The 91189-nt window shown below is 46.6% G+C and carries 84 protein-coding genes, 1 pseudogene and 1 riboswitch; of the genes and pseudogenes, 19 read left to right on the top strand and 66 right to left on the bottom strand.

Annotated features, from left to right (window positions below):
* Positions 1-153: 153 nt before the first annotated feature.
* The 14 genes from FGQ85_RS07095 to udp form a co-directional block, all read right to left on the bottom strand.
* Positions 154-627, bottom strand: a complete 474-nt coding sequence (locus FGQ85_RS07095) for a YbaK/EbsC family protein (RefSeq protein WP_087166864.1) — start codon at positions 625-627, stop codon at positions 154-156.
* A 194-nt stretch (positions 628-821) separates the two neighbouring features.
* Positions 822-1454 (bottom strand): YgjV family protein, encoded by a 633-nt coding sequence (locus FGQ85_RS07090; RefSeq protein WP_138373049.1) that lies wholly within the window; start codon positions 1452-1454, stop codon positions 822-824.
* Positions 1455-1468: 14 nt separating this feature from the next.
* Positions 1469-2140, bottom strand: a complete 672-nt coding sequence (gene deoC / locus FGQ85_RS07085; RefSeq protein ID WP_087166862.1) for a deoxyribose-phosphate aldolase — start codon at positions 2138-2140, stop codon at positions 1469-1471.
* 1 nt (position 2141) lies between these two features.
* Positions 2142-3107: an adenosine deaminase gene (gene add / locus FGQ85_RS07080; RefSeq protein ID WP_138373048.1), complete on the bottom strand. Its 966-nt coding sequence runs from the start codon at positions 3105-3107 to the stop codon at positions 2142-2144.
* A gap of 36 nt (positions 3108-3143) precedes the next feature.
* On the bottom strand, positions 3144-3956 hold the full coding sequence (locus FGQ85_RS07075) for a purine-nucleoside phosphorylase (RefSeq protein WP_118636713.1): 813 nt from the start codon (positions 3954-3956) through the stop codon (positions 3144-3146).
* Between the two features lie 16 nt (positions 3957-3972).
* Positions 3973-4704: a Crp/Fnr family transcriptional regulator gene (locus FGQ85_RS07070; RefSeq protein ID WP_138373047.1), complete on the bottom strand. Its 732-nt coding sequence runs from the start codon at positions 4702-4704 to the stop codon at positions 3973-3975.
* 55 nt (positions 4705-4759) lie between these two features.
* The gene (locus FGQ85_RS07065; protein ID WP_138373046.1) at positions 4760-6028 is read right to left on the bottom strand and encodes an amidohydrolase family protein; all 1269 of its coding nucleotides are present in this window, start codon (positions 6026-6028) and stop codon (positions 4760-4762) included.
* A gap of 32 nt (positions 6029-6060) precedes the next feature.
* Positions 6061-7002, bottom strand: coding sequence for an ABC transporter permease (locus tag FGQ85_RS07060; protein ID WP_138373045.1), 942 nt, complete (start codon positions 7000-7002; stop codon positions 6061-6063).
* A gap of 17 nt (positions 7003-7019) precedes the next feature.
* Positions 7020-8111 (bottom strand): ABC transporter permease, encoded by a 1092-nt coding sequence (locus FGQ85_RS07055; protein WP_138373044.1) that lies wholly within the window; start codon positions 8109-8111, stop codon positions 7020-7022.
* A 3-nt stretch (positions 8112-8114) separates the two neighbouring features.
* Positions 8115-9641: an ABC transporter ATP-binding protein gene (locus FGQ85_RS07050; protein ID WP_138373043.1), complete on the bottom strand. Its 1527-nt coding sequence runs from the start codon at positions 9639-9641 to the stop codon at positions 8115-8117.
* A gap of 25 nt (positions 9642-9666) precedes the next feature.
* On the bottom strand, positions 9667-10854 hold the full coding sequence (locus FGQ85_RS07045; protein WP_243128500.1) for a BMP family ABC transporter substrate-binding protein: 1188 nt from the start codon (positions 10852-10854) through the stop codon (positions 9667-9669).
* Between the two features lie 34 nt (positions 10855-10888).
* A complete protein-coding gene (locus tag FGQ85_RS07040; protein ID WP_138373042.1) occupies positions 10889-12079 on the bottom strand; it encodes a phosphopentomutase in 1191 nt (396 codons plus the stop codon).
* 7 nt (positions 12080-12086) lie between these two features.
* Positions 12087-12512 carry a cytidine deaminase gene (locus tag FGQ85_RS07035; RefSeq protein ID WP_138373041.1) on the bottom strand — a complete coding sequence of 142 codons (426 nt, stop codon included), beginning with the start codon at positions 12510-12512 and terminating at the stop codon, positions 12087-12089.
* Between the two features lie 14 nt (positions 12513-12526).
* On the bottom strand, positions 12527-13312 hold the full coding sequence (gene udp, locus FGQ85_RS07030; protein WP_138373053.1) for a uridine phosphorylase: 786 nt from the start codon (positions 13310-13312) through the stop codon (positions 12527-12529).
* A gap of 289 nt (positions 13313-13601) precedes the next feature.
* On the opposite strand from udp, the gene vanR reads away from it, so the two are divergent.
* The 3 genes from vanR to FGQ85_RS07015 all read left to right on the top strand — a co-directional run bounded on the left by vanR (position 13602) and on the right by FGQ85_RS07015 (position 16417).
* Positions 13602-14315, top strand: a complete 714-nt coding sequence (vanR, locus tag FGQ85_RS07025; protein ID WP_118636720.1) for a VanR-ABDEGLN family response regulator transcription factor — start codon at positions 13602-13604, stop codon at positions 14313-14315.
* The gene (locus tag FGQ85_RS19150) at positions 14308-15417 is read left to right on the top strand and encodes a HAMP domain-containing sensor histidine kinase (RefSeq protein ID WP_087166851.1); all 1110 of its coding nucleotides are present in this window, start codon (positions 14308-14310) and stop codon (positions 15415-15417) included. Before vanR ends, FGQ85_RS19150 begins: the two co-directional genes overlap by 8 nt.
* Positions 15418-15577: 160 nt before the next feature.
* On the top strand, positions 15578-16417 hold the full coding sequence (locus FGQ85_RS07015; protein WP_138373040.1) for a C39 family peptidase: 840 nt from the start codon (positions 15578-15580) through the stop codon (positions 16415-16417).
* Positions 16418-16518: 101 nt separating this feature from the next.
* Here FGQ85_RS07015 and FGQ85_RS07010 read toward each other — a convergent pair whose 3' ends face one another.
* The 15 genes from FGQ85_RS07010 to FGQ85_RS06940 all read right to left on the bottom strand — a co-directional run bounded on the left by FGQ85_RS07010 (position 16519) and on the right by FGQ85_RS06940 (position 30091).
* The gene (locus tag FGQ85_RS07010; protein WP_171027906.1) at positions 16519-17448 is read right to left on the bottom strand and encodes a carbohydrate kinase family protein; all 930 of its coding nucleotides are present in this window, start codon (positions 17446-17448) and stop codon (positions 16519-16521) included.
* Between the two features lie 55 nt (positions 17449-17503).
* On the bottom strand, positions 17504-17914 hold the full coding sequence (locus FGQ85_RS07005; RefSeq protein WP_138373038.1) for a HEPN domain-containing protein: 411 nt from the start codon (positions 17912-17914) through the stop codon (positions 17504-17506).
* On the bottom strand, positions 17907-18242 hold the full coding sequence (locus FGQ85_RS07000; RefSeq protein WP_138373037.1) for a nucleotidyltransferase domain-containing protein: 336 nt from the start codon (positions 18240-18242) through the stop codon (positions 17907-17909). The genes FGQ85_RS07005 and FGQ85_RS07000 overlap by 8 nt, the downstream gene beginning before the upstream one ends.
* A gap of 172 nt (positions 18243-18414) precedes the next feature.
* Positions 18415-18672: a sporulation transcriptional regulator SpoIIID gene (gene spoIIID / locus FGQ85_RS06995; RefSeq protein ID WP_087166847.1), complete on the bottom strand. Its 258-nt coding sequence runs from the start codon at positions 18670-18672 to the stop codon at positions 18415-18417.
* A gap of 160 nt (positions 18673-18832) precedes the next feature.
* Positions 18833-19849, bottom strand: coding sequence for a hypothetical protein (locus FGQ85_RS06990; RefSeq protein ID WP_138373036.1), 1017 nt, complete (start codon positions 19847-19849; stop codon positions 18833-18835).
* Between the two features lie 88 nt (positions 19850-19937).
* Positions 19938-20423, bottom strand: a complete 486-nt coding sequence (thpR, locus tag FGQ85_RS06985; protein ID WP_138373035.1) for an RNA 2',3'-cyclic phosphodiesterase — start codon at positions 20421-20423, stop codon at positions 19938-19940.
* A gap of 34 nt (positions 20424-20457) precedes the next feature.
* Complete coding sequence (locus FGQ85_RS06980) at positions 20458-20967, bottom strand: YkgJ family cysteine cluster protein (RefSeq protein ID WP_138373034.1); 510 nt, start codon at positions 20965-20967, stop codon at positions 20458-20460.
* A 24-nt stretch (positions 20968-20991) separates the two neighbouring features.
* Positions 20992-22173 carry a plasmid pRiA4b ORF-3 family protein gene (locus tag FGQ85_RS06975; protein WP_138373033.1) on the bottom strand — a complete coding sequence of 394 codons (1182 nt, stop codon included), beginning with the start codon at positions 22171-22173 and terminating at the stop codon, positions 20992-20994.
* A 649-nt stretch (positions 22174-22822) separates the two neighbouring features.
* The gene (locus FGQ85_RS18320; protein ID WP_171027905.1) at positions 22823-23698 is read right to left on the bottom strand and encodes a DUF6591 domain-containing protein; all 876 of its coding nucleotides are present in this window, start codon (positions 23696-23698) and stop codon (positions 22823-22825) included.
* A 180-nt stretch (positions 23699-23878) separates the two neighbouring features.
* Entirely contained in the window at positions 23879-24211 is a 333-nt protein-coding gene (locus tag FGQ85_RS06965) for a MerR family transcriptional regulator (protein WP_138373032.1), read from the bottom strand.
* 240 nt (positions 24212-24451) lie between these two features.
* Positions 24452-25330: a hypothetical protein gene (locus FGQ85_RS06960; protein WP_243128499.1), complete on the bottom strand. Its 879-nt coding sequence runs from the start codon at positions 25328-25330 to the stop codon at positions 24452-24454.
* A 114-nt stretch (positions 25331-25444) separates the two neighbouring features.
* Positions 25445-26158, bottom strand: coding sequence for a metallophosphoesterase (locus FGQ85_RS06955; protein WP_138373031.1), 714 nt, complete (start codon positions 26156-26158; stop codon positions 25445-25447).
* Between the two features lie 283 nt (positions 26159-26441).
* Complete coding sequence (locus FGQ85_RS06950; RefSeq protein WP_138373030.1) at positions 26442-28316, bottom strand: SEC-C metal-binding domain-containing protein; 1875 nt, start codon at positions 28314-28316, stop codon at positions 26442-26444.
* 9 nt (positions 28317-28325) lie between these two features.
* Positions 28326-29348, bottom strand: a complete 1023-nt coding sequence (locus FGQ85_RS06945; protein ID WP_138373029.1) for a hypothetical protein — start codon at positions 29346-29348, stop codon at positions 28326-28328.
* Positions 29349-29416: 68 nt separating this feature from the next.
* Positions 29417-30091 (bottom strand): metallophosphoesterase, encoded by a 675-nt coding sequence (locus FGQ85_RS06940; protein ID WP_138373028.1) that lies wholly within the window; start codon positions 30089-30091, stop codon positions 29417-29419.
* Positions 30092-30168: 77 nt separating this feature from the next.
* Here FGQ85_RS06940 and FGQ85_RS06935 point away from each other — a divergent pair, with 77 nt between their 5' ends.
* The 7 genes from FGQ85_RS06935 to FGQ85_RS06905 all read left to right on the top strand — a co-directional run bounded on the left by FGQ85_RS06935 (position 30169) and on the right by FGQ85_RS06905 (position 37439).
* On the top strand, positions 30169-30510 hold the full coding sequence (locus FGQ85_RS06935; RefSeq protein WP_138373027.1) for a hypothetical protein: 342 nt from the start codon (positions 30169-30171) through the stop codon (positions 30508-30510).
* Between the two features lie 101 nt (positions 30511-30611).
* Positions 30612-31436: a helix-turn-helix domain-containing protein gene (locus tag FGQ85_RS06930; protein WP_118636751.1), complete on the top strand. Its 825-nt coding sequence runs from the start codon at positions 30612-30614 to the stop codon at positions 31434-31436.
* A gap of 182 nt (positions 31437-31618) precedes the next feature.
* On the top strand, positions 31619-32008 hold the full coding sequence (locus tag FGQ85_RS06925; protein WP_087166832.1) for a YbaN family protein: 390 nt from the start codon (positions 31619-31621) through the stop codon (positions 32006-32008).
* On the top strand, positions 32005-32358 hold the full coding sequence (locus tag FGQ85_RS06920; protein ID WP_118636753.1) for a nitrous oxide-stimulated promoter family protein: 354 nt from the start codon (positions 32005-32007) through the stop codon (positions 32356-32358). The genes FGQ85_RS06925 and FGQ85_RS06920 overlap by 4 nt, the downstream gene beginning before the upstream one ends.
* Before the next feature lies 1 nt (position 32359).
* A complete protein-coding gene (locus FGQ85_RS06915) occupies positions 32360-34093 on the top strand; it encodes an ABC transporter ATP-binding protein/permease (protein ID WP_138373026.1) in 1734 nt (577 codons plus the stop codon).
* Positions 34090-35745 (top strand): ABC transporter ATP-binding protein, encoded by a 1656-nt coding sequence (locus FGQ85_RS06910; RefSeq protein WP_138373025.1) that lies wholly within the window; start codon positions 34090-34092, stop codon positions 35743-35745. The genes FGQ85_RS06915 and FGQ85_RS06910 overlap by 4 nt, the downstream gene beginning before the upstream one ends.
* A gap of 362 nt (positions 35746-36107) precedes the next feature.
* Positions 36108-37439 (top strand): hemolysin family protein, encoded by a 1332-nt coding sequence (locus FGQ85_RS06905; protein WP_138373024.1) that lies wholly within the window; start codon positions 36108-36110, stop codon positions 37437-37439.
* Between the two features lie 89 nt (positions 37440-37528).
* Here FGQ85_RS06905 and FGQ85_RS06900 read toward each other — a convergent pair whose 3' ends face one another.
* The 12 genes from FGQ85_RS06900 to pepT form a co-directional block, all read right to left on the bottom strand.
* Positions 37529-37951: a hypothetical protein gene (locus tag FGQ85_RS06900; RefSeq protein WP_118636757.1), complete on the bottom strand. Its 423-nt coding sequence runs from the start codon at positions 37949-37951 to the stop codon at positions 37529-37531.
* A gap of 14 nt (positions 37952-37965) precedes the next feature.
* Positions 37966-38559, bottom strand: a complete 594-nt coding sequence (locus tag FGQ85_RS06895) for a TetR-like C-terminal domain-containing protein (protein WP_087166827.1) — start codon at positions 38557-38559, stop codon at positions 37966-37968.
* Positions 38560-38634: 75 nt separating this feature from the next.
* Entirely contained in the window at positions 38635-39756 is a 1122-nt protein-coding gene (nspC, locus tag FGQ85_RS06890) for a carboxynorspermidine decarboxylase (protein WP_138373023.1), read from the bottom strand.
* Between the two features lie 9 nt (positions 39757-39765).
* Positions 39766-40968, bottom strand: coding sequence for a saccharopine dehydrogenase family protein (locus tag FGQ85_RS06885; protein WP_087166825.1), 1203 nt, complete (start codon positions 40966-40968; stop codon positions 39766-39768).
* A gap of 21 nt (positions 40969-40989) precedes the next feature.
* Positions 40990-41847 (bottom strand): agmatinase, encoded by an 858-nt coding sequence (gene speB / locus FGQ85_RS06880; protein WP_138373022.1) that lies wholly within the window; start codon positions 41845-41847, stop codon positions 40990-40992.
* Positions 41825-42688, bottom strand: a complete 864-nt coding sequence (gene speE / locus FGQ85_RS06875) for a polyamine aminopropyltransferase (RefSeq protein WP_087166935.1) — start codon at positions 42686-42688, stop codon at positions 41825-41827. The genes speB and speE overlap by 23 nt, the downstream gene beginning before the upstream one ends.
* A 3-nt stretch (positions 42689-42691) precedes the next feature.
* Positions 42692-44146: an aminotransferase class I/II-fold pyridoxal phosphate-dependent enzyme gene (locus FGQ85_RS06870; protein WP_087166823.1), complete on the bottom strand. Its 1455-nt coding sequence runs from the start codon at positions 44144-44146 to the stop codon at positions 42692-42694.
* Positions 44147-44589: 443 nt separating this feature from the next.
* Positions 44590-45012, bottom strand: coding sequence for a hemerythrin family protein (locus FGQ85_RS06865; RefSeq protein WP_087166822.1), 423 nt, complete (start codon positions 45010-45012; stop codon positions 44590-44592).
* A 20-nt stretch (positions 45013-45032) separates the two neighbouring features.
* Positions 45033-45488: a ribose 5-phosphate isomerase B gene (gene rpiB / locus FGQ85_RS06860; RefSeq protein ID WP_087252225.1), complete on the bottom strand. Its 456-nt coding sequence runs from the start codon at positions 45486-45488 to the stop codon at positions 45033-45035.
* 180 nt (positions 45489-45668) lie between these two features.
* The gene (gene pepV / locus FGQ85_RS06855; RefSeq protein WP_138373021.1) at positions 45669-47045 is read right to left on the bottom strand and encodes a dipeptidase PepV; all 1377 of its coding nucleotides are present in this window, start codon (positions 47043-47045) and stop codon (positions 45669-45671) included.
* Between the two features lie 57 nt (positions 47046-47102).
* Positions 47103-48608 (bottom strand): YfcC family protein, encoded by a 1506-nt coding sequence (locus tag FGQ85_RS06850; RefSeq protein WP_118636761.1) that lies wholly within the window; start codon positions 48606-48608, stop codon positions 47103-47105.
* Positions 48609-48621: 13 nt separating this feature from the next.
* Positions 48622-49842, bottom strand: a complete 1221-nt coding sequence (gene pepT / locus FGQ85_RS06845) for a peptidase T (RefSeq protein ID WP_138373020.1) — start codon at positions 49840-49842, stop codon at positions 48622-48624.
* A gap of 208 nt (positions 49843-50050) precedes the next feature.
* Here pepT and FGQ85_RS06840 point away from each other — a divergent pair, with 208 nt between their 5' ends.
* From FGQ85_RS06840 to FGQ85_RS06825, 4 genes are read left to right on the top strand one after another with little or no spacing between them, the layout of a single operon-like run.
* Positions 50051-50752, top strand: coding sequence for a helix-turn-helix transcriptional regulator (locus tag FGQ85_RS06840; protein ID WP_087166817.1), 702 nt, complete (start codon positions 50051-50053; stop codon positions 50750-50752).
* Between the two features lie 13 nt (positions 50753-50765).
* Positions 50766-51536: an HAD family hydrolase gene (locus tag FGQ85_RS06835; protein ID WP_138373019.1), complete on the top strand. Its 771-nt coding sequence runs from the start codon at positions 50766-50768 to the stop codon at positions 51534-51536.
* A gap of 48 nt (positions 51537-51584) precedes the next feature.
* Entirely contained in the window at positions 51585-52529 is a 945-nt protein-coding gene (locus FGQ85_RS06830) for a radical SAM protein (protein ID WP_243128498.1), read from the top strand.
* Positions 52530-53078 (top strand): DUF308 domain-containing protein, encoded by a 549-nt coding sequence (locus FGQ85_RS06825; protein WP_087166815.1) that lies wholly within the window; start codon positions 52530-52532, stop codon positions 53076-53078.
* A 167-nt stretch (positions 53079-53245) separates the two neighbouring features.
* Here the strand turns inward: FGQ85_RS06825 and FGQ85_RS06820 are convergent, their stop codons facing one another.
* The 9 genes from FGQ85_RS06820 to FGQ85_RS06780 all read right to left on the bottom strand — a co-directional run bounded on the left by FGQ85_RS06820 (position 53246) and on the right by FGQ85_RS06780 (position 63213).
* Positions 53246-54118, bottom strand: a complete 873-nt coding sequence (locus FGQ85_RS06820; protein ID WP_138373018.1) for an aldose 1-epimerase family protein — start codon at positions 54116-54118, stop codon at positions 53246-53248.
* Between the two features lie 15 nt (positions 54119-54133).
* Complete coding sequence (locus tag FGQ85_RS06815) at positions 54134-55336, bottom strand: class I SAM-dependent rRNA methyltransferase (RefSeq protein WP_138373017.1); 1203 nt, start codon at positions 55334-55336, stop codon at positions 54134-54136.
* Between the two features lie 234 nt (positions 55337-55570).
* Positions 55571-55933, bottom strand: coding sequence for a heavy-metal-associated domain-containing protein (locus FGQ85_RS06810; protein WP_087166805.1), 363 nt, complete (start codon positions 55931-55933; stop codon positions 55571-55573).
* Positions 55934-56193: 260 nt separating this feature from the next.
* Entirely contained in the window at positions 56194-56370 is a 177-nt protein-coding gene (locus tag FGQ85_RS06805) for a FeoB-associated Cys-rich membrane protein (protein WP_138373016.1), read from the bottom strand.
* Positions 56371-56497: 127 nt separating this feature from the next.
* Complete coding sequence (feoB, locus tag FGQ85_RS06800) at positions 56498-58684, bottom strand: ferrous iron transport protein B (protein ID WP_138373015.1); 2187 nt, start codon at positions 58682-58684, stop codon at positions 56498-56500.
* A gap of 59 nt (positions 58685-58743) precedes the next feature.
* Positions 58744-58962: a ferrous iron transport protein A gene (locus FGQ85_RS06795; protein WP_087252235.1), complete on the bottom strand. Its 219-nt coding sequence runs from the start codon at positions 58960-58962 to the stop codon at positions 58744-58746.
* 49 nt (positions 58963-59011) lie between these two features.
* A complete protein-coding gene (locus FGQ85_RS06790) occupies positions 59012-59224 on the bottom strand; it encodes a FeoA family protein (RefSeq protein WP_138373014.1) in 213 nt (70 codons plus the stop codon).
* A 277-nt stretch (positions 59225-59501) separates the two neighbouring features.
* Positions 59502-59915, bottom strand: coding sequence for an ureidoglycolate lyase (locus tag FGQ85_RS06785; protein ID WP_138373013.1), 414 nt, complete (start codon positions 59913-59915; stop codon positions 59502-59504).
* Positions 59916-59928: 13 nt separating this feature from the next.
* Positions 59929-63213 (bottom strand): DUF5107 domain-containing protein, encoded by a 3285-nt coding sequence (locus FGQ85_RS06780; protein WP_138373012.1) that lies wholly within the window; start codon positions 63211-63213, stop codon positions 59929-59931.
* Between the two features lie 163 nt (positions 63214-63376).
* Between FGQ85_RS06780 and FGQ85_RS06775 the strand changes: the two genes are divergently transcribed.
* Entirely contained in the window at positions 63377-64240 is an 864-nt protein-coding gene (locus FGQ85_RS06775; protein WP_138373011.1) for an AraC family transcriptional regulator, read from the top strand.
* A 59-nt stretch (positions 64241-64299) separates the two neighbouring features.
* On the opposite strand, the gene FGQ85_RS06770 is transcribed toward FGQ85_RS06775, so the two are convergent.
* The 8 genes from FGQ85_RS06770 to FGQ85_RS06735 all read right to left on the bottom strand — a co-directional run bounded on the left by FGQ85_RS06770 (position 64300) and on the right by FGQ85_RS06735 (position 74615).
* Positions 64300-65259: a DMT family transporter gene (locus FGQ85_RS06770; protein ID WP_138373010.1), complete on the bottom strand. Its 960-nt coding sequence runs from the start codon at positions 65257-65259 to the stop codon at positions 64300-64302.
* Positions 65260-65277: 18 nt separating this feature from the next.
* Positions 65278-66219, bottom strand: a complete 942-nt coding sequence (locus tag FGQ85_RS06765) for a putative ABC transporter permease (protein ID WP_243128497.1) — start codon at positions 66217-66219, stop codon at positions 65278-65280.
* 17 nt (positions 66220-66236) lie between these two features.
* The gene (gene nth, locus FGQ85_RS06760; RefSeq protein ID WP_087166795.1) at positions 66237-66878 is read right to left on the bottom strand and encodes an endonuclease III; all 642 of its coding nucleotides are present in this window, start codon (positions 66876-66878) and stop codon (positions 66237-66239) included.
* Positions 66879-66892: 14 nt separating this feature from the next.
* Complete coding sequence (locus FGQ85_RS06755; RefSeq protein ID WP_138373008.1) at positions 66893-68902, bottom strand: TIM-barrel domain-containing protein; 2010 nt, start codon at positions 68900-68902, stop codon at positions 66893-66895.
* 132 nt (positions 68903-69034) lie between these two features.
* Positions 69035-70120 carry a Xaa-Pro peptidase family protein gene (locus FGQ85_RS06750; protein ID WP_087166789.1) on the bottom strand — a complete coding sequence of 362 codons (1086 nt, stop codon included), beginning with the start codon at positions 70118-70120 and terminating at the stop codon, positions 69035-69037.
* A 114-nt stretch (positions 70121-70234) separates the two neighbouring features.
* Complete coding sequence (locus FGQ85_RS06745; protein ID WP_138373007.1) at positions 70235-71692, bottom strand: glycoside hydrolase family 1 protein; 1458 nt, start codon at positions 71690-71692, stop codon at positions 70235-70237.
* Positions 71693-71716: 24 nt separating this feature from the next.
* Entirely contained in the window at positions 71717-73630 is a 1914-nt protein-coding gene (locus FGQ85_RS06740) for a beta-glucoside-specific PTS transporter subunit IIABC (protein ID WP_138373006.1), read from the bottom strand.
* Between the two features lie 145 nt (positions 73631-73775).
* Entirely contained in the window at positions 73776-74615 is an 840-nt protein-coding gene (locus FGQ85_RS06735; protein WP_138373005.1) for a PRD domain-containing protein, read from the bottom strand.
* A gap of 316 nt (positions 74616-74931) precedes the next feature.
* Between FGQ85_RS06735 and FGQ85_RS06730 the strand changes: the two genes are divergently transcribed.
* A complete protein-coding gene (locus tag FGQ85_RS06730) occupies positions 74932-75738 on the top strand; it encodes an HAD hydrolase family protein (protein ID WP_207738703.1) in 807 nt (268 codons plus the stop codon).
* Here the strand turns inward: FGQ85_RS06730 and FGQ85_RS06725 are convergent.
* Both FGQ85_RS06725 and FGQ85_RS06720 read right to left on the bottom strand, forming a co-directional pair.
* The gene (locus FGQ85_RS06725; protein WP_138373003.1) at positions 75722-77608 is read right to left on the bottom strand and encodes a heavy metal translocating P-type ATPase; all 1887 of its coding nucleotides are present in this window, start codon (positions 77606-77608) and stop codon (positions 75722-75724) included. The genes FGQ85_RS06730 and FGQ85_RS06725 overlap by 17 nt on opposite strands.
* Positions 77609-77724: 116 nt before the next feature.
* Positions 77725-77943 carry a cation transporter gene (locus FGQ85_RS06720; RefSeq protein WP_087166782.1) on the bottom strand — a complete coding sequence of 73 codons (219 nt, stop codon included), beginning with the start codon at positions 77941-77943 and terminating at the stop codon, positions 77725-77727.
* Positions 77944-78173: 230 nt separating this feature from the next.
* On the opposite strand from FGQ85_RS06720, the gene FGQ85_RS06715 reads away from it, so the two are divergent.
* The 3 genes from FGQ85_RS06715 to FGQ85_RS06705 all read left to right on the top strand — a co-directional run bounded on the left by FGQ85_RS06715 (position 78174) and on the right by FGQ85_RS06705 (position 82454).
* On the top strand, positions 78174-78554 hold the full coding sequence (locus FGQ85_RS06715; protein WP_087166781.1) for a metalloregulator ArsR/SmtB family transcription factor: 381 nt from the start codon (positions 78174-78176) through the stop codon (positions 78552-78554).
* Between the two features lie 3 nt (positions 78555-78557).
* Positions 78558-79586, top strand: a complete 1029-nt coding sequence (locus FGQ85_RS06710; RefSeq protein WP_087166780.1) for an AraC family transcriptional regulator — start codon at positions 78558-78560, stop codon at positions 79584-79586.
* Between the two features lie 201 nt (positions 79587-79787).
* Complete coding sequence (locus FGQ85_RS06705; protein WP_138373002.1) at positions 79788-82454, top strand: heavy metal translocating P-type ATPase; 2667 nt, start codon at positions 79788-79790, stop codon at positions 82452-82454.
* A gap of 90 nt (positions 82455-82544) precedes the next feature.
* Here FGQ85_RS06705 and FGQ85_RS06700 read toward each other — a convergent pair whose 3' ends face one another.
* From FGQ85_RS06700 to FGQ85_RS06675, 6 genes and pseudogenes are all read right to left on the bottom strand, one after another.
* Positions 82545-82847, bottom strand: coding sequence for a DUF1905 domain-containing protein (locus FGQ85_RS06700; RefSeq protein WP_138373001.1), 303 nt, complete (start codon positions 82845-82847; stop codon positions 82545-82547).
* Between the two features lie 53 nt (positions 82848-82900).
* Entirely contained in the window at positions 82901-84001 is a 1101-nt protein-coding gene (gene rbr / locus FGQ85_RS19145; RefSeq protein ID WP_347563061.1) for a rubrerythrin, read from the bottom strand.
* A gap of 37 nt (positions 84002-84038) precedes the next feature.
* A pseudogene (locus tag FGQ85_RS19140) lies at positions 84039-84893 on the bottom strand ([Fe-Fe] hydrogenase large subunit C-terminal domain-containing protein); the annotation flags it as partial.
* 246 nt (positions 84894-85139) lie between these two features.
* Positions 85140-85229, bottom strand: a riboswitch (cyclic di-GMP riboswitch).
* A 53-nt stretch (positions 85230-85282) separates the two neighbouring features.
* Positions 85283-86164: a helix-turn-helix transcriptional regulator gene (locus FGQ85_RS06690; RefSeq protein WP_138373000.1), complete on the bottom strand. Its 882-nt coding sequence runs from the start codon at positions 86162-86164 to the stop codon at positions 85283-85285.
* Between the two features lie 107 nt (positions 86165-86271).
* Positions 86272-87249: an HD domain-containing protein gene (locus tag FGQ85_RS19135; protein WP_347563060.1), complete on the bottom strand. Its 978-nt coding sequence runs from the start codon at positions 87247-87249 to the stop codon at positions 86272-86274.
* A gap of 144 nt (positions 87250-87393) precedes the next feature.
* On the bottom strand, positions 87394-90942 hold the full coding sequence (locus FGQ85_RS06675) for a CAP domain-containing protein (protein ID WP_138372999.1): 3549 nt from the start codon (positions 90940-90942) through the stop codon (positions 87394-87396).
* Between the last annotated feature and the right edge of the window lie 247 nt (positions 90943-91189).

Raw genomic sequence — 91189 nt, 5'->3', positions numbered from 1 at the left:
AACGACAAAAATCGCTGTAGCCCAGTAAACACAAGGGATACAGCGATTTTTTCTTCCAATAACTGTCAAAGACAGGATTATAGAATAGCACCCTCTGATTTACAAGTGAATTTTCCGAAAATGGGCGAAATGGGAAGTTTACTCTATTTTCTCTCACTCCCCGCTCCTTTTCCCCACATCAATCCATTTTTCACACCCCGAATACTTTTCCAGTTCCTCCACCGTCAGATCCACGGCGCTATGTCCGCTTCCTGCCGCCGGATATACCCGCTCGAAGCGTTTCAGAGATTCGTCCAGATAAACCGGGATGCCTGGTTTGGTTACAAACGGGCAGACACCGCCCGGCTGATGGCCTACAGCCTCTTCCACCTGATCCCAGGGAATCATTTTGGCTTTCTGGTGGAACTGGGCTTTGTACTTCTTATTATCGATTTTTGTGTCGCCGGCCAGGACAATAAGAATCGGGGCATCGTCCACGAAAAAGGACATGGTCTTTGCGATCTGACATGGTTCACAGCCGATCGCCTGCGCCGCCTCTTCCACGGTAGCGCTGGACTGTGCAAGATCCATGACCCGTTCTCCCATTCCATCCTCTTCAAAATATTGCTTTACCAGTTCAAAAGACATTGGTACTCACCTACTTTTCCTTTTCTTTTCCTCTCTTCATTATAGCCAATCCTTGTCCGGAAGTAAATCCGCTTTCCCAGGAACCAAAACAGGCACGAAAAGTCCAGCTCCCTCGCCGCTCTTTCCGCACCTGTTCTTTTGCTTTCCTGCTAAATAAATTGTTTTATTCTAACTCCCTTTTCTATACTCTGCTTTTAATTCTCATTCTGATCCAGTTCCTTGACATATGTTCCGTCTTCTTTTACAAATCCCATCGTCTGCAAGTAGTATTCGTGAGGCCCCGGAGTTCCCGCAAAGCTCAGTTTCCGGATCCCCTGCTCCTTCAGGCGGGAATACAGATATTTCCCCACCGAGCAGTCCCGGTATGCCGGGGTGGAATAGTCCAGGATTACATCCAGCTCTCCGTCCGGCCTCCGGTTTCCGATCAGAATTCCTGCCGGAGCGTCGTCATGGCAAACGATGTAGGCGGCGTTGCAGCCTTCCATTGTCTTGGACGATGCGTTAAAATCCGGAAAGTATTTCTGAATGTCCGTCGCATATCGTTTCACAAAATAACGCAGCATGGATTCTTCCGGAGTCCCTTCGATCACATCGTAGGCTCTCTTCGTTTTCCGGATCCGCATCAGGTAGTAAAAATTGATCAAAACGAGACAGGTATTCATGATTGCCGTCGGGTATGCATGGATCACGAGAGAGTAGATCGTACAGATCACTCCGCCGGCCATGTTGATGATCCTAAGCTTGACCACCGAGGTCATTAGAAAGGACAGCAGTACAAGGGCGGAGCCGAAATACCCGATGAGCTCCACAATCATATGGGTATCCACGCGGTCTCCTCCTTCTAGTATCCGGCTCCTGCGTCCGGGCTGTTTTTCATGATTTTCACCAGTCTGCTTGTTCCAAGACGCTCCGCTCCGAGGCGGATAAATTCGTCCGCGTCATCGAAAGAGGAAATGCCTCCTGCCGCTTTGACTTTAACGTCTGCTCCAACATGCTTCCGCATCAGTTCCACATCCGCAAATGTTGCGCCTGCGGTGGAAAATCCGGTAGATGTCTTGATGTATTCTGCGCCTGCTTTTGTGACAATCTCGCACATCTTGATCTTTTCTTCTTCGGTCAGAAGACAGGTTTCGATGATTACCTTCAGAATACGTCCACCGCATGCCTCGTGGATCTGGCGGATCTCGTCTTCCAGCGCCTCGTATTTTTTGTCTTTTAGCCAGCCGATGTTGATGACCATGTCGATCTCGGAAGCTCCGTTTGCGATAGCATCTTTTGTTTCAAATACTTTGACTGCCGTTGTGCTGTACCCGTTCGGGAATCCGATCACGGTGCAGATCGGAAGTTTCCCTTCCACATAATCCGCTGCCTGTTTTACATAGGACGCCGGGATGCAGGCGGACGCCGTCTCATATTTCATGGCGTCATCCAGAATCTGGCGGATCTCCTCCCAGGTTGCTCCCTGAGTCAGCAGGGTATGGTCTACATATTTCAAAATTTCTTTCTTTTCCATCTTAAATCCCTTTCCATTTCGTTTCCAGTGTCTCTTTGATTTCCGGGTCAAATGCCGTCTCTGCGGCATTGCGAAGCAGAGTGAGAATCAGTTCGTCATCCTGTCCGTACTGCTCATAAACTCTTGTCAGCTCTTTTGTCATGGTTGTACCGCTGACTGTCCGGTTGTCTGTGTTGATGCTGACCTTGATTCCTGCATCTACAAACTGGCGAAGCGGATAGTCTTCCCATCCTGCTGCTGCCTTCGTCTGAAAGTTGCTGGTCGGACACATCTCCACACCGATACCGGCCTTTGCGTAGGCTTTCATCAGCTCCGGATCCTTGCGAAGCGCGATGCCATGTCCGATCCGTCTGGCCCCCAGTTCGTAGGCTTCCCGGACATTTTCCAGATTTCCGGTTTCCCCGGAATGGATGGTAAACGGCATGCCCAGACGTTCGGCTTCCACAAAGATGTCACGGAACTCCGCGGTCGGGAATGCGGATTCATCCCCTGCCAGATCCAGGGCACAGACACCGTGTCCCAGATATTCTCTTGCACATTTCAGCATGGACAGGTTCTGCTCCTGGCTGTGATTTCTCATAGCACAGACGATGATCCCGTACTGTACCTGAAAATCTGCCTTCGCCCGCTCCATTCCTTTCCGCACGGCCTCAATCACCTTCGCGCAGCTTAAGTTTTCGTGAACCGAAAGCATCGGAGCAAACCGGACTTCAATATATTCTACATGTTCCTTCGCAATCTCTTCTACAAAGGTATACGCACCGTCTTCCAGTCCTGCCTCGTCCTGCAGGCACTGTACCGGCAGATCAAATTTTTCCAGATATTCTGTCAGGCTCCGGCAGTCCTCCGACACCGTCAGGGCATCCTCCGGTATCGGTTTCCCCAGATGCCGCTCGATCATGGCTTTTGTCAGAGAGCCGTCCAGATGACAGTGCAGATCCAGTTTTGGAATTGTTTTGATATCCATATCGTTACACCTTTCTTCCGTTTCTCGAAATTCGTTTTATATCGTTTCGATAATCTTTGTTACCAGTCGTTTGAAGTCTTTGGAAACGCGGTCTGCAGTCTCCTGCACTTCTTTGTGATCCAGTTTTTCCTTACTGATACCGGCTGCCAGGTTGGTGATGCAGGAGATTCCTCCGATCTCCATGCCCATATGGCGTGCGGCCATTGCCTCGCAGGCCGTGCTCATGCCGACAGCGTCTCCGCCCCAGATTTTGCACATCCGTACTTCGGCCGGTGTCTCATAGTTTGGTCCGGTAAGCTGAACGTACACGCCTTCTTTTAAATCAATCTCGCACTCGGATGCGGCGTTTCGGATCACATCCTGGATTCTGTGGCTGTACACTTCGCTCATATCCGGGAACCGAGGTCCCAGGTCGTCCAGGTTCGGTCCGATCAACGGACTTGGCACGCCTGTGGCAATGTGGTCGGTCAGCATCATGAAATCGCCCGGGCGGAAGTTTTCGTTGATTCCGCCGGCCGCATTGGTAAGGAGCAGCTTTTTCGCCCCCAGAAGGCCCATCAGGCGGGTAGGAAGAACCACGTCGGACATCGGGTAACCTTCGTAATAGTGAACCCGGCCCTGCATGATGACAACCGGCACATCTCCTACATATCCAAAGACGAAGCGTCCTTTATGTCCTGTTACTGTGGATACCGGGAATCCCTCGATTTCGGTGTAATCCACGGTCGTTTCAATCTGAATTCCGTCTGCATAATCTCCCAGTCCGCTTCCGAGAATCAATGCCACTTCCGGTTTGAAATCTGTCTTTTCGCGAATACTTGCAAGACAGGTCTGTAATTTCTTTTCCATCTTTGATCCACTCCTTTTATAAGTCCTCCGCCAGAATTCCGGAGATCATCTCCTCCATCCTGAGGTATTGTTCATAGTTAATCATAATGTTGCTTCCCTGTGTCGTAATCATCCCGTTTTCCTTGAATTTTTTGATGGAACGGCTGATCGTCTTCACGCAGAGCCCCGTGAAATCCGACAGTTCCTGCCTGTCGCCCTTCATCCGCAGGACGCCGCCCTGGGCATATTTGCGGTACCGTTTCATCAGAAGGAAGGCTACCCGGTCCGCTCCCTGTAAAAACAGAAGCATCCGGCTGTCTCTGGCCTGTTCCAGAAGATATTCGCCCATCAGCCGGCTCTCCTGCTGCAGAGCGACTATATCCGAATCCAGCCATTTCTTGAACCCTTCTTTCGGTATTTTCAGTACGGTACACTCTGTCACCGTCTGGAGGGTTGTCTGGTACTTGTCCAGATTGATGATGACTTCCATTCCGCCGAATGCATAGACCTTGTCAAACATAGTAAAATCGTAGTTGATTCCGTAAATCCGATAATCAGTGGCTTTGATCAGACCTTTCCCGATAAAGAAAATCATGTCTGCAGGCTCTCCCTCCTGTACGAAAACCGTCCCTTTTTCCAGCTCTTCCACCACAAAGGTGTCCATCAGCCACATGGGCACTGTCCGGAAATACTCTTCAAACTGTTTTCTTCTGTCCTCTTCAATTTCATTTAAAAACGGCAGAATCTTTGCCAGATATTTGTTTTCCATTCCTTCCCACCTACCGTTCTCTTTTGGTACAGCGGCACACGAAAAGCCCGCTTTGTCAGATTACCTGTTTCCCTTTGATATATTTTGCTTCCACCCTGGCATCCCCGTCCAGATAGATCAGTCTCTCCAGCCTTTCCCGGACGGAAAGCGGACGGGCGTGCCGGATCTTGCGGTCGTCGATCACAACCGCGTCAAACTCGTACCCTTCTTCCAGGCTTCCAGCCTTTCCAAAGAAAGCACCGCCGCCTTTGGTCGCCAGGTAAAAGACTTCTTCCACAGTCAGATGCGCCAGACTTTGATCGATGAGTCTCCATCGAAGCTTCGAACACTGGATGGCCATGGCCATCGCCCGGAACAAAGAGATCGAGGAGCCGGCCGCCACATCGGTGCCAAGTCCCATCTGCATCCCCAGTTCCATGTATTTCCTCGCCGGTGCGATTCCGGAGGAGAGGTTTGCATTGGATTCCGGACAGTGGGCGATGAAGACGCCCTGCTCTTTCATCATCCGGATTTCCTCTTCCCCACTGTACACGCAGTGTGCCATGATGGTCGGGCAGTCTCCGCCAAACAGACCGTGGATCCGGTAGGCATCCCCGTAGCAGGACGCCTTTGGCTGCAGTTCTTTGACCCAGTCGATTTCGCTTAAATTTTCCGAGAGATGGGACTGCATCGGCAGATCGTATTGTTTCTGAAGCCCGGAGAGCAGTTCCATCAATTCATCGGAACAGGTTGGAATAAATCTTGGCGTCAGGATTGGTCTGACATTGGAAAGATTCTTTGCGGCCAGAATCCAGTTCTCGGTCGCTTCCGCAGATGCTTTGGCGCTTTCCTCACACAGACCTTCCGGGCTGTTCCGGTCCATATTGACCTTTCCTACATAGCCCGCAAGTCCTGCCTCTTCCATCTGTTCCATGAGCCAGAATGTAGCGTCCGGATGGCAGGTGCCAAAAACGCAGGCTCTCGTTGTCGCACTGTGAAGCAGATCATCCAGAAAGATGGTATACGCCTTTTTTGCGTATTCCAGATCCTGATACTTTTCCTCTTCCGGGAAGGTATGGGTATTCAGCCAGTCGATCAGTTCCTGGTCCATCCCCAGTCCCCGGAAAGGGTACTGGGGTGCATGGACATGCAGGTCAATCAGTCCCGGAATGATCAGCCGGTCGCCGTAATCCCGGCAGCAAATCCCGCTCCATTTTTCCGGAAGCGTTTCAAATACTCCGATGCTTTTTCCGTCTTCGCACACAACGTAACCATGCTCGATGGTGCGGATTGTCTTTTGATTTTCACTATAGCAGATCTGTCCTCTGATCGCAAATCGTTCCATGTTGTTCTCTCCTTGCTCTGAATTTCCGTCTATTATCGTTGTCCCTTATCGTAAGGGATACCTTCCGCTTTTGGTGCTTTCGAGTTCCTTGAGAACAGAGCCAGCACCACGAGGGAGATAATATATGGAAGCATGTTGTAAACGGCACTTGGGATATTGAGTGCTTCCAGAATGTCGAATCCGGAGTACACGTTGGACAGTGCACGGAACAGACCGAACAGAAGCGCTGCCAGTCCGATCAACTTCGGCTCCCACTGTCCGAAGATCATAACCGCAAGGGCAAGGAATCCGAATCCTGCCACACCGTTTTCAAATTTCCATTCGCTGACACCTGCTGTGATGTAGACGATTCCTCCCAGACCTCCGAAGAATCCGGAAATCAGGACGCCCGCATAACGCATTTTGTATACGTTGATTCCAACGGAATCCGCTGCCTGCGGATGCTCGCCGCACGCCCGCAGTCTCAGTCCAAACCGGGTTTTATAGAGAACCACGTGCGCAACGATCAGAAGGATGACAGCCAGGATCATAAACCAGCTTACTTCAAAGTTTCCGATTTTAAATGCCGAGAATGCTTTCCTCTGATCGATATACTGAATGGAAGAGGAAACATTGTTTACATTTTCTCCCATGTTGATTGCCTTCACAATGACAGTGGCCGCCGCTGTTCCAAGAAGGTTCATGGCTGTTCCGACCAGTGTCTGGTCCGCCTTAAAGTTGATGGCCGATACTGCAAGCAGAAGGGAGTAGATCATACCAAAGATCACACTTCCAAGGACAACCGTCAGAATCATCAGCGCTGCCGGAAGATCTCCCATGTACTTCATCACCAGGGCACCGCCAAGGGCACCGATGACCATGGTACCTTCCAGCCCCAGGTTGATCACACCGCTTCGTTCAGAAAAGCATCCGCCAAGGGCCACAAGCATCAGTACTGATGCATAGATCAATGTATATTGTAATAAGAGTGCCATATGTTCTTCCTCCTTCCCTATTTCTTTGCTTTTCTGTTCATGCAGTATTTAAAGAATAATACAAAACCGCAGAAGTAAATGATGATTGCCGAGATCAGATCGGAGATCTGTGCACAGTATACCATCTTGTCCACATAGGATCCGCCGCTTGTAATGTGCTGGATGAAAAATGCTGAGAAAATACTTCCGATCGGGTTCAGGCCTCCGAGGAAGGCTGCCGCGATTCCGTTGAATCCCATGGCCGGGACTGCCGTCTGTGCACAGGACCACTGCTCGATTCCGCTTAAGTAAAGGAATGCAGCTCCAAGACCTGCGAGGCATCCTGCGATCACCATGGTAAGGATCATGTTTCTCTTTTCTTTCATACCTGCATATTTTGCGGCATTTTTATTCAGTCCGGTTGCTTTTAATTCGTATCCAAGTTTTGTCTTGCTCATCACTACCCATACGAGAATGGCGATGATGACTGCAAGCGGAATGGCAATGGTCACATACCGGTTGTCCGAAAACAGATTGTCCAGGCCGAGGCTTGGGATCAGGGCGTCCGGGCTGTTTGTCTTGAGCGCCATCGTATAGGTTGTACTGGATTCTTTGACATTCGTCAGAAGCATGTTGACGCTGTAAAGACTGATCCAGTTGAGCATAATTCCCGCGATAACTTCGTTTACATTTAAGTATGCCTTTAAGATTCCGGCGATTCCTCCGAGAAGTCCTCCGCCGATCATGGCTGCGATCATGCAGACATACCAAGGCATCTGATACGCAAGCGCCAGGTACAGGGCAAGTCCTGCTCCTACCGCGTACTGTCCGGAAGCTCCGATGTTAAAGAGCCCTACCTTGTAGGCAAAAAGGATGGACAGGGTACACATCAGAAGCGGCGCCGTTTTGGCAAGGGTGCTTCCGAAATATTCCAGTGCAACTTCCGGTCTCGGGAAATACAAGAAGTTCTTTAAAATGGATGTCATCGCATCCCAGGCTCCGGCCGGATTGATGCACAGCAACACAATATAACCTACCAGAAGACCAAGGATAATACAGATCAGAGACGCTATGACCGTCTGTACGCCGCCGATCTCCAGGAACCGTTTCTTTTCATTTTTTGTATTCATATGCTACACCTCCTGTTTCTTGGCGCCGGTCATATAAAGACCAAGTTCTTCCACCGTCACTTCATCCGGTTTGAATTCCCCGACAAGTCTTCCTTCATACATGACGAGAATCCGGTCCGGCACATCCATGACTTCATCCAGTTCCAGGCTGACCAGAAGGACTGCCTTTCCGGCATCCCGCTGCTCGATCAGCTGCCTGTGAATCGATTCAATTGCTCCGATGTCGACTCCCCGTGTCGGCTGCACCGCAATCAAAAGATCCGGATTCTTGTCGATCTCTCTTGCAATGATCGCCTTCTGCTGATTTCCACCCGACATGGAACGTACGATAGTAGAGGATCCCTGTCCGGAACGGATATCGTACTCTTCGATCAGGCTGTCCGAATATTCCCGGATTTCTTTTCGCTTCATCAGTCCGGCCTTGCTTGTAAACTGCGGTTCAAAGTAGCGCTGCAGCACCAGATTGTCCTCCAGAGAATAATCCAGAACCAGTCCGTGCTTATGCCGGTCTTCCGGAATGTGACTCATTCCGGAAGTGGAGCGTTCCCTGACAGATACTTTTGTAATATCTTTTCCGTTCATATGGATGCTTCCGCTCTTTAACGGCTCCAGACCGGAAAGTCCGTAAACAAGTTCTGTCTGGCCGTTTCCGTCGATTCCGGTAATGCAGACGATCTCGCCTTTACGTACCTGGAAGCTGACGTCCTGTACCGCATCCTTTTTATTCTGTCCGGCAACGGTCATGTCCTTCACATCCAGCACCACGTCGCCAGGCTCGGCCGGTTTTTTCTCTACTTTAAAGGAGACATTTCTTCCTACCATCATGGCGGAAAGCTTCTCCGGCGTCGTGTCTTTTGTTTCGACAGTTCCGACGTATTTTCCTTTTCTTAAAACCGTACAGCGGTCAGAAACTTCCATGATCTCGTTGAGCTTGTGGGAAATGAAAAGGATACTCTTTCCTTCCTTTGCAAGTCCCTTCATGATCTGCATCAGTTCCTCGATCTCCTGCACGGTCAGCACTGCCGTCGGTTCATCAAAAATCAGAATTTCATTATCCCGGTACAGCATTTTTAAAATTTCCGTTCTCTGCTGCATTCCAACTGTGATATTCTCCACTTTGGCGTCCGGATCAATCTGCAAATGATACCGGTTTGACAGTTCCATTACCTTTTTCCTTGCGTCATCCTTTTTCAGAAATCCGCCCTGTACCGGCTCTGCGCCGAGAATGATATTATCAAGCACAGAAAAACATTCCACCAGTTTGAAGTGCTGGTGCACCATTCCGATTCCAAGTGCGTTGGCGTCGTTCGGATTTTTGATTTCTACTTTTTTCCCGTCTTTGCGGATTTCTCCTTCTTCCGCCTGATACAGTCCGAATAACACGCTCATCAACGTGGATTTTCCCGCTCCGTTTTCCCCGAGGAGCGCGTGGATCTCGCCTTTTTTCAACTGAAGCGTAATGTCATCGTTTGCCACAATCCCAGGAAATCTCTTGGTGATGTGAAGCATTTCCACTGCATATTCTCCCATTTTTGCTTCCTCCTTCCGGTATCTTTTACATGATCGATCCTTGTCTTTCGTTTACCTTGACAGATACTTCCGGCATCTTTTCGGTGGAATTATCAATAGTAATTTCCCCGTCATAGATTTTCCGTACCAGTTCATGGTAATCGTCCACGGTAAAGTTTTCGTTCCACTGTGTCGTATCTTCCGGAAGCCCTACGTAATTGACATCCATATCCGTTCCTGACACAAGTCCAAGATTTTCGATCTTTCCGACATGTTCTTCCCAGGTATTTGTCACAATGATGGAATCCAGCATCGCCTTTACGGTTGCTCCCAGCCCTTTCATTGCGGATGTTACCGTCATTCCTTCTCCGTACGCGTCAATAATCGGGGACTGGTCGCTGTCCACGCCGATCATCTTTCCGCCCACTTTTGAAGCAGCTTCTGCCGCAGAGGTAAAGATACCGCCGCCGCATGCAAAGACGATCTCCGTTCCCTGGCTGTACCAGGTATCCATCGCCGCCGTCACTTCTGTAGATCCGTAGAACTGTCCGCCATAGGCGTACTCGACTTCGATCTGGTCGGTAATTCCAAGCTCTTTAGCCGCATCATTGATTCCCTGCACATAGCCGAATCCATACCTCATAACTGCCGGTACCGCCTGACCACCCAGGAAACCAAGTTTCCGGTATCCAAGCTTCACAGCCGCATATCCCGCCATATACCCCGGAATCTCTTCCTGGTAAACTGCACAGTATGTGTTTTTCGTATTGTAATAGTCCGACGCCTCATATGCGTCCGGGTTATCGTAGTACTTGCTTCCTACTGCTGCCGCAATGATATCTCCTGCCGTCATATCCAGCGCAATAAATTTGACATCCGGATATTTGTATGTTACTTCCACCAAAGCCGGCGCAAAAATATATCCCGGCATAACGATGATATTGTATCCTTCTGCCACGGCCACATCGATCATGGCAATCCGGGCATAATCCGTATCCCCGTCCGGCTTTTTGTAGGTAAAATCGATATTATTTTCCGTACAGTACTCAAGACATGCTTCGTAAGTTGTCTGGTTAAAAGACTGGTCTGTAATGTCGCCGCTGTCCGTGATCATGGCCACACGATAATCTGAATTTCCGCTGCCCTGGCTGGACTTGGAAGGTCCGCATCCAATCGCGGAAACTGCCATGCAGATTACCAGAAACAACGCGGCAAGCTTTTTCATTCTTTTCATGTCTTCTGTTCCTCCTTTTTTTGTAGAATGGTGTTTATTTTAAACAGGAAAGCAGGGAAGTTCCGATTGTCTCCTCCGGCATGGACAGCCCGAAATTGTCCAGGATCGTCGCGCCGATCACCGCAAAGGTATCCTGTTCCGGCAGCATTCCGTTTCCTTCCATGGATCTGGAATACGCAAGGAACGGTACTTTCTCCCGAGTGTGGTCGGTTCCTGTGTAAGTCGGGTCATTTCCATGGTCCGCCGTGATGATTAAAAGATCGTCCTCTCTTAGCTTTTCCAGTAAAACCGCTAATTTTTCATCAAACATCTCCAGCTCTTTCGCATATCCTTCCGGATCTCTTCTGTGTCCCCATTTTGCGTCGAAATCTACCAGATTGACAAAGCAGAGTCCGTGGAAATCTTTGTCTGCAAGCTCGATGGTCTGCTCCATTCCGTGGACGGAGGATTTGGATTTGTATGCTTCCGTGATGCCTTCTCCGTCGAAAATGTCCTTGATCTTTCCAACGGAAATCACATCGAAACCATTGTCCTGAAGTACATTCAGCGCCGTCTTTACCGGAGGCTTCAGCGCATAGTCATGACGGTTGCTCGTCCGTTCAAACTCGCCCCGTTTCTTTCCGACATACGGTCTTGCAATGACTCTTCCGACTCTCCACTCTTCTTTCATCGTCAGTTCTCTTGCAATTTCGCAGCAGCGGTACAGTTCCTGTAAATCAAAGGTCTCTTCATTTCCACAGATCTGAAGCACCGAGTCCGCTGAAGTATACACAATCATATGTCCGGTTGCGATTTCTTCTTCTCCAAGTTCCTCTATAATCTCCGTTCCACTGGCACTCTTGTTTCCAATCACTTTATGTCCGGTCCGTTTTTCCAGTTCGTCGATCAGTTCCTTCGGAAATCCGTGTTCTGTAAATGTCTTGAACGGCTTTTTCGTCTCCACTCCCATGATCTCCCAGTGTCCGGTCATCGTATCCTTTCCGTTACTTCTTTCCCGGAGTGCTGCCTGGTATCCAAGTGGATTTTCTACTGCCGGCACCTGGCGAAGCTGTGTCAGATTTGCTATTCCAAGCTTTTGCAGCGCCGGAATCCGGAAGGTCTCCACTGATTCGGAAATGTGTCCGAGCGTGTTGACTCCTACATCTCCAAACTTTTCCCCGTCCGGCATGACGCCGATTCCCAGAGAATCGATCACAATTACAAATACCCGTTTTGCCTGTTTCATATTCCTCCTACCTTTCTTCCAGATTGCCCGGTCCAAATCCCTGAGGCATCAGATCTTTCAGTTTATAAATCCGATAATCATCTTTTCCCTTTGCCAGGATAATCTGAAATTCGTCCGGATGACAGAATTCCATCATGACCTGCCTGCACACTCCGCAAGGTGGTGTATAATCCAAAAGTTCTCCGTCCGGTCCGCCTACAATACAGATTGCTTCAAATTCCCGGATCCCTTCGCTGACTGCTTTGAAAACGGCTGTCCGCTCGGCACAGTTCGTCGGCGTGTACGCAGCATTCTCTATATTGCATCCTGTGTAGATCTGTCCGTTTTTTGCAAGCAGAGCCGCCCCGACTTTGAAATGGGAATACGGTGTGTAGGAGAAGGCAAGTTGAGCAATGGCTGTTTCAATCAGTTCCTGAATCTGTGTTTCACTCATCTGTGCACCCTCCTTTATTTTCCTGCCTTTTTGTCCGCTTCAATCAGTTTCCGGATTGCTCCCACTGCTACCCGGACTGCCATATCGGTATCATGGACTACCGGATTTTCCAGTCCTTCCTTTTCCCGTTCCTGGTTTGCCACAACGAGGAAGCAGGATCCTGCCCGCACTCTTAAGTGGCTTGCTACAACAAAGAGGGCCGCCGATTCCATCTCGGAAGCCAGGCATCCAAGCCGCTTCCATGCTTCCCATTTATTCAGAAGCTCATAGCTGACCGGCATCCGCTCCGGAGAGTGTTGTCCATAGAAGGAATCTTTACACTGAACGATGCCGACATGGTACGGCGCTCCCATTTCCCTTGCTGATTCCATCAGTGCGTTGGTAAGATGGATGTCCGCCACAGCCGGAAACTCGATCGGTGCGTATTCCCGTGTCGTCCCTTCCATACGGATCGCTCCGTTTGCGATTACCACGTCCCCGCTCTTTACATCCAGCTGCATTCCTCCGCATGTTCCGATCCGGATAAAGGTATCCGCCCCGGACATTACCAGCTCTTCCATGGCGATCGATGCGGACGGACCGCCGATTCCTGTAGAGGTCACGCTTACCTTCACACCGTCCAGATATCCGGTATAAGTCACATATTCTCTGTTGTCTGCCATCAAAACCGGATCGTCAAAATATTTTGCGATCTTTGCACACCGTTTTGGATCCCCCGGAAGAATCACATAACGTCCGACATCTCCTTTTCCTACCTGAATGTGATATTGTTTATTCGGGTTTTCTGAATAATTCATAATCATACCTCGCTTTCCCTTACCTGTAATATGGACATCCGTTCTCATTTTTACACAAAAAAATACCGGCTTGTCCTCATTTCGTTCGTCTTTACTTGCATCTTAACCGGAATTTAACATATAAAAAAGGACTCGAGTCCCTTTTTGTTCATTTACGTAACTTTTCACAATTTCGTACCATGGTTTTTGTCTACTTTTTCTATATTCCTCACCTCTTTTTCTCTCTCTTCTTGACAGTTTTCTATTTCTGTGCAAGGATTTTATCAGTATAAAAAACAGGAGATGGAATGTTATGAAAAGGAAAATACTGATTGTGGACGACGAACAGGCCATTGCCGATCTGGTGGAAGTCTATCTTTCCAATGAGGGGATGGAAGTCCTGAAATGTTACAATGGAAAAGATGCGCTTGACTGTATCCGGAAGGAAGAACTGTCTCTTGCGATTCTGGATGTCATGCTTCCCGACATTGACGGCTACAAACTCTGTCAGGAGATCCGGAAGGAGCATTTTTATCCTGTCATCATGCTGACCGCAAGAACAGAGGATACTGACAAGATTCTCGGTCTCACCATTGGAGCCGATGATTATATTACAAAACCGTTCAATCCTCTGGAACTGGTGGCAAGGGTCAAGACCCAACTCCGCCGCTTTGAGCGCTACAATCCAAAAGCCGCGCCGGCGGATTCTTCTTTGGATGCAGCCGTCGATTCCTGTATCGACATCCGGGGATTAAGCATTGATAAGGATTCTCACAAATGTTCCTTAAACGGCAGCCCGCTGTCTCTGACACCGATCGAATTTTCCATCCTATGGTATCTGTGCGAAAACAAAGGTCGTGTCGTTTCCTCTGAGGAACTCTTCGAGCAGGTCTGGGGGGAAAAATTTCTTGATAATAACAATACGGTCATGGCTCACATCGGCCGGCTCCGTGAGAAGATGAAAGACTCCGGCCGGAAGCCGAAATACATTAAAACTGTATGGGGAGTGGGGTATCAAATTGAATAAACAGACAACGAATCAACTTTCCGAACAGCTCCGCCGCAGACTTTTATACCGCTTTATTTTTTCCTGCCTGCTCTATGCAGGAATCGGCGGGTTTCTGTTCCTTCTTATATACTGGTATTATCACACGAGAATATGGTACGGGTATGAGACTTTTTATATCGTGATATCCACATTGGAGCGTTTCCATGAACTCTTTATGATTTTATATCTGCTCATCGGCGCTCTTATTTTCGGATACCGTTATCTCTCTAAATCCTGTGCCTATCTGGATGAGCTTCTGACAGCCTCCGACAGCCTCTGGAAAAATCAGGAGGAACCTGTCGTTATGTCCGATGACCTGCGGGAAGCCGCCCTTCATATGAATGAGGTACGGCTTGATATCATCGAAAGCAGGAAGGCCGCCAACGAGGCTGAACAGCGAAAAAACGACCTGGTCGTCTATCTGGCTCATGACCTGAAGACGCCGCTCACCTCCGTGATCGGATATCTGACGCTTCTTCATGATGAAAGGGAAATTTCCCCTGCACTTCAGGAGAAATATCTGGGCGTTGCTCTTGAAAAGGCGGAGCGGCTGGAGGACCTGATCAATGAGTTCTTCGACATTACCCGGTTTAATCTGACCCATCTGACGCTGGATCTGAGCCGGATCAATCTGACACGGATGCTGGAGCAGACCCTTTATGAGTTTGCCCCGATGTTTGCCGAAAAGAACCTGGAATATTCTTTCCACGCTCCACAGAATCTGGAGTTCCTCTGTGATCCTGACAAACTGCAGCGTGTCTTTGACAATCTGCTGCGAAATGCGGTCAACTACAGTTTTTCGGACACGGTCATTGATGTCCGGCTTTCTGTCGACATGGGCGTTCTGACTTTCACCGTGGAAAACGAGGGCCGCACCATTCCGCCGGAAAAACTGGAGCGGATTTTTGAACAGTTCTTCCGTCTGGACTCTTCCAGAGGCTCCGGAAGCGGCGGAGCAGGCCTTGGTCTTGCCATTGCAAAAGAGATTGTAGAACTGCACGGCGGCCAGATTTTTGCCGAAAGTCACGACAACCGTGTGATCTTCCGGGTTGATCTTCCATATTCGTCAGGAAATCGTTAGAATTTCGTGGGATAAAATACAGATTTCCGTCTATGAATCTGAGAAAATCAAATCGACCATTCTGATATAGTAAAAGCGTGCCTGGGAAACCGCTTCCGGTTTTCCGACACGCTTTTTCCATGTGAACTTTGGGTACTTTACCAGAAAGGAATGATCTCTCATGAATACAAGAACAAGAAAACCAATCCGTTATCGCAGGAAACGCCGGAGGCACCTGCTTCACTTTGTCCTTCCCATGCTCTGCATGATTCTGGCTCTTTGTGCCTGCGCCTCCTATATACTGAACCGTTCTGCCGGCGCAGACTCCGGACTGGTGTCCGGGATCCTTTCCCTCCTTGGCGGCTCCGCCGAGAAAGAAATCAGCCGGTATGCTTCCGCCAACGGCTATGACATCAGCGACTATCCGCAGTCACTGATCGATCTGTATGACCGGAATAAAGAAACCAAAGACTTTGTCTTTGAATATCCGGCGAAAAAGGATGAAACGCCTTCCATTGATCTGAGCACGCTGAATACTTCTTCTGTCCCGCTTCTCATGCAGTGGGATCAACGCTGGGGATATAAGCAGTACGCCGGAGATCTCTTCGGTTTAAGCGGCTGCGGTCCGACCTGCCTTTCCATGGTGGCCATCTACCTCACCGGAAATACGAATATGAATCCTGCCTGGATGGCGGATTTTGCCTCCTCCCACGGCTATGCCTCCGACGGAAGCGGCTCCTACTGGACCCTCTTCTCCGAGGGCGGAGCATCCCTTGGATTTGATGTCACAGAGATCCCGCTGGATGAGCAACGGATCATCGATAACCTGGAAGTAGGAAATCCGATTGTCGCTGTCGTAGGCCCTGGAGACTTCACAACGACCGGACATTTCATCGTTCTGACCGGGTATCAAAACGGACAGATCAAGGTCAATGATCCAAACAGCCAGAAAAATTCCAAAAAGCTGTGGGATTACGATCAGATCAGCGGACAGATCAAAGATCTGTGGGTGTTCCGGTAAATAACAAAGAGTTCCGTTTGCGGAACTCTCGCGCCGAGCGCGGTCGCTTTAGCGACAAATTTCTGCTTTGCGCGAGTGCGCATCTCGCGGAGCGTTACTTTCTATCTCATTCTTCTCTTCACATCTTCCAGCGAATGAATTCCTCCCGCTGCCCCGTAGGCTTCCACGGTACAGGAAGCTGCCGCGCAGGCAAACCTTGCACACTCGTCAATCTGCCATCCGTTCGCAATTCCCCAAAGGAAGCCTGCCGCAAACGAATCGCCCGCTCCGGTCGTATCCAGACATACCTTCACAGGAACCGCCGGGATTGCCCGAGCTCCCTGCCTGTCCGCCAAAACACATCCGTCGGCCCCGCATTTGACAACCGCTGTCTTTACTCCGCATGATACCAGACGCTTTGCGTTTTCAAAAGGATCCCGCTCGCCCGTCAATAAAGCGATTTCTTCTTCATTTGGGAAGATACAGTCCATATAAGGAAGGAGCTCTTCAATATCCTCCAGCGTTTCTCCATTTTTTGCCTTTGTCATATCCACCGCCAAAAATCGATCTTTCTCCTTGATTCTGGCAAATAACTGTTTCATTTTTTCGATGTTCAGCAACGGAGAAACGAACATTCCAGCAAAACTTACAATCGGAGCCGCATCATCGAGACAGCCGTTGATATCTTCAAATGCCAGCTTTCTCAAGCTGCCATGCGGATTCGTCAGGAAATGCCGCTCCCCTTTTTCATTGATCAGAACGATGTTGATACCTGTTGCCAGGTCTTTCTGTATTTTCACACTCTCCACAGAAAGCCGGTTCTCTTCCATAAAATTCAGTACCCGCTTTCCGGCTTCGTCTTCACCAACCTTTGTGATCAGCTGCACCTTTTTTCCCAGTCTGCTGAGAATCACTGCCTCATTCAGCGCATCCCCTCCAAAAGACATCTGAATCGTGTCCATCGGACAGGAGCCGGTGGAAAATACTGCTTCATTTACCGGTGCAGCAAGAATATCAATAATCGCAGCACCTATAATAGAGATATCATACACCTTGCATTTCTCCTTTTCCGTAACACGTCCTCTGATATTTCAAATAATTTCCGTATTAAAAACTTACATTATGGTCTTCCAAATATTCTTTTATTAATGGAAGCATATACTCTACTGACTCCAGCTGTGCTTTTGCTTCATCTGCAGATGCAATGAAAAAATCATTATAATCACTTTCTTCTCTTTTCATTTTCAATCTTGCCAGACGTCTCCCCATTTCTCCCGGGAACTTTCCGGTTGCAACAAATTCTTTATTAAAATACGCTACAACATCTTTATGACGTTTAAAATCTATGCTTTCCAACGCAAGAACAGCACGCACTCCGTAAAACACCGCATAATAAGATCGGTTAATGCAGTCTCTGTAAAAACCATTATCAAAGCACATCTTCGCATTTCTGTAAGTTTCCTCCGCGAGGGAAAATCTGTATTTTGATAATTCTATGTCCTTACCTATATCATGCACTAAGTTTTACCCCCTCATCTCTAACATTGCGATAATAAGGCAGATTGTCTACCCAATAATTAAAATGATCTGTATTGGTTATCACTGGAGAAATATCAACTCCATATTTCATCATATACTCAAAAGCAAGATCACTAATCTGGTCAGATATCTTCTTTATCCGATCTTCCTCCAACGAAACCAACAGCATAACATCAATATCCGAAACTTCCGAATAATCACCTCTTGCATATGATCCATATACAATAACACTGTCAAGCGACTTACCCAGTATCTTCCTTGCATGCTTAGCAAAATCCTGCATAATATCCAAAACATGAACAGGCATACAATCTCACCTCTTTCTTAAACTAAAATAGTATATTTTCGCTTGTCATCTTTCTTATATTATACCCTATACCCTAAAATTTGTATACCGGACATATCATGTGTTGTACACCCTCCATATATAAAAGAGCCAATGCCTTTGACCCTATTTAGTCAAAAACATCAGCTCCCTTTTAATACATATGCTTTCCTTTATATTTTTCGCGCGTTGCCATGCCTCCCCGGATATGGCGCTCGGATTTGTTCAGATCCAGTACCTTTCTTGCTTCACCGGCAAGTTGGGGATTGATCTGCCGCAGACGCTCGGTAACATCTTTATGTATGGTACTTTTACTCACTCCGAACTCTTTTGCCGTCTGCCTCACTGTTGCATTATGATCAATGATGTAATGCGCGATCTCTACCGCCCTCTCCTCGATATATTCCTTCATAGATTTCCTCTACACTCACTATTTTTACAATGTATGCAGAGAAAATGGGGGTTATTCGGGAAATGCGCAAATCAGCTTCGCTGTGTTAATTCGGTCTACAATCGAGGCCATCCATGTTATGTTGATTTTTCAAATAAATCGAAGATTCTTTACTAAAATCTCAAAAATCAATTTCATATTCAAGATATCTTCTGGACTCATTTTGCACCTCACTTACAACGGTTGTATTTCCGGCACATTTCATTCCTTTTAGAACTGCATCAATTTTTATCGCTTCACTTTCTTTTAATCCGGAAGAATTGCTCAGTTTTAGCAAGAATTTCTGATGCAGCAGCGGTGCTTTCTCATCCATTCTCATCGTAACCAGCATTTTTATACTCGGATCATTATGAAGATATTTTAACTGTGGATTTATTGGCTCATGACCTGGAAATTTTGTTTCTGCTGCAACTTCGACTGTCGAAAATGTTTTATCTGTAGAATTATGATCCATCTGTCCCGATGAGGCCATCTTCACATTCACTTCCGTATTCGTTTTCTTCTCGGAAAGTGATCTCTTCTCCTCTTTATATGTGATTTTAAAATGTTTTGCCCCGAGATCCTGTGCAATTTTCTCTAATTCACCGATACGCACAAGCTTTAAGTGACTGAAATAATCATTCAGCGCAATATAGCTGTTTCTGTCACTTGGATCGATGTAATAAAATTCATTGTCGCAATCCGGAAAAAAGTGAAGCCCAAATGCATCGATCGAATCTCGAAAAATATTTACAATACGCAGTCCTTTCTGCTCGGAAATAAATCCTATTGATCCCTTACAAACATCACTTTCTGCATGCTTTTTATCTCTCTCTGTCACACGTACAAATTTAGACATAAAGAAATCTTCCTCATTCAACGATTCCGTAAAAATAGGCCGCAACGCCTTTAATTCTAGTATACGCGCTTTCTCGTCTGCAGTTTTTCTTACCGTCTGCATCCCCTTTTTTACTGTACTTCCGACACTTCCTGCAATTTCGGAAACATCTGTAAAGTCAAGCTTTCCATCATTGTTCCTGTCAGCCATATTGATCGCTATATCTTTCGATTTTCCTAATAAATCTTTTGTATTTTTTCCTACACCAGAAACAATTTTACCGATTTTGTTTTTCTTCTCCTTCTTTTCTTCAGACTGCATTCTCTCATCCTTCCCCTTTCTCTCAAGTCTTTTATAAAATAAAGCATCAAATATCTTGTTCTCTAAAAGCTATCATTCACAAACGCTCCTATATCTCCCGATATACCATCTTCCCATTCTTTCTCTCCGACTTCATAAGCGATACTCGCTCCACGTTCATCTCCGCTTTTCGCAAATGCACCTGATATGGCTTCTTCGAGACGAACCTTCGGATCAGAGTGATGTGCGGGATAAACTTGTCGTGCGCATAAGGAATTCCTGCTTCTTTCAAGGCTGCCCGTAAATTCTTCACATACGCGTGCAAATCCTGATTTTCCTGAATCCCTGCCCAGAGAAGATCCCCAAACTTTCCTTTCTCGGAAAGTTTCAGACGAAGCCGGGGCAGCGGAATACTGTTTATAACATTCTTTACACGCTCCGGCTCATCATATTCTCCAATAAATGTCAAGGTCAGATGCAGGTTCTGAGCCGGTACATAATTGCCAGTCACTTCCTGTTTTTTCAAATCATTCATGCAGGCTGTCAGAGCCCTTTTCATGTCCTCTGATAATTGAATCGCTATAAACAGTCTCATATACTATTCCACTCTTCCCTTTTCCTGCAAACTTCTACCTCTGATACTTCCACCCATATTCTTTTTTCAGTCTTTCGAAAATCTCAAATGCCACCGGGCAAACTTCAATCACGTCTAACACGCTGAGCAAACTGTAAAGCCGTCCCGGCTGATCTGTATAGGGAAAAGTTTTGCAACTCTGCGGTTTACAACTCCCTAATCTGCAGTCCCCATTCTGATCCAGAAAATCACAAGGTACATGTTTTGTTTCATATCCATCTTCCGTTTCACTTTTCTCCAGATATTTTTCTATGAGTTCTTCCTTTGTAAGCCCAAGTACTCCTGCGTCCTGCTCCAGGTCTTCTTCCGGTATACTGCCACGATACATCTTACAGCAATTTCTGCACCTGCTACAGTCATAATTTCTGAATAACTCCTGATGCAATTTTTGAAATTGCTCATCCAATTTGTCTTCCTCCGCATTGCATTTCAAATAAGTACGAAATGCAAAGTTTTCATTTCTTCTTTTTCCTGCTTCAAAACGTATTTTTCTCGGTGCAATCATTGTTCATTCTCCTCTTTTATCCTGTTATCTAAAACCTATGTAACCATAATACCGGTTCAACTGCCGATTAATCTCCTCAATTGTCCGTTGGTCTGCTCTTGTATTTTCCGACCATTGAACCATGAACTCATACTCTGGATTTTCCGGATCAGATACGATTCTCATATATTCTTCAAAACCGCCTTCTCCACCTACATCTTCCGGAGGCCGTTCACCTTTTTGTTCCAACAGATACGGAATACGATTATGGCTGTTCCTTTCTACTTTTTCCAGAATAATCTCGTGTTCCCAGTTATCACCAAAATCATAGGTATAAATACACCTATCTGTTTCTTCAAAAATCTCTCTCAAGCTTGTCTTCGTATCATATTTTACTTCATACCGATCCCGCTCCAAAAACTGTTCCACTTCAGGATCTTCCCCATCCACAATCCTGATCTTCTTTGGATATGCATACAGCGGTGTCCCTTCTTCTGCTTTGTAATTCTGATCCACTACAGAAAATTCATGTAAGTGATAACCAAACCATCCAAAAGTGTATTGAATCGCCATATGTAGTTCTTCAAATGTACACCGGGCCGGAATCAGAATTCTCCGCCATATATCATAATGTTCCAGCATCAGTCTGATTTTCAGTTGATAGTTTTCTATCTCAAGAATCTGTTCCCAATCCTGCTCGGGAATATTTCTCATGCGGCAAAATGCACGAAACAATTTGTGCGCCGGGCATTCATACTGCCCTTCGAATTTTACCATATATCTTCCCAGATTCAGACTGGCTCTGCTTTGTACCACCGCATCTTCATCCAGCAGTTCTGCATAATACTGAACAATTTGACAAGTCTGATTTAGATTTGCCAGCAGTCTTCTATCCTTCGTTTTTAAAAACTTTACATCTCCGCAATTCCGGAAATACTCCTCCACCATCTCCTGTGGAACACCTTCTCCCAAAAATGCAGTACGAATTCCTTCTTTGATTCTTGATTCAAAATGTGCAATATCCTTTGCTTTCGGACGATATATGATAATTGTATATCTGGTCAAATTATTCATGCATACAATAACTTTCCTACGGTTAATTGTAATATAATTTACATGCCAGGAGTAAAAACCATCTGCCCCATCATCACATTCATCTGCCGAAACCATCCCGATTTTTTCAGAATCCAGTTTATCTAGCATCTTTTTTGTACATTGAATATACATTTCTTTCCACCACCTTATCCCTTCTTCATCTTATGCTCCATACAAATCAGCTGAAGCCCCATTATTCGTCCTCCCCACCTGAACCAAATACACCTATAAAGTCAATGGAATCTACATTAAATGGAGAACCTTCGATCATTCCATTTCGATATAGCCTGGATGGCGAATAATTTCCATTTGTTTTCCATGAATAAATCTGGTGGTTCTCAGACAAAAAGTCTATCGATTTTTTCCGCTGTTTCCAGCAAATTAGTTGCTTTTTTGCTGGATAAACATTCGTGAGTGACTGCATATTTTCCAGAGGCATCTTTTGTAAGTGTCACGCTATATCGAAAAAGCAGGGGCTCTCTTTCAATCTTACCATATATTCAGCCTCTATAAATAGCCGTCTCTCCTAATTTCCCTTTATCGCCCCATTTCATTGAATATTTTTGACACAAATACCAGTTTTACTCATTATATCATGTTTTGCATCAACCATTTTCAAACCTTCATTGAATATTTCTCTAAAAATTTGCTTCCAGAATTTATCATCTGTCTCTCCCCGCTAAGAATTATAACAAGATAATATTTATAAAATAACTTAATTAATCAGGGCGATGATAACTTCGCATCACCGCCCCGATTTCATAGATTCACTTATTTTAGACTATTCGCTTTCTGTTTTGGGTGCACTGATAGTGCCACTCATCGAATGATCCCTTTCATCGTAATATAAATGGACATTATAACCTTCTGCATTATCAGCAGTATAGGATCCTTCATAGTTATTCGACTTATCTGTATATCCAAGTTCTTTACATTCGTCGACATACGCATTAAATTGCTCTAACGTCAAGCCGTATGCATCAAACATAAAGCTCGTTTCATCATCTATGCTGCTTTTTACCACTTTCACATCCGGTTTCGGAATTTTGCTGCCAAGATCTGTTTGTGACCATTGATATGCTATCTCTGTTTTTTCTTCGGTAGAATATTTTTTTGAACCGTAATCATAATATACCGTAAAAATTTTATCCTCCTCCAAGTACTTAATGGTAGCAATATCAGGCTCAACCAAGTTATAGTGGTTTATATCTTTCAGATAAAAAGAACCGCCGTAATAATAACAATTTACATTTGAAATGGATTCGCCTGGTTTCACAACCCTGTCTGTTTCTGCGTGCATTGAAATCGATCTGCTTTTGAGATCATCCATATCTTCATCGCTTAGTTCAAACTTCTTTTGAATATCTGAATAGAAGTCTGATTTTTCTTCTTCGGTGATACCAGCCTTTTCATTAAATATAATTTCAAAGTTCGTTATTGTACATTGCGTATCGTTCGTGTAGCTAAGAAGGACATAGCGCTCACCTCCAACGATACCTTCATCAACATTCCAGGCAATATCCTTTATATTAATCTTCTCCTTTATGGCTCTGCTGCCGGGATTATTGGCTGTTTCGCCGCTGCCACATCCGGCAAGGCATCCTGTCATGCTAAGTATAACAGCAAAAATGGTAAACATCTTTACTTTCTCCTTCATATTCCAAACCTCCTAAATGTATTTGTGAATCGTCATCAAATTCTACGGTTTCGTAATCCGGATTTCCATGATTATCCTTGTACCCGCCGTCAGATAACACATTAAATTTTTCCTTTTCCCTCCTTATCATTTCAGATTTCAACACCACGGGAAGTGGATCTGCTGTCAAAACTGCTTTGTTTACGAAAGTGTTGCAATCAATTCTTTTACTTTATCGATCAGATCATCTATCCGCTCTTTTTCTTCCTCCATTTTTACAATCCGTTCTTCCAGAATCTTTTTCAGTACCGGATTCGGAGCATCAATGATTTCCTTGATCTCCTTAATTTTCAGTCCCAAATCCTGGTACAGTTTAATGCGTTTGATCCGTTCCTGTGAATCTGTATCATATAAAAGATATCCGTATGTATTCTTGCCTGACGCGGAAACCAGTCCTGCTTTTTCGTATCCCTGAACAGCGCGTCTTGAGACATTTGCACTTTCACACACTTCCCTCAATGTCATTTCTTTCATCGTTCCACCTCTCCTTTATAGCTTAAAATTGCACGTTGCGTGCCGTCAACATTTCTTTTCACATGGCAAATCGACAGCAAAACACTTCCTCAAAACAGGACGTGTTTTTTTCGCGAATGCATTTTCCGCAAGGTGGCGATTAGGACCAAACCACCATACTGCCTACGGTGAGGCAACTTTTCCAAAAAAATGGACGTATTGATTTCACTCAACACGTCCGTTTGCTTTTTCTTATTCTATTTATTCTCTTCCATCTGTCTCTTCTGAAACACTGGCTTTATCCTGCAGTTTTGCAGCCACCTTTTTCTGTCCCGGGACTTTTGACGCGATCCGTTTTGGCATATCTTTTGGCACATTGATCTGGATTCCGAACAGTATCTTTATGAACCAGAGCATAAAGACAAGTACCAGAATCGGAATCAGGCAGGATGTTACCAGCATGACAGCGATCGTCTCAATAAACTGATTCAGGAGCTGTTCTCCCTTGTCCAGCAGTCCGGTTACTCCGGCTTTGATCTTTGACAGCGCTTTCTCGATGATATTGCCTTCGGAATCCGTGTTCTCATTGATTTCATCTGTGAGATCCTCCGCCCCTTTCACTGTTTCTTCCATAGATATCTCGTATGTGTCTTCTATAATCGAAGAGACCTTCATGCTAAATGGAATTACAAGAAAGATCACGGCAGCAAACAGTGCGATTTTTGCTGCCAGCATTTTCAGTACCGCCTTATTTGCACAGATTCCGGCAGCAAGCAATACGCATGCAATCGGAATCAAAATGGTAAATGCGGCATAGCCGGTCAGAGTGACCAGATATTTTTCCAGAAAGACCACCATCAAAATAATCAGGAAATACGATGTCAGATCCGCAAGCTTATTTGCCACCGGTGTTGTCGCATCACCAGGAATGGCGGCGAGAGCTGTGGATGCCGCTGCAGATGTAGCTGTGAGTTTCAGAACATCTTCCTTCTTTTCATCCAATGATTCGATCGTCTTCTTATGATTTTCCGGATCACTTGCCACTTTTGAACCAACTGTCATAGACAGAATCATGACTACGAGCAGCACAATGACTGCCGTTACTTTTTTCACATTCATCTTTTTCATAAGATTTGTCACTTTTTCTCTCTCCTTTATCCTTTGTTTTCCCTCTCATCTGGCACATTCAGGGCCTTTGACCATTTAACACGGTTTTGTCCTGTCTGATATACTAGTCCTGCACGCTGCGTGCAGTCAATATTTTACTCCCTGAAATTCCCATGTCTTTGTATCGATAATCGGAAATTCCCGGGATCCGATCGGGCTTCCGTCCCGGTATGTGGAAAAGACATCACACGATATCACATTTCCTCTTCTGTAGATCGCTTCTACCGGAGTGTGCCCAACCACCTGAAGCACCTGATCCTCCCCGTACATTTTCCAGCTGGAATACTGCGGTCTGTACCAGATAGGAGAGATATCATTCCACATCAGATCGTGGTGAAAACCATTGATCGTACGCACCACTTGGTCCACGTCATCATACTTTTCCGCTTCTACTGTTCCCTTTACAAATTCGTCCCGGACGCCGCCATGGCAGAACAGCACCTGGTCAATCTTCTGAATATACCGGATCTCGTTTCCTTCCGGAAGTGCGTGTCTTAGCTCCATCAGCTTTTCTCTTACTGTCCAGGCAGCCGCTACACTGTATCCGCTTTCCCGTTCGTTCCACATGTAACACAGATCGTGATTTCCATAGGCCCAGAGTGTGTCCGGATACTTCTTTGCAAATGCGATTGCGGCATCATACGTTTCTACATATCGTTCAATATGATGTTCCTGTCCCCAGTCGTCCGGAATATCCATCAGGCAGACCGCCTGGTCGGCAGCACCGCTCTCCAGAATGGATGACGCCTGAGTAAACAAATATGATTTCAGGTGAACATCTGGTATCACTAATACTTTCATGACAATCCCCTTTTCTGAGTTATTTTCTGACACAATCCCAAAGCATTTTCCCTAAAAGTAGATTATATAATAGCCTTCTGACTTATTCCATTCTTTTTGCTAAATTTGTGTAGAATGTCTACACCTGTCTGGTTTCCGGTGTCTTATTCTTATAAGAAAGAAGAACATAGCATGACCCTGAGAAAAATGCTGATGTTTCCAGCCGCATTTGTCATCAAATAAAGCAGAAAAGGCGTATTGACTTCGGTGTGCCACCTGTACAATACGCCTCTATTTCTCTTTTTTATCCCTTCTTATTTTTCCCGCAGCATTTTTTATATTTCTTTCCGCTTCCACACGGACAAGGATCATTTGGATAAATCTTTTTCATACCTTTCACAACTTGTCCCTCGATTCCATCCGGCATAAAAACAGTTTTCACTTCATCTGCTCCGGAATCCAGATCGACTGTAAATCCCATCTTCTGAAGTTCATCAGATGCGTGCTTAAGCTGCTCCGCTGCCAAACTGCTCATTGGAACAAGGGTCGGCTTCTTCCCTTCGGGAAGTACCGGCATTTTCTTTATCATCTCATTCGGAGTCCATCCTCTGTTTTGAATCATCCTTGTGTTATTATTCAAATCCATCAGCAATATTATGAAATCCCTGACCGTAGTTTCATCTGGAAATATGATGCCTTCTTCCTCAAAAATCTCTACCACATCAGACGGCATCTTTCCCAAAGACAGCCTGCTGTATAGTTCGCACATCAGCTCCTCTACAAATTCATTTTCAATCTTCATTCGTTTTCCAAGAAACTCTTTTACTTTCCTGCAACAGGCATCCCTGGATGGATATCCATGTTCTGTATAATCCAGAATCTCTTCCTGTTCCGGAATATAATATTCCAGGTCTTCCTGGCTTTCTTTAATCTTGTTATAAAGCCCCTGCGGTAGAACTTCTTTGTAAATGACCCACTCTCCACGGATGACACAAGGATTCAAATAGTCTGGAATCAATGTAAAGATCTCCCGGAATTCCTCTTCACCGATGCATTCGCCCAGACATTTCACCAGCATTTCCTTTATAACGGAAATAGGCGCCAGGACGTAGAGGAAAATTACCATTGTAAGACACCGTATCATCCAGAAAGCTGTCTTCCTCTTTTTCCGGAATTTCGGTGTATTGACCTTTTTGTATACTTTCTTTACCTCATCCGGAACTGCGGCGAAATTGTCATTATAAATTCCCACATAGGCCAGATTATAAAATCCTTCCAGTAATTCCAGATCTTTTCTGACCGGGTAATATCCCGTTGTTTTCAGTACGCTTTCAAACGCAGCAATTTCCTCATCACTGAACATCAGCATCTGCCGTTCCATCACAGACGGCTTCGAAAGTTCTTCCTTGATTTTGCCGACCAGAATATCCTTTTTTAAAGAATGATATCCTTTTAATTCCAGGTCTTCTGCCAGATTTTTAAGTTCTTCTTTCGTCCAGGAGGACAGAATCGCTGTCATCTCAGGATTTCTTGCATATCTGTCCAGCGTATTCCTGTTTTCTGCAAGATGCTTCTGCAAAAGATCCGCAAACTCCCTCAGCTTTGTCTCTGTGGACTTCTCATTGCGTTCCGCACGGCTCACAGGTTTTTCTGCTCCCCTGAGGCCGAAACTGCCCGTTTTCATTTCCTGTTTCAGCTCGCCAAATGTGCGGTAATCCGGATCTCCATATGTCACCTGAAACTGTCCGCGAAGCTCCTGATTCGCTTTCTCCACGTCCATCCAACTCCCGCTGTCCGGACTTTCTTTTTGTTTCAGAATACGTGGATATGGTTCCTCGTCCGTAACGCATTTTTCAATCGTAACACGATATTCCTTTTCTTTTCCTGTCCGGAATGTAAACCACGCTTCCTGCCCCATGAGATCATCAACATAAGTATCAGAAGAACACCAGTAATCAAAATTATATCTTCTGACTGCATTTTCTCCCTCTCTCCACTCTCTTAACTGAATTCCGGCCTGATAAAATTCAAATTCATACTGTTCTGAAACTTTTGTCTCCGCTATTATCTCCAGAATCACTGCAAGTTGCGAGAATGTAATACCTGACGGTACGAGACACCTTCTCCATACCGGCGGTTTTGTATTCTTTTCTACCACTTTTATCTGGTACTTTTTCATTTATTTCTCCTACATCCGGTTTTCAATCTTCTTCATCAGTTCCTCAAGCACTTCCGTTCTTCCTAATTCCGTCTCAATCCCCAGCTCCTGGCAGATCTGTTCCAGCGCCTTGATGATCCACGGATTTCCGGAAGTGATCTTTCTCATTCTTCCCTGCTGTTTCAGATGACTTAAGAGGAAATTGGATACCACAGACAGCTCTGTCTCCTCCGGTTTGAGGAAATACCGGGTTATGATTTTTCCGGTCTTTTCGTCCGCCGCAACAAACAGAAATGGATTTCTCGGTCTTCCCGCCTCTTCGTCGCTTTCTGCGATATGAGTATAGTAAAAATCAATCTGAACATTCTGCTCTTTTTCCGGAGTATTTTTCAGTTCTTCTTTTAATTCTTCTTTCTGAATCTGCATTCCCATGTATGGCCGGGTCTGTTTCGAAATCTTTGCCGGGAACATATTCCAGAGTCCGGTCTCGACATTGAAAATCCGGCAGAGCCGTTCATTTTCTTCCCACTTCATTGGAAGCTTCTTTTCTTCCAGCGCCCGGATGCACATGAACAGGTTTCGGATGGCTTCTGTCATCATAAGCACCTCGTCCTGATCCGGTGAAAACGGAATGTATCTGGAACGGTAAGAGATAAAATTCGGCCACATCTCTTCTTTTGCCATCGGAAGATTCAGTGCTTTTGAAATCTCCTGCTGTGAATACATCATGTCTGACTTCTTTCCATATCTGCAGATCAAAGTGCGGCGGTCCGACATGGCATAATCTTCGGAAAGATATTCTTCCAGTCCGGTTCCCAGTTCCGCAATCATGGTCAGATCCTGCCAGCCTTTGAATCCCGGATAAATCTGGATCTCTTTTTCCTCTCCCTGTCCGTTTCCAAGGACACGGAGAAAGACCGGTTCTTTCTCCTCTTTTAACTGAATAACGACATACTGATCCTTTGTCAGGTACTTCCATGGTTTCAATTCTTCTATCCGGCAGGCTGTTTCGTACAGTTCCCACCACATCTTTAAAGCTGCTTCTTTGCGCATCGTTTTTTCCTCCGTCTGCTGCTTTCTGTACTTTCTGATCGCTTGATTTTCGTTGTCTTCCTCATTTACTATACCATTCTTTTTTCCGGCGCGCCATCCCCTTGTGCGGTTTCCTCGCTGCCTCCCTGTTTTGCCCGCCTGTTTCTGTTATGTTCTATCCATTCGTCCAGAGAGAGCGGTTCGTAGTCGGAATACATGCAGAAGCAGTTCAGCATGTTGCACGGAATCGTCTCCTCCTCTTTTGTGTACATATTGACCCTTTTTGTCTCCCCGGTTTCCCGGACAAATCGGGATACCAGTACTTCATCAAAGCTGTCATGGACATGTCCGTACATCATGTAGGTGCGTGCGTTTCCTTCCTGGTCTTTCCTGTACTGTCCGTGATAGCAGAAGACCGGATAATGGCAGAGAATGACTTTCCTTTTGTTGTCTTTCATCTCCGCATAAGGCCGGATCCATACGAAACGTTCCCGTTCGAAATCGGAATCCTTCAGATAATAATCGTGATTCCCTTCGATCAGATACAGCCTTCCGTGAAGTCTCCGCAGAATCTCATTAGTCCGTTCTCCTTTTTCCATGGAGAAATCTCCCAGAATGACAACTTCGTCCTTCGGACGTACTTTCTTATTCCATTTCCGGATCATATATTCGTTCATCTCTTCCACATCCGCAAAACCTCCCTTGTCCATCTTTTCATTCAGTCCCCGATGAAAGAAGTGGCAGTCCGCAATGTAATACCTCATCGTATCGCCTCTTTTCCTTGCACTCTTCTGTTGTTCATATTACAATAAAGTCACCTATTTTTAAAGGAGGTTTTTCCATGGCTGACAAAGAAAATTCATTTGATACGACGGACTGGGAGCTGTCCGAAGAATATTACAAGGAAAACGAGGAGAAGAAGGAGCTGAAACTGGAAGATTTCATGCTCCCTGAGGACGAAATTCCATCCACCGGTTCAGATGAGACTCAGGATCCGGCGCTTGCCAAAACCATTTCTGATGTTCAACAGGTCCTTTCCGTTTATGGAGAGGGAAAATCTGTAGAAGAGATCGCACTTGCACTGTCTTTGGAGGCAGACTATGTCCACACGATTTTATACTGTGCTCAGGGCTTCTCTGAGGATGATCCGATTGCTGTGGCCCGGCTTGTAATGATGTCATAGTCCACAGTATGTTGCTTTCGGGCAAAAAAAGAATTGACATCCGGTCGTTTCAATGCTACTGTTTTGGTTAGATATTGCTAACCAAAATGAGGTGAAACGGCATGACCAGAGATCTGGCAGAAGAGAAAATCAAATATCTGCTCTTTTTATATGAAAGGAAAGACCAGCCTTTATCCGTAACTGCGGCTGCAAAAGCCTGCGGTGTTGCCAAATCCACGTTCAGCCGGACATTGGGTGCCTTTTTTGAGATGGGCTACGTGGCGGAACCTGGGAAAACAATGTTATCCCCTGACGGCGAAAAGGCAGCCCGTGCTCTCCGGCAGGAAGTTGACCAGATGAAAGAATGGTTACAGTCGGAGATTTTTCTGCAGGGTGACCTGTTAGAAGAGGAAGCCAGACGGACTGTCTGTGCGCTTTCGACGGACACCCGAAAAAAACTGTATTCCCGGCACCGTCTTTCCATTTTCTTTGCTTCCCTGAAATCTGTTACTGAAATTCCGGGAGACCGGCTCTGCTTCCAGCTTCCGGACGGAGAGTACGAATTTGCCTTCTCCATCTACAAGGTTGGGAAAGAGGAAGCACAGCTTTCCATGGCGGATCAGGGCTTTTTCCATCCCGGGCTGCTCCGGATTCAGGAGGGAAAGGGCGAAGTCTTTTTGAAAATCCGGGAGGTGGAACAGGATTCCCGTGTCCGCGGCATGCGGATGCGCGGGCAGGTGGACAGTCTCTCCTGTTTCATCCACGGCGATTCCCGGCCATGCGGACGACGGGAAGATGCATTTGTCTTTCCGATCCAGCCTCTGGATTTCTTTTATCGGGAGGAGGAGCGGATTCTGCAGGCCAGTGTGGAAATGGAGTTTACCTGCTCTGTCGGGCCGGTGCATATGCCAAAAAGCCGCGCCAGAATGATCATGATTTTTAAATAAACAGCTCTTTGTTCCAGGGGCGGAACAATCAGGACCCGCAGAAAACAGACTGTTTTCCGGGTCCTTTTCCAAAATGTTCCGTCCCCGGAACATTTTTTTTGCTTGAAATCCTCTTGCCTCCTATGCTAGGATAGGTCCGCAAGTTAGTTGAGACTATCCATTAAGTAAATCAGGAGGTATTTATGAAACGAAATCCTTTTCGCTTTTTGTGGCTGATCGCAGCCTTTTTGTCACTCGCTCTCGGCGCTGTGGGCGTCGTACTTCCGGTACTGCCGACCACACCGTTTCTTCTGGTAGCCTCTTTTTGTTTTGCAAAAGGCTCTGAACGGTTCCACCGCTGGTTTATGGGAACACGTCTGTACCAGAATCATCTGGACAGTTTTGTAAAGGAACGGGCCATGACGTTGAAGACGAAGCTCTGTATTCTGCTTCCGGCTTCTGCCATGCTTCTGATCGCTATGTACATGATGTCAAATCTGCCGGGCAGACTTTTCATCGTTTTCCTGATCCTCTTTAAATACACCTACTTTTTTACAAAAATCCGTACTATCCCGCAGGGTGAGCAGTCATGAGGAAGAATCTCAGCACGGCAGACAAAAGAGAGCGTGAAAAGCAGGTCGTCGATCTGATGATCGCTCTCTACTGCCGTAAAAAGCATCATACAGCAAAGGAACAGCTCTGCCCGGAATGTCTGGAGCTTCGTTCCTACTCGCACCTTCGCTCGGACCATTGTCCGTTCATGGAATCAAAAACCTTTTGCAGCAACTGCCGCGTGCATTGCTACCGCCCGGAAATGCGGGAACGGATCCGGGAAGTCATGCGGTTTTCCGGTCCAAGGATGCTGCTGCACCATCCCGTTATGGCAGTGGATCACATGATCTGCTCGATGAAAGAAAAGAAAAAACTAAAAGGAGAACAATGATATGATCAAGACAAGGCTCATGAAGCTTTTGAAGGGATCTGAAAAATATATTATCCAGAATATTCTCTGGCAGTGGATCGCTCTTTTGTTTCAGATCGCGGCCATCTTTGCGGCAGGTACGTTTCTGCAAAGTCTGATGGACGGCACACTGAATCAGGGAATCTGGACCCGGACCGCCGTCATTGCGGTTCTTTCGCTTCTTGTCCGCTTTGGCTGCGAAAAAATGGCCGCCATCGCTTCGGGCAGGGCAAGTTCCGATGTCAAGCTTGTGCTGCGCCGCCAGATTTATGAAAAACTTCTGCGGATCGGTGCATCGTATAAAGAAAAGGTACCGACTTCCGAGGTCGTACAGGTAACCACCGAAGGGGTGGAACAGCTGGAGATCTACTATGGAAAATATCTTCCGCAGCTGTTTTACAGCCTTCTGGCTCCGGTCACACTGTTTCTTGTGCTGGCGCCTGTCAGCCTCAAGGCAAGCCTCATTCTTCTGATCTGTGTGCCGCTGATTCCGGTATCCATTGTGGCGGTGCAGAAATTCGCCAAAAAACTGCTGAATAAATACTGGGGAATCTACACGGAGCTCGGCGACAGTTTTCTGGAAAATCTGCAGGGACTGACAACTCTGAAAATCTATCAGGCAGACGGAATGAAAGCCTGTGAGATGGATGAAGAGGCCGAACGCTTCCGCAAGATTACCATGAAGGTACTGACCATGCAGCTGAATTCTGTCAGTGTGATGGATCTTGTCGCCTACGGCGGCGCGGCCATCGGAATGATCGTCACCGTACTGGAATACGCGGACGGACACGTCAGCTTTGCCGGAGCATTTACCATTATCCTTCTGGCATCGGAATTTTTCATTCCTCTCCGGCTCCTTGGTTCTTTCTTCCACATTGCCATGAACGGAATGTCCGCAAGTGACAAGATTTTCCGGATTCTGGATCTGGAGGAAGGACAGGGCGGGACAAAGCGTCTGGAAGCCGGTCCGGTACAGGCATCCTTTGACCACGTAGAATTTTCCTATGAAAAAGAGAAACCGGTATTAAAGGATATTTCCCTGACCATTCCGGCAGGCAGCTTTATCTCCCTTGTCGGTGTTTCCGGCTGTGGAAAAAGTACTGCCGCCGCTCTTCTGACTGGAAAAATTCAGAACTTCCGCGGCCGGATCCGGATCAACGGAATTCCGGTATCCGAAATTCGTGAGGAGAATCTGATGCATGCCGTCACCTTGATCCGCCACAACAGTTATCTCTTTAAAGGAACGGTCCGGGACAATCTCCGGATGGGAAATCCTGATGCGTCCGATTCCGAGATGAAAGATGCGCTTCAGAAAGTGCGTCTTCTGGAATTTCTGGAAAACCAGAACGGACTGGATACGGTGCTCGAGGAGCAGGGAAGCAATTTCTCCGGCGGTCAGAGACAGCGTCTTGCCATTGCAAGAGCCCTTCTCCATGATACGCCAATGTACATTCTCGACGAAGCGGCGTCGAATATTGATGTAGAAAGCGAAGACCAGATCATGGAAGTGGTCCGGGAACTCGCAAAGACAAAGACCATTCTCTTTATTTCCCACCGTCTGGCCAATGTGACGGCATCCGACTGCATCTACATGATGGAAAAAGGGGAAATCTCCGAGAGCGGCACACACGAAGAACTGATGCTGCAAAACGGCAGTTATGCGGCCATGTTCAAAAAACAGCAGGATTTATGCAGAATAAGGGGGATTGAATCATGAAACGACGAAGCGGAATCAAAATCATGGGACAGCTGATCGGACTGGTACGTCCTCTGCTCCATGTCATGCTTGCGGCCATCCTTCTGGGCGTAGCCGGCTATCTGTGCGCTATTTTCCTTACGGTCATGGCCGGCGCCGGAATTCTGAAGCTTTCCGGCCTGACGGGCGGATTTTCACTGAGATTTCTGTTTCTCTGTCTTGGGGCTGCTGCCATTCTCAGAGGCATTCTCCACTACGGTGAACAGGCATGCAACCACTATATCGCGTTCAAGCTGCTGGCGCTGATCCGTCATAAGGTCTTTGCCGCCCTCCGCCGTCTCTGTCCGGCAAAGCTGGACGGGAAGGATAAAGGAAATCTGATTTCCATCCTGACGACGGACATTGAACTTCTGGAAGTGTTTTATGCCCACACCATTTCACCGATTGCCATTGCCGTGCTGACCTGCCTGATCATGGAAGTTTTTTTCTTCCGCTACAGCATCCCGGCAGGAATCTTTGCGCTGTGCGGCTATGTGGCAGTCGGCGTTCTCATTCCGGTGTGGAATTCACGGAAAGGTGCCGGATCCGGAATGGCATTCCGGAATGAATTCGGTGAGCTGAACAGTTTTGTTCTGGACAGCCTTCGGGGACTGGATGAGACAATCCAGTACGGCTGCGGTAAAAAACGGATGGAAGAACTGGAAGCGCGGAGCAAGGAACTCAACCGGAAACAGACTGTGATGAAAGAGCTGGAAGGAAACCAGAGAGGACTGACAAGTCTCCTCATCCTGTTCTTTTCTTTCGGGATGCTCTTCTTATGCGCATGGATGTGCATGGAAGGCCGGATGGATATGGAAGGCGCTTTTCTGTGTACGATTCTGATGATGGGCTCCTTTGGCCCAGTCGTGGCGCTGTCCGGACTTTCCAATAATCTGATGCAGACACTTGCAAGCGGCGAACGTGTTCTGTCTCTTCTGGAAGAAGAACCGGAAATTGAAGAAGTCACCGGAAAAGAACCGTCTGAATTCGGGTCTGTCGAATGTCAGAATCTTTCCTTTGCGTACGAGGAGGAACAGATCCTCACCGATTATTCCATTTCCATACCAAAGGGAAGCCGGATCGGTCTGCATGGAAAGAGCGGTTCCGGAAAATCCACGCTTCTCAAACTTCTGATGCGCTTTTATGATACGGACAGCGGTTCCATCCAGATCGACAGACGGGAGATTGCTTCGATCAACACGAAGGATCTCCGGGATATGGAAAGTTATGTCACCCAGGAGACAAGTCTCTTCCACGATTCCATTGCCAACAATATCGCGGTCGCAAAGCCGGGCGCATCCCGTGCTGAAATCGAGGAAGCCGCGAAAAAGGCATCTCTCCATGAGTTTATCATGAGCCTTCCGAATGGATATGACACCATGGTCGGCGAACTCGGAGATACTCTCTCCGGCGGAGAAAAGCAGAGGATCGGGGTGGCAAGAGCGTTTCTCCACGATGCTCCGCTCATCCTTCTGGACGAGCCGACCAGCAACCTGGATTCCCTCAACGAAAGCATCATTCTGAGATCTCTCAAAGATCTGGGCCGGGACAAAACAATCGTCATCGTCTCCCACCGCGAGTCCACCATGGCGGCTGCCGAAAAGGTCTATGAAATGTCCGGTCGGGTTTCCTGATGCCTGAACCTGAACCGGTTCCGGATACGCGTCGTATGAGAACTCTCAGACTGCGCTATTGACATTTTCACCGCCATCCTATATAATCATCTCGACATCTGTCAGTAACAGATGATTATTTTCAGAAAGGATGTATTACATTTTTATGGACGACTCAAGCGACGGTGATTCTGAGCATCATAATTTTGTAAAAATGAACATAAATCCGGATATGAGGTATAGTCTGTCGTTTCATGAAACAACAGGCTATGCCTTTTTGTGTTTTTTTATCCGGCTTCGGCTATGACAGCGCCTGTATTTTACCGGCATTTGAAGCTTTTACATTTTTACAAATAATATGATGAATAAAGGAGAACTGATTTATGAATTCTATATTACCCCAGCTTTTGCTGCAGGTCATTCTTATCTTTTTAAATGCATTTTTTGCGGCGGCGGAGATCGCAGTGATCTCACTGAATGCCTCCAAACTTCGGAAATCGGCGGAGGACGGCGATAAAACCTGTGCCCGTCTTCTGAAACTGGTGGAAGAGCCTTCCGGATTTCTCTCAACCATCCAGATCGGAATTACATTGGCAGGATTCCTCGGCAGTGCGTTTGCCGCGGACAACTTTTCCGGCTATCTGGTAGACTGGGTATACAAAGACCTGGGATTTCATTCTCTCCCGGTCTCAGTACTGGATACACTCTCCGTTATCGTGATCACCATTATTCTTTCCTATTTCACACTGATTTTCGGTGAACTGGTTCCAAAACGGATTGCCATGCAGAAATCCTTTGCTGTAGCAAAATTTGTCTATCGTGTAGTTTCTTTTGTTGCTCTGATTATGAAGCCGGCAGTTGCCTTTCTTTCTCTTTCTACCAATCTTGTACTGAAGCTGTTTGGTATGAAGACGGAAGCGGAAGAAGAGACCGTAACGGAGGATGAGATTCGTCTCATGGTAGAGCTCGGAGAAGAGAACGGATCAATTGACAGCGATGAGAAAGAATGGATCCAGAATGTGCTGGAATTTAATGACACCATTGTCCGGAACTGTATGACACATGAATCTGAGATCATCGCCATCTCAGCGGATGCTACCGATGAAGAAATCACGCAGCTTATTACGGAATCCGGTACTTCCCGTTACCCTGTATACCAGAATGATCTCCACGACATTATCGGTGTACTTAATGCGCGTACATTCCTGCTTTCCCGCGCCAACGGTGAGAAAACGGACATCCGTAAACTTCTGCGTCCGGCATACTTTATCCCGGAAACTGTTCATGCATCCACGCTCTTCCGTGATATGCAGAAGCAGAAACTGCACATTGCAATCGTGGTTGACGAGTACGGCGATACTTCCGGTATTGTAACGCTGGAAGACCTGGTGGAAGAAATCTTTGGAAATATCTACGATGAATTTGATGAAAACGAACCGGCGGAGATCGAACAGCTCAAAGAAAATCTCTGGAGAGTCACCGGAACCGCAGATGTCGATGACATCGCAAAAGAACTGGACATCGATCTCCCGGAATCTTCCGACTATACCACACTTGGCGGAATGGTGTTCAGCAATCTGAAGACGATCCCGAAAGATGGTACAACTGTCGATCTGGATGTCGGGGATATTCACATCCACGTAGATGCGATCTCCAGAAGAAGAATCCAGTCCGCACTTGTATCAAAGGTCGAAAAAGAACCGGAAGAAGAATAAAGAGCCACAGACAGAAAGGACATGGAGCCGGAAAATGCTCCATGTCCTTTCCTTATCTGTTTTTTCTATTCACTCTCATCGCTGCTTTTTCATTTCTTTTCCCGGAACACCACATAGTTTTTCCGGTAATTTCCCCACCAGGTGCTTGCCGGATTAGTAAAGTAAAAGGTGGAAAAGAGCATCTCGGTCTCATTCAGCTTCGCAAGCAGCCTCAGAAGCCGTTCCTCCAGCGGAAAAATGATGCCGTCTTCCTCCGCTTCCAGCTCTTTTAGGTACCTGTTTTCCTCTTCCGTCAGGCTTTCCCTGATCTTTTCCTTCGCCTCATCGGGAAGAGTGAAGTAATAAAAATCCGCCCAGGCATTCTCTTTTCCACATGCCTCCCATTCTGCGGACAGTTTATCCACAGCTTCCCCGGCATCCAGTGTGAATTCTACCCAGTCGCACTGATCAAATCCTTCCTGGATCTGTTCCAGATAAATGGCTCCCGCCTGTTTCAACGTCTCAATCTGCATCTTCGTCCCCCCTGTTATCTCCGGACTCTTGGGTGCGTATCGCGGATCACGCTCATAATAAAGCGGAATGCAATATCTGCCATCTCTTCCGGCGTTTCCGATTCCTCCGGATCTTTCTGGAGCCAGTAGCGGATGAGCCCGACACAGCCTGACAGACAAAACCGGTAGGAATATTTCAATACATTCATCTCATTCGGGAACTGGCGCTTCAGTCCGGTCAGGCACTTCTCTCCGACAAGATCCTCTACCTCCTGAACAAAGGCCGGATCCCCGTTTTCTCCCATAAGAGATCGATACAGTTTGCGGTTTCTCCCGAGAGAAAAGAAGATGTCCTTCATAAACAGAACACTCTGCTCGGAAAATGGTTCCGGCGGATAAGTTTCCATCACTTCGGCAATCTCCTCTATCAGCTCCTGCTTCACATTTTCAAGCATGTTGGAAATATCAGAGTAGTGCAGATAAAAAGTAGAACGGTTGATGTGGACATGGGCCACAAGCTCTTTTACCGTAATCTCCTGAATACTTTTTTCCGTCATCAGATCTGCCAGACCTTCTTTTAATCTTGTCTTGGTTCTCGCAACTCTTTTATCCACTTTCTGTCCTGTCATGCCGACATCCTCCTCTTTTTCTTCTTTCACTATAATATAAAAAGACTTGAAATGCAACACTGTGTCTATTATTTTTTAGAGTCTACGTTTAAATTCGTCGTATCCAAAGCTTCGGATGATCTGATAGTCTCCCTGATCTTCCAATACGATATCCGGAAGTTTCATCCCGTTAAAGGTATTGTTTTTTACCATCGTATAGATTGCCATATCCTGAAATTCCAGCCATTCCCCTGGTGCGATCGGATGGTCAAAAGAATAATCACCGATCACATCTCCCGCAAGACAGGTCGGGCCGGCAAGACGGAATGTGTAAGGCTTCTCATCCGGAAGGCCTGCATCTTTCAGCGGCGGACGGTACGGCATTTCCAGTACATCCGGCATATGGCATGCTGCGGAAGTGTCCAGAATGGCGATCCGGACGCCGTTTTCCATTGTCTCCAGCACCTCCGTCAGAAGCGTCCCCGCATTCAGCGCGACGGCCTCCCCCGGTTCCAGATAGACTTCCAGTCCGTATGTTTCCTGCATATGGCAGATGCACCGCTTTAACCGTTTAATGTCATAATCGCTTCTTGTAATATGGTGGCCGCCGCCAAAATTGATCCACTTCATCTTTGGAAGCCACGCCCCGAACTGCTCCTCCACCGCCCGCAGCGTCACTTCCAGATCATCGGAATTCTGCTCGCAGAGCGTATGGAAATGAATGCCTTCAATACCGTCCATCAGTTCTTCCGTCAACTGTTCCTTCACTGTTCCAAGGCGTGATCCCGGCGCACATGGATCGTAAATATCATGCCCCTCCTGGGTGGAGCACTGTGGGTTTACCCGGATTCCCGGACTTTTCCCTGCTTTTTTCACCCGGTCTTTATATTTTCGGATCTGGGCCGGGGAATTCAGAACAATATGTCCGCAGAGGGAAAGAATCTCGTCAAACTCTTCCTTCCGGTAAGCAGGGGAGAAGATGTGGTTTTCCTTCCCCATCTCCTCCGCCCCCAGTCTGGCCTCATAAAGCCCGCTGGCCGTCGTCCCGTCCAGATATTCCCCGATGAGCGGGTACAGTGAATACATGGAAAATGCCTTCTGGGCCAGCAGGATCCGGCACCCGGTCTCCTCGCGAAGCTGCTTTAATACCCGCAGATTCGCTTCCAGCTTTTCTTTCTGTACAATATAGCACGGCGTGCGAAGTTCTTCTTTTCTCATGGCCGCGCCCTAATCTACCAGTTCCGGGTTCTCACAGATCTTCCACGGCAGTCCCCATTTGTTCAGTGCATCCATGAACGGATCCGGATCAAACTCTTCCATATTGAAGACGCCCGGTTTCTGCCAGGTACCGTTCATCACAAGCATCGCACCGATCATGGCTGGAACACCTGTTGTGTAGGCAACCGCCTGGGAACCTACTTCCTTGTAGCATTCCTGATGATCGCACGTATTGTAAATGTAGAGTTTCTTCTCTTTTCCGTCTTTCTTTCCGATAAAGATACATCCGATATTGGTCTTTCCTTTTGTTCTCGGTCCCAGAGTGGACGGATCCGGAAGGACAGCCTTTAAGAACTGAAGCGGTACGATCTCTTTTCCTTCGTACATGATCGGCTCGATGGATGTCATTCCTACATTTTCCAGACATTTCAGGTGAGTCAGGTAGCTCTGTCCGAATGTCATGAAGAAACGGATTCTCTTGATGCCCGGGATGTTGAGTGCCAGAGACTCGATCTCTTCATGGTGCAGAAGGTACATATCCTTCTTTCCTACTTCCGGGAAATCATACTCTCTTTTGATTTCCATCGGCTCGGTTTCTACCCAGTGTCCATCCTCCCAGTAGGAGCCTTTTGCGGACACTTCCCGGATATTGATCTCCGGGTTAAAGTTGGTTGCGAACGGGTATCCATGATCTCCGCCGTTGCAGTCCAGAATATCGATGTAGTTGATTTCGTCAAAATAGTGTTTCAGCGCATAAGCGGAAAAAACGCTTGTCACGCCCGGATCGAATCCACTTCCAAGCAGGGCTGTGATTCCTGCTTTTTCATATTTTTCGCGGTACGCCCACTGCCATTTATATTCAAACTTTGCCGTATCTTCCGGCTCATAGTTTGCTGTGTCCACATAGTGTACGCCGGTTTCCAGGCAGGCATCCATGATCGTCAGATCCTGATACGGAAGCGCCAGGTTCAGCACGACATCCGGCTGTACCTTCTTGATCAGCTCCACAAGTTCCGGCACGTTGTCCGCGTCCACCTGCGCGGTTGTGATTTTTGCTTTTGTCTTTCCTTCCAGTTTTTCTTTCAGCGCGTCACACTTGGATACTGTACGGCTTGCGATGCAGATCTCGTCAAACACCGCGTCATTCTGTGCGCATTTCTGAATTGCTACTCCTGCGACACCGCCGCATCCGATTACAAGTACTTTTCCCATGATAAGTTCCTCCTTCTACTTTTATCTGCCGATTGCCAGCATCATTTCTCTGATAATTTTACATGCCACGGCTGTGGACACCCCGCTTGCATCATACGGCGGGCACAGCTCGTTGACGTCACACCCTACAAGGTTCACATTGCTGCAGACAGCGGTCACTGCCCGCTGCAGCGTCATATAATCGACTCCGCCCGGTTCCGGCGTTCCTGTCCCCGGAAATACCGACGGGTCCAAAACATCCAGATCCACCGTAAAATAAACCGGCTTTCCTTTCAGATTTTCGATCGTTTCTTCCAGCCCTTCCAGATCAAAGGGATGCAGGTTTGTATGTCCCTCTGCTGCCCAGGAAAACTCTTCCTTTTCCCCGGAGCGGATTCCAAACTGATGGATCCTTCCGTCTCCCAGAATCTCCCAGCAGCGCCGGATGACGCAGGCGTGGGAAAGTTTCACACCCAGATAGTCCTCTCTAAGATCCGTGTGGGCATCCAGATGGATGATATGAAGATCCGGGTACTGCCCTGCCACGGCCCGGATGCTTCCAAGGGTCACAAGATGCTCTCCTCCGATCAGAAACGGAAGTTTCCCGTCCTTTAAAATTTCACCTGCACGCTCCTCAATGGCAGCAAGCACCTTTTCGGAATCCCCGATGGCAAGTTCCAGATCACCGCTGTCAAAGACATGGCAGTCCAGAAGATCTTTGTCCTGATACGGACTGTATGTCTCAAGTCCGTAAGACTCATTCCGGATGGCCTGTCCGGCAAATCTCGTTCCAGGACGGTAGGATGTGGTAGAGTCAAACGGCGCACCGTAGAGGACGACCTTGGCATCCTCATATTCCGCATCACATCCGATAAAATTAATTACGTTTTTCTTCAACATCTTTTAACAGTTCCTCCACATACACCGGAAGGGCAAACACACCCGCGTGAAGCCTCGGTGCATAATATCTCGTGCTGATTCCCCGAAGTTTCCATGCTACGCCGTTTAAGTCATCCAGCGGATGATACCGTTTTGACGCAAATCCGAAAAGCCAGTGTCCGGACGGGTAGGATGGAATGTGTGCCTGGTACACCCGGCAGATCGGAAAGGTTTCCACAATCCGCTTGTGCATCCGCTGGCACTGGTACGCTTCTTCTGCATAGAACGGACTCTCGTTCTGATTGATCATGATTCCGTCTTCATGAAGGGCATTATAACAGTTTCCGTAAAATTCCTTTGTAAACAATCCTTCGCCCGGTCCGAACGGATTCGGGGAATCGATGATAATCAGATCGTATTCATCGGTTCGGGAGCGGATAAACCGCAGACCGTCCTCATGGTAGATTGCCACCCTCGGGTCCGTCAGGCTGCAGGCGATCTCCGGGATATATTTCCGGCAGACCTCTACAAGAAGCGGATCAATCTCCACCACATCGATGGTCTCGATCGTCTCGTATTTAATCAGCTCCCGGACAACGCCTCCGTCGCCTCCGCCGATAACGAGCACCTTTTTCACATCCGGGTGGACTGCCATCGGTACATGGGTAATCATCTCATGATAGATGAATTCGTCCTTTTCCGTCAGCATCAGATCTCCGTCCACCACAAGAACCTTGCCGAATTCCGTCGATTCCAGCACATCGATCCGCTGGAATTCGCTCTCGGCACTGAACAGCTGCCGTTCCACACGAAGGGACAGTCTGGCATGGTCCGTATGTTCATCTGAAAACCACATTTCCATTTTTTATTCCTCCTTCAGTACGTTGAGCCGCTCGATCTTCTCATCCTCCGGCCCGGTCATGGAACATCCTTTTTCCTTGGCATAGACAATATAGTCAATAATCTCATCGGTGATCTCCTCACCCGGTGCGAGAATCGGGATTCCCGGAGGGTAGCACATCACAAACTCGCTGCAGATCCGTCCTCTCGTCTCTTCCAGAGGGAGGGATTCTTTCTCTGCATAGAAGGATTCCTGCGGAGTCATCACAACTTTCGGCGGAATATATTCCTGTGAAAGCATTCCTGTCTTGTCTTTCTGATACCGTCTCTTAATGTCCGCAAGGGCGCTGACAAGCCGCTCCACTTCCTGCTTCCTGTCTCCGATGGAAAGGTATGCCAGAATATTTCCAAGATCCCCGAATTCAATCTGAATATCATATTCATCCCGCAGAATATCGTACACCTCGATCCCCGCAAGGCCGATGTCCAGCGTATGTACCGAAAGTTTGGTCGGATCGAAATCAAACACACTGCTTCCGTTTTTCATCTCTCCTGCAAACGCATAGTATCCTCCGACCTGGTTGATCTCTTTTCTCGCATACTCGGCAAGTTCCGCCACCTTTGCGAATGCTTCTTTCCCGCGAAGCGCCAGATTCCTCCTGGAAATATCGAGGCTTGAAAGAAGCAGATAGGACGCACTTGTCGTCTGGGTCAGATTGATGATCTGGCGCACATATCCTGCATTGACATTCGGTCCTGTCAGAAGGAAGGAACTCTGCGTCAGGCTTCCGCCGGATTTATGCATACTGACCGACGCCATATCCGCTCCCGCTTCCATGGCAGAAACCGGAAGTCCGTCTCCAAAATAAAAATGGGTTCCATGTGCCTCGTCGGCAAGTACGAGCATATTGTATTCATGGGCAAGCTTTACGATCGTGCGCAGATCCGAACAGATACCGTAGTAGGTCGGATTATTCACAAACACTGCCACCGCGTCCGGATTCTCCCGGATAACCTTTTCCACCTGGGATACCTTCATTCCAAGAGAAATCCCCAGATGATGATCCACATCCGGATTCACATATACCGGCTTTGCTCCGCAGAGCACAAGCGCATTGATGACGCTGCGGTGGACATTCCTCGGCAGAATAATCTTGTCGCCCTTTTTACAGCAGGACAGCACCATGCTCTGCACTGCCGATGTCGTCCCGCCAACCATCAGAAAGGCATGCGCCGCTCCAAATGCATCCGCTGCCAGCTCTTCCGCCTCCTTGATGACAGAAACCGGGTGGCAGAGATTGTCAAGCGGCTTCATCGAATTGACGTCAATACCGACACACTTGCTTCCCAAAAGCTCCACCAGTTCCGGGTTCCCACGTCCGTGTTTGTGGCCCGGAACATCAAACGGCACGATTCTCATTTTCCGGAACCGTTCCAGCGCCTCGTAGATCGGCGCTCTCTTCTGTGATAACATCTCCATTTCCACTTACTCCCTTACGTATTGATATGCCTGCCCTGATCCAGGCCGGAACTCCTTCTGAGAGAAAGTTTTCCGCAAAACAAAAAGACACAGGCAGACGGCATACATACCATTTACTTGTGTCTTTTCTATCTTCTTTCCGCACAGTCAAAGAAACTGTGCGGATACATATACAGTTTTATCGCATATTCAGACAGATATTGGCGTAGAGTCTATATAGCAAATATTTTTACTTTTACTACTCTTATTGACCGTTTCACAAGTTGTGTATGCTGTTGCACACCGGTTATAAAGTAACCAACTTATAAAATTTGAGCTTCTAACTCAATCAATAATGCAGCCTCCGGCCGCTAAGAAAATATTTGCATGGAGAACTTTACGAATATCTGCTTTCCATACGCATTTATTCTAACACGCTAAATCTGAATATACAATAGTTATTTTTATAAATTTTCACTGTTCTGTCTCATGTTTTTGTATTCGGCCACGGAGCGGTCAAATCCCTTGATATGGCGGAACAGCCAGTCTGTCACGGTCTCATTGAGCGCTTTGACAAACGCATCTGTCGGGCCTTCCTCTTCTTCCAGCATTTCATGCAGATCTTCTACCGCATGCTTGAATTCTTCGTGTTTTGCCTTGTGCTCTTCCAGCCCCGGATAAGCAATCTCTTCCTGAAGCTTTTCTTCCGCTGCAAAGTGGAAATCTGTGTAGTCAGCAAGGTAATTAAGAAGCTTCACTGCTGTCGCCTTGTCTCTGTGTGTCTCGCAGGCTTCTTCCAGGTCTGCGATCTTTCCGATCAGCTCCTTGTGCTGAGCGTCAATCATCTCATTTCCGGTTACAAGAGTTTCATCAAATACTGCATACATCTTTTTTTCCTCCTTTTTGATTAATCCAGTTTGGACTCTCTTCTTTCTACATCCATGATCATATCGACTCTTCTCTGGTGGCGGCCTCCTTCGAATTCAGCGCCAAGAAATTCGTCGATAATCATCTTAGCAAGTTCAATTCCAATTACACGGGAACCAAACGCAAGAATATTTGCGTTGTTATGCTGTCTTGACAGTCTGGCGGTGTACGGTTCGCTGCAGACGGCAGCCCGGATTCCGTGGACCTTGTTTGCCGCAAGGGAAATTCCAAGTCCGGTACCGCAGATCGCGATTCCAAAATCCACTTCCCCGGATGCCACCGCATGTCCGATTTTCTCACCATAGACCGGATAATCACAGCTCTCAGTGGAGTCCGTGCCATAATTTACTACATCATATCCTTTTTCTTTTAAATATGCCACAACCTGCTGTTTCATCTCTACAGATGCGTGGTCATTTGCAATTCCTATTTTCATACTCGTTCCTTTCTGTTCTGGTGATTTTCCTCACTCTGGTTTTATTATACTTGTTTTGTATTTTTTTGACAACTGTACCGTCCTATCTTTTCTTCCTAAAACTCGAAATTTCATAACTCTCCCGAAACCCGACAAGAGCCGCACGTATCTTTTCCGTGCAGCTCTTGTCTTCATGAAGCTTTATTGTGCCAGTCTGTAGATTGCCTCCAGATAGATTTTCATCCACAGATCCAGTTTGTCCAGTTCCAGATATTCATTTTTCTGATGCATCAGATCCGGCTGTCCAGGAAGAATAGCCCCAAACGCTACACAGTTTTCCAGTGCTCTCGCATAGGAGCACGCTCCGTCCACCTGTGGTTCTGCGTCATAATCCTGTGTTATCTCCCGGTAAACATCCATCAGTGTGGTTACAAGGAAGCTGTCTTTTGGCACATAGATTGCTTCTGTAATCTGAGGATTTTCAAACCGGAACCGGCTTTCTTCCAGATTCTTTTCCAGCAGATCCTGCACTTCTTTACATTTGTATGTAACCGGAACCCGGTTATCAATGGACAGGATCAGTTTTCCATCAATGACTTCCACTTTCCCCACATTAAAGCTTAGAGCCCCTGAGATCTCGTCGGAAAGATCGATTCCAAGACCTTTTCCCTGAAGGTCAAATCCAATATTCTTCATATACCACCGGGCAATCTCTGAAAGTTCCCCTTCCAGTCCCAGATCGGCAATCATGTACATCATCCCGCTGACCGCATTGATCCCTTTAGCTGGGCTGGCCGCATGGGCCGCAAATCCCCGAACAGACAGCCTCACACCCTGCTTTTCTGTCTCACAGCTGATTTTACAGCTGGTTGCTTCTTCCCACTTTGGCATCCGCTCCCGCACCGTTTCTTCCAAACCTGCCGGAAGGAGAGCCGATGCTGATTCCGCTACCGAGTTGTATGCATTGCCTCCGGAAAGTTCGATCTTTTCCTTCAGGTCTGTCACAAGCTGGTACTGGAACACCCCTTTTTCCGCATGATTCAAAGGGAACTCCGCATCCGGCGTGAATGAAATCTGCGGAGGAGTCATTTTCTTTACTCCAAAATAATAATCCATGCATTTCCAGTCTGTCTCTTCGTTCGCTCCTACAATCAGACGGATCTTTTTGCTCAAAGGAATCCCCATTTCCTTTAGAATTTTTACTGCATGGAGACATACCACCATTGGTCCTTTATTATCCAGCACACCTCTTCCATATAGTTTTCCATCTATAATCCGAGGCCGGAAGGGATCACAGATCCATCCTTCCCCGCACGGGACAACATCCACATGTCCCAGAATTCCGACTGTTTCTTCCCCGTTTCCATAGTCCGCATGTCCTGCATAATTATCAAAATTTTCTGTCTGAAGACCTGCTGCCTCCGCCAGGCCGAGATAACATTGAAGTGCCTTTGCAGGACCTTCTCCAAACGGCATTCCCTCCGCCGGTTTACTTTCCACACTGTCTATGGAAACAAGCTTCATAATATCCCGGATCAGACTTTCTCTGTCATCTTTGATCTTTTTCTCAAAATCCATCTTGTCCTCCCTATTCCATCAGGGGACACTCTTGCTGTCCCCTGACTTGGTCATCCGCTACAGGAACAGCTGAATTACAAGCATTACCGCACTGAATCCTGCCATGATTCCCATCAGCGGCATAATAAATTTCAGCCATTTATCGTATGTTACATCTACCATGGCAAGAGAAGCCAGAATCAGTCCGGCCGGCGTAATAAAGGAAATCAGTCCGAGCCCGTATGCATAAGCAGAAACAATCGCCGCTCTGGATACACCCACCGTGTCCGCAAGCGGTGCCATAATCGGCACAGAAAGCACTGCCAGTCCCGATGAAGAGGAAATGAAAAATCCAAGCACGATAAATACAAGCATCATCAGGATAATAAACAGAACCGGATTCATTCCGCTGATTGCTCCGGAGAAGAATGCCAGAATTGTATCCGACACCATCCCATTTTCCAGAATGATATTAATTCCGCGGGCAACACCGACAACGAGTGCAACGCTCATCAGGTCGGCTGCTCCGCCGATGAACTGATCCATGAAGTTCTTTTCTCCGATTCCGGAGGTGAAGGCAAGAATGATCGCGCACGCCAGAAAGAGTGCGGTCATGCTGTCAAACCACCACTGCTTTGCAACCAGTCCCCATACAAGCACCCCAAAAGTAATTCCAAATACGGCCAGAGAAAGTTTCATGCGTCCTGTAAATTCCGGAACCTCCCCCTGATGCCCGAACTTTTTCATATGATATTCGTACTGATCATAGCAGATTGATTTTGTCGGATCCGCTTTTACCTTTTTCGCATAGCGCAGAATATAAACCAGTGTAATAATCACACCGATGATCAATGCCGCGAAACGGAATCCCATTCCGTCCGCCAGGCTGATTCCCGCCGCATTGGATGCGTTTCCTACTGAAAACGGATTAATCGTCGGGAACATGGTTCCGATCGATGATCCCATATAGATCGCTGCGATACACACGATGACATCATACCCCGCCGCCAAAAAGACGGGAACCAGAATCGGATACAGAGCGATCGTCTCCTCCGCAAGTCCGAACGTTGTTCCTCCTGCCGCAATAATAATCGTAATCAGGACAATCAGAATGTATTCCTTTCCCTTTGTAATCTTTGACAGAACCGCAATCGCCGAATTGAATGCTCCCATATAATTCAGGACACCGATGCATCCACCAAGAACAAAGATAAAAAGAATGATATCAATCGAATCATATACCCCGCTGATTGGTGCCAGAAGAATTTCAAAAACTCCCTGCGGGTTTTGTTCTACTGTTTCATAAGTTCCCGGAATCGCAACCGGTTTGCTGATGGTTCCATCCAGAAATTTGTCCAGATTTCCGGTAACTCCCAGTTCATCCAGCGTCTCCTGGGTAGGATCCATTTCCGTGATTTCGCCCTCCGGGTTTGTAACTTCAAACATTTCCGTCTGTGCGTTATAAGCCAGCTTGGAATACAGACCCGCAGGCACAACCGCTGTCAGGATCGCCGCAAAAATCAACACAATAAACAACACGGTCAATGCTGACGGGAACGACAGCTTTTTCTTTTTCTTTTCCATATCCTGTTTTCCTCTACTTTTCTGCAAATATTTTTACAAGTTCTACAATAATCTGTACCGCTTTTTCCATTCCTTCTACCGATACATGCTCCAGCGGTCCATGATATCCATGTCCTCCTGTTCCAAGATTCGGACAAGGAAGCCCTTTAAAAGAAAGCTTGCATCCATCCGTACCTCCCCTGATCGGGCAGATGACAGGCATGGCTCCTGCCAGCTCACATGCTTTTTTTGCATTTTCGATCAGATAAAAATGATCTTTTACAATACATTCCATGTTTTTATATTCATCTTTCAGTTCAAGGGAAACAGTTCCTTCACCCCAGATTTCATTCATGGATTTTTCAATATGCCGGAGTGTTTCCTTTCTTGCACGGAAACTTGTCTCATCATGGTCACGTACAATATACTCCATTACCGCATGGCTTTCATCTCCGTGAATGGTCAGAAGATGATAAAATCCTTCATAACCTTCTGTATATCTCGGCGTTTCATATTTCGGGAGCATCTGATTGATTTCTGCTGCCAGAAGTACCGCATTGATCATCACGTTCTTGGCTGATCCCGGATGGACGCTTTTCCCTTCTACTGAAAATCTTGCTTCACAGGCATTGAAATTCTGGTACTGAATTTCTCCCTCGCCATCTCCATCCAGAGTATAGGCCACATCCGCATCAAAAGCGTCCAGATCAAAGTATGCGGCCCCCAAACCACATTCTTCATCCGGCGTAAACGCAACACTGATCTGTCCATGCGGAATTTTCTCCTCAATAACGATCCGGAGCATCTCCATAATTTCTGCAATTCCGGCCTTATCATCCACTCCAAGAATGGTACGCCCGTCTGAAGTGATCAGGGTTCTTCCTTTCCACTCTTTCAGGTGAGGGAAATCCTCCGTACTGATTACCCGTCCGCATTCTTTCAGCTTTACGTCTTCCCCATCGTAATTCTCGATACGGACCGGGGTGATTTCTCCTTCACAGAATTCGGATACAGTATCCATATGGGCGATAAACCCGATTTTCTTCCGGTTCTCGTATCCTTCCGTCGCTTTTAAGGTCCCATATACAAAACAATGGGCATCCAGTCTTGCGTCCTCTATTCCAAGCTCTTTCAGTTCCCGGACCAGAATTTCCGCAAGGTCAAACTGACATTTTGTTGTCGGTACACATTCCACATTCTCATCGCACGGTGTCTTTACGGTAATGTACCTCATAAGCCTCTCTTCTACCTGCATCTTTTTTCTCCTTCCGTTTTTATCTGGAACTATTTTATAAGCTGAACGTATTTCCTGCAAATCTTCTTCGTTTTCTTGACACGAAAATTTTTCTCGTGATATTATAGGCTCAGTCGAAAAAGCACAAAGATTCCTGCTTAATTTTTTCGGCGCCAAGCTCTTTGTGCATTTTTCATAAAATAATCGATTATTATGAAAGGTTTTTGATATGGATGTCAATAAAATCATCGGACAAAATATAAAAAAATATCGTACCGCCTATAATATGACTTTAAAAGAGATGTCCGATAAACTCCATAAAAGCATCTCAACGATTTCCAAATATGAAAAAGGCGAGATTTCCCTGGATATGACAACGTTTCTTGAAACGGCAAAAATTCTCCGTATTTCACCGTCTGCCCTTCTTTCCGGCACCTCGGTTCTTTCTAATGAGCATTCTGAGACTGATCATAATGCCGAGGTTATATATATGTATACATACAGCGGTTCTGAAAAGGAGATTGTCCGCAGCCTTATTGAACAGTATCCTCCGGTTTCTCCTGATGATCCTTACCGCGTTCATCTTTATAATGATGTCCGCGATTTTAAAAATCCCGGAAGCTGCAGCGGCTTTTATACCGGAGACTACTCTGAAAACGGATTCCTCGGAACCTATATCCTTCACAACCAGATTTCTTCTACTGAGCATGTTATGATTTCCTGCGTAAAAAATCTGGTCAACTCGAACCAGCAGCTTGGACTTGTCTCCGGACTTTCAAACTATACTATGCTCCCTGTTGTTTTTAAAACGGTTCTGTCCCGGAGCGAACTTACAGACAGAAAACATTTAATGGACCTTTTAACATTTTCCAGAGAAGACTTCCGGGAACTGAAGCAGTCACACTGTCTTGTGGTCCGTAATGTCAGATAAGGAGGAATTTGTCATGATACGATTAATCGCCAGCGACCTTGACGGTACGCTTTTGAGAAACGGAGCGCAGGCTCTATCTCCGGAAGTTTTTGAACTGCTTCCTGCCCTCAGGAAAAAAGGCATTCATTTTGTCGCTGCAAGCGGCCGCCAGTACGCCAATATCCGCCGTCTCTTTGCGCCGCTTCAGGATGAAATTTCCTATGTTGCGGAAAACGGTTCTCTTTGTATGCATGAGGGAAAAATGGTTGCTTCCGGCCAGATTGACCGGGATCTTGCCAACGAAATTATTCTGGAAGCACGCCGTCAGCCGGACTGCTCGCTTCTTTATTCCAGCCCGGAAAAGTGCTACGTTGAAAAAGGAAATGACCGTCTTTACGACCATATTAAAAATCATGTCCACTATGATGTGGAGCTTGCAGATGATCTGACACAGCTGGATGCTCTGTGCCTGAAAGTTGCAATCTGTAACTTTGACGGTGCAGACCGTTCGTTCGGATATTTCCGCGAAAAGTATCAGGATCGTATTAAAATTGTCACCTCCGGAAATATCTGGTTTGATTTTATTGCACCGAATGCAGATAAGGGAACCGGACTTGCGGCTATCGCCTCTGCTCTTGAAATCCGTCCGGAGGAATGTATGACGTTCGGCGATCAGTATAATGATATTGAGATGCTTGCATTCACTCCAAACAGCTATGCGATGGATACCTGTGCAAAAGGGGTGGAGCGCTACGCCGCACATCAGACTTCTTCGGTAGAAGAGGTCATCCGAACCCTTTTATAAACCTGTCTGCACAGTTACCGGAATTTGCAAAAAAGAGAGGAATATATTATGACGACTGTACCGCATCCATCCTCCGGGATGGATTTGAAGCTCATGTATCAGGACTGCACGCTCTGTCCCCGAATGTGCCATGCCGACCGGACCAGCAAGACCGGTTTCTGCAGATGTACCGATGAAATCACGGCGGCCAGAGCCGCCCTTCATTTCTGGGAAGAGCCATGTATCAGCGGATCCGGAGGAAGCGGAACTGTATTTTTCAGCGGCTGTACATTAAAATGCTGCTTTTGCCAGAATTATCAGATCAGTCAGGAGGGATTTGGGAAAAAGATTTCCACGGAAGAACTTGCCCGGATTTTTCTGGATCTTCAGGAACAGGGGGCTGAAAATATCAGTCTGGTCACTGCAGACCAGTACCTGCCGTCTGTCGTTTCTGCATTAGACCTGGTCAAAGACCGGATCCGGGTTCCTGTTGTCTATAACTGCAGCGGCTATGAACGGTTGGAAAGCCTTCAGCTTCTCTCCGGTTATATTGATATTTTTCTTCCGGATCTGAAATACTATGATACAGGCATTGCGCAGAAATATTCCCGTGCAGGAGATTATTTTTTCTATGCATCCAGGGCCATTCCGGAAATGATCCGCCAGACCGGCATTCCCCGGTTTAACCAGCAGGGAGTTCTGGAGAAAGGCGTCATTGTGCGGCATATGGTTCTTCCGGGACAAAAAGCTGATTCGATCCGTCTTCTGCACTGGATGGCGGACCATCTGGAAAAGGGCAGCTTCCTTTTAAGCCTGATGAGCCAGTATACACCTTTTTACCACGCATCCGATTTTCCGGAAATTAATCGACGCATCACTACCTACGAATATGAAAAGGTTCTGGATGAGGCAGTACGCCTCGGAATGACTGATGGATATATGCAGGAAAAATCCAGCGCAAAGGAGGAGTACACTCCTGCTTTTAATCTGGAAGGAATAGAAAGGAGAATCTAAATGAAATATAAACATTCCGGAGACGAGTATACGCTCCATTTCAGCCACAACATACTGGCGTTTCTCTATGTTGTACTTGGAATTGTACTTTTGATCAAGCCAACCGAACTGACCCGTCTGTTCTGCATCTTTCTCGGCATTGCAGCTCTGCTTTACGGCGGAATCAGACTATTCTCCTATCTGCGCAGAAAAGAATATGAATCCGCCTTTCAGATGGATCTGATTCTTGGCGTGATTCTGATTGTCGTCGGAGTCGTCTGCCTGGTACAGCCGCGGATTATTCTTTCCATTCTGCCATTTGTCCTTGGGATCATTATTCTGCTGGATGCCATCGGAATCCTTCAGCGGTCACTTCGACTGCGGAGACTTGACTATGACGGATGGTGGATTTCCCTGATTCTGGCACTGGTGCTGGCACTTTTCGGACTTATTCTGATTGCCAATCCGTTTGAGACGACGATTCTCTTTGTCCGTTTTCTCGGATTTACACTGCTGGCAGACGGATGCTTCGATCTGTGGGGAATTTATCTGTATCGAAAATATCTCTAATTTGAAATATTCTGAAACTTTAGAACGATTTGAAATTCGGGACAGTTTCTCATCACAATAGAAAAACAGAGGTGCGGACTTCTTCGTACGGGTATTACGTACAGAAAAGCTCCGGCACCTCTGTTTTCTATTTTTGATTTGCTGAGTTTATTGTTCTATTTTGCGGTTTATCCTACTGTGATCGTGTAGGATTTCTCAAAGATTCTGCCCGGTTCCAGCATATTTCCCCATTCTCTTTCTTCCAGCTTCTTACTGAAGTCCGCCCGGTCGCATCTTCCGTACCACGGTTCTATGCAGACAAACGGAGCCTTGCCGCCTTTCGGGGCCCAGATTCTAAAGAGCGGTGCGTCAAACTCAACTGTCACATAGGCATTTCCTTCCGGATCTACAAGAGCTACGTTGTGTGCCTGGTCGTTTTCAATAACCAGCGCGTCTCTTGAAAACAGGTCTTCTGCGATCTGCATTTCTCCATTTTCCAGCTGATATTCGGCCTTTTCCTCTGTCAGAAGGCCGCCCTCTCCGATGAGGCTGGAGACCACCGGACCTTCCGCGTCAAAACGCAGCCGGTAATCTGTCTGTTTTCCCTTCCCGGAAATCGGACAGACAAACGCCGGATGGCCGCCGATGGAAAAATACATTGTCTTCTCATTTGTATTTTCCACTTTCCACATCACTTTCACACTTCTGCCTTCCAGTCTGTAGCCAATAGACAGGCAGAAATCAAACGGATACTTTTCCTTTGTTTCCGGCGTTTCATGCAGCTCAAACCAGATTTCATTTTCCGCTTCTTCCGTCACAGTAAAATCCATATCCCTGGCAAAGCCATGCTGCGACATCGAATACGTCTTTCCCTCATAGATACTCTCCTTATCCCGGTAGTTTCCAACCAGAGGGAAAAGCACCGGGGACGTCCGTTTCCAGAAAGCCGGATCCGCATCCCACAGATACTCCTGTCCGGTCTGATTGTCCTTTAAAGACCTCATCTCCGCTCCATGAGAAGCGATTTCCAGTGTCAGTTCTTCATTTTTCAAACAAAACATAGACTGTTCCTCCTTTTACCGGTCACGACAGACCTGAAAAATATAAAACTTCAAATAATACGATTCATCCGCCGCCCACAGGATCGGATGATCCGGAGACTGCGTCCTGAATTCCACCTGACGGAGCCTTACATGCACATTTTTCGCAGCCTGAGCGATTGTCTTCGTAAACAGCTCATAGTCCATGAAATGAGAACAGGAACAGGTTGCAAGAAAACCACCGTCTTTTACCAGCTTCATGCCACGCAGGTTGATTTCCCGGTAGCCTTTCACCGCATTTTTAATCGAACTTCTGGACTTCGTAAACGCCGGCGGATCCAGAATCACAACATCATACTTTTCTCCCTGCTTCTCCAGCTCCGGAAGCAGTTCAAACACGTCCCGGCTGATAAATTTCACCCGGTCGGAAAGCCCGTTCAGATCCGCATTCTCCCTGGCCTGATTTACCGCCAGATCCGACGCATCCACACCAAGCACACTCTCCGCGCCCGCAATTCCCGCATTCAGTGCAAACGATCCGGTATGTGTAAAACAATCCAGCACCTTTGCATTCTTACAGAGCTTCTGAATCGCCAGACGATTATACTTCTGATCCAGGAAAAATCCGGTCTTCTGGCCATCCTTCACATCCACAATATAACGGACACCATTCTCCACGATCTCAACATTCGTATCAAATTCCTCTCCGAGGAATCCTTTCACCTTTTTCAGTCCTTCCTTCTCTCTCTCCTTCGCGTCACTGCGCTCATACACACCGCGGATCCTGATACCATCCTCCAAAAGAATCTCCCGGAGCAGCTCAATCAACAGTTCCTTATATCGGTCAATTCCCAGAGCAAGCGCCTGAAACACCAGCACATCCGAGAACTTATCAATCACCATGCCCGGAAGAAAATCCGCCTCGCCAAACACAATCCGGCAACTCGATGTATCCACCGTCTTCTTCCGATACTCCCATGCATCTTTCAGGCGCATACGGAAAAACTCCTCATCAATCTCCTGATCAATATTCCTCGTCAGCATCCGCACACGAATCTTTGAATGCCGGTTAATAAATCCCCTGCCCATCGGATACCCGTCAAAATCATGGACAAGCACGATATCCCCATCATCAAACTCACCCAATACACTATCGATCTCATTATCAAAAATCCAGGCACCACCGGACTTCACCATCCGGCCCTCCCCCTTTTTCAACGTCACAACAGCAAAACTCATATCTCAATCTCCCATCTTTCACTTTCAATTCTCCCTTATCATATCACATCCCCCTGCTCCCGTCTCCCATTTCCATATATTCCGAATCTTCTGAAAATTCACCATCGGGGACAGGTCAAAATCCATTAAAAACCACCCCAATCCCAGAAAACACAACACTTTCAAAAACATTCTACAATTTCGCCAACGGGGACGTGTTCCGATGCATCGGAACACGTCCCCGTTAATGAAAAATTATATAATTTCTACTACTTCGTAGCCTGCTTTTTTGACGGCGTTCCGGATGTCGTCGTCTGAGATCTGGCGGTCGTAGGATACGATGGCCTGTGATTTTTTGAAGCTTACTTTGGCGGCTGCGCCGTCGATTCTGTTGATAGATCTGGTCACGTTTTCTGCGCAGTGTTCGCAGTGCATGCCGGAGATTTTTACTGTTTTTTCTCCGATTTTTGGATGCTGCAGTTTCTTTTCTTCGGTTTTGATCAGTCCTTTGCTTCCTCCTCCGCAGCAGGCTCCTTCGCCTTTGAAGTGTTTAATGGTTCCTTTGACTGCGAAGATGATGATAACTAATACGATGAGTAAGATAATGATGTCTACCATATTTTTACTCCTTTATTTCTTCTTTTACATTTTGGGAAAAAATCTCCGTAATAACTTTAAATATCCGTACTGAATATCTGTAATCTGCTGTCTGTTCTATCGGTTTTTCCGTTTTTTTCTGATCCAGAGAACCAGCTGGTAAATTCCCATCGCAATGAGATAGATGAGAATGAATGCGCCGATGGCATAGAGCATGGAGTTTGTATCGCCCATTTTTCTACCTTCTTTCCTGAACAATCGGGCTGTTTTCATTCGGCTGTTTATTTCTTTTTCTGATAGAGGGAAGCGCTGCAGCCCGCGCAGGAACCGGAGCAGCCGCTGCATCCTGCGCAGCCTCCTTTCCCGCTCTTTTTATCCTGATGTTTTCTGTAAATAATGTATCCGCAATATCCAATCACCAGTGCAAGGATAATGATATCGGCAATACCTGCTATCATGGTTTTGTTCCCTCCTTCTATTCATATGTGTTTGTATGTTCTTTCTGAATTGTTTAATAATAATTTCTTGAAATGTTCATGAAAGCCGGCCATGGTAAATCATAGCCAGCTTTCTTTATTATACCTCTTATCTTGCTGCCTGAACAGAAGTTTTGGTATAGACTTTCTGGTTTTTGTACGGATCCGGTCTGAACAGTAAAACCAGGAAAATGATTGCTACGATAAATCCGGCTGCTGTTCCGATTCCGAATGCTCCACCCATTACAAAGCTTCCGATCTGGTATACGCTTAAGCATACAAGGTATGCGAATATATTCTGGAATGCGATTGCAAACCAGAACCATTTTCTGGACTGCATCTGCTGCGCCATTGTGGCAATCGCTGCAAGGCACGGAGAGTCAAGCAGGTTGAACAGCAGGAAAGAGAATGCCGCGATGGTTGTCGGGAACCATGCTGCCACGCCCTGTGCAACGTTAACTGCATCTTCGGTATCCCCTGCTACGTTCGCAAGAACACCCATCGTGGATACGATCGCTTCTTTTGCTGTGAATCCGGACAGGGATGCTGCCACCGGCTGCCATTCCCCAAAGCCGAGTGGTGCAAAAAGCGGAGCGATCACGCCGCCGATTACCGCAAGGAGACTATTGTTGCTGTCCTCTACCATTCCGAATCCTCCGTCTGCAAATCCGAATCCTCCGAGGAACCACATCACTACACATGCGAGGAAGAGAATCGTTCCGGCTTTAATAATGAAGCCTTTCAGTCTTTCCCATACATGCATCAGTACTGTCTTTGCAGACGGAATGTGGTACTGTGGAAGCTCCATTACGAACGGAGCCGGCTTTCCGGAAAATGGTTTTGTCTTCTTTAAAATGATTGCGGATACAAGTACCGCCAGAATTCCGATGAAGTACATCAGCGGAGCAACAAATCCGCCTGCCACATAGCTTCCTGTCGCATAGCTTGCCATAACGCCTCCCATAAGGGCAATAACCGGAAGTTTTGCTCCGCATGGGATGAAGGTTGCTGTCATAATAGTAAGTCGTCTGTCATTATCCTGCTCGATGGTCTTGGAGGCCATGATTCCCGGGATACCGCATCCCGAAGAGATCAGAAGCGGAATAAAGCTCTTTCCTGAAAGTCCGAAGTGACGGAAAATACGGTCCATAACGAATGCGATACGAACCATGTATCCGCAGTCCTCAAGGAGAGACAGGAACAGGAAGAGAATTGCCATCTGCGGTACAAATCCGAGTACCGCGCCGACACCGCCGATAATGCCGTCTACAACAAGCCCTGTCACAAGATCCCCTGCGCCGATCGCGCCAAGCCCGGATGAAACCGCATCCTGAATTGCCACTACAAAAACGTCATTCGTCCAGTCTGTTACAATCGTACCGATTGTCGTAACGGAAATGTAGTACACAACCGCCATAACTATAAGGAAAATCGGAATACCGAGAATACGGTTTGTCACAATCCGGTCGATCTTGTCAGAGACGGTAAGCTGTCCTTTTGCCTTTTTCACAGTAGATGCTACAAGCTTCTGTATGTAATTATAGCGTCCATCGGTAATGATACTTTCCATATCATCATCGTGTACTTTTTCCAGTTCTTTTGCCTCTGTCTCTGCCTGATTTAATACTGCATGTGGAAACTTCTTGTTTTCTTTGACTTTGCTGTCGCGCTCCAGAAGTTTCACCGCATACCATCTTTTCTTGTTTTCACTGATAGAATCCGGCAGCATTCCCTGCACGTCAGAAACCGCTTTTTCAATATCTTCTTCAAAGATTTCTCCCGGAAGCTTGTGTTCGGACTTTTTCGCAACTTTCACGGCTTCGTCAATCACTTCATTCAATCCTGTGCCTTTTAAGGCGGATGTTTCAATAATCGGGCAGCCAATCAGCATGCTCAGTCTTTTTACGTCGATTTTAATATTGTTCTTTGCCAGAAGATCGCTCATGTTTAACGCGATTACAACCGGAATTCCTGTCTCGATGAGCTGTGTTGTCAGATACAGGTTTCTCTCAATGTTTGTCGCGTCTACCAGATCAATAATGACATCCGGATCTTCATTCAGAAGATAATCACGGCTGACAACTTCCTCCAGTGTATATGGTGAAAGAGAATAGATTCCAGGAAGGTCTGTTACGATCACTTCCTCCTTCCCTTTTCTGCTTTTCACCTTTCCTTCTTTTTTCTCAACGGTAACGCCAGGCCAGTTCCCAACGTATTGATTCGCTCCCGTCAAGGCATTGAACATCGTCGTCTTACCACAGTTCGGGTTTCCGGCGAGCGCAATTTTTACTGCCATAAATCCTACCTCCTCAAGTTAGTTTATGTTAACTCATGTTTAAAAAAATATTGTTAGTTTTACTTAACCTGTACACACTCTGCATCATTTTTTCTTACAGAGAGTTCGTATCCCCTCACGGTAATTTCTACCGGGTCTCCAAGAGGCGCTACTTTTCTGATATAAATTTCGCTCCCTTTTGTAATTCCCATATCCATGATCCGGCGCTTATACGCCCCGTCTCCTTCAATTCTGGTTACTACTACTGTTGAACCAACTTCAGCGTCTTTTAATGTCATATTTCTTCTCCTTCCTATAGGTTAAAAACAGCCGGTGTTTTCCGTCAGACTATACCATTATGCGTTTGGCCATTTCTTCATTGATCGCGACTCTGGAATCCTTGATATTTACAATCAGGTTCCCGTTCAATTTGGAAATCACACTGACTTCCGCGTTTTCAACAAATCCGAGTCCCGCAAGAAAGCGTTTTGTTTCCTCAGCTCCGCCCACGCGTTTAATCCAGGCCTTATCACCCTGCTGTAAAAAAATCAATGGCTGCATAGAATCCCCTCCGCTTATTAGAATCTTTTTCCTTCCGGAAAATGGTTAGCATTTTCTAACTGTTATCAAGTTTACTACCACTAACTTCCTTTGTCAAGCATGTGTTTATACTTTTTTAATAATTTAAGAATTTTATGTTTCCTGTTCAATCGGTCATGAATCCGCTTTCTCTTCGGGGCTGTCAAATACATGGTATTTATCAAAAAGACGCTGTAATTACAGACTCCTGTCCATGATTACAACGCCTTTTCCACTGTGTCTGTTTTCTTTGCGGTATCTATCCTACCAAAACGTGGATCGCTTTTTCCAGATCATAAAATTCGGACTGTACTTCCAGATTCTCCACAATCTTAACCTGTGCTTCCTCTGTCAGTGCCAGCACCTGATGCCAGATCCCTTTCTTCAGGCATACCGGCTTGTCCAGTATAAATGCTTCGTATTCTTCCGGATTTTCATGCGTTGCTACCACAAGAACTGTCAGCCCATGCAGCGGTTCAAAACTTTCCCGGGATGTCGGGTGACACTCCATCCGTTGGATTTCTTTGTTTGTATACCGGAACACGGCAAGCCTCCATGGTTCCTTCTCTTCTGTAGTAATAATACAGAATGTTTCTTCTATGCCGGCCGGAAATTCCAGGACCTCTCCATATGGTAAAAATGTTTCTCTTTGAACAGACTGTAATGTTTTCATTCTTCTCCTCCTTCTATTTCAAGGTCATTTTCCGGTATATAAGCGCATTTTGATGATTGGCATCGTATGACAGCGCCTTGTCAAAAAATCCTTCTGCCTTTTGAAGCTCGCCCAGTCCCAGAGAAGAAAGCCCCATTAAATACCAGCAGTGAGCCTTGTTTTTCCTGTTCAGGTCATCTTCAAAAATCAGAAAATCCGGAAGGGAAACCGCAAAATACTCAATCCGCATTTCATCATTCAGATGTTGTTCCCCGTAATCAAGCAGCTTAAAGAACCGTGATCTGGCTTCCTTTTCCTTACCCAGCTCCCGTTTTGCCAGTCCTTGATACAAAATCATATCCGCCGGCTGATCATAGTAATACATTACTCCGGCAGGTTCGATGTCTCCCAGAGAAGCCCGTTCAAAGTATCCGTGCGCCTCCTGCTCTTTTCCAAGCGCCTTATTGCAAATTCCCAGATAATAGTAAATATGATTATCTTTCGTTCCCTCCAGACGTCCTTCTCCAAGATTTTCAGGATACCTGAGCGCCTTCTCAAGATAGTCCTTTGCCTGTCCGTATTCTTTTACATCAATACATTCTTTTGCCATCTCAAGAAGTGCAATCTTATACTGAGTCGTAATTTTTCCTTCTGCTCCTTCCCATGGACGAAATGTGTGGGACATAATTGATTCATATGCTTTCTTGTAGTTTCCGAGCAGATTTTGTAATGTAATATATTTAATCCGTACGTCATCTCTTTCTTCTATGACTTCCGGATGCTTTTCATAATTCTGGATCCGCTGTTCAAACGGGACTTCCAGCTTTTTATATAACTGATCCAGTTCCAGGAACACCCGTGCATCTGTCTCGTCCAGTTCATATGCCCGCTCCAGCTCTTCCTGTGCTCTCGCCGGATCCTTTTTCTTATTATAATAAGCAATCGCCAGATTTCTATGAACCGTCGGGAAACTGTCATCCCGCTTTTCTGATTCCTCCCATAAAGCAACAGCCCGATCAAACTGCAGCTTGTCATAATAAAGATTTCCCAGATAATAGTATGCTTTTGCTCCATCACTGCAGGCTGCGATCGCATCCTTCAATACTGCAATATCTTCCAGCTTGTTCGGGAAACAGTAAAGCGGACTGCACGTTTCAGCTGTTTCATAAACCGCTTTCGCTTCCGTGGTACTGCCCATGCAGTGCAGATAATACCCTTTGTAATAGTAAAGCATCGGCTTTTCTTCCGTACATTGTGCCAGAATCGCAACCGCTTCCTCATAATTTCCGGATTCTGCATAGTCTCTGGCTGCCTGCAAATAGGATTCCCCAAAGTTTCTCATCCGCTTATTCATCTCAGCGAGTGCATCCGGACTGTCCTTTTCCAATAAAGCATTCTCAAACATAGACACAAAGTCGAACGGATCCACCTTCAGATTTTCTTCGATCTGCCGCTTTGCTTCTTCCTGTTTCCCAAGCTTTCGCAATATCACTGCTTTCAGACCTCTTGCTTTGATATTATGCACATTTTTCACCAGCCCCTTGTTGACGAACTCCAACGCAGCCTCATAATGCCCTCTTCCCGACTCAATCGCCGCCAGATAATAAAAGGACATTTCCTGCTGTTCATTTGACCAGGTTGCCTTATAAAATGCGTCAAAAGCTTTTTCCATTTTCCCCTGATAAAACAATGCCAGTCCCAGATTATAGTACGGCTCACTGTCATATGGATTCGGATTTTTCCAGGTCAACCTCTGCAACGCCTTCCGGAAACAGGATTCAGCCTCCTCAAAACATCCTCTTCGCATCAGCAGAAGTCCATATGCGTTATTGATTCGTATATCACCCGGATCCCTTTTTAATCCTTCCAGATAGTATGGATCCGGCAGATACGTCGCATGCCGGTACTGCTCAATGTGCTGTCCGGTGAGGAACAGTTCCTCATTTGTCATAATCTCTTCCGGATCTTTTGCCGCCTCCGCCGGCTTTGCAAGCTCCGGAATTCCAGCATCTTCCGGCCGGTACTCAACAAGCAGCTCTTCTCCTGAAAATACCTGTACTTTGAGATCTGATTCTTTTTCCACCGTAATGTCCAGCACCTTCTCATAAATATCTACCGGCGAGATCATACAACGTTCCGAATAGATTCTTTCTCCTTGTTTTGTCACCACAATTTCCGCGTCATCATATGGCTGTGTACCATATACGCAGACATACAGGCCCTCTTTTCGTACTTCCATATTTAAAGCTGCATGAATCGACGCATTTTTTACCGGTCCGACCTTTTTGTACGGCATGAAATACTGGCAGAAGGTCTTCTCTTCAAACGGCTTTAACCATGTAAAATCCGGCTGATTGTCCGTATATACTCCCGTCATCAGCTCAATATACGGTCCATCCTCGTCCGTCAGATTCCGGTCCCATGCTTTTCCGAATTCCCCGCATCCCCAGGTCCACTGCTTCTTGCCCGGCGAAATGTGGTGGTCTGCCACATGCAGAATTCCAGCCTCTTTCTGATAATCATAGCCTCCCACGAAATCATAGTCAGACTTTTCCGCCATATAAGAAGTTGGCACAGGAATATTTTTATATCGTGAAATGTCAACTCCCTCACTGTAATCGTGTTTATAATACACCCCGTTGGCAATCGGGAAACGGGAAACATCTCTTTTTCCATGATCCATTACCGAATGGACATCCGGCGGAAAGATTGACTGCGTGTAGTCGTTAACCGCAACGGCCGGATTTGCCCACCACAGAAAGGTCTGCGGCAGCGCAGTCCGATTGTAAAGCTGTCCTCTGATTTCAATGTACGCCTTATCCGGATACAGCGTAAATCCTGCAATTCCTTTTGTCCCATACATCTGATCCACATCATTGACAAGAAGCGTCTTACTTCCATCTTCATGTTCCTGAATCAGATAATCTACCGGCATGAATGTCGTCGGCCGGTGATGCTGCGGCCAGTTGAATTCAATTCCTCCGGATATCCATGGTCCCAGAAGTCCGACCAGCGCCGGCTTAATGACACGGTTATAATATACAAAATCATATTCGTTCGTCTTATCATAGGCCCTCTGGATCCGTCCGCCAAGTTCCGGAAGAATCATCACCTTAATATACTGATTCTCAAGAAATACTGCCTTGTAAACTTTATCTGTCTTTTCCTGACTAATCTTTTCTATCGTCGGATAAGGATACACCTTTCCACTGCTGCCCTGATAGACTCTCTTTTCCAGAAACATCGGGTTTTTATCCGGTTCCCCAATCTCGTAAGTAGGAATGACTACCTCTTCTTCCCAGATCTTTACTTTCTCCATATTGATACTCCTCGTCTGCATTTATTATTTTAAGCATATTGTAATATGCATTTTCCGCGAAATCATTATTGTTTCTTGTTCATCTATTTAAAAAAATTGCTGTTTCTTTTGCGTTTTACAGATAATTGCTTTACAATAGCATTAAAAGAAATGGAGGTATCATATGCGTTCTACCGAATTCAAAGTTTCACCTCAGTCAGACTACTATGTCTACACCCCAAGCGCCCTTGCCCGAAAGCTCTACCTCTATCCGCTCCTGACCGGATATTTTATCTATGAGCCGGGTTATTTCATAGAAAGAAATCATTTTGACAATTTTCTGATCATGTATATTTCAAAAGGAACCTGCACTGTTTCGGCTGGCTCACAATCCTATACCGCCTCAGCCGGACAGTTTGTTCTGCTGGACTGCTACCACCCTCACAGCTATGGCAGTGAGGATTCCTGGGAGGCTGTCTGGCTGCATTTTGACGGTCCTCTCGCCCGCGCTTACCATGATGAAATTCTGTCTGAATGCGGTCCTGTTATTGCCCCTGCGCATCCGGAAGTTCCAGGCGGCCTGCTCTCCCGGATTTATGAAATATTCCGCACTTCTTCTCCGCTGGAAGAACATGCTCTCTCCGATTATATTACCCGTATTTTAAACAGTCTTCTCTTTTCCGGGCAGAGCAAAAAGAGAAGCGCCCTTCGCACTTCCTCTATTACGGATACCATCACCTATATAAATGAACACTTTCATGAATCCCTCACGCTGACTACACTTGCAAAACAGGCGAATGTCAGTCCATACCATTTCACAAGGATCTTCGCAAAAGAAACCGGGATGACACCCCACCATTATCTGATCGCCACCCGGATTTCCGCAGCAAAATTTCTTTTAAAATCTTCCGGCACTTCCATAAAAGAAATTGCGTTTCGTACAGGATTTCAGAGCGAAACCAGTTTTTGTAATACCTTCAAAAAATGGGAAGGATGCACTCCAAGCCAGTATCGCTCAAGCGGCACCCTCTCCCCTTCCGCCTTCTGAACATAAAAATCGGGAATGATTCCAATAAACCATTCCCGATTTAATAAAGTTTCTTTATTTTATTCTGCCTGAGGCACCTTTTGTTCCCCTGCTTTCTTTTTCCACAGGTTCACGACAATAATTCCCGTACATACCAGCAACAGTGCCAGCAGATTTTTTGCGGAAAATGCCTGGCCACCTTCTCCAAGAAGCAACGCTGATAAGAGTACCCCGATTACCGGATTGGTGAAGCCGTAAATCGCTACGCGGGACACCGGATTGTATTTCAGAAGAATACCCCAGAGCGCATAAGCCATGGCGGATAAAAATCCGAGATACAAAAGCAGAAGGGATGACTGTAAGGTAAATCCTGACAACCGTCCGCCTGTTGCAAATCCAAGCACGGAAAGGATCAGTCCTCCCACAAGGAACTGATAGCCGCTTAACATGACCGGATCATCCTGCTGCGAATATTTCTTCAGATAGATAGATGAGATCGCATAAAATAATGCCGCAATAAAGACAAATCCCTCTCCATTAAGGTGCATCTGTGTTCCGATGGAACCCCCTCCAAGATTTGCTACAACGACACCGGCAAGACCGATCACACACCCGATCATGGTCGGAAGCGTCATTTTTTCCTGGCGGAAGATGAAGCAGGCAATCAGAATCGTAAGAAGACTGTTTGTTCCCGTGATGATCGATCCGGTCACCCCGCTTGAGTGTGCCAGTCCGACATAGAAGAAGAGGTACTGGATGACCGTCTGCATCATACACAGCTTCAGAATATTTCCAATGGAACTGTTTTTCGGAAGCAGTACTCTTCTTTCTATGATGCTTTCAAATACAATGCTCAGCACGCCGGCAAGTGTAAATCTCACCCCCGCAAATAAAATCTGTGTGCTGACATCATCCGCGGCGATATTCAACAGCTTATATCCGATTTTAATGCACGGAAAAGCACTTCCCCACAACGCACAGCTGATGATGGCCCCGATGGCCACCACCCATCCGTTGGTCAAAAGCTTTTCTTTTTTCATGTTGTTTTTTCCTCATTCCTATTTCTTTTTCTTCAGCATTTCCTGTACCTGCTTTAACGCTTCGGCATATCTCTTCGATACCGTATTCGGATTTCGGTGCAGCAGTCTTGCGGAACGTCTTGCCGCCCGGTTCGTCAAAGAGCCGATGTTCTTAAATTCCTGCTCGATCTGTGTTTTAATTTTCTGAAGCTCTTCCCGCTTCTCCAGACCGGCATCTATGGACTCGTTGACTCTGTCAATAAGCTCCACAAGCATCATACGACGGTTTTCTCTCTGCCGTTCGATCATTCCTTCCAGGAATTCTTTCCGGGACATCTTTCGTTCTTCCCGTTTCATCTGATACTGCATCAGTCCATCCTCCGCAAATGCGGAAACAACTTCGAGACGCTTCTGCAGTCTTTGGATTTTTTCATTGCTGTCACTTAACCGGATCAGCATATCCCTCAGATCCATTGCCTCGCCGAATGACAGGGTAAAGTCTGCAGCAAACGCAGAGGAGCAAAGGACAGTTACCGCTTCTGCAATCCGTTCCGGAATCTGAAGGACAGCATTTTCGATCGGTACATGGATCACCCGCACAAGAAGCACAGAAAACACACCCCAGCCAAGCGAAACCGGGAGACAGATATAGCCCTTCAGATTCAGCGGCATATGGCTGTAGTCCCAGTACCGTACCCGGAAAAGCCGCTCCATGCAGGCCCCTGTCACGTATTCCAGAATGGTTGCCCCTGTCATTCCGAAAATAAATATCAGAATCACCTGATCTCTTACTCCAATTGTACATAAAAGCACGATAATCGCACCGCTTCCATAAATGGGCAGCATCGGTCCGTGCAGGAATCCTCTGTTAATCCATTCCCTCTTCTTTATGGAAACATAGCAGCTCTCCCATACCCATCCGAGAAAACAGTAAATGAAGAAAAACAGCAGCCACTGAATAAAGGTATATTGATAGGTCAATCGCATTTTCCTCCTTATTAATTGTCAACCCCGTTTTTTCCGCACAGATCACTTAAACAGCATTTGTCACAGTACGGCTTTGTTCTTGCTGTACAGACATCCCGCCCATGGTAAACAAGACGGTGGCAGAAACTGCTCCCCTCTTCCGGCGGCACCAGTTTCCAGAGCTCCATCTCTACTTTTTTCGGCTCCTTGATGCCATCCACAATACCGATTCTGTTTACCAGACGAATACAATGCGTGTCGGTCACAATGGCAGGTTTTCCGAAGACGTCTCCCATAATCAGGTTTGCACTTTTTCTGCCGACACCCGGGAGTTTCAACAGGGCGTCAAAATCGTCCGGAACCTGTCCGCCGTACTCGTCTCTCAGGATCTTCATACAGGCGCTGATATCTCTTGCCTTACTCTTTCCTAATCCACACGGACGCACAATTTCTTCAATCTTTTCCACAGGTGCATCCGCCACTGCGTTGATATCCGGATATTGGGCATACAGATCCTGCACCACCACATTGACTCTCGCATCGGTGCACTGTGCCGCCAGCCGGACACTGATCAGAAGCTTCCACGCCTCATTGTAATCCAGCGTGCAGTCCGCGTCCGGATATTCTTTTCTCAATCTTTCAATTACTTCTAATGTCAGCTCTTTTTTGGTCATTTTTTCACTCCATTTTATTCTTCTGTCGTTGAAAAAAGAAGAGAGAGATGTTCCGGATTTTCATAATCCTTGCTGTATCCGTCATCATGATAATATTCATAAGATGCCATCTCATTTTGCACAAATTTCAAAAGCTCCAGATGCTCAAAATCAATGTCCTGCGTACACTGTGCCGGTTTTGCCAGCGGAATCAGCGTATCCGGACGCATGAAAAATACAACATCTGTCAGTTCCACATCGATGTACTGATGTCCTGCCGGACGGATCTCTGTCTCCATCGTTCCGTCCTCCTTAAAGCGTACCATCTTCATCGTCTCAGGCAGGTAAACATAACGCCCTCTCGCGTTCTGCTCATAGACCGGGGCAAGCATCAGCTCATTGCCAAGAAGCAGCTGATCCTCCACCTGAGCGGCATACTTATCGTCCGGATAATCAAAGGCCAGCGGGCGGAACATCATTTCGCCGCGGAGCGCCGCTTTCATATATTCACTGTAAAGATACGGGATAAGCCGGTATCTCAGTCCGATCACATGCCGGAATCCTGCTGTATTTCCAAACCGGTAGACTTCCTGCTCCCTTGTTCCCGCGGCGGAATGGTTCCGCATGAGCGGCGTGAAAATGCCGAACTCCAGCCAGCGCATCAGAAGTTCCTCTGTCGTATCTGCGCCGAATCCGCCCAGATCCGCTCCTGTATAGAGGAAACCGCACATATTCAAAGACGGCATCATCTTGATATTTAAAAGCAGGTGGAACCACCAGGACTTGTTGTCACCCTGCCAGATTCCGCCATACCGGTGCATACCGATATAGGAAGAACGAGAAAACATGAGAATTCTCTTGTCCGGTTCCAGACGTTCAAACGCTTCTCCTGCCGCCTTTGTCATATTGTATCCAAACAGGTTGTGCACCCGGTCATGGCGCACCCGGACACCGTCCATATCATGGTAAAATGCTTTATAGTCTTCCGGATTGTTGGAAAGGCCTCCCACAAGCCCCTGGAATTCAGAGAAACTGTCCAGATCCAGATTTTTTCCTTTATAGGTATCGATTTTTTCCATGACCGCCTTCAGGCTGTCCTCCGTATAAAAGATGGACGGCTCATTCATGTCGTTCCAGAAGCCCTCGATCCCCTGATCCAGAAGAAAACGGTACTGATCTCCAAACCAGTTACGCGCCTCGGTATTGAGCATATCCGGGAATAAGGCTCTGCCCGGCCAGACTGCTGCCACAAACGGAGTCCCGTCTTCTTTTTTGCAGAAGTATCCCTTCTCGATTCCCTCTTCATATACCGGATATCCCTTTTCTTCCTTCACGCCGGCATCGATAATCGGTACCAGGTGAATGTTTTCCTTCTTCATTTCTTCTACAAAGTCTGGAAAATCCGGAAATGTTTCCTGATTGAGGGTAAAATCCTTATACCGCTCCATATAATCGATATCCAGATATACGCTGTCCAACGGAATCTGAAGATCCCGGTACGCTTTCACCACTTCCCGGACATCATCCTCACTCCGGTATCCCCAGCGGCTCTGTCCATATCCAAATGCCCACAGCGGCGGAATGTAACTGCGTCCGATCATTTTCCGGAACTGCTTTACAATATCTTTCACATCCATGCCTGTAATCACGTAAACATCCAGATTCCAGTCCGATGCCTGAATTTTCAGTTCCTCCATCTTCGTATATCCAATATCAAAACTTACAATTCCCGGATAGTCCACGAAAACGCCAAACGTCTCCGAACCGTCCACTACAAAAAAGTTATGGGCAGCATAAAGAGAACGCTTTTCTTCCATATGATTCGGGTCATCCGTACATTTGCTTTCATAGATCCATCCACGCTTGTTGATTCCGCGCAGATTTTCCCCCAGTCCGTATACCCGGTCGTGTTCCGCCATCCGGTATGTCAAAGTCATCTGTTCTTCATCTACCACAAAAAAAGGAAGCGCTCCCGCCTCGATCTCTGGCTTTTCCGGCACCGCACCGGTTTCAATGCAGCTTCCATATGTATATCTGCTGATCATACTCTTTCTTCCTTTCTTCTCATAATTTCATACTCCTATCTAATCACTGTTTTTTCCTGTTGTCAAACGGAAACTGCAATTTTAGAATAAAAATCCCCCGGACTTTCATCCGAGGGATTTCATTTGCTTTTCTTATTCTTCCGGAACTACGATCAGATCTTTTGTGAAGTGGTTCAGTACTTCGCATCCGTCCTCTGTTACGATAACAAGGTCTTCGATACGAACACCGATTCCTTCGTCCATCAGGTAGATACCCGGTTCGATGGAGAATACCTGTCCAACCTGGATGATGTCTTCGTTTACAGAAGAAACATCGCCGTATTCATGGTCTTCCATACCGATGGAATGTCCTGTTCTGTGTGTGAAGTATTCGCCATATCCTTTTTCTGTGATGTAGTTACGGCAGGCAAGGTCAACGTCACACATTCTTGCGCCCGGTTTTACAGCATCGATACCTCTCTGCTGAGCTTCTTTTACGATCTCGTATACTTCTCTTGCTTTATCAGATACTTCTCCGATGAAGACTGTTCTTGTCATATCTGAGCAGTAATCATTTAAGATACCGCCGATATCAAGTACAACGCTGTCTCCACGTTTTCCTTTTGTATCATCTGTTACATGATGCGGATCTGCACCGGATTTTCCATATGCTGTGATCGGGTCAAAGGAAACTCCTGAATGACCTGTAGCCGCATACATTTCGCGAACTTTTGCATTCAGTTCGTTTTCTGTGTATCCTTTTACTACAAGCGGAATCAGCTCTTCCATAATCTTGTCGTTTGCAAGGGAAGCTTCTCTCATCAGCTGCTGCTCATGCTCGTCTTTTACCATTCTTACATAGTCAACGATCATAGAACCGTTAAGGAATTTGCTTCCTGCGCCTAATTCCTGAAGTCTGAGAAGGAATCTTGCAGGCCATACTTTATCAATTCCGATCGGTTTGTCTTTTTCAACAAACTGGCTTAAGATTTCAACTGCATCCTCTACATCATCATACCAAACAAGCTCAACACCAAGATCTTTTTCCTGTGGGAATAACTTATTAATTACAAGTTTGTGATTTCCGTTTACATTCAGGTAAAGAGCTAACATTCTTTCGCCCGGATGAATCCACTTACCTGTTAAGTAATAAATTGTCGGAGGATCGGAAATGATCATCTGCGGCATTCCCTGCTCTTCCATCTTTGTTAAGATTCTTCCTAATTTTGCTTGATCCATTGCTAATACCCCACTTTCAATATGTTTTTATCTAGCTGATATTATTATAATCTTGTCATATATAAAAGTCAATCATGGGGATGTCCTGAAAGCACTTTCAGAACACCAAAAGCGTTACTCTTTAAAGAGCTCCACTCCGTTCGTCCGGATTACATTCTGGTACCAGTAGAAACTGTCTTTTTTATAGCGGTTTAAGGTACCGCCTTCCTCTTCTTCCCGGTCCACATAGACGAATCCATATCTCTTCTGATATCCGTTCAGCCAGCTTAAGAGGTCGGTGAAGGACCAGGTGCAGTATGCAAGGACCTGACATCCTTCTTCGATCGCTTCTCCCAGCGCCTTGATATGCTCTTTCAGATAGCAGATCCGGTACTCATCGTGAATCTCATTTTCTTCTGTTTTCTTGTCAAATGCGCCAAGTCCGTTTTCGGAAATGATAATCGGAAGTCCATAGCGGCTTGTAATTTCACGGCAGCAGAACCACAGTCCCGATGGATCAATGCTCCAGTCCCAGTCGGTTGTCAGAAGATATGGATTTGCAGGATTCTTATAGATTCCCTGAATTCCCACTTCCTGAGCAGATCCTTTGACACCGCTTGTATTCATCGTTCCGTACGGTGTTACACCGTCTATCGGATTGTATTCACAGACACAGCTCTGATAGTAATTTACGCCCATGAAGGTGATCTCTTTAGCCGCCTTTCTTAAGATCTCCTCATCGCCTTCAGCCATGTCCGGTGCGAATCCTTTCTTTTTTAAATAAGTAAGAGCAGCAATCGGATAACGTCCATATGCATAAACATCCATCCACCAGTAATTTTTCAGATCATCGTAATTTGCTTTTGCCATGGCATTGATGGGTTTACAGTCCAGTGCATAGGACGGGGTATATGCAAAACTTGCACCGATCTCGCCTTTTCCGCCCATCTCCCGGTAGGCAAGCACAGTTTTTGCATGAGCCATAAAAGCATGGTGATTCACCTGATAAAACATTTTCTGGTCATCAAATTTTCCAGGCGGATGCTGTGCAGTGAGCCATCCAAGGGAAGTGAAAATATTCTGCTCATTCAGTGTAATCCAGTATTTCACTTTATCTCCAAATCGTGTGAACAGTGTCTTTGCATAATTGACAAAGTCATCGATAATCTGCGGGCTTTCCCATCCCTGATAAGCGTCCACAAGTGCCTGAGGAAGATCCCAGTGGTAGATCGTCACCATTGGTTCGATCCGGTATTTCAGACATTCATCAATGATATTCTGGTAAAAGGCAACGCCTTCCTCATTAACTTTCCCTTTTCCTTCCGGGTAGATTCTTGCCCAGGAGATGGAAAAGCGGTAGGTCTTCAGTCCCATTTCTGCCATCAATGCAATATCCTCTTTGTATCTGTGATAATGATCAACCGCCACATCGCCTGTCGTCGCTTTAAATGTCTTTCCAGGAATACGTACGAATGTATCCCAGTTTGTTACGCCTTTTCCGCCTTCTCTCCAACCGCCTTCAATCTGGTATGCGGCAGATGCGCTGCCCCATAAAAATCCTTCCGGAAATCCGGCTGCTTTCATCTGTTCCATTGCCTTTCCTCCTGCTTTCTTTTCTTATTTAATTACTAAAATCTCATCCAGTTCTTTCACCGGCCCGGTCACGTCAGCCTCCACGTCTTTGAATTTATCTGTGTTGGAGACGATAATCGGAGTCGTAATGTCATATCCTGCTTTGACAATTTCATCTTTGTCAAATTCCAGAATCACTTCTCCTTTTTTCACCTTGTCTCCGGATGACTTTTTCGGGTAGAAATATTTCCCTTCCAGATTTACAGTATCCATTCCAACGTGAATCAGAAGTTCTACCCCGTCTTCACTTGTCATTCCAACTGCATGTCCAGTCTCAAACATCACGTCAATCCGCCCGTCGAACGGCGCTCTCACTTCTCCTTTTTCCGGGATCACCGCTGTTCCTTTTCCGAGGATTCCCTGTGAAAATGTCGCATCTTTTACCTCTTCCAGCGGAATACATTCTCCCTGCATCGGGCTGGATACGTGAATTTCTTCTCCTTCTTCAAGGAGTTTCTCTTCCAGTGCTTCCTCTTTTACATCCGTTTCCATTGTCACTTCATCCAGATCATCGTCCTCATCCACAATATCCTCAAATCCGATAATCATTGTTGCAATAAATGTCACTACAACTGTCAGGAGAATCGTAAGTGCTGCGATCAGAAGGCTGGATGCCCGGTCTTCCTCTACATACTGTACAATCGTTACAATCGCCGGTGTTGCAATACCAAAGCATTTCATCTGGAAGAATCCGCCGAACAGTCCTCCTACAGCCGCTCCAATACATGCGCCAAGCATCGGCCGTTTCAGACGAAGTGTTACGCCGTAAAGAGCAGGCTCCGTAATTCCGGCAAACAGTGCGGAAAATGCGGAAGAACCGGCAATCTGTTTGAAATCTTTGTTTTTACTTTTGATGGATACTGCAAGCGCCGCCGTACCCTGTGCCATGTTGGAGCAGAGTTCTCCGATACAGATAAAGTTTTCATATCCTGTTGTCGCGATCATTCCAAGCTTGATCGGTGTAAATGCATGGTGCATTCCTGCCATCACGACAAACGGATAGATACCGGCTACAATACCGATTGCGATAAATCCAAGCTTGTCGTGAACAAAGTATACCGCGTCAGACAATACATTTCCGAAAATAGCCCCAAGAGGTCCTAACACGATCAGTGCAATCGGTGCTTCAATCAGTACGACCAGCATCGGTTTTAAGAAGTTCTTTGTCACCACAGGAGTAATCTTGTCTACCAGTTTTTCCACATATTTCAGCGACCACACCGCAAGGATAATCGGAATAACCGAGTAGGAATAAGATGCATACGTTACCGGGATGAATCCCAGAAATTTTACTATTTCGCCTGCTTCATTTGCCTCGCTCATCAGAGAAATAAAATTCGGATGCAGCATAATCAGTGCGATACTTGCCGCATAATACATATTGGTGCCGAATTTCTTGGATGCGGAAATCGCAATCAGCACCGGCATAAAGAAGAATGCACCATCACCCATTACACTTAACAGATTGTAGGTATCTCCTTCAGTACTCAGCACTCCAATCATCGGAAGGAGCGTTAAAAGTACCTTGATCATTGCCGCGCCGATGATGGCCGGAATAACCGGAGCCATAATGCCGGAAATCGTATCCATCAGCATGGAAACCACATTCTTTTTCTCTTTCTTCTCCGGCGCCTTTTTCGGAGCCTCACTTGAGAAATTGCCAAGCTTATTGAGCTCTGCATATACATTGGCTACATCATTTCCAATAATGATCTGATACTGGCCCGCCTTCTTCATGACGCCCATAACGCCTTTTGTCTTTTTTACCGCCTCATCATCTACGATGGACTCATCTTTCAGTGTGAATCGAAGTCTTGTCATACAATGTACAAGACTGATTACATTTTCTTTTCCCCCTACACGCTGCAGGATTTTTTTGGCTACACTTGCGTAATCCATGTCTTCACCTCTTCATATCATATTTGATAACTCCGGAATTTCCCGGAAAATACAAAGACCTGACCACAAAAGCACGTACATTCCCGGGATGTACGCTCTTTTTGCGGTCAGGTCTTGCTTAACTGAATAATAACAAACCTGTGAACTACTCTTGTTGTTCATCCAATATTCTTTTTATATGAATCAGCAGATACAGCTCTTCATCAATACTAAGCCTGTACCCGTACTGCTTTTCGATAAACTGTGCCACTTTTTCCACGCCGGTATATGCCCGGCTGTTCTGCACTACCATGGCACGGTAGATTTCCTCCATGCTGTCCTTATACACTTCGCCGTCCATAACCCGGGCGGAAAAGAACTTCAAATGTGTCAGAAATCTCTGATAGGATACGGAATCCTCATCGAAATCAATCTTAAAATGCATTTTTACAATCTTGATAATTGCATTGATCAGTTCTGTAATCTTCTGCACATCTGAAACTTCACTTGTCTCGAACTCGGAAGATACGATATGCATGGCAATAAATGCCGCCTCATCTTCTCCAAGATCAATCCCTGTCTTTTTCTCAATCCATTCGATTGCCTGACAGCCGATCCGGTACTCCTGAGGGTAAAACTTCCTGATCTCATGACGCATCATGTTTTTCAGGCTGATCCCGTTCTGATAACGCTCGACTGCGGAATTGATATGATCAGTCAGCGTTACATACAAAGTATCCCGGACTTTCAATCCCGCATTTCTCGCCGAAACCACGACTTTCCCGGCCGTCTCCAGATACTTCTCCGAAACCTCCCGAACCACCTGCTGAAGCCGGTGATTATCTTCTTCACTTTGCAGGCAGTAAATCTTCTCTACAAGAGATTTATCCAGTTCCTCGCCATTTTTCTTTTTAAATCCAATACCGGCACCGGTGATGATGATTTCCTTTCCCTGCCGGTCTGTCGATACGACCGCGTTCGTGTTTAGAACTCTGACAATTTTCACTTGCTCTCATCCCTTCCGGTAAGCGGCGAAACAGCGAAGTACTTTGATGCAAAATAAAAAACTGCCTACAATACCAGTCCATCAGTATTATAAACAGTCTTGCTTACCATTACGTAATAACAAACTTCATTTACGTATCTATATTATCAGCTTCAGCTTCATTTGTCCACTATAAATTTTCTTTTCATCATTTATCATAATTTTATTTCTTTATTTTTAGGCAAAACATCCAAAAAAATTTCCCACAATCTTTTTGGATTTTTCCTATAATATCTAGTATAATCATAAATAACCGACTAAGGAGGATAAACACATTATGAAACTGCTTGCACTTGACATGGACGGAACCTGTCTGAATTCCTACAGTAAAATCAGTCCGACGACAATGGATGCGTTATACCTTGCCCGGACATCGGGGATTGAGATTGTCCCTACTACCGGACGCGCGCTCTCCTGTATTCCGCATCAGCTCAGGAAAACGGGCCTGTTCCGCTATGTCATCTCCTCCAACGGCGCTGTTGCCGTAGATCTGAAAGAACGAAAGACTCTCTTCCGTGCTCTCATGCCTTACGAAGCAGCGGCGACAATTATTGAATCCTGCCAGGGGCCGGATCTGAAAATGGCGGCACATATCCGCCATGATTATCTATTGCAGGGTCAGCTTCTGCCTTTCTTCGGACATCTGATCTATGGCCGTGACGCCTCCCAGGCAAGGGCGGTGCCGGATCTTGCAGAATTTATCCGAAGCCGGCACGCGGACGTGGAGGAGCTGCAGTTTTTCCTTCTCACAAAAAAAGCCAGGGAACGTACCAGACGCATCGTGTCTGAGTTCCCTGAGCTTTCTTCTGCCCGCACATCGTATTATGCGGAAATTTATTCCTCCAATGCCACCAAGGGCACTGCCCTTTCAGCCGTGGCAGACTATCTTTCTGTCTCAAAGGACGAGATTGCCTGCATCGGTGACGGTGAAAATGATATCACCATGTTTCAGGCATCCGGACTGCGCTTTGCGATGGGGAATGCCGTACCGGCCTTAAGATCCATGGCCGATGTTGTTGTTTCCTCCAACAACCACGACGGTGTTGCCGAGGCTGTGCGTTCCCTGCTTACAGCTTTTTTATGAACAGTGCCCGGATCGCATTCAGCACTGCCAGAATCATAACCCCGACATCCGCAAAAATAGCCAGCCACATATTTGCGATTCCTACCGCTCCCAGAAGCAGGCAGATTAGCTTAATACCGATGGCAAATACAATATTCTGGTAAACAATCCGCAGGCATTTCCGGGATATCCGGATCGCCTTTGCAATCTTCATCGGATCATCATCCATCAGCACTACATCCGCCGCCTCGATCGCTGCATCCGATCCCATGGCTCCCATGGCGATTCCGATATCCGCACGTCCCAGAACCGGGGCGTCATTGATTCCGTCGCCCACAAATACCAATGCCGATTTTTCCGGTTTTTCCTTTAAAAGCTTTTCCACTATTTTTACCTTATCCGCAGGAAGCAGTTCACTGTAAACCATATCGATTCCAAGCTCTGCAGCCACTTTATCCGCCACTTTTGCAGCATCTCCGGTCAGCATCACTGTTTTTGTGACCCCTGCTTTTTTCAATGTCTGTACAGCCTCTTTGGCATGCGGCTTCACAATATCCGAAATCACGATATGACCTGCATACGCGCCGTCTACCGCCATATGGATAATCGTTCCGGCCAGATGGCAGTTCTGATAAGGAATTCCCAGATGCTCCATGAGCTTGTCATTTCCCGCCGCCACTTCCACACCGTCCACACGGGCCGTCACACCGTTGCCGCTGATCTCCTGAATGCCCTCTACTCGGGACCGGTCGATCGGTTTCCCGTAAGCATTCTGCAGACTCCTGCTGATCGGGTGGGAAGACGCACTCTCCGCAAGAGCCGCATATTCGAGCAGTTTTTCCTCCTCCATGGAATTGTGATGAATGGCATTGACTTCAAAGACACCTTTCGTCAGTGTCCCGGTCTTGTCAAAGACCACGGTCTTTGTCCGGGAAAGTGTTTCCAGATAATTGGAACCCTTTACGAGAACCCCTGCATTACCTGCCCCTCCGATTCCTGCGAAGAAGCTAAGTGGAATACTGATCACAAGGGCACACGGACAGCTGATGACGAGGAAGGTAAGCGCCCGGTAGATCCAGGTTCCCCAGTCCGCCGGAAGCCCCATGAAAAGCATCCGGACAAGCGGCGGCAGGAACGCAAGTGCCAGTGCCGCATAGCAGACCGCAGGCGTATAGACCCGGGCAAATCTGGAGATAAAATCTTCCGAACGGGATTTCCGGGAACTTGCATTCTCCACCAGATCCAGAATCTTCGATACCGTAGACTCTCCAAATTCTTTTGTGGTCCGGATTTTCAGAACGCCTGTCATGTTAATACATCCACTGATAATCTCATCCCCTGCTTTCGCATCTTTTGGAAGACTTTCTCCTGTCAGCGCACTGGTATTTAAAGTGGAGTTCCCCTCTACAATAATACCGTCAAGGGGTACCTTTTCTCCAGGCTGAACTACAATCGTACTTCCAATTTCTACATCATACGGATCTACTTTTTCCAGTTTTCCGTCTCTTTCCATATTGGCGTAATCCGGACGGATATCCATCAGCTCGCTGATATTGCGCCGGCTTTTTCCGACCGCATAGCTCTGGAACCACTCTCCAATCTGGTAGAAGAGCATGACGGCGATGGCCTCCGTATAATCTCCGCTCCTTTCATAAAGTGCCAGAGCAATGGCTCCGATCGTTGCCACTGCCATCAGGAAACACTCGTCAAACACCTGGCCGTTCCGGATCCCTTTGAATGCCTTCAGTAAAATATCATAACCGATCACAAGATACGGGATCAGGTACAGTACAAACCGGAACCAGCCTTCTGCCGGGACAAAATTCAGTCCGACAAGAAGCAGGGCCGCAATCAAAATCCGCACCAGCATGATTTTCTGTTTTTTTGTCATAGTAATTCCCTTCTTTCATTTTTATATATGCTCATATATTCATATATTATTCTTAAGAAATGCACCGCAGAATCTTTCTTGTAAATCTACGGTGCACTTATTCAAAAACGAACATTTTAAAGAAAGATCTCACAGTCAGCCTCTACCTTTTTGCAGTTTTTGAGGACTTCCTGCATCACTTCCTTCGGATTCTGTCCATCTTCAAACTCAACATTCATCTTCAGCAGCATAAAATTAACAACAGCATCTTTTACACCTGGAGTCTTCTTTGCCGCAGCTTCCATTTTATTTGCGCAGTTCGCACAGTCTACTTCGATCTTATAACTTCTTTTCATGATTCTACATCCTTTCTGTTACTCTTGCTTAATTAAACAACTGTTTAATCGTTTGTCTTTATGATAGCATATCTTCCTTTCAGGTCAATAATCATCTCAAATTCCCTTCCAAACCGGCTAAATCTATTTCCTTTTGGGCAAATTCCTTCTTCTTCACGGAAATTTCTTCTGCCTTGTTTTCTTTCGTTCATGCTGTTATAGTAAAAATAGCATCAAAGGAGGAATCGCTTATGAAAACTTTACCACATGATCACGGCCAGACATTTGAACACATGCCGGATCAGATTCCAAATCCGGAAGACTTTCAGATTGTCGCGGATCTGTTCAAACAGATGAGCGATCAGAGCCGGATCCGGATTTTCTGGCTTTTATGCCACTGCGAGGAATGTGTCATCAATATCTCCTCGCTTGTAGAAATGAGCAGCCCGGCAGTCTCCCACCATCTGAAACAGTTAAAAATCACCGGACTGATTGTCAGCCGGCGGGAAGGAAAAGAAGTCTATTATAAAGCGGCCGACACGGTACAGGCTCAACTGCTTCATCACATGATCGAGCAGGTGATCCAGATTTCCTGTCCTTCTTCCTCACCCAGTCATAAAGAGGGGAAATAGAATATGAAACATGAGCCATTCATTCAGATCGAATCTATTTTATGCGATATTCCAAACGGTTCCCTTGTTCTTGAACAGCACACGGATGATCATCAGGGAAGCAACCTGTTTACAGAGCAGTTCGAATCACAGACGTCCGGAAAAGGGAAACTGGAGATCTATCCTGTTTTTCCCGGCATCCTGCTTTCTCTCGACTGGTTTCTGGCAGATCAGGTCTCTTTCCGGCATGGTGCCAACCGTCATATTCTTGAAATTACCCACTGCCGTTTCGGCCGAATCGGTTGGAATTTCAAAAGTGGAACCTCCGTCTACCTCGGAAGCGGGGATCTGTCCCTGCACAGTACAGACTGCTGTGCAGATTCTGTTATGACATTTCCGCTTGGTTACTGCGAAGGGATCAGTATTTTTATCAATCTGAAAGAACTTTCTTTGCACATGCCTCCGATTTTACGGGACATAATGCTGGATCCGGACCTTCTATATCGATGGTTCTGTCTGCCGGAGACCCCGGCCGTTCTTCCGTCCGGGCCGGATATTGACGTCATTTTCCGCCCATTATACGGACTTCCAGAACAGCTCCGCATGCCATATTTTAAATTGAAAGTTCAGGAACTGCTTCTCTATTTATACCGCCTGTCCCCGGAGATCTCGGCCCCTGCCCAGGTCCAGTCCCGGCAGGCCGCACTGATGCAGGAGATCCATCATCAGCTTACGGAACACCTGGACCGCCGGTATACGATTGAAGAGCTGTCCCGCCAGTATCTGATCAACACTTCCTCGCTCAAAGAAATTTTTAAAGGCGTTTACGGAATGCCCATTGCAACTTATATGAAAGAATTCCGGATCCGCAAGGCGATGGAACTTCTGCAGCAGACAGACGATAGCATTGCCGAGATTGCCGCAAAAGTAGGATACGAAACACAGGGGAAATTCGCCAAGGCATTTAAAGAATTTACCAATCTGACACCGAGCAGTTATCGAAAAAAATACAGAGAAGGAAATTTTATCCAGCAGAAGCGGACAGACGTATGAAAACGTCTGTCCGTTTTTCTACTTCTTCCATTTGGACTAATTTTATTTCTGATTGGGCAAGTCAAACTTTTTGTTTTGGATTATACTAAAGCCACACAGATACTCATACCCCGTATATGTGTATTTGTTTCCTCATAAGAATATACATGGTCGTGATGCGGCGGTTTTATTCCAGCCGTGCGGCCAGAAAGGAGAATAGATATGCAGGAAAAATACAATGTGACCGGCATGAGCTGTGCTGCCTGCTCTTCCCGTGTGGAAAAAGCAGTCTCGGCTCTTCCCGGCATGAAAGAGTGTTCGGTCAACCTCTTAAAAAACAGCATGGTCGTCAACTACGATGACCAGACTTTGACCGGAGCCGATATTATTCAGGCAGTCGAGAAGGCCGGATACGGTGCTTCCTTGCAGGCGGACGGTCAGAAGAAAACTTCTGCCGCCACGGTGCAGTCCTCATCTTCCATTGCCGCGAAAAAAGAATATGAGAGCATGAAACGAAGAGTGATCTGGTCCTTTATCTTCACGGTTCCACTGTTTTATCTTTCCATGGGACATATGATGGGCTGGCCGCTGCCGGGCATCTTCCTTGGCACGGAAAATTCCATGATCTTCGCCTTTACCCAGTTTCTGCTCCTGATTCCGGTCGTATTTATCAACTTCAAATACTATCGTGTCGGGTTTAAGACACTGATTCACAGATCCCCGAATATGGATTCCCTGATCGCTCTCGGATCCGGTGCCTCTCTCGTATACGGCATCTATGCATTGTACAAGATCGCATTCGGTCTCGGACACGGGGATATTGCAATGGTGCATCAGTTTTCCCACGACCTGTACTTTGAGGGTGCAGGCACGATCCTGACGCTGATCACCCTCGGCAAGTTTTTCGAGGCACGTGCAAAAGGCAGGACTTCCGATGCCATCAACAAGCTTCTGAACCTCGCCCCGAAAACCGCAACCGTCATCCGTGACGGCGTGGAATCTACAATTCCGGTGGAAGAACTGGAAAAAGGTGATATACTGATTGTAAAGGCCGGCGAATCCATCCCGGTGGATGGAATCCTGACGGAAGGCTCCGCCTCCATTGATGAATCCGCCATTACCGGAGAAAGTATTCCTGTTGACAAGCAGGCCGGAGACAAAGTCATTGGTGCAACCGTCAATAAGAGCGGATACTTCAAAATGCAGGCAACCAAAGTCGGTGACGAAACCGCTCTTGCACAGATTATCCGTCTTGTGGATGAAGCGACCAGTTCCAAGGCTCCGATCGCAAAGCTTGCAGATAAGGTAGCCGGCGTTTTCGTCCCGATTGTCATTACCATTGCCATTGTTTCCGCTGTTGTCTGGATGATCCTGGGAGCATCCTTTGAATTTGCGCTGACCATCGCCGTTTCCGTTCTGGTTGTCTCCTGTCCATGTGCGCTTGGACTTGCGACTCCGACCGCAATCATGGTCGGCACCGGCCGCGGCGCCACAAACGGAATTCTGATCAAGTCCGCAGAGGCGCTGGAAACCGCCCACTCGATCCAGACGGTTGTCATGGATAAGACGGGTACAATCACCCAGGGAAAACCGATGGTGACCGATATTGTCTGCGAGCCGAAAGTGTCGGAAGCCCGACTTCTTCAAGTGGCTGCATCCTTGGAAAAGCTCTCTGAACATCCACTTGGACATGCGATTGTCGAGGAAGCAGAAAACCACCAGATCGCGTATCTTGCAGTACAGAACTTTCAGCAGATACCGGGGCAGGGCATCAAGGGAACAATCGACGGCGTAGAATATCTGGCCGGCAACCAGAAGATGATGAACGCCTTTTCCATCCATGATCCGGCACTGGAGCAGTTACAGGATAAAATGGCATCCGACGGGAAGACGCCATTATACTTTGCCGAAGGCGGACGGCTCCTTGGCATGATCGCAGTAGCCGATGTCGTAAAACCGACAAGCCGTCAGGCTGTCAAAGAGCTTCAGGCCATGGGAATTGAAGTCGTCATGCTGACCGGAGACCACAAAAAGACTGCCGAAGCAATCCGCCGGCAGGTCGGTGTGGACCGGGTCATTGCCGAAGTGCTCCCTCAGGATAAGGAAGAAGAAATCCGCCGGATTCAGGAAAACGGCAAAAAGACCGCCATGGTGGGTGATGGTATCAATGATGCTCCGGCCCTTGCCAGAGCGGATGTCGGAATCGCCATCGGTGCAGGCACCGACATTGCCATGGAATCTGCCGACATTGTCCTGATGAAAAATGACCTGCTGGATGTAGCAGGCGCCATTGAGCTGAGCAAAGCGACCATCCGCAACATCAAGGAAAACCTGTTCTGGGCTTTTTTCTACAATGCAATCTGTATTCCGGTTGCAGCCGGATGCTTCTACACCGCCTTTGGGCTGAAGATGAATCCGATGGTTGCGGCTCTCGCCATGAGCTTCAGTTCCGTCTTTGTCGTAAGTAATGCGCTCCGTCTGCGCTTCTTCAAGCCGAAACACGGATCCGCTGCCGCTTCTGACAATACGGCGACAGATACTAAGCCATTTACTGTTACACACACGACGATAGCAGAACACGTCTCTTCCGAAGAGCCTTCCACCAGGGAAGCCCTCCCGCAAGAAGACTGCTGTCAAAATAAAACGAAACAAAATTCAGGAGGTATCACAATGAAAAAACAACTCTCAGTAGAAGGAATGATGTGCCAGAACTGCGTAAAGCACGTAAAGAAAGCTCTTGAAGCAATTGAGGGTGCAACGGATGTTGTTGTCAGCCTGGAAGACAAGACAGCAACTGTCTGTGTACCGGAATCCGTTACTGATGAAATGCTCACTGCTGCTGTGACAGAAGAAGGATATGAAGTAACAGGAGTTCAGACGATTGCTTAAATAACTTCATTACTCTCTATTTCCAAAAAAGCTGGAAGAAACCGTGCCTTTCAAAAGGACTGGTTTCTTCCAGCTTTATTTCTATTCGAATTATTCTTTTCTGTCCGGGACCGCTTCCTGGATCGTAACAAGCACGGTATCTCCCGGTTCTTTTCCTATCGCCTTTCGGATATCTTTGCGGATTCCGATAATATAGCAGACAGAGCCATCATCATTTTTGACACCCATATTTACAATACTTCCACTGTACGGAACTCCGTCAAATGTTGCTTCCACCTTGACCCGGCCCTTTCCAAATTCCTGCCTGATATCATAAGGAAACCGCACATACGCTCCTCCCTTATCCGGCACCGCCTCAATAACTGCATGAAATTCATATGTTTTTCTATTCATCGTACCACCTGATATCCATCTTTCATCCTTTTCTTTTTTTCTTATGGCTGCTATTAGTAGTTCTTTTTATGCACCTCAAAGTAAGACTGGCTGTAGCTGCATACCGGGCATACATCCGGGGCTTTTGTCCCCACATGGATGTGTCCGCACACACGGCATTCCCATACGGTTTCTTCGATTTTCTCAAATACCTGTCCCTTTTCCAGATTCTCCAGAAGCTTTCTGTAACGTTCCTCATGGCGCTTTTCGATCGCGCCTACTCTCCGGAACCGTTCTGCAAGATCATGAAAACCTTCTTCCTCGGCATCTTTCGCCATGCGCTCATACATATCGGTCCACTCATAATTTTCTCCTGCTGCTGCCGCCAGGAGGTTTTCTTTACTTGTCCCGATGTGTCCTAATTCCTGATACCACAGGCGGGCATGTTCCTGTTCGTTGCGGGCTGTCTGGAGGAATAATTCCGCTATCTGCTCATATCCTTCTCTCTGTGCAACCTGCGCAAAAAAGGTGTATTTATTTCTTGCCTGGCTTTCCCCTGAGAATGCTTCCTGAAGATTCTTTTCTGTCTTTGTTCCGGCATACGGAGAAGTTCCTGCCGCCGGTATTTCCTCTATCTTTTCAAAAGAGGATGCCGGCTGTTTGCAGATCGGACATACAAAGTCTTCCGGCAGAGTCTCTCCTTCATAAATATAACCACAGATCTTACATTTCCATTTTGTCATTGTGTTTTCCTCGTTTCTTTCTTCCGTCTCTTGTTCGTTTCCATGTTTCGTTAAATCTTCTGCTCTGCTGATGTAGGAAGTATGAAGCATCTTCTCAGCCAGCCTGCTTAGCGGTGTACCGTAAAATTCTTCATAAAGTTTTTTGATTTCCGGATTCTCGTGACTGAACCGCAGCGTCATCTGCTCATCCCGGCTGTAGAGCCCCGCTATCCTTGCTTTTCTCGTCTGATCGGCATCCACCTCCAGATTGCGCGGCTGTCCGCCTCCGCCGATACAGCCTCCCGGGCAGGCCATCACCTCGATAAAGTGATAATCTTTCTTCCCCTCTTTCAGGCGTTCGATCATCTTCCTTGCATTTTGTGTGCCGTGCACAACGGCAACATTCAACTGTGTTCCGGCAATATTCAAGACTCGCTTCCCTGATGCCCTCATATCCTCTCACCGGCTCTAACTGATAGAACTCCTTTGGCGCATTTTCCCCGGTAAGACTATAATATGCAGTCCTAAGTGCGGCCTCCATCACCCCTCCGGTATTTCCGAAAATCACACCGGCGCCGGATGCTTCTCCCATCAGAGAATCGTATTTGCTTTCCTCCAGTTTTGCAAAATCGATCCCCTCTTCCTTTGCCCATCGTGCCAGCTCACGGGTCGTCACAACATGATCCATGTCCCGCATGGCCGGCTCTCCAAGCTGTTTTCCCGCCGCATTCATTTCCGGTCTGCGGATTTCAAACTTCTTGGCTGTACACGGCGTCAAGGCTACATTCACAATCTCTTTTGGATCAATTCCCATCTTCTGAGCAAAGTACGTTTTGATTGTCGGTCCCTGCATCCCGATCGGGCTTTTTGCCGTAGAAAGATTCGTCAGCAGTTCCGGATAATAGGTTTCCGCAAACTTGACCCAGGCCGGGCAGCAACTTGTAAATTGTGGCAACGGCGCCGTCTTTTTTGTGATCCTTTCCAGCAGTTCGGCCGCTTCTTCCATGATGGTAAGATCCGCCGCAAAATTCGTATCCAGCACATAGTCTGCTCCAAGCGCCCGCAAAAGAGCAACCATTTTTCCCTGGACAAAATCGCCCGGCTTCATACCGAACTCTTCTCCCAGTGCGACTCTGACCGACGGTGAGGTACTGACAATAACCACTTTGTCCGGATCTGCAATAGCCGCCCTCACCGCCTGATATTCATATACCTCCGTGATACTTGCGGTCGGGCAGACATTGGCGCACTGGCCACAGTGGATACAGATCGCCGTATCCCCGGTTTCTTCCAGTGTGTACGTACCGTGTACCCCAATTATATTCGTACACACGTCCCTGCACATCCCGCATCTGATACATGCCTCTTCGTCCCTGCAGATGCCTGGATTGTCGCTCTCAATCGGAACCCGCACGGACAAAGGTAAATGTTTTGACATGACTCTTCTCCTTCTTCCTTTGTATTTTCTTCTGCAGCATCCTGCAAAAGAATGCTTTTGAAAACCCGGAATAAAAGGTAACAAAAAACGGATAAAACATCTGCTTTATCCGTTGCACAATACATATCGGGGGAAATCCGGTACATTTGATAATACTGCAACTGGCTGTCATTCTCATATTACTATGGATTAGACCCTATAGTTTTGCGTCGCCATCTTTCGAAGGTTTTGCCCATAATTATTCTTTTGTTTTCTGTTACTATCAAATCACACTCTATCCCTTTTGTCAAGTAATATTAATCGTGATGGTCAGAAGCACTACTCACCAGGACGGCTTCTTTCCCGCTCTCTGAGCACTTCTCTCTGAATTGTCTGTTCTGCTCTTCTACCCTCGTAATCTGATCCTTCCCTTTCAACTGTTCCTTGTTTTCCTTCTCTTTTCTTTGTTGTTTTCTCCTCTCTTCTTCACAGTTTTCATGATAACTCCGCTCCGCATCCCAGTGTTTCCGGATCTCTTCGGCCAGCCGGATAATCCATTCCGGGTCTTCACCCCCATGGGCTTCTGATGGTGCGCCGCCGGAAATCTCTTCTTGTTCCATAAGCCCGTATGCCAGAAGCATTGCCTTCCACACACTCATCAACTCATAATAAAACGGCATTTTCAAAATCATTTTTTCCATATTCCGCATCATTTCCATCAGATCATTGGTCATTCCATAAATGCTGCATCCACGGTCGATGCATGCAATTTGTGATGCTATACTCCCCGCATGATCGGTCCATTTGATTATATCGTCTGCCTTTTCCAGAATTTCCTGTTTCCTTTTCTGCGCCAGTACATATTTTTCATCCATGCTGATCCGGGTATCCGGCAGAAAATATATATGCTGATTTTTCCCGTCCTTATCCTGCGGTTTATACCGATAACTCTCCCTGCCATTATGGTCATAGCGGAACATCGCCTTTTCAAGCAAAGTGATCTTTTCTTCTTCTGATATTTCTCCAAAATATCTTTGGTCAATCCCGAAAAACTCTGAAAGCTGCTCTTTCCTTTGCTCCGGTATTTCTTTTTTCCCGTTCTCCCACGCACTTAATGCCTGTCTTGTAACGCCAATACACTCTGCCAGATCATTTAGTGACAGATTGCACCGAACCCTGATATATTTTAATCCATTCATTCTGAATCCCTCCAAAGATTTCTTAAATGAATCAGTGCACCGTTCATGTAGCTAAATCATATCTTTGGTTGACAGGCATTGTCAATCCGCAACCATCAATCTTTTTCTCAATGTTCCGGTGTGCTTTTCATCGGCACAACCGTGTACAGATCTTTTCCCGTCTTTTTCTCAAAATATTCCTTCAGCGCCATATTTCTGTCCCATTTATCCTGCGGATAATAACCGTAACGGCTTTTCACATCATTCATCCGCTCTTCCAGAGATACAATCCCGTCGGCCACAGCAATGGAATCACAGAGCTGAATCAGATAGTCGTATTCATCGTATTCCATTGCATCCAGCAGGTTCTTCAGCTCTTCCTGCTTTTCTTCTGATATGTCGAACTTTCCAATATAATCTTCCATCTTTTTCCGGTTGAACGAATGGGAAAGCGCCGTCCTTGCGGCTTTCTCATAGCCACGCTCCATCAAAAACGTATATCCGTCATAGACATGCGCCAGATAACTGACCCCGAACCGCCGTCCAATGTCATGAAGCAGACCGCAAATATAGGCCGTTTCCTCATCCAGCCCTTCGCACTCGGCCGCAATTTTTCCTGCGGCCTCTGCCACATATTCGCTGTGTCGGATCCATGGTCCCGGGTTCATCCTGCCGCCCTCTTCCAGCAGGGATCGTGCCTCATCCATGGATGGAATTCCTTCTTTCTCTCTCGTTCGTCTTCCTGTCTGTATAAAATGGATCAGTTCCTCCACATCGTCAAACTCATCGTAATCACCGTTGATGCCTTCCCGGTGATAGATAATCCCATTTTGTTCATTCCGCTCCAGACAGTCCAGCAGCGCATTCTCGCCATAACGTCTGGCAAACAGCGTGAACGCATAGGGCTTGATCTTCGTCAAAATTCCTTTCCGGCAGTCAATTTTGCATTCATAGCAATGGCCGATTCCCTTTTCCATTGTGCATTTTCGATTCTCACACCAGTCCTTGTCCGGACAGGTATCCGCATTACATCCGGCACAATTCTGATTTTCTGAGCAAATACAGCAGGCAAGCCCGCATCTTGCAATTCCAAGTTCTCTTCGCATAATAAGTCTCCGTTTCAGTTTCTGCTTTTCTACAATTTCTCAATCCATTATACACCAAAAGGCCATTTACCGGATCAATGATCTCCGTCTGTAAATGGCCTTTCTTATTTAGTTTAAATTACTGCCTGTCCGGTGCATTATTAATTAACTGTGTTTTTTCTTCCACGCTGCAAGTGCTGCTGCCAACGCTCCCATTCCTGCTGTCGCATACAAAGCCGGTTCTGCCGAATCGCCGGTTTTTACAGTTATTCTTTCTTCTGTATCTGTTTTTTCTTCTTTTTGAACTTTTTCTGTTTGCTGTACGTTTTCACCGTTCTGCTCCGTAGAAGTCTTCATAAACTGATCATAGCTTTCCTGTGCGTCAGCAAGATCAACAACCGCCTCTGCATATGCAAGTTTGGCCTGATCGTATGTCTTTTTCGCTTCCGCAAGTACCGCTTTCTTTTCTTCATATACTGCTTCGATCTCCTCAACCTGTTTTTCGGCCAGTTTAATCTCATCTACATAGGCATTCAGATAGGAGAAGTTTGCACCCTCGATTGGTGTTTTCATCGCTTCTGTCAAAGACAGTTTATCTGCTTCCGCTTTCTTTGCTTCTGCCTGTTCCAGAGCCGCTTTCGCATCAGCAACAGCCTGTACTGCTTTCGCCTCGTCTTCCACAGCTTTTTCATAGTTTTCTTTCGCTTTTGCCTCTTCAGAAAGAGCTGTGTTGTATGCCGCTTTCGCCTCACGGAGCGGTGTAATTGCATCTACTGCATCCTGATATATTTTCTGAGCTTCCTCAACTTTTCCTTCGCTCTCTTTGCGTGCTTCTTCTGCCACAGCAACAGCTGCTTCTGCTTCAGGTTTGTTTTCTCTTAATGATGTCAGCTGTGATTCAGCATCTTTCTGCGCTTCGGTATTCGTCTGAATATCTGTCTCAGCGTCTGTCTTATCCTGCTGTGCTGTTTGCAGATCTACTTTACAATCTTCTACTGCCTGTCGTTTTTCAGCAAGATCTGCGGCCACAACAGCTTCTATTTCGTCTCTCGCCTTTTCTGCCTGTGTAAGATCCGCCTCTTTCGCTGCTGTCACACTCTGCGCAGACTTCAGATCTGTCTCTTTTGATTCAGCTTCTGTCTTTGCCGTACTCAGTTTTTCATTAGCTGTCCTAAGGACCGCTGATACTGTCTGATAATTCCGTTGCGCTGTCTGTAAGTGCGCTGCTGCTGTCTCAGCATTTGTCTCACCAATTTCTTTGCCTGCAAGTGCTCTGTATGCCTGACGTTTCTGCTTAAGATTTGTCTCCTGCTCTTCTTTCTTCTGCGCTGCCTGCTCCTGAGAGGCTTTTGCAGTCTGGTATGCCTGCTGCTTGTCAGAAAGTGTCCGCTGTGCTGCGTTTACTTCTGCCTTTGCGCTCTGCACCGCCTGTGATACTGATGTTACTTTTGCTGATGCTGATGTCACAGCTGCAACTTTCTGAGCTGTTGTCTGTTCTGCAGCCTTAACTTCATTTTGAGCTGATGTTACTTTCCGGGCTGCCTGAGTATTTGCCTGTTGTTTCTGCCGAAGGACTGTAGCTGCCTCGGCCGCCTTTTTCTGTGCAGCCTCATATGTAGTCTGCGCAGATGCAAGTGCATTCTTCGCCTCTTCCAGCTTCTTTGCTGCCTCCTCGGCAATCTGCGGAGCATTCATCAGACCGTCATAGTATTTCATGAAACGGTTGGTATAGTCTTCGAGGGTCATGGCGTTGTCGTTATATTGCTCACTATAATTTTCCCAATTAAATACTTGTCCATAGGCAGCCCCATATCTGACACTATATTGATTCACAGCAAATCCCGTATAAACAAAGCCTTCCTGAATGATATTGAAATAGTGCCCGCTATTATCCGGGTTCCCCGTAGTCTCATAATCCTCTTTTTCCTCTGTATACCATCCATAAAATGGGTCGTATGAACCCGAACCCCATGCCAAATTTTCTCCACCGACCTGGAACTGCCCTGTATGACCAATATAATTCCCTGAAGCATTCGTATTCGATTGTGCAATTGCCATTAATGAATCAGATACCTTTAAGTCTGCACATTGATGATTTTCCCGAAGTTCATTACACTCTTTAATCCATTCCAAAGCCGCTTTCATATTTTCCAGAGAAGTGGCATCCTTTTCATTCCCTTGCTCTGTATACTCTTTTAAAGGAGCATTATTCAAAATATCCAGCGCTTCCTCTGCACCCATTTCCTCAAAGAATCCAAACGATCCTTTCGCAATCTGGGCTTCTGCATTGTCGCTTGCTTTTTTTGCCTCATCATAAGCTTTCTGGGCTGCGTCAACTGCGGCCTGTTTTTCTTCCACCTGTTTTCTTGCTGCTTCCGCCTGGGAATCTGCGCTGTTTTTGGCTGTTTGTGCAGACGCAACTGAACTTTCCGCAGCTGTCTTAGCTTCTTGCGCTTCCTGAAGTGCTTCTTTGCTGGCCGCTTCCGCCTGTTCTGCCGCTGCTTTTTCCTGTTTTGCCTTCTCAAGAGCTGCTTCTGCGTTTGCTTTCTCCTGTGTTTTCTGATTCAGTACAGCATCTTTCTGATCTTTTACAGTCTGTGCCGCATTCAGTTCACTCTGTGCTGAATTTAATACAGACTGTGCCTGCTGCTCTGTCTGTACTGCTGCCGCAAGGCTTTCCTGTGCTGCTGCTACAGCGCCTTCTGCCTGTGCGATCTCAATCTCTTTCTGTGCCTGATCCACATCTGTCTGCGCACTCTCTGCGGCACTTTGTGCCTGTGCCAGAACCGCATTTGCCGTATCCAAAGCTGCCTGCTTTTCTGCCTGCACAGCCTGTGCTTCACTTAACGCATCCTTCGCCTGTTCCACCTTTTCCAATGCAACCTTGTATTCTGGAGAACCTTCTGCGGCTTCTGCTTCTGCCTGCTCATAAACTGCTGTTGCCTGTTCCATAGCTGCCTGGGCTTCTACAATATCCTGCTCTGCCTGGGCTTTTGCTTCCTGAGCCTTTACAATGTTAGCTTTCGCTGTCTCAATCGCAGCTTCTGAACTGCTGATCTGTCCATTAATCTGCTCCAGGTTTTCCTGTGCTTCCTGTACGGCTCCCTCTTTTTCCGTTAAATCTGCCTGTGATGCTTCCAGAGCCTCCTGCTTTTGCTGGACCTCTTCTTCCGTTACAGTAACTTTTTCCTGTACCTCTTCCAGATACTCCTGCGCTTCTTTACTAAGCTCCTGACTATCTGTATACGCCTGGCTCTTTTCCTGCGTATTGACTGCGGCCTGCATCTGTTCTACCTGCTTCTGGTCAAAAGTATCCTGAGCTTCGACCTCTGCCTTCTCCGCTTCTGCTACTGCTTCCTGAAATGCCTGCTCTGCTTCCTTTTTCGCTTCCTCTGCCTTGGCAACCGCTTCTGCCGCTGCCTGTGCCGCTTCACTTTCTTCTTTCTTCGCTGCTTCGTAGGCTTCCGATGCCTGCTTTTCTTCAGAAGCAGTTTTTTCTTCCTGCTCTTTAGCGATATTCAGATTTTCTTTTGCTTCATCCAGACTGACCGGAGCTGCCTTTTTCTTTTCTGCAGTCCCTTTTACCTGCTTATCCTCCTGTCCGTCAATCTGTCCTGCATCTGCTGCTGTAGCTACATCCTGTGCCATCACAGATGAAGAAAGAAGTACTGCGGCCGTCACCGCTGTTGTCAATTTCACAGATTTTTTTCCCATTTCTCATTCCTCCGTAATATTTACATTATTTACAGCAATAAAACTGTATTCTTAACCTCTTCTGGTAATGAATAATTCCTCCTTCCCTGCTATATTCATTTCTCCCCTTAAAATCCCACATATGTATTTTACACCTGCCGCTTTCGTTTTTCCAGCGTTGCATCTCACCTGTATGTGTCAAGTAATCGTTGGCACTTTTTCTTCTTTTTTTGATATCAGTTTATTTCTTTTATTTTCAGACAATTCA

Origin of the sequence: Pseudoflavonifractor sp. BSD2780061688st1 E11, assembly GCF_005844125.1 — a bacterium.
GTDB lineage: Bacteria > Bacillota > Clostridia > Lachnospirales > Lachnospiraceae > Sellimonas > Sellimonas catena.
This window is presented reverse-complemented; position numbering and strand designations above follow the sequence as displayed.

Bases quoted from the DNA above. Each gene is read 5' to 3' on its own strand.
- FGQ85_RS06905 (WP_138373024.1), top strand. From the start codon at position 36,108: ATGAATTCTATATTACCCCAGCTTTTGCTGCAGGTCATTCTTATCTTT.
- FGQ85_RS06975 (WP_138373033.1), bottom strand. From the start codon at position 22,173: ATGTATATTCAATGTACAAAAAAGATGCTAGATAAACTGGATTCTGAA.
- FGQ85_RS06925 (WP_087166832.1), top strand. From the start codon at position 31,619: ATGAAACGAAATCCTTTTCGCTTTTTGTGGCTGATCGCAGCCTTTTTG.
- rpiB (WP_087252225.1), bottom strand. From the start codon at position 45,488: ATGAAAATAGGAATTGCAAATGACCACGCATCTGTAGAGATGAAACAG.
- FGQ85_RS06835 (WP_138373019.1), top strand. From the start codon at position 50,766: ATGATACGATTAATCGCCAGCGACCTTGACGGTACGCTTTTGAGAAAC.
- FGQ85_RS06950 (WP_138373030.1), bottom strand. From the start codon at position 28,316: ATGAAAAAGTACCAGATAAAAGTGGTAGAAAAGAATACAAAACCGCCG.
- FGQ85_RS06825 (WP_087166815.1), top strand. From the start codon at position 52,530: ATGAAATATAAACATTCCGGAGACGAGTATACGCTCCATTTCAGCCAC.
- FGQ85_RS07065 (WP_138373046.1), bottom strand. From the start codon at position 6,028: ATGGAACGATTTGCGATCAGAGGACAGATCTGCTATAGTGAAAATCAA.
- FGQ85_RS06730 (WP_207738703.1), top strand. From the start codon at position 74,932: ATGAAACTGCTTGCACTTGACATGGACGGAACCTGTCTGAATTCCTAC.
- nspC (WP_138373023.1), bottom strand. From the start codon at position 39,756: ATGAGAAAAGAAGAACTTCGCACGCCGTGCTATATTGTACAGAAAGAA.
- FGQ85_RS07095 (WP_087166864.1), bottom strand. From the start codon at position 627: ATGTCTTTTGAACTGGTAAAGCAATATTTTGAAGAGGATGGAATGGGA.
- FGQ85_RS06795 (WP_087252235.1), bottom strand. From the start codon at position 58,962: ATGACATTAAAAGACGCTGAAGTTGGTTCAACAGTAGTAGTAACCAGA.
- FGQ85_RS06715 (WP_087166781.1), top strand. From the start codon at position 78,174: ATGAAAACTTTACCACATGATCACGGCCAGACATTTGAACACATGCCG.
- FGQ85_RS06930 (WP_118636751.1), top strand. From the start codon at position 30,612: ATGACCAGAGATCTGGCAGAAGAGAAAATCAAATATCTGCTCTTTTTA.
- FGQ85_RS06915 (WP_138373026.1), top strand. From the start codon at position 32,360: ATGATCAAGACAAGGCTCATGAAGCTTTTGAAGGGATCTGAAAAATAT.
- FGQ85_RS06720 (WP_087166782.1), bottom strand. From the start codon at position 77,943: ATGAAAAGAAGTTATAAGATCGAAGTAGACTGTGCGAACTGCGCAAAT.
- FGQ85_RS06820 (WP_138373018.1), bottom strand. From the start codon at position 54,118: ATGTTTTGTTTGAAAAATGAAGAACTGACACTGGAAATCGCTTCTCAT.
- FGQ85_RS07045 (WP_243128500.1), bottom strand. From the start codon at position 10,854: ATGAAAAGAATGAAAAAGCTTGCCGCGTTGTTTCTGGTAATCTGCATG.
- FGQ85_RS06980 (WP_138373034.1), bottom strand. From the start codon at position 20,967: ATGATTGCACCGAGAAAAATACGTTTTGAAGCAGGAAAAAGAAGAAAT.
- FGQ85_RS06780 (WP_138373012.1), bottom strand. From the start codon at position 63,213: ATGGAGAAAGTAAAGATCTGGGAAGAAGAGGTAGTCATTCCTACTTAC.
- FGQ85_RS06990 (WP_138373036.1), bottom strand. From the start codon at position 19,849: ATGCAGTCTGAAGAAAAGAAGGAGAAGAAAAACAAAATCGGTAAAATT.
- FGQ85_RS18320 (WP_171027905.1), bottom strand. From the start codon at position 23,698: ATGAAGGAGAAAGTAAAGATGTTTACCATTTTTGCTGTTATACTTAGC.
- FGQ85_RS06830 (WP_243128498.1), top strand. From the start codon at position 51,585: ATGACGACTGTACCGCATCCATCCTCCGGGATGGATTTGAAGCTCATG.
- FGQ85_RS06840 (WP_087166817.1), top strand. From the start codon at position 50,051: ATGGATGTCAATAAAATCATCGGACAAAATATAAAAAAATATCGTACC.
- FGQ85_RS06805 (WP_138373016.1), bottom strand. From the start codon at position 56,370: ATGATAGCAGGTATTGCCGATATCATTATCCTTGCACTGGTGATTGGA.
- pepV (WP_138373021.1), bottom strand. From the start codon at position 47,045: ATGGATTTTGAGAAAAAGATCAAAGATGACAGAGAAAGTCTGATCCGG.
- FGQ85_RS06770 (WP_138373010.1), bottom strand. From the start codon at position 65,259: ATGAAAAAAGAAAAGCTTTTGACCAACGGATGGGTGGTGGCCATCGGG.
- rbr (WP_347563061.1), bottom strand. From the start codon at position 84,001: ATGAGGGCATCAGGGAAGCGAGTCTTGAATATTGCCGGAACACAGTTG.
- FGQ85_RS19135 (WP_347563060.1), bottom strand. From the start codon at position 87,249: ATGCGAAGAGAACTTGGAATTGCAAGATGCGGGCTTGCCTGCTGTATT.
- FGQ85_RS07000 (WP_138373037.1), bottom strand. From the start codon at position 18,242: ATGCCTGTTCATGTTTTGGATATTATGCAGGATTTTGCTAAGCATGCA.
- FGQ85_RS07070 (WP_138373047.1), bottom strand. From the start codon at position 4,704: ATGGAAAACAAATATCTGGCAAAGATTCTGCCGTTTTTAAATGAAATT.
- FGQ85_RS06945 (WP_138373029.1), bottom strand. From the start codon at position 29,348: ATGCGCAAAGAAGCAGCTTTAAAGATGTGGTGGGAACTGTACGAAACA.
- spoIIID (WP_087166847.1), bottom strand. From the start codon at position 18,672: ATGAAGGAATATATCGAGGAGAGGGCGGTAGAGATCGCGCATTACATC.
- FGQ85_RS06790 (WP_138373014.1), bottom strand. From the start codon at position 59,224: ATGCAGCCATTGATTTTTTTACAGCAGGGTGATAAGGCCTGGATTAAA.
- FGQ85_RS06910 (WP_138373025.1), top strand. From the start codon at position 34,090: ATGAAACGACGAAGCGGAATCAAAATCATGGGACAGCTGATCGGACTG.
- FGQ85_RS06920 (WP_118636753.1), top strand. From the start codon at position 32,005: ATGAGGAAGAATCTCAGCACGGCAGACAAAAGAGAGCGTGAAAAGCAG.
- FGQ85_RS06885 (WP_087166825.1), bottom strand. From the start codon at position 40,968: ATGGGAAAAGTACTTGTAATCGGATGCGGCGGTGTCGCAGGAGTAGCA.
- FGQ85_RS06710 (WP_087166780.1), top strand. From the start codon at position 78,558: ATGAAACATGAGCCATTCATTCAGATCGAATCTATTTTATGCGATATT.
- FGQ85_RS07075 (WP_118636713.1), bottom strand. From the start codon at position 3,956: ATGGAAAAGAAATTACAGACCTGTCTTGCAAGTATTCGCGAAAAGACA.
- FGQ85_RS06870 (WP_087166823.1), bottom strand. From the start codon at position 44,146: ATGGAGATGTTATCACAGAAGAGAGCGCCGATCTACGAGGCGCTGGAA.
- nth (WP_087166795.1), bottom strand. From the start codon at position 66,878: ATGACCAAAAAAGAGCTGACATTAGAAGTAATTGAAAGATTGAGAAAA.
- FGQ85_RS07040 (WP_138373042.1), bottom strand. From the start codon at position 12,079: ATGAAACAGGCAAAACGGGTATTTGTAATTGTGATCGATTCTCTGGGA.
- FGQ85_RS07035 (WP_138373041.1), bottom strand. From the start codon at position 12,512: ATGAGTGAAACACAGATTCAGGAACTGATTGAAACAGCCATTGCTCAA.
- FGQ85_RS06745 (WP_138373007.1), bottom strand. From the start codon at position 71,692: ATGGAACAGATGAAAGCAGCCGGATTTCCGGAAGGATTTTTATGGGGC.
- FGQ85_RS06755 (WP_138373008.1), bottom strand. From the start codon at position 68,902: ATGATCAGCAGATATACATATGGAAGCTGCATTGAAACCGGTGCGGTG.
- FGQ85_RS06775 (WP_138373011.1), top strand. From the start codon at position 63,377: ATGCGTTCTACCGAATTCAAAGTTTCACCTCAGTCAGACTACTATGTC.
- FGQ85_RS06895 (WP_087166827.1), bottom strand. From the start codon at position 38,559: ATGACAGGACAGAAAGTGGATAAAAGAGTTGCGAGAACCAAGACAAGA.
- feoB (WP_138373015.1), bottom strand. From the start codon at position 58,684: ATGGCAGTAAAAATTGCGCTCGCCGGAAACCCGAACTGTGGTAAGACG.
- FGQ85_RS06725 (WP_138373003.1), bottom strand. From the start codon at position 77,608: ATGACAAAAAAACAGAAAATCATGCTGGTGCGGATTTTGATTGCGGCC.
- add (WP_138373048.1), bottom strand. From the start codon at position 3,107: ATGGATATCAAAACAATTCCAAAACTGGATCTGCACTGTCATCTGGAC.
- FGQ85_RS06935 (WP_138373027.1), top strand. From the start codon at position 30,169: ATGGCTGACAAAGAAAATTCATTTGATACGACGGACTGGGAGCTGTCC.
- pepT (WP_138373020.1), bottom strand. From the start codon at position 49,842: ATGCAGGTAGAAGAGAGGCTTATGAGGTACATTACCGTAAAGACACCG.
- speB (WP_138373022.1), bottom strand. From the start codon at position 41,847: ATGTTGAAGAAAAACGTAATTAATTTTATCGGATGTGATGCGGAATAT.
- vanR (WP_118636720.1), top strand. From the start codon at position 13,602: ATGAAAAGGAAAATACTGATTGTGGACGACGAACAGGCCATTGCCGAT.
- FGQ85_RS07055 (WP_138373044.1), bottom strand. From the start codon at position 8,111: ATGAATACAAAAAATGAAAAGAAACGGTTCCTGGAGATCGGCGGCGTA.
- deoC (WP_087166862.1), bottom strand. From the start codon at position 2,140: ATGGAAAAGAAAGAAATTTTGAAATATGTAGACCATACCCTGCTGACT.
- FGQ85_RS06740 (WP_138373006.1), bottom strand. From the start codon at position 73,630: ATGGATTACGCAAGTGTAGCCAAAAAAATCCTGCAGCGTGTAGGGGGA.
- FGQ85_RS06705 (WP_138373002.1), top strand. From the start codon at position 79,788: ATGCAGGAAAAATACAATGTGACCGGCATGAGCTGTGCTGCCTGCTCT.
- FGQ85_RS07050 (WP_138373043.1), bottom strand. From the start codon at position 9,641: ATGGGAGAATATGCAGTGGAAATGCTTCACATCACCAAGAGATTTCCT.
- FGQ85_RS06815 (WP_138373017.1), bottom strand. From the start codon at position 55,336: ATGAGTTTTGCTGTTGTGACGTTGAAAAAGGGGGAGGGCCGGATGGTG.
- FGQ85_RS06810 (WP_087166805.1), bottom strand. From the start codon at position 55,933: ATGGTAGACATCATTATCTTACTCATCGTATTAGTTATCATCATCTTC.
- FGQ85_RS06785 (WP_138373013.1), bottom strand. From the start codon at position 59,915: ATGAAAACATTACAGTCTGTTCAAAGAGAAACATTTTTACCATATGGA.
- FGQ85_RS06940 (WP_138373028.1), bottom strand. From the start codon at position 30,091: ATGAGGTATTACATTGCGGACTGCCACTTCTTTCATCGGGGACTGAAT.
- FGQ85_RS06955 (WP_138373031.1), bottom strand. From the start codon at position 26,158: ATGAAAGTATTAGTGATACCAGATGTTCACCTGAAATCATATTTGTTT.
- FGQ85_RS07015 (WP_138373040.1), top strand. From the start codon at position 15,578: ATGAATACAAGAACAAGAAAACCAATCCGTTATCGCAGGAAACGCCGG.
- speE (WP_087166935.1), bottom strand. From the start codon at position 42,688: ATGGAAATGTGGTTTTCAGATGAACATACGGACCATGCCAGACTGTCC.
- FGQ85_RS06900 (WP_118636757.1), bottom strand. From the start codon at position 37,951: ATGCAGATTGAGACGTTGAAACAGGCGGGAGCCATTTATCTGGAACAG.
- FGQ85_RS06690 (WP_138373000.1), bottom strand. From the start codon at position 86,164: ATGAATGGATTAAAATATATCAGGGTTCGGTGCAATCTGTCACTAAAT.
- FGQ85_RS06750 (WP_087166789.1), bottom strand. From the start codon at position 70,120: ATGGATCAAGCAAAATTAGGAAGAATCTTAACAAAGATGGAAGAGCAG.
- thpR (WP_138373035.1), bottom strand. From the start codon at position 20,423: ATGAGACTGTTTATAGCGATTCAATTATCAGAGGACATGAAAAGGGCT.
- FGQ85_RS07060 (WP_138373045.1), bottom strand. From the start codon at position 7,002: ATGGCACTCTTATTACAATATACATTGATCTATGCATCAGTACTGATG.
- FGQ85_RS06965 (WP_138373032.1), bottom strand. From the start codon at position 24,211: ATGAAAGAAATGACATTGAGGGAAGTGTGTGAAAGTGCAAATGTCTCA.
- FGQ85_RS06700 (WP_138373001.1), bottom strand. From the start codon at position 82,847: ATGAATAGAAAAACATATGAATTTCATGCAGTTATTGAGGCGGTGCCG.
- FGQ85_RS06865 (WP_087166822.1), bottom strand. From the start codon at position 45,012: ATGTATGCAGTATTTGATGAAACTCTTGTAACCGGAAATGAGATGATT.
- FGQ85_RS06675 (WP_138372999.1), bottom strand. From the start codon at position 90,942: ATGGGAAAAAAATCTGTGAAATTGACAACAGCGGTGACGGCCGCAGTA.
- FGQ85_RS06850 (WP_118636761.1), bottom strand. From the start codon at position 48,608: ATGGAAAAGAAAAAGAAAAAGCTGTCGTTCCCGTCAGCATTGACCGTG.